The 115,343-nt window shown below is 41.8% G+C and carries 113 protein-coding genes and 2 tRNA genes (1 of these 115 running past the window's edge); 63 read left to right on the forward strand and 52 right to left on the reverse strand.

The genetic code is table 11. The features are described 5' to 3' along the window. Together AC4IFO_RS12865 and AC4IFO_RS12870 are read right to left on the reverse strand one after the other, a co-directional pair. A tRNA-Asn gene (locus tag AC4IFO_RS12865) sits at positions 1–72 on the reverse strand. Positions 73–207: 135 nt separating this feature from the next. Further along, a complete protein-coding gene (locus AC4IFO_RS12870) occupies positions 208–711 on the reverse strand; it encodes a YlaC family protein (RefSeq protein WP_490734899.1) in 504 nt (167 codons plus the stop codon). Between the two features lie 485 nt (positions 712–1,196). Here AC4IFO_RS12870 and cspE (AC4IFO_RS12875) point away from each other — a divergent pair, with 485 nt between their 5' ends. The 4 genes from cspE (AC4IFO_RS12875) (at position 1,197) to mgtA (ending at position 5,667) form a co-directional block, all read left to right on the forward strand. Beyond that, positions 1,197–1,409: a transcription antiterminator/RNA stability regulator CspE gene (gene cspE, locus AC4IFO_RS12875; protein ID WP_004909801.1), complete on the forward strand. Its 213-nt coding sequence runs from the start codon at positions 1,197–1,199 to the stop codon at positions 1,407–1,409. A 104-nt stretch (positions 1,410–1,513) separates the two neighbouring features. Further along, on the forward strand, positions 1,514–1,702 hold the full coding sequence (dsrB, locus tag AC4IFO_RS12880) for a protein DsrB (RefSeq protein ID WP_206086736.1): 189 nt from the start codon (positions 1,514–1,516) through the stop codon (positions 1,700–1,702). 415 nt (positions 1,703–2,117) lie between these two features. After that, the gene (locus AC4IFO_RS12885) at positions 2,118–2,816 is read left to right on the forward strand and encodes an MgtC family protein (protein WP_219249123.1); all 699 of its coding nucleotides are present in this window, start codon (positions 2,118–2,120) and stop codon (positions 2,814–2,816) included. Positions 2,817–2,964: 148 nt separating this feature from the next. After that, positions 2,965–5,667, forward strand: coding sequence for a magnesium-translocating P-type ATPase (gene mgtA / locus AC4IFO_RS12890; RefSeq protein ID WP_490734900.1), 2,703 nt, complete (start codon positions 2,965–2,967; stop codon positions 5,665–5,667). A gap of 52 nt (positions 5,668–5,719) precedes the next feature. Here mgtA and AC4IFO_RS12895 read toward each other — a convergent pair whose 3' ends face one another. Both AC4IFO_RS12895 and AC4IFO_RS12900 read right to left on the reverse strand, forming a co-directional pair. Then, complete coding sequence (locus AC4IFO_RS12895; RefSeq protein WP_490734902.1) at positions 5,720–6,445, reverse strand: hypothetical protein; 726 nt, start codon at positions 6,443–6,445, stop codon at positions 5,720–5,722. 186 nt (positions 6,446–6,631) lie between these two features. Next, the gene (locus AC4IFO_RS12900) at positions 6,632–6,940 is read right to left on the reverse strand and encodes a DUF5339 domain-containing protein (RefSeq protein ID WP_102139566.1); all 309 of its coding nucleotides are present in this window, start codon (positions 6,938–6,940) and stop codon (positions 6,632–6,634) included. 1,025 nt (positions 6,941–7,965) lie between these two features. Between AC4IFO_RS12900 and fliZ the strand changes: the two genes are divergently transcribed. Then, on the forward strand, positions 7,966–8,481 hold the full coding sequence (fliZ, locus tag AC4IFO_RS12905) for a flagella biosynthesis regulatory protein FliZ (protein ID WP_219249117.1): 516 nt from the start codon (positions 7,966–7,968) through the stop codon (positions 8,479–8,481). Positions 8,482–8,652: 171 nt separating this feature from the next. Here the strand turns inward: fliZ and putA are convergent, their stop codons facing one another. Beyond that, complete coding sequence (putA, locus tag AC4IFO_RS12910) at positions 8,653–12,636, reverse strand: trifunctional transcriptional regulator/proline dehydrogenase/L-glutamate gamma-semialdehyde dehydrogenase (RefSeq protein WP_490734904.1); 3,984 nt, start codon at positions 12,634–12,636, stop codon at positions 8,653–8,655. A 498-nt stretch (positions 12,637–13,134) separates the two neighbouring features. On the opposite strand from putA, the gene putP reads away from it, so the two are divergent. Beyond that, entirely contained in the window at positions 13,135–14,619 is a 1,485-nt protein-coding gene (gene putP, locus AC4IFO_RS12915; RefSeq protein ID WP_490734906.1) for a sodium/proline symporter PutP, read from the forward strand. A gap of 91 nt (positions 14,620–14,710) precedes the next feature. On the opposite strand, the gene cycA is transcribed toward putP, so the two are convergent. After that, positions 14,711–16,111 (reverse strand): D-serine/D-alanine/glycine transporter, encoded by a 1,401-nt coding sequence (gene cycA / locus AC4IFO_RS12920; RefSeq protein WP_490734908.1) that lies wholly within the window; start codon positions 16,109–16,111, stop codon positions 14,711–14,713. A 255-nt stretch (positions 16,112–16,366) separates the two neighbouring features. Here cycA and AC4IFO_RS12925 point away from each other — a divergent pair. Next, positions 16,367–16,442 (forward strand) — tRNA-Lys (locus AC4IFO_RS12925). Between the two features lie 509 nt (positions 16,443–16,951). On the opposite strand, the gene AC4IFO_RS12930 is transcribed toward AC4IFO_RS12925, so the two are convergent. Beyond that, positions 16,952–17,389 (reverse strand): type II toxin-antitoxin system HicB family antitoxin, encoded by a 438-nt coding sequence (locus AC4IFO_RS12930; protein ID WP_490734910.1) that lies wholly within the window; start codon positions 17,387–17,389, stop codon positions 16,952–16,954. A 1,626-nt stretch (positions 17,390–19,015) separates the two neighbouring features. Between AC4IFO_RS12930 and flhD the strand changes: the two genes are divergently transcribed. The 13 genes from flhD (at position 19,016) to AC4IFO_RS12995 (ending at position 31,550) form a co-directional block, all read left to right on the forward strand. Next, positions 19,016–19,366: a flagellar transcriptional regulator FlhD gene (gene flhD / locus AC4IFO_RS12935; protein WP_353242459.1), complete on the forward strand. Its 351-nt coding sequence runs from the start codon at positions 19,016–19,018 to the stop codon at positions 19,364–19,366. Then, a complete protein-coding gene (flhC, locus tag AC4IFO_RS12940) occupies positions 19,363–19,953 on the forward strand; it encodes a flagellar transcriptional regulator FlhC (protein ID WP_490734913.1) in 591 nt (196 codons plus the stop codon). Before flhD ends, flhC begins: the two co-directional genes overlap by 4 nt. 97 nt (positions 19,954–20,050) lie before the next feature. Continuing rightward, positions 20,051–20,938 carry a flagellar motor stator protein MotA gene (gene motA / locus AC4IFO_RS12945; RefSeq protein ID WP_490734915.1) on the forward strand — a complete coding sequence of 296 codons (888 nt, stop codon included), beginning with the start codon at positions 20,051–20,053 and terminating at the stop codon, positions 20,936–20,938. A gap of 7 nt (positions 20,939–20,945) precedes the next feature. Next, positions 20,946–21,869: a flagellar motor protein MotB gene (gene motB, locus AC4IFO_RS12950; RefSeq protein ID WP_490734917.1), complete on the forward strand. Its 924-nt coding sequence runs from the start codon at positions 20,946–20,948 to the stop codon at positions 21,867–21,869. A gap of 98 nt (positions 21,870–21,967) precedes the next feature. After that, positions 21,968–24,022 (forward strand): chemotaxis protein CheA, encoded by a 2,055-nt coding sequence (gene cheA, locus AC4IFO_RS12955; protein ID WP_490734919.1) that lies wholly within the window; start codon positions 21,968–21,970, stop codon positions 24,020–24,022. A 16-nt stretch (positions 24,023–24,038) separates the two neighbouring features. After that, the gene (cheW, locus tag AC4IFO_RS12960) at positions 24,039–24,536 is read left to right on the forward strand and encodes a chemotaxis protein CheW (RefSeq protein ID WP_004909833.1); all 498 of its coding nucleotides are present in this window, start codon (positions 24,039–24,041) and stop codon (positions 24,534–24,536) included. 103 nt (positions 24,537–24,639) lie between these two features. Continuing rightward, positions 24,640–26,325: a methyl-accepting chemotaxis protein gene (locus AC4IFO_RS12965; protein WP_490734921.1), complete on the forward strand. Its 1,686-nt coding sequence runs from the start codon at positions 24,640–24,642 to the stop codon at positions 26,323–26,325. A gap of 116 nt (positions 26,326–26,441) precedes the next feature. Further along, positions 26,442–28,010 (forward strand): methyl-accepting chemotaxis protein, encoded by a 1,569-nt coding sequence (locus AC4IFO_RS12970; RefSeq protein WP_490734923.1) that lies wholly within the window; start codon positions 26,442–26,444, stop codon positions 28,008–28,010. A 128-nt stretch (positions 28,011–28,138) separates the two neighbouring features. After that, on the forward strand, positions 28,139–28,975 hold the full coding sequence (locus AC4IFO_RS12975) for a CheR family methyltransferase (RefSeq protein WP_490734925.1): 837 nt from the start codon (positions 28,139–28,141) through the stop codon (positions 28,973–28,975). Further along, positions 28,975–30,042: a protein-glutamate methylesterase/protein-glutamine glutaminase gene (locus AC4IFO_RS12980; RefSeq protein WP_353242452.1), complete on the forward strand. Its 1,068-nt coding sequence runs from the start codon at positions 28,975–28,977 to the stop codon at positions 30,040–30,042. Before AC4IFO_RS12975 ends, AC4IFO_RS12980 begins: the two co-directional genes overlap by 1 nt. 39 nt (positions 30,043–30,081) lie before the next feature. Next, a complete protein-coding gene (cheY, locus tag AC4IFO_RS12985) occupies positions 30,082–30,474 on the forward strand; it encodes a chemotaxis response regulator CheY (protein ID WP_490734927.1) in 393 nt (130 codons plus the stop codon). A gap of 24 nt (positions 30,475–30,498) precedes the next feature. Beyond that, a complete protein-coding gene (locus tag AC4IFO_RS12990) occupies positions 30,499–31,137 on the forward strand; it encodes a protein phosphatase CheZ (RefSeq protein ID WP_490734929.1) in 639 nt (212 codons plus the stop codon). Positions 31,138–31,250: 113 nt separating this feature from the next. Beyond that, positions 31,251–31,550 (forward strand): helix-turn-helix transcriptional regulator, encoded by a 300-nt coding sequence (locus tag AC4IFO_RS12995; protein ID WP_490734931.1) that lies wholly within the window; start codon positions 31,251–31,253, stop codon positions 31,548–31,550. A gap of 7 nt (positions 31,551–31,557) precedes the next feature. On the opposite strand, the gene AC4IFO_RS13000 is transcribed toward AC4IFO_RS12995, so the two are convergent. The 3 genes from AC4IFO_RS13000 to AC4IFO_RS13010 are packed head-to-tail and all read right to left on the reverse strand — an operon-like array spanning position 31,558 to position 32,680. Then, the gene (locus AC4IFO_RS13000) at positions 31,558–32,115 is read right to left on the reverse strand and encodes a hypothetical protein (protein ID WP_490734933.1); all 558 of its coding nucleotides are present in this window, start codon (positions 32,113–32,115) and stop codon (positions 31,558–31,560) included. Between the two features lie 14 nt (positions 32,116–32,129). Further along, a complete protein-coding gene (locus AC4IFO_RS13005) occupies positions 32,130–32,438 on the reverse strand; it encodes a CcdB family protein (protein ID WP_490734935.1) in 309 nt (102 codons plus the stop codon). Continuing rightward, a complete protein-coding gene (locus AC4IFO_RS13010; protein WP_490734937.1) occupies positions 32,438–32,680 on the reverse strand; it encodes a type II toxin-antitoxin system CcdA family antitoxin in 243 nt (80 codons plus the stop codon). Before AC4IFO_RS13010 ends, AC4IFO_RS13005 begins: the two co-directional genes overlap by 1 nt. A 263-nt stretch (positions 32,681–32,943) precedes the next feature. Here AC4IFO_RS13010 and flhB point away from each other — a divergent pair, with 263 nt between their 5' ends. The 4 genes from flhB (at position 32,944) to AC4IFO_RS13030 (ending at position 37,065) form a co-directional block, all read left to right on the forward strand. Beyond that, the gene (gene flhB, locus AC4IFO_RS13015; RefSeq protein WP_219249093.1) at positions 32,944–34,095 is read left to right on the forward strand and encodes a flagellar biosynthesis protein FlhB; all 1,152 of its coding nucleotides are present in this window, start codon (positions 32,944–32,946) and stop codon (positions 34,093–34,095) included. Next, positions 34,088–36,187 (forward strand): flagellar biosynthesis protein FlhA, encoded by a 2,100-nt coding sequence (gene flhA, locus AC4IFO_RS13020; protein WP_490734940.1) that lies wholly within the window; start codon positions 34,088–34,090, stop codon positions 36,185–36,187. Before flhB ends, flhA begins: the two co-directional genes overlap by 8 nt. Positions 36,188–36,365: 178 nt before the next feature. After that, entirely contained in the window at positions 36,366–36,752 is a 387-nt protein-coding gene (locus tag AC4IFO_RS13025) for a type II toxin-antitoxin system RelE/ParE family toxin (protein WP_490734942.1), read from the forward strand. After that, positions 36,745–37,065: a helix-turn-helix domain-containing protein gene (locus AC4IFO_RS13030; protein ID WP_219249089.1), complete on the forward strand. Its 321-nt coding sequence runs from the start codon at positions 36,745–36,747 to the stop codon at positions 37,063–37,065. Before AC4IFO_RS13025 ends, AC4IFO_RS13030 begins: the two co-directional genes overlap by 8 nt. Before the next feature lie 31 nt (positions 37,066–37,096). Here the strand turns inward: AC4IFO_RS13030 and AC4IFO_RS13035 are convergent, their stop codons facing one another. The 3 genes from AC4IFO_RS13035 to flgA all read right to left on the reverse strand — a co-directional run bounded on the left by AC4IFO_RS13035 (position 37,097) and on the right by flgA (position 38,768). Then, entirely contained in the window at positions 37,097–37,537 is a 441-nt protein-coding gene (locus AC4IFO_RS13035; protein ID WP_490734944.1) for a flagella synthesis protein FlgN, read from the reverse strand. A 9-nt stretch (positions 37,538–37,546) separates the two neighbouring features. Further along, the gene (flgM, locus tag AC4IFO_RS13040) at positions 37,547–37,849 is read right to left on the reverse strand and encodes a flagellar biosynthesis anti-sigma factor FlgM (RefSeq protein ID WP_219249085.1); all 303 of its coding nucleotides are present in this window, start codon (positions 37,847–37,849) and stop codon (positions 37,547–37,549) included. Positions 37,850–38,129: 280 nt separating this feature from the next. Beyond that, positions 38,130–38,768, reverse strand: a complete 639-nt coding sequence (gene flgA, locus AC4IFO_RS13045; RefSeq protein WP_490735089.1) for a flagellar basal body P-ring formation chaperone FlgA — start codon at positions 38,766–38,768, stop codon at positions 38,130–38,132. A gap of 276 nt (positions 38,769–39,044) precedes the next feature. Between flgA and flgB the strand changes: the two genes are divergently transcribed. From flgB to flgL, 11 genes are all read left to right on the forward strand, one after another. Then, on the forward strand, positions 39,045–39,458 hold the full coding sequence (gene flgB, locus AC4IFO_RS13050; protein ID WP_206083846.1) for a flagellar basal body rod protein FlgB: 414 nt from the start codon (positions 39,045–39,047) through the stop codon (positions 39,456–39,458). 5 nt (positions 39,459–39,463) lie between these two features. Further along, the gene (gene flgC, locus AC4IFO_RS13055) at positions 39,464–39,868 is read left to right on the forward strand and encodes a flagellar basal body rod protein FlgC (RefSeq protein WP_047755990.1); all 405 of its coding nucleotides are present in this window, start codon (positions 39,464–39,466) and stop codon (positions 39,866–39,868) included. A 12-nt stretch (positions 39,869–39,880) separates the two neighbouring features. Continuing rightward, the gene (locus tag AC4IFO_RS13060) at positions 39,881–40,732 is read left to right on the forward strand and encodes a flagellar hook assembly protein FlgD (protein WP_490734947.1); all 852 of its coding nucleotides are present in this window, start codon (positions 39,881–39,883) and stop codon (positions 40,730–40,732) included. A 29-nt stretch (positions 40,733–40,761) separates the two neighbouring features. Further along, entirely contained in the window at positions 40,762–41,982 is a 1,221-nt protein-coding gene (gene flgE / locus AC4IFO_RS13065; RefSeq protein WP_490734949.1) for a flagellar hook protein FlgE, read from the forward strand. A 15-nt stretch (positions 41,983–41,997) separates the two neighbouring features. Further along, positions 41,998–42,753 carry a flagellar basal body rod protein FlgF gene (locus AC4IFO_RS13070; protein ID WP_490734951.1) on the forward strand — a complete coding sequence of 252 codons (756 nt, stop codon included), beginning with the start codon at positions 41,998–42,000 and terminating at the stop codon, positions 42,751–42,753. Between the two features lie 18 nt (positions 42,754–42,771). Next, positions 42,772–43,554, forward strand: coding sequence for a flagellar basal-body rod protein FlgG (gene flgG / locus AC4IFO_RS13075; RefSeq protein WP_206083850.1), 783 nt, complete (start codon positions 42,772–42,774; stop codon positions 43,552–43,554). A 147-nt stretch (positions 43,555–43,701) separates the two neighbouring features. Beyond that, a complete protein-coding gene (locus AC4IFO_RS13080) occupies positions 43,702–44,400 on the forward strand; it encodes a flagellar basal body L-ring protein FlgH (protein ID WP_374445395.1) in 699 nt (232 codons plus the stop codon). Between the two features lie 34 nt (positions 44,401–44,434). Then, complete coding sequence (locus AC4IFO_RS13085; protein WP_219249072.1) at positions 44,435–45,538, forward strand: flagellar basal body P-ring protein FlgI; 1,104 nt, start codon at positions 44,435–44,437, stop codon at positions 45,536–45,538. Next, complete coding sequence (gene flgJ, locus AC4IFO_RS13090) at positions 45,538–46,518, forward strand: flagellar assembly peptidoglycan hydrolase FlgJ (RefSeq protein WP_490734954.1); 981 nt, start codon at positions 45,538–45,540, stop codon at positions 46,516–46,518. The genes AC4IFO_RS13085 and flgJ overlap by 1 nt, the downstream gene beginning before the upstream one ends. Before the next feature lie 140 nt (positions 46,519–46,658). Further along, on the forward strand, positions 46,659–48,302 hold the full coding sequence (flgK, locus tag AC4IFO_RS13095; RefSeq protein WP_490734956.1) for a flagellar hook-associated protein FlgK: 1,644 nt from the start codon (positions 46,659–46,661) through the stop codon (positions 48,300–48,302). 28 nt (positions 48,303–48,330) lie between these two features. After that, positions 48,331–49,266, forward strand: a complete 936-nt coding sequence (flgL, locus tag AC4IFO_RS13100) for a flagellar hook-associated protein FlgL (protein WP_490734958.1) — start codon at positions 48,331–48,333, stop codon at positions 49,264–49,266. A 712-nt stretch (positions 49,267–49,978) separates the two neighbouring features. On the opposite strand, the gene fliR is transcribed toward flgL, so the two are convergent. The 13 genes from fliR to fliF all read right to left on the reverse strand — a co-directional run bounded on the left by fliR (position 49,979) and on the right by fliF (position 60,924). Continuing rightward, positions 49,979–50,758: a flagellar biosynthetic protein FliR gene (fliR, locus tag AC4IFO_RS13105; protein ID WP_219249054.1), complete on the reverse strand. Its 780-nt coding sequence runs from the start codon at positions 50,756–50,758 to the stop codon at positions 49,979–49,981. A gap of 2 nt (positions 50,759–50,760) precedes the next feature. Next, positions 50,761–51,030, reverse strand: coding sequence for a flagellar biosynthesis protein FliQ (fliQ, locus tag AC4IFO_RS13110; RefSeq protein WP_219249052.1), 270 nt, complete (start codon positions 51,028–51,030; stop codon positions 50,761–50,763). A gap of 8 nt (positions 51,031–51,038) precedes the next feature. Beyond that, positions 51,039–51,782 (reverse strand): flagellar type III secretion system pore protein FliP, encoded by a 744-nt coding sequence (gene fliP, locus AC4IFO_RS13115; protein WP_490734961.1) that lies wholly within the window; start codon positions 51,780–51,782, stop codon positions 51,039–51,041. Between the two features lie 12 nt (positions 51,783–51,794). Further along, positions 51,795–52,259 carry a flagellar biosynthetic protein FliO gene (fliO, locus tag AC4IFO_RS13120; protein WP_275076071.1) on the reverse strand — a complete coding sequence of 155 codons (465 nt, stop codon included), beginning with the start codon at positions 52,257–52,259 and terminating at the stop codon, positions 51,795–51,797. Positions 52,260–52,278: 19 nt separating this feature from the next. Beyond that, entirely contained in the window at positions 52,279–52,695 is a 417-nt protein-coding gene (fliN, locus tag AC4IFO_RS13125; RefSeq protein WP_004255621.1) for a flagellar motor switch protein FliN, read from the reverse strand. After that, the gene (fliM, locus tag AC4IFO_RS13130; protein ID WP_206083866.1) at positions 52,688–53,695 is read right to left on the reverse strand and encodes a flagellar motor switch protein FliM; all 1,008 of its coding nucleotides are present in this window, start codon (positions 53,693–53,695) and stop codon (positions 52,688–52,690) included. The genes fliN and fliM overlap by 8 nt, the downstream gene beginning before the upstream one ends. Positions 53,696–53,700: 5 nt before the next feature. Next, positions 53,701–54,177 (reverse strand): flagellar basal body-associated protein FliL, encoded by a 477-nt coding sequence (gene fliL / locus AC4IFO_RS13135; RefSeq protein ID WP_219249045.1) that lies wholly within the window; start codon positions 54,175–54,177, stop codon positions 53,701–53,703. A gap of 164 nt (positions 54,178–54,341) precedes the next feature. Continuing rightward, complete coding sequence (locus AC4IFO_RS13140; RefSeq protein ID WP_490734964.1) at positions 54,342–55,709, reverse strand: flagellar hook-length control protein FliK; 1,368 nt, start codon at positions 55,707–55,709, stop codon at positions 54,342–54,344. Beyond that, positions 55,710–56,153, reverse strand: coding sequence for a flagellar export protein FliJ (fliJ, locus tag AC4IFO_RS13145; protein WP_490734966.1), 444 nt, complete (start codon positions 56,151–56,153; stop codon positions 55,710–55,712). It lies immediately after the preceding gene. Between the two features lie 11 nt (positions 56,154–56,164). Further along, entirely contained in the window at positions 56,165–57,529 is a 1,365-nt protein-coding gene (fliI, locus tag AC4IFO_RS13150; protein ID WP_219249039.1) for a flagellar protein export ATPase FliI, read from the reverse strand. Continuing rightward, on the reverse strand, positions 57,526–58,257 hold the full coding sequence (gene fliH / locus AC4IFO_RS13155) for a flagellar assembly protein FliH (protein WP_490734968.1): 732 nt from the start codon (positions 58,255–58,257) through the stop codon (positions 57,526–57,528). Before fliH ends, fliI begins: the two co-directional genes overlap by 4 nt. After that, positions 58,250–59,242 carry a flagellar motor switch protein FliG gene (gene fliG, locus AC4IFO_RS13160; protein WP_219249482.1) on the reverse strand — a complete coding sequence of 331 codons (993 nt, stop codon included), beginning with the start codon at positions 59,240–59,242 and terminating at the stop codon, positions 58,250–58,252. Before fliG ends, fliH begins: the two co-directional genes overlap by 8 nt. Beyond that, complete coding sequence (fliF, locus tag AC4IFO_RS13165; RefSeq protein ID WP_219249035.1) at positions 59,242–60,924, reverse strand: flagellar basal-body MS-ring/collar protein FliF; 1,683 nt, start codon at positions 60,922–60,924, stop codon at positions 59,242–59,244. Before fliF ends, fliG begins: the two co-directional genes overlap by 1 nt. 243 nt (positions 60,925–61,167) lie before the next feature. Between fliF and fliE the strand changes: the two genes are divergently transcribed. Continuing rightward, positions 61,168–61,479 (forward strand): flagellar hook-basal body complex protein FliE, encoded by a 312-nt coding sequence (gene fliE / locus AC4IFO_RS13170; RefSeq protein WP_004909916.1) that lies wholly within the window; start codon positions 61,168–61,170, stop codon positions 61,477–61,479. A 449-nt stretch (positions 61,480–61,928) separates the two neighbouring features. On the opposite strand, the gene AC4IFO_RS13175 is transcribed toward fliE, so the two are convergent. After that, a complete protein-coding gene (locus AC4IFO_RS13175; RefSeq protein ID WP_490734971.1) occupies positions 61,929–62,225 on the reverse strand; it encodes a hypothetical protein in 297 nt (98 codons plus the stop codon). A gap of 208 nt (positions 62,226–62,433) precedes the next feature. Between AC4IFO_RS13175 and AC4IFO_RS13180 the strand changes: the two genes are divergently transcribed. The 3 genes from AC4IFO_RS13180 to AC4IFO_RS13190 all read left to right on the forward strand — a co-directional run bounded on the left by AC4IFO_RS13180 (position 62,434) and on the right by AC4IFO_RS13190 (position 66,166). Further along, a complete protein-coding gene (locus tag AC4IFO_RS13180) occupies positions 62,434–62,733 on the forward strand; it encodes a hypothetical protein (RefSeq protein ID WP_490734973.1) in 300 nt (99 codons plus the stop codon). Between the two features lie 82 nt (positions 62,734–62,815). Further along, complete coding sequence (locus AC4IFO_RS13185; protein WP_490734975.1) at positions 62,816–63,178, forward strand: hypothetical protein; 363 nt, start codon at positions 62,816–62,818, stop codon at positions 63,176–63,178. A 249-nt stretch (positions 63,179–63,427) separates the two neighbouring features. Then, positions 63,428–66,166 carry an ATP-binding protein gene (locus tag AC4IFO_RS13190; RefSeq protein WP_490734977.1) on the forward strand — a complete coding sequence of 913 codons (2,739 nt, stop codon included), beginning with the start codon at positions 63,428–63,430 and terminating at the stop codon, positions 66,164–66,166. Here AC4IFO_RS13190 and AC4IFO_RS13195 read toward each other — a convergent pair. After that, on the reverse strand, positions 66,155–67,330 hold the full coding sequence (locus tag AC4IFO_RS13195) for an MFS transporter (protein ID WP_490734979.1): 1,176 nt from the start codon (positions 67,328–67,330) through the stop codon (positions 66,155–66,157). The two genes, AC4IFO_RS13190 and AC4IFO_RS13195, sit on opposite strands and share 12 nt — an antisense overlap. A gap of 169 nt (positions 67,331–67,499) precedes the next feature. Here AC4IFO_RS13195 and AC4IFO_RS13200 point away from each other — a divergent pair, with 169 nt between their 5' ends. Then, positions 67,500–68,306: an SDR family NAD(P)-dependent oxidoreductase gene (locus AC4IFO_RS13200; RefSeq protein ID WP_490734981.1), complete on the forward strand. Its 807-nt coding sequence runs from the start codon at positions 67,500–67,502 to the stop codon at positions 68,304–68,306. A gap of 69 nt (positions 68,307–68,375) precedes the next feature. Here the strand turns inward: AC4IFO_RS13200 and AC4IFO_RS13205 are convergent, their stop codons facing one another. Next, positions 68,376–69,083, reverse strand: coding sequence for a hypothetical protein (locus AC4IFO_RS13205; RefSeq protein WP_490734983.1), 708 nt, complete (start codon positions 69,081–69,083; stop codon positions 68,376–68,378). A 655-nt stretch (positions 69,084–69,738) separates the two neighbouring features. Beyond that, entirely contained in the window at positions 69,739–70,128 is a 390-nt protein-coding gene (locus AC4IFO_RS13210) for a hypothetical protein (RefSeq protein ID WP_490734985.1), read from the reverse strand. 146 nt (positions 70,129–70,274) lie between these two features. On the opposite strand from AC4IFO_RS13210, the gene AC4IFO_RS13215 reads away from it, so the two are divergent. The 3 genes from AC4IFO_RS13215 to cspE (AC4IFO_RS13225) all read left to right on the forward strand — a co-directional run bounded on the left by AC4IFO_RS13215 (position 70,275) and on the right by cspE (AC4IFO_RS13225) (position 72,025). After that, positions 70,275–70,622 (forward strand): hypothetical protein, encoded by a 348-nt coding sequence (locus tag AC4IFO_RS13215; RefSeq protein WP_490734987.1) that lies wholly within the window; start codon positions 70,275–70,277, stop codon positions 70,620–70,622. Between the two features lie 394 nt (positions 70,623–71,016). Beyond that, positions 71,017–71,475, forward strand: a complete 459-nt coding sequence (locus tag AC4IFO_RS13220) for an Hsp20 family protein (protein ID WP_490734989.1) — start codon at positions 71,017–71,019, stop codon at positions 71,473–71,475. Positions 71,476–71,812: 337 nt separating this feature from the next. Continuing rightward, positions 71,813–72,025: a transcription antiterminator/RNA stability regulator CspE gene (gene cspE, locus AC4IFO_RS13225; protein ID WP_490734990.1), complete on the forward strand. Its 213-nt coding sequence runs from the start codon at positions 71,813–71,815 to the stop codon at positions 72,023–72,025. 465 nt (positions 72,026–72,490) lie between these two features. On the opposite strand, the gene AC4IFO_RS13230 is transcribed toward cspE (AC4IFO_RS13225), so the two are convergent. Genes AC4IFO_RS13230 through AC4IFO_RS13240 form a run of 3 tightly spaced genes read right to left on the reverse strand, consistent with a single transcriptional unit; the run spans position 72,491 to position 75,654 of the window. Continuing rightward, positions 72,491–73,150, reverse strand: coding sequence for a MarC family NAAT transporter (locus AC4IFO_RS13230; RefSeq protein WP_490734992.1), 660 nt, complete (start codon positions 73,148–73,150; stop codon positions 72,491–72,493). Between the two features lie 17 nt (positions 73,151–73,167). After that, positions 73,168–74,802, reverse strand: a complete 1,635-nt coding sequence (locus tag AC4IFO_RS13235) for an FUSC family protein (protein ID WP_490734994.1) — start codon at positions 74,800–74,802, stop codon at positions 73,168–73,170. A 3-nt stretch (positions 74,803–74,805) separates the two neighbouring features. Continuing rightward, entirely contained in the window at positions 74,806–75,654 is an 849-nt protein-coding gene (locus tag AC4IFO_RS13240; RefSeq protein ID WP_490734996.1) for an efflux RND transporter periplasmic adaptor subunit, read from the reverse strand. A 1,085-nt stretch (positions 75,655–76,739) separates the two neighbouring features. Between AC4IFO_RS13240 and AC4IFO_RS13245 the strand changes: the two genes are divergently transcribed. The 3 genes from AC4IFO_RS13245 to AC4IFO_RS13255 all read left to right on the forward strand — a co-directional run bounded on the left by AC4IFO_RS13245 (position 76,740) and on the right by AC4IFO_RS13255 (position 79,122). Continuing rightward, the gene (locus AC4IFO_RS13245; protein WP_490734998.1) at positions 76,740–78,314 is read left to right on the forward strand and encodes a phytoene desaturase family protein; all 1,575 of its coding nucleotides are present in this window, start codon (positions 76,740–76,742) and stop codon (positions 78,312–78,314) included. 93 nt (positions 78,315–78,407) lie between these two features. Beyond that, positions 78,408–78,767 (forward strand): MmcQ/YjbR family DNA-binding protein, encoded by a 360-nt coding sequence (locus AC4IFO_RS13250; protein ID WP_490735000.1) that lies wholly within the window; start codon positions 78,408–78,410, stop codon positions 78,765–78,767. 52 nt (positions 78,768–78,819) lie between these two features. Continuing rightward, on the forward strand, positions 78,820–79,122 hold the full coding sequence (locus AC4IFO_RS13255) for a hypothetical protein (protein WP_490735002.1): 303 nt from the start codon (positions 78,820–78,822) through the stop codon (positions 79,120–79,122). 489 nt (positions 79,123–79,611) lie between these two features. Here the strand turns inward: AC4IFO_RS13255 and AC4IFO_RS13260 are convergent, their stop codons facing one another. Together AC4IFO_RS13260 and AC4IFO_RS13265 are read right to left on the reverse strand one after the other, a co-directional pair. Next, the gene (locus tag AC4IFO_RS13260) at positions 79,612–80,061 is read right to left on the reverse strand and encodes a DUF1097 domain-containing protein (RefSeq protein WP_490735004.1); all 450 of its coding nucleotides are present in this window, start codon (positions 80,059–80,061) and stop codon (positions 79,612–79,614) included. Positions 80,062–80,647: 586 nt separating this feature from the next. Next, positions 80,648–81,400 carry a YadA C-terminal domain-containing protein gene (locus AC4IFO_RS13265; RefSeq protein ID WP_490735006.1) on the reverse strand — a complete coding sequence of 251 codons (753 nt, stop codon included), beginning with the start codon at positions 81,398–81,400 and terminating at the stop codon, positions 80,648–80,650. 601 nt (positions 81,401–82,001) lie between these two features. Between AC4IFO_RS13265 and def the strand changes: the two genes are divergently transcribed. Beyond that, complete coding sequence (gene def, locus AC4IFO_RS13270) at positions 82,002–82,511, forward strand: peptide deformylase (protein WP_490735007.1); 510 nt, start codon at positions 82,002–82,004, stop codon at positions 82,509–82,511. Positions 82,512–82,556: 45 nt separating this feature from the next. Here def and fliT read toward each other — a convergent pair whose 3' ends face one another. From fliT to fliD, 3 genes are read right to left on the reverse strand one after another with little or no spacing between them, the layout of a single operon-like run. Next, positions 82,557–82,946, reverse strand: coding sequence for a flagellar protein FliT (fliT, locus tag AC4IFO_RS13275; RefSeq protein WP_219249018.1), 390 nt, complete (start codon positions 82,944–82,946; stop codon positions 82,557–82,559). Then, positions 82,936–83,334: a flagellar export chaperone FliS gene (gene fliS, locus AC4IFO_RS13280; protein ID WP_219249017.1), complete on the reverse strand. Its 399-nt coding sequence runs from the start codon at positions 83,332–83,334 to the stop codon at positions 82,936–82,938. The genes fliT and fliS overlap by 11 nt, the downstream gene beginning before the upstream one ends. Positions 83,335–83,339: 5 nt before the next feature. Next, positions 83,340–84,776, reverse strand: coding sequence for a flagellar filament capping protein FliD (fliD, locus tag AC4IFO_RS13285; protein ID WP_490735009.1), 1,437 nt, complete (start codon positions 84,774–84,776; stop codon positions 83,340–83,342). 491 nt (positions 84,777–85,267) lie between these two features. Here fliD and AC4IFO_RS13290 point away from each other — a divergent pair, with 491 nt between their 5' ends. Both AC4IFO_RS13290 and AC4IFO_RS13295 read left to right on the forward strand, forming a co-directional pair. Then, complete coding sequence (locus tag AC4IFO_RS13290) at positions 85,268–86,425, forward strand: FliC/FljB family flagellin (protein ID WP_490735011.1); 1,158 nt, start codon at positions 85,268–85,270, stop codon at positions 86,423–86,425. A 497-nt stretch (positions 86,426–86,922) separates the two neighbouring features. Beyond that, positions 86,923–87,636, forward strand: coding sequence for an RNA polymerase sigma factor FliA (locus AC4IFO_RS13295; protein WP_490735013.1), 714 nt, complete (start codon positions 86,923–86,925; stop codon positions 87,634–87,636). Between the two features lie 240 nt (positions 87,637–87,876). Here the strand turns inward: AC4IFO_RS13295 and AC4IFO_RS13300 are convergent, their stop codons facing one another. Both AC4IFO_RS13300 and AC4IFO_RS13305 read right to left on the reverse strand, forming a co-directional pair. Then, entirely contained in the window at positions 87,877–88,299 is a 423-nt protein-coding gene (locus AC4IFO_RS13300; protein WP_490735015.1) for an MAPEG family protein, read from the reverse strand. 31 nt (positions 88,300–88,330) lie between these two features. Beyond that, positions 88,331–89,203 (reverse strand): MBL fold metallo-hydrolase, encoded by an 873-nt coding sequence (locus AC4IFO_RS13305; RefSeq protein WP_490735017.1) that lies wholly within the window; start codon positions 89,201–89,203, stop codon positions 88,331–88,333. Between the two features lie 182 nt (positions 89,204–89,385). On the opposite strand from AC4IFO_RS13305, the gene AC4IFO_RS13310 reads away from it, so the two are divergent. Both AC4IFO_RS13310 and nfsB read left to right on the forward strand, forming a co-directional pair. After that, positions 89,386–89,712, forward strand: a complete 327-nt coding sequence (locus AC4IFO_RS13310; RefSeq protein ID WP_353242412.1) for an ArsR/SmtB family transcription factor — start codon at positions 89,386–89,388, stop codon at positions 89,710–89,712. A gap of 180 nt (positions 89,713–89,892) precedes the next feature. Next, positions 89,893–90,546 (forward strand): oxygen-insensitive NAD(P)H nitroreductase, encoded by a 654-nt coding sequence (gene nfsB / locus AC4IFO_RS13315; RefSeq protein ID WP_490735020.1) that lies wholly within the window; start codon positions 89,893–89,895, stop codon positions 90,544–90,546. Positions 90,547–90,661: 115 nt separating this feature from the next. Here the strand turns inward: nfsB and AC4IFO_RS13320 are convergent, their stop codons facing one another. Continuing rightward, complete coding sequence (locus AC4IFO_RS13320; protein WP_490735022.1) at positions 90,662–91,108, reverse strand: GNAT family N-acetyltransferase; 447 nt, start codon at positions 91,106–91,108, stop codon at positions 90,662–90,664. Positions 91,109–91,368: 260 nt separating this feature from the next. Between AC4IFO_RS13320 and cbpA the strand changes: the two genes are divergently transcribed. Together cbpA and AC4IFO_RS13330 are read left to right on the forward strand one after the other, a co-directional pair. Then, positions 91,369–92,310 carry a curved DNA-binding protein gene (cbpA, locus tag AC4IFO_RS13325; protein ID WP_490735024.1) on the forward strand — a complete coding sequence of 314 codons (942 nt, stop codon included), beginning with the start codon at positions 91,369–91,371 and terminating at the stop codon, positions 92,308–92,310. Continuing rightward, positions 92,310–92,606: a chaperone modulator CbpM gene (locus AC4IFO_RS13330; protein ID WP_490735026.1), complete on the forward strand. Its 297-nt coding sequence runs from the start codon at positions 92,310–92,312 to the stop codon at positions 92,604–92,606. Before cbpA ends, AC4IFO_RS13330 begins: the two co-directional genes overlap by 1 nt. A 112-nt stretch (positions 92,607–92,718) precedes the next feature. Here the strand turns inward: AC4IFO_RS13330 and AC4IFO_RS13335 are convergent, their stop codons facing one another. Together AC4IFO_RS13335 and kdgK are read right to left on the reverse strand one after the other, a co-directional pair. Then, positions 92,719–93,336, reverse strand: coding sequence for a bifunctional 4-hydroxy-2-oxoglutarate aldolase/2-dehydro-3-deoxy-phosphogluconate aldolase (locus AC4IFO_RS13335; RefSeq protein ID WP_273804926.1), 618 nt, complete (start codon positions 93,334–93,336; stop codon positions 92,719–92,721). A gap of 12 nt (positions 93,337–93,348) precedes the next feature. Further along, positions 93,349–94,293, reverse strand: a complete 945-nt coding sequence (gene kdgK / locus AC4IFO_RS13340; RefSeq protein ID WP_490735028.1) for a 2-dehydro-3-deoxygluconokinase — start codon at positions 94,291–94,293, stop codon at positions 93,349–93,351. 225 nt (positions 94,294–94,518) lie between these two features. Here kdgK and kdgR point away from each other — a divergent pair, with 225 nt between their 5' ends. The 3 genes from kdgR (at position 94,519) to AC4IFO_RS13355 (ending at position 98,623) form a co-directional block, all read left to right on the forward strand. Next, positions 94,519–95,301 carry a DNA-binding transcriptional regulator KdgR gene (gene kdgR, locus AC4IFO_RS13345; protein ID WP_490735030.1) on the forward strand — a complete coding sequence of 261 codons (783 nt, stop codon included), beginning with the start codon at positions 94,519–94,521 and terminating at the stop codon, positions 95,299–95,301. A 245-nt stretch (positions 95,302–95,546) separates the two neighbouring features. Further along, on the forward strand, positions 95,547–95,906 hold the full coding sequence (locus tag AC4IFO_RS13350) for a hypothetical protein (protein ID WP_490735032.1): 360 nt from the start codon (positions 95,547–95,549) through the stop codon (positions 95,904–95,906). A gap of 461 nt (positions 95,907–96,367) precedes the next feature. Then, on the forward strand, positions 96,368–98,623 hold the full coding sequence (locus tag AC4IFO_RS13355) for a TonB-dependent receptor domain-containing protein (RefSeq protein ID WP_490735034.1): 2,256 nt from the start codon (positions 96,368–96,370) through the stop codon (positions 98,621–98,623). Between the two features lie 57 nt (positions 98,624–98,680). Here AC4IFO_RS13355 and AC4IFO_RS13360 read toward each other — a convergent pair whose 3' ends face one another. Both AC4IFO_RS13360 and cutA read right to left on the reverse strand, forming a co-directional pair. Beyond that, positions 98,681–99,022: a carboxymuconolactone decarboxylase family protein gene (locus AC4IFO_RS13360; RefSeq protein ID WP_490735036.1), complete on the reverse strand. Its 342-nt coding sequence runs from the start codon at positions 99,020–99,022 to the stop codon at positions 98,681–98,683. A gap of 350 nt (positions 99,023–99,372) precedes the next feature. Continuing rightward, positions 99,373–99,720 (reverse strand): divalent-cation tolerance protein CutA, encoded by a 348-nt coding sequence (gene cutA / locus AC4IFO_RS13365; protein WP_490735038.1) that lies wholly within the window; start codon positions 99,718–99,720, stop codon positions 99,373–99,375. Between the two features lie 696 nt (positions 99,721–100,416). On the opposite strand from cutA, the gene AC4IFO_RS13370 reads away from it, so the two are divergent. Next, positions 100,417–101,889, forward strand: coding sequence for an anion permease (locus tag AC4IFO_RS13370; protein ID WP_490735040.1), 1,473 nt, complete (start codon positions 100,417–100,419; stop codon positions 101,887–101,889). A gap of 73 nt (positions 101,890–101,962) precedes the next feature. Here the strand turns inward: AC4IFO_RS13370 and AC4IFO_RS13375 are convergent, their stop codons facing one another. Further along, the gene (locus AC4IFO_RS13375) at positions 101,963–102,169 is read right to left on the reverse strand and encodes a 3-oxoacyl-ACP synthase (protein ID WP_490735042.1); all 207 of its coding nucleotides are present in this window, start codon (positions 102,167–102,169) and stop codon (positions 101,963–101,965) included. Positions 102,170–102,526: 357 nt separating this feature from the next. Between AC4IFO_RS13375 and AC4IFO_RS13380 the strand changes: the two genes are divergently transcribed. Further along, positions 102,527–103,399 carry a DMT family transporter gene (locus AC4IFO_RS13380; RefSeq protein WP_490735044.1) on the forward strand — a complete coding sequence of 291 codons (873 nt, stop codon included), beginning with the start codon at positions 102,527–102,529 and terminating at the stop codon, positions 103,397–103,399. A gap of 235 nt (positions 103,400–103,634) precedes the next feature. Continuing rightward, positions 103,635–103,955 carry a hypothetical protein gene (locus tag AC4IFO_RS13385; protein ID WP_490735046.1) on the forward strand — a complete coding sequence of 107 codons (321 nt, stop codon included), beginning with the start codon at positions 103,635–103,637 and terminating at the stop codon, positions 103,953–103,955. A gap of 46 nt (positions 103,956–104,001) precedes the next feature. Here AC4IFO_RS13385 and AC4IFO_RS13390 read toward each other — a convergent pair whose 3' ends face one another. Then, positions 104,002–105,093: an NADH:flavin oxidoreductase/NADH oxidase gene (locus AC4IFO_RS13390; RefSeq protein WP_490735048.1), complete on the reverse strand. Its 1,092-nt coding sequence runs from the start codon at positions 105,091–105,093 to the stop codon at positions 104,002–104,004. A gap of 585 nt (positions 105,094–105,678) precedes the next feature. Between AC4IFO_RS13390 and AC4IFO_RS13395 the strand changes: the two genes are divergently transcribed. The 4 genes from AC4IFO_RS13395 to AC4IFO_RS13410 all read left to right on the forward strand — a co-directional run bounded on the left by AC4IFO_RS13395 (position 105,679) and on the right by AC4IFO_RS13410 (position 110,267). Beyond that, on the forward strand, positions 105,679–106,995 hold the full coding sequence (locus AC4IFO_RS13395) for a CitMHS family transporter (protein ID WP_490735050.1): 1,317 nt from the start codon (positions 105,679–105,681) through the stop codon (positions 106,993–106,995). Between the two features lie 384 nt (positions 106,996–107,379). Next, complete coding sequence (locus AC4IFO_RS13400; RefSeq protein ID WP_490735052.1) at positions 107,380–108,195, forward strand: VanW family protein; 816 nt, start codon at positions 107,380–107,382, stop codon at positions 108,193–108,195. A gap of 231 nt (positions 108,196–108,426) precedes the next feature. Next, positions 108,427–109,137, forward strand: a complete 711-nt coding sequence (locus tag AC4IFO_RS13405; RefSeq protein ID WP_490735092.1) for an RNA ligase family protein — start codon at positions 108,427–108,429, stop codon at positions 109,135–109,137. Continuing rightward, the gene (locus AC4IFO_RS13410) at positions 109,134–110,267 is read left to right on the forward strand and encodes an AAA family ATPase (RefSeq protein ID WP_490735054.1); all 1,134 of its coding nucleotides are present in this window, start codon (positions 109,134–109,136) and stop codon (positions 110,265–110,267) included. Before AC4IFO_RS13405 ends, AC4IFO_RS13410 begins: the two co-directional genes overlap by 4 nt. 45 nt (positions 110,268–110,312) lie before the next feature. Here AC4IFO_RS13410 and AC4IFO_RS13415 read toward each other — a convergent pair whose 3' ends face one another. From AC4IFO_RS13415 to citF, 5 genes are all read right to left on the reverse strand, one after another. Continuing rightward, the gene (locus AC4IFO_RS13415; RefSeq protein ID WP_490735056.1) at positions 110,313–111,365 is read right to left on the reverse strand and encodes a 4-oxalomesaconate tautomerase; all 1,053 of its coding nucleotides are present in this window, start codon (positions 111,363–111,365) and stop codon (positions 110,313–110,315) included. A 260-nt stretch (positions 111,366–111,625) separates the two neighbouring features. After that, complete coding sequence (locus AC4IFO_RS13420) at positions 111,626–113,059, reverse strand: anion permease (RefSeq protein ID WP_219248974.1); 1,434 nt, start codon at positions 113,057–113,059, stop codon at positions 111,626–111,628. A 255-nt stretch (positions 113,060–113,314) separates the two neighbouring features. Beyond that, positions 113,315–114,199 carry a triphosphoribosyl-dephospho-CoA synthase CitG gene (citG, locus tag AC4IFO_RS13425; RefSeq protein ID WP_490735058.1) on the reverse strand — a complete coding sequence of 295 codons (885 nt, stop codon included), beginning with the start codon at positions 114,197–114,199 and terminating at the stop codon, positions 113,315–113,317. Next, positions 114,186–114,725, reverse strand: coding sequence for a citrate lyase holo-[acyl-carrier protein] synthase (gene citX, locus AC4IFO_RS13430; RefSeq protein WP_219248970.1), 540 nt, complete (start codon positions 114,723–114,725; stop codon positions 114,186–114,188). Before citX ends, citG begins: the two co-directional genes overlap by 14 nt. Positions 114,726–114,727: 2 nt before the next feature. Further along, a protein-coding gene (citF, locus tag AC4IFO_RS13435) for a citrate lyase subunit alpha (protein WP_490735060.1) crosses the window boundary here: on the reverse strand, positions 114,728–115,343 show its 3' portion. 911 nt of this gene lie beyond the right edge of the window; the window shows 616 of its 1,527 coding nt (coding positions 912–1,527); its start codon lies beyond the right edge, outside the window — the gene reads right to left on this strand; the stop codon is at positions 114,728–114,730.

Genomic DNA, 115,343 nt, shown 5'->3' on the forward strand with positions numbered 1-115,343 from the left:
TCCTCCAGCTGGACTTGAACCAGCGACATACGGATTAACAGTCCGCCGTTCTACCGACTGAACTATGGAGGAATTGCTTGTTCCTGAGAACGAGGCGAATATTAACGATATCACCCCGAGCTGTCAACGATAAAAATAGAAAAAAACGCTAACTGTTCACTCACTGCTCATTATGGCTGAATTTCATGCTAGCCAATTGATATTGCATTAATTTTGAGCTGCTAGCTTACCTTGTAATGGCGTAGAAACTTCCGGGTAAGCGACATGATAAATATCGTAAAACGAAATCATCCCTTTTAACGCGATCAGACGGGAGATTTCTTGTTTAATTGCTTGGTTGACTTCATTTGAATCAAGGACTTTACGAATTGCATTTTCAGAAACAGGTTCAGTAACGAACCACTCACCATTATAACAAACACGCAAATCCAACACGCCAATATCGTCGAAATGATAGACTGGCTTAATATCAAAAAGTAATACGCTTGCCAAAATAATAAATAACAGGGTAATACCCAGCGTCCAATAGGGGCCAAAGTACGGTGCATACCAAAGAATGACAGCCAGCGGAATATAAGCTGCAATCATACCAACACATAAATAAGGGTGATTTGCGAGGAATTGGCTATTGAAATAAGGTTTACCATCACGGTTTTCGCGTTTGTTGATGGTATCTAAGTCTTCGACAAGTATTTGTTTGATAATATCCATATGATAACTCTCTGTCAGATATTGAATCTATACTAGCAGAGTACCACGAGGTCTCAAGATTGTTATATATCAGTTAAAAAAAATATTCATACAGATTGTCATCAGATCAGATAATTCTGAGTGACAATAACGAGGTTTGTTGTTTCTTGTAATTAAATTTTTCTTTAAATTATCAACTAAATGCAGTGCTTTTGTTAACATTATGACTGATAAAAGTGACGGAGTCGAAAAAACCATATTTTTTTATGGATTGGATGTATAAAATAGTTGCTATTATCTTTAAGTCATGAGTTAATGTGCATCGGCCTGTTTAGCAGTCCTATTTGATGTACGATTACTGAGTTAGTGTGTTCTAAAGAAGAAAGTTATCACAGATAGCCTTTGACCGTGACGCTTCATCTTGGTGTTTCCCTGATTAAATAGTTGACTCTGGCCCGTATATGCCAAAAAGGCAAGTTTTTTTGATGTTATATAGGAAAAGTCAAATGTCCGACAAAATGAAAGGTCAAGTTAAGTGGTTCAACGAGTCTAAAGGCTTCGGTTTCATCACTCCAGCTGATGGTAGCAAAGACGTTTTCGTCCACTTCTCTGCCATTCAGGGCAATGGTTTCAAAACTCTGGCAGAAGGCCAGCAAGTTGAATTCACCATTGAAAACGGTGCAAAAGGCCCAGCAGCTGCTAACGTAACTGCTATCTAAGCTAATTGCTTAACTGATTTTCTAAAGCCCGTCATTTTTAATGACGGGCTTTTTCGTATGCGCTACATTTATGATTAATATTATTTTGTCGGAAAATAGATGTTATGAATATTAATGATCGTGTTTATGTGAAAACAGATGGACAAGAGCGACGGGAAGGAACAATTCTACTCATTGAACCGTTTAATGAAGGTGTGATGTATTTAATCGCATTACCTGATTACCCTGAAGGTATTTGGTTTTTTAATGAAAAAGAAGGGAATGAAGGTACGTTTGTTACATTAATTGAATAATGAATTTCAAATTTATTAAAAATTTGTTCTTTACTTCGTAAATTAGCCCACCTATACTCCACCCATCAATTATTTAGGAGATTATTACTTGGACAGTCAGAGTTGGAATAAAAACTTAATTTAACGGCAAGCCAGTAATCGTCTTTTCTTTTCACTGCTTGCCACTAAGGCGGGCGGTGTCTGATGTACCCCATCATACATACACCCTTATATTTTAAACAAAGTATTATTCTATATTTAATTAATAGCTTATTACTGTTGTATTGAGTGTGTATCATGTTTGTATATTTTTACTCTCTATTTCCTCCTGGCAATAGCCAATAATTCTTGGATCTTTATTGATTCAAAATAGGGCTATGTGCTTTTTATTAAGCATATAAAACACTATCCAAATTATTTTTTTGGAGGAATTATCATGCTTTTTACTCCTGATATTTTAAATCTTGTTTCGGCAATGTGCCTTGGTGCCTTAATTGGCGCTGAACGCCAATGGCGTCAACGTATGGCAGGGCTGAGAACCAATGCATTAGTTGCAACTGGCGCCGCTGTTTTTATTTTAAGCTCAGTGACTACATCACCTGACAGCCCCGGACGCATTGCGGCACAAGTGGTTTCAGGTATTGGTTTTCTGGGGGCGGGAGTCATCATGCGTGAAGGCATGAACATTCGAGGCCTGAATACGGCAGCAACACTATGGTGCTCCGCGGGGATTGGTGTGTTGTGTGGATTAGGGCAATACTCACTCGCGCTGATGGCTACCTTATTGATTTTATGCGCAAATATTTTATTGCGAGAAGCTGCATCTCGCATCAATAAGCAGCCTCAAGTTCAAGCCTTGGACGTTGAGCAGCGTTATAAAATCCGCGTGATGTGCCACCAAGAAGACGAAATTTTAGTTAGAACCCTTATTTTACAAGCCATTAATGGGCTACATATTCGGCTGCAATCGTTAAGTAGTGCTGACACATTAAAAACAGAGCAGCTTGAGGTTTGCGCGGAATTTTTGGCAACACCCGCTGAGCAAAAAGAGATTGAAGCATTAGTTTGCAGAATCAGTCTTGAGCAAAGCGTAAGTGCTATCAATTGGAAAGTGGCATCAGAGCTTCCAGCTTAAATGCAAAAAATTAACTCACTATAGGAGCCGAAATGGACGATCACCCTCCGTCATGGAGTCGAAATTTGGAGCTATCCAACTGATATAATAGCCTTATTTTCAGTTGGATAGCGTAAAAATACACAAGTGTTGTATTAGAGACAACGTTATGACTGAAATAAGACACCAACGCAAAAGCGTTAAAGCGCCTGCTCGGCAAAAATTTGTAGTTGGCGAGCAAGCGAGTAAAAATATTGAGCAAGTGCTAAATGAGTATCAAACCAATTTATTAGGCCTAGCAGACAATGAAGCGATGGATCGCTTAGTGACTGAAGGTGAAAATGAAGTTGCTCATGAAAAAGCGCCTCCTGCTTGGAAGCAGCTGCTTTCATCATTTAAAAACCCATTTATTTTTGTCCTGATAGTGTTGGCATTAGTCAGCTTTTTCACGGACTATCTGATCCCAGAACGTCAAGGTGAAGAGACAGATTTAACGGGTGTGATCATTATTGTTACGATGGTTCTGCTAAGTGGTTTACTGCGTTTTTGGCAAGAATATCGTACCAATAAAGCGGCTGAAGCCCTCAAGTCTTTGGTTAGAACCACTGCAACGGTGTTTCGCCGAGACAATAAAACTGGGCGTTCAACCCGAAAAGAAGTCCCAATCAAATGCCTAGTTCCTGGGGATATCGTTCTTTTATCCGCGGGGGATATGGTTCCTGCTGATTTAAAACTTGTTGAATCGCGAGACCTATTTATTAGCCAAGCGATTTTAACGGGTGAATCTATCCCTGTAGAAAAATATGATACTCTCGGGGATGTTTCCGCGAAAAGTCTGGATCCCGTATCACCTACCGAAAATGAATTACTCGAAATATCAAATATTTGCTTAATGGGCACTAACGTTACTAGCGGAACAGCTCGAGGTATCGTGGTGGCAACGGGTGGGAAAACCTATTTAGGCTCACTAGCAAAATCAATCGTTGGCAGTCGGGCACAAACCGCTTTTGACAAAGGTGTGAATAGTGTTAGTTGGTTATTGATCCGTTTTATGTTGGTTATGGTTCCAATTGTCTTATTAATCAATGGATTTACTAAAGGTGATTGGTTCGAAGCAACGCTATTTTCTTTAGCTGTTGCTGTAGGATTAACCCCTGAAATGCTTCCGATGATCGTCAGTTCAAACTTGGCGAAAGGGGCAATTGCGATGTCGAAGCACAAAGTGATTGTCAAAAGATTGAACGCTATCCAAAACTTTGGCGCAATGGATGTGCTTTGTACAGATAAAACAGGAACGCTAACGCAAGATAGGATCATTTTAGAACATTACCTTGATAGTAATGGTGAGAAAAATGGCAAAATTCTGCAACTCGCTTGGTTAAATAGTTTTCACCAAAGTGGCGCAAAAAATATGATGGATCAGGCCATTATTCGCCGAGGAAGAGGGAATAGTGAGGTTGAGCAACTAAAAGCGTTTCAAAAAATTGATGAGTTACCGTTTGATTTTATTCGTCGCAAATTATCTGTCACGGTAAGGACGCCGGAGGGAGATGCGTTACTTATCTGTAAAGGTGCTGCGGAGGAAATGCTGGCTGTTTGCCAAAGTTATCAGCAAAACGGAGAATCGCTGGTTTTAGATGAGCAAGCGAGAGCAAGAATTACCGAGTTAGTGAGTGATTACAACCGACAAGGATTTCGGGTATTGTTGCTCGCGACGCGTGTATTAAATGAACATGAAGCTAGTCTGCCTCTTTCGGCCCAAGCTGAGCAACAACTTGAATTACAAGGTATTTTAACTTTCCTCGATCCCGCCAAAGAAAGTGCGATTTCTGCAATCGCGGCGCTACGTGAAAATGGTGTCACCGTCAAAGTATTGACTGGCGATAATGCGATCATTACAGAGAAAATTTGCCATGATGTTGGGCTAAACATCAGTGAGATCATGACTGGCTTAGAAGTTGAAGCGTTGTCTGATGAAGAATTGAGCCAAAAAGTCGAGCAAGTTTCTGTTTTTTGTAAATTGACGCCACTGCAAAAATCCCGCATTTTAAAAAGATTACAGGCAAATGGGCATACTGTCGGCTTTTTAGGTGATGGAATTAATGATGCGCCTGCTCTTCGTGATGCAGATGTGGGAATTTCAGTGGATACGGGTACCGATATTGCGAAGGAATCAGCGGATATCATCTTACTTGAAAAAGATTTGATGGTATTAGAGCAGGGCGTTATTAAAGGTAGGGAAACTTTTGGTAATATTATCAAATACCTAAATATGACGGCGAGTTCTAACTTCGGTAATGTGTTCTCAGTATTAATTGCTAGTGCATTTATTCCCTTCCTACCAATGTTAGCGATTCATTTGCTCGTACAAAATCTGCTATACGATATTTCCCAACTGGCATTACCTTGGGACAAAATGGACAAAGAGTTCTTAAAACGTCCTCGTAAATGGGATGCGAAAAATATTGGTCGCTTTATGCTTTGGATTGGGCCGACATCTTCCATCTTTGATATCACCACATTTGCTTTGATGTGGTATGTATTCCAAGCAAATAGTGTGGCACATGAAGCATTGTTCCAATCAGGCTGGTTTGTTGAAGGGTTATTGTCTCAGACCTTGGTTGTTCATATGCTAAGAACACAAAAGATTCCATTTATTCAAAGTACTGCGGCACTACCAGTGATGTTAACGACGGGATTAATTATGGCATTAGGCTTATATATTCCGTTTTCATCATTTGGAACTATGATTGGATTACAACCATTACCGATCGAGTATTTCCCTTGGTTAGCGTTGACATTAGTGAGCTACTGCGTTGTGGCGCAATTGATGAAGCAGTTCTATATCAAGCGATTTGGTACATGGCTATAACATATTGATAAATTAATAAAAAGGAGAACCAAGGAAGGTTCTCCTTTTTGCATTATACCGCTGTTTCTTTGGTTGCTAAGAGGTAGAAATCCATTTTTTGGCGATAATATTCGGATAGTTTTTGTTCTAATATATGGCGTGTGCTTTGTGCTGCGCTTTCTCTAATTTTGCCAAAATCAATATCAGGGTAAAAGTCCTTACAGACGGTATCATTGATTAGCTCGACAACATATTTTGTTGTTGCCTTGCTATCTGCGTTTATTATGTCTAAGTTTGTGGCTATCTTTTCTATATCTATATCTATCTTTAAATGTTGGATTGCTTTGTCTACATTTGGATCATATTGAATACGCTGCCTAATAAAGGATTGGGATGCCTTGAGTAGTATGTCCGACTCTTGGAGGGCGCAATAGCGTTGTACATTTTTAAAAATAACATCTTTATCTTCCGAATTTATAACGGCTAGTTTTTTTTTGGGATCAGCCAAATACATGGCTTGAATTTCATCAATCACACTATTAATTGCACTGAATATTTGAATTTTTCTTTCTTCCACCTCAAACGTTTTATAGTCAGTTTTTGCAAAAATCTGATCTTTAAGCTTACTGAGTAGGTTATGTGTGTCTAACTCAATATGTTTATGATTAAAACAGAGTTTAATACATGGGCTCTTGGTGTTTTTAATACTCTTGATTAAGCCGTTAAATTTACTGCATGTTTTTATGATATTGCTTAATGAGAAGGGGGTTTTAACGATAGTATTGACAGATATGCTCATCATATATTCCTTAGTATTTTGAATTTTTGAATTCTATAAGCTAGGGGAAATATGAGCTTGCAAAAACCTATGCATAAGGCGAATGAGTCTTGAAATATACGTATATATACTCTTTTTTCGCATAAAAAAGAGCCACAAATGGGCTCTTTTTTGGAAAATTGCAGTAATCTGAAATAATCTAAGCGATTACAGACCTAAAGCAGTTTTCATTTGTTTCATTGCATCAATACCTTGTTGGCAAGCTTTATCTTGCTGATCTTTAGGTAATGCGGCAACTTGTTTTTTACCTTCTTCCAGCTGACCTTTCATAGCATCTAACTGAGCTTTTGCTTGCGGGTTTTCTGAAGCTTTAGCAATTAAGCTATCAACTTCAGCGAAGTATGCGTTACAAGTTTCAGTTGCACCAGCAACTTCACCTTTTTTCTCTTCTTCTGAACAAGCAGTGATTGTCAGTGCCAGTAAACCCATACCACAAGCCAAAATTAACTTTTTCATAATCAACCTTATTAAAATTATTTATTTATATAGCAAATGAAGTATATAAGAGAAGTTTTTAATATCAAATGTAACTAATCCTAAAATAATATCTTAATTAGTAATTATAAAAATAACTATATTAGTGAATAATGTCGCAATATGAATTACAGGTAGTGAGATTATTTATTAAATATGGGTAATTCATTAAAAATCACAACATTAATCACTATTGTGAAAAAAGTATTCATCATGGGGGAATGTTGTCTAGTCTAAGGTAACCTGAAGAGGTAAATGTTAATGCTAAATTGAAATAGGTGAGTACTGTAAAGTTATTTTTTTATTAAAAATAACCAAGGCAAAAAATGTGATATAGAACGAAATTAAATCAATTAAAACACATATAACACTTTTAGTTAGATTTATAACTTTTTTGTATATAGAGATAGATGTTTAAAAAAGCACACAAATTGTAACTAAAAGTTTACATAAATAAAAAATCACTAAACTAGGGAATATTTTAAGCATTAATATCTGTGCATTTACGATGCAATAATAGTAGAAAAAAGTGAGCTCCTTCACAATTTTGCTAATAAAACCTTTGAATAGCTATAAGATTGATTTTTAAATCAAATTTTCTTTGTACGAAGATGGAATAATCAGGTAAAGTCTTTGCCCTTAAGCCAATCTAGTGGATAGTTCTCTTAATGTTTTCCGTTAACGGTATGTGTATAGAGTTAACGAAATTTAAGTTAATTAGGTTGACGCTAAATCAAATTCGTACCAAAATTGTCTCACCTTAGAAATTCGCCAAAGAGCGATAGACGGGGTAGAATATTTTTCGTAAAGGGCAATAACTTTTCTTACACTACATTCTCAGGAGGATTATTCTCCTAAAGGGAAAGTAAGGAAATGATATACGGGTTTACCCGTATTTAAATGCAACGTAGCAAACATTCTATTAATGCTATGGGCATAACAAGTATGTAACTCGGTTTCCCTTGTTACAATTTTATTTTTAGACTTACACACAGGGCTTTACCATTATGTCTGCTTCTATTGTAAAGAAACGGCCTCTGAGCCGTTACATCAAAGATTTTAAACACAGCCAAACTCATTGTGCACATTGCCACAAAACGCTTGATCGTATCTCTTTGGTTTTCAACGATGACATCTTAAATAAAGAAGCTATCGCTGATATGACCGAATTGGTTGATGAAGGCACCTGGGGAGAGCTGCAAGGTAAATTTACTGCACTTTGCCGTTTTTGTAGTGAAATTTACTGCAATAGTAATACTGACTACTTTGATATTATGTCATTTAAACAGTATTTATTCTTACAGACTGAGATGAGCCACAGTACCGTTCGTGAGTATGTTGTTCGCTTACGCCGTTTAGATGAGTTGTTATCTTCCTCTAATTTTTCAATGAAAGAATTTACTGCAAGTAAAGTTCAAGAACAATTAAGTGAAAAAATGACAGACTCAGCATTTAGTAATTACAATATTGCATTACGTAAATATGAACAGTATTTATTCTGGGAATCAGAAAAAATGCAATAATAAGAATAGAGTAGGTAGCTAATTTTATAGTTACTTAATATCTATTGATTAATAAATTGGTGTCCTCTGGGCACCTTTTGCGTTTTTAGCAGTTTAAAATAAAGATTATAACTTAATGAAAAAGCAAAAAACCTGACTTCAATGATGAATGAAGTCAGGCCTTACAGTATGTTAACCGATGGTCATCAAGCTTGCGTTACCGCCTGCTGCGGCTGTATTAACACTCAATGAACGTTCGTGAACAAGGCGTTCTATTAACAAGTTGGTCTCACCACGTTCAAAGCCTTGAACAGAGATAATTGGCCCTTTACGCTCAGCGATGATCGCACAAACTTCTTTTAACTGATCGCTATCTCCATGATAAATAACACCTTCGATTGGCTCTTTAGATTCTTGCCATTGTTTGGTGATAGAGATGGTTTTACGGACTTTCTCTGGAAGCAATTTAAATAACTTCTGGTGAGTATCGCTATCAGGCCAAAGGGATTGGCAACCCGCAGCCAGAACCCCAGCAAGCTGAATTAAGCAATCTCTTTCATTATCACTAATACATAATATCAGTCCACGAGGGCGTAATGTATAGGTGTTTTTCTCGCCAGTAGGGCCTGGTAAAAGCCGTGTTGTACCTGCTTGGGTATAACGCGCAAATTGTTCGAGCACTGAGGGTGTAATTGGGGCTTGCTGTTTTTCTGCCCATGCAATAAAGGTATCAAAAGGAGTAAGTAACTCGACGCGTGCACTAGCATCCATCGGTAAGTGTTCATCTTGGCGTGCAAGTGTATTTGTTACCGCATTTTCTGGACGCTCACTTAATAAACGGTAGAGGTATAACGGCCCACCTGCTTTTGGCCCAGTTCCTGATAATCCTTCACCACCAAATGGTTGCACGCCAACCACCGCCCCAACCATGTTTCGGTTAACATATAAGTTACCGACTTTGGCTTTGCTGACGACTTGGTTGATAGTTTCATCAATACGGGTATGAACCCCTAACGTTAGGCCATAACCCGCTGCATTGATTTGATCAACCAGTGTATCCAGCTCATCACGTTTGAAACGTACAACATGAAGAACAGGGCCGAAAATCTCTTTTTTCAGCTCACTGATATTGTCCAACTCAATTAATGTCGGCTTAACATAAGTTCCTTCCTGCTGCTCTTTCGCATCATCGTTATTGTCAAATGCTGCTTGGAAAATGGTTTTGCCTTTACTGCGCATCTGTTGAATATGTTGATCTATATTGTCTTTTGCTTCTCGGTCAATCACGGGACCGATATCTGTGGATAGGTGCTCTGGGTTGCCCATACGGCATTCTTCCATCGCGCCTTTTAACATACGGATCGTTCTGTCAGCAACATCGTCTTGAACACAAAGAATGCGCAATGCAGAGCAGCGTTGGCCTGCACTATCAAATGCAGAAGCAACCACATCGGTGACAACTTGCTCTGTTAATGCGGAAGAATCGACGATCATGGCATTTAATCCGCCAGTTTCTGCGATTAACGGGGTAGGGCGACCTTGAGCATCTAAACGACCAGCAATATTACGTTGTAATAAACCTGCGACTTCTGTTGAACCAGTAAACATGACACCGCGAACGCGTTTATCACCCACTAATTGGGCACCGATTGTTTCCCCTTTACCCGGTAAAAATTGCAAGACATCACGCGGGATCCCTGCTTGGTGAAGAATAGAAACTGCGATAGCACCAACGAGTGGCGTTTGTTCAGCCGGTTTTGCTAACACGGTATTTCCTGCCGCTAAGGCAGCCGCAATTTGTCCTGAGAAAATGGCAAGTGGGAAGTTCCATGGACTGATGCATACCACTGGGCCTAATGGGCGATGGGTATTATTATCAAAGTCATGTTTGACCTGCGTCGCATAATAATTTAAGAAATCTACCGCTTCACGGACTTCAGCAATCGCATTGGCGTAGGTTTTACCTGCTTCACGTACTAACACATCAAGCAATGGTTGCAGTTGCTGCTCCATAAGATCGGCTGCGCGTAATAAAATTGCAGCTCGTTCTGATGGCGGCGTTGCAAACCAAATGGTGCCGGCATCATTGGCGATATTTAACGCATGATCCGCTTCTTGTTCCGTGGTTTCACGCACGTGACCCACAATATCTTTATGGCATGCAGGGTTTAGTATGGCTTGAGCTTCTGGCAGCTTATCTTTCGTTGAGAATTCTCCGCCTAATAAAGGCACAGCCAATTTCGGTTGGATAGCTGCACTGAGTAGCGCACTCGATAAAGAGGCTAAACGGTGCTCATTCGACAAGTCGAGGCCCATAGAATTAACACGCTCATTACCATACAAATCACGGGGTAGGGGGATCTTCGGATGCGGTAAACCGATTTGACCTTCTGCTTTAGAAAGTTCAAGGACATCTTTTACTGGATCAGCGACTAATTCATCTAACGGAATAGTGGCATCTGCGATACGGTTAACAAAGGAAGTGTTCGCTCCATTTTCTAATAAGCGACGAACTAAATAGGCTAATAACGTTTCATGGGTACCAACAGGGGCATAGATACGGCATGGGCGATTAAGCTTGCCATCTGCGACTTTCCCGACCACTTGCTCGTATAATGGTTCACCCATACCGTGTAAGCATTGGAACTCATACTGGCCAGGGTAGTAGTTTTTACCTGCAATTTGGTAGATAGCAGAGAGTGTATGTGCGTTATGCGTTGCAAATTGAGGGTAAATTAAGTTTGGTACAGACAATAATTTGCGAGCACAAGCTATGTATGAAACGTCGGTATACACCTTGCGGGTATAGACTGGGTAACCCTCTAAGCCATCAATTTGTGCGCGTTTAATTTCGCTGTCCCAATACGCGCCTTTAACCAGTCGGATCATTAAACGACGCTGGCTACGTTCTGCTAAATTGATAATTGAGTCAATCACAAATGGGCAGCGTTTTTGGTAGGCTTGGATAACAAAACCAATCCCATTCCAGCCTGCAAGTTGTGGTTCAAAACACAGTTTTTCGAGTAGATCTAAAGAGATTTCTAATCGGTCAGCTTCTTCTGCGTCAATATTTATACCAACATCATATTGGTGAGCTTGTAAAACGAGAGACAGTAAACGCGGATAGAGCTCATCCATGACTCGGGAATATTGTGCGCGGCTGTAGCGAGGGTGCAGCGCGGATAATTTAATCGAAATGCCTGGGCCTTCATAAATTCCGCGACCATTTGACGCCTTACCAATCGCATGAATAGCTTGCTGGTAAGACACCATATAATCTTGGGCATCTTTTTCTGTTAGTGCCGCTTCCCCTAACATGTCATAAGAGTAGCGGAACCCTTTATCTTCTAGCTTGCGTGCATTTGCTAAGGCTTGGGAAATGGTTTCGCCTGTCACAAATTGCTCACCCATTAGGCGCATTGCCATGTCCACGCCTTTACGCACCAGAGGCTCGCCGCTTTTACTGATAATACGGTTTAGGGAGGTCGATAATTTGGCTTCATTATGCGTTGAAACTAATTTACCTGTAAATAATAAGCCCCACGTTGCGGCATTGACGAACATCGAGCTACTTTGCCCTAGGTGAGATTGCCAATTTCCGTTACTGATTTTGTCACGAATTAAGGCATCACGAGTGGCCTTATCAGGGATACGCAATAAGGCTTCTGCTAAACACATCAGTGCCACACCTTCTTGAGAAGAAAGTGAAAACTCTTGCAACAGCCCTTGTACTAGACCAGAACGCCCCACGCCATTTTTTTGGTTACGTAATTTTTCTGCAATGGAGTAGGCCAGTTTATGTGCCGCTTCTGCTTGATCTGCGGGGAGTTGCGCCTGCTGCAGTAACATCGGTACTGCTTGGGTTTCTGGTATGCGATATGCAGAAGTAATAGAAGAGCGTTTTACGGATTGTGGTAAAATGTGCTCCGCAAAATCTAAGAAAGGCTGGTAGTTGGACTCGACAGTGGTGTCCTCTTCCCCAGTTTGGTTTTCTTTTGCATCGATACCGACGGATAACTCAGGAATGATTTGGTTATTGTCGAGTTGTTCTAGGTAATTATAAATAGCTTGTTTGATAAGCCAATGTGATGTGCGGTCCAGACGTTGAGCGGCATTTTTAATGCGTTCACGAGTTGCTTCATCAAGTCTCACACCCATAGTTGTCGTGCTACTCATTTTAATTCCTCTAGTTGACAGGTCGTCATAATCGAAAAGTTACACAACATTATCTTAATGTTGCAACTTTGTGCAACATTGTTAATCAAGGTTTCTGGGGGAAATGTGAAACGTGTCGAACTTTTTGTGACGTAATTGAATTGATAAAATCAATGGTTATTATTTTTATATATTTTTCATATGATTATAACCATTTCCTTATTAAGGGAATAATTAAGCGATCATTTGGTAATTTGACTTAAAATTTTAACATTTGTGATATGGATTCTATTTATTGAATAAAAAATAGTTAATTTCTTGTTAATTTAACATGAGTCTGACTAGGATGGGGTCACTAAGATGTTAAATTAGTGCAACGCGAACAATCACAATCTATTTGGTGTGCACGAAGATAAATTAACGATGTGCAATAAAGTGCAACACCATGAAGTTACAAGTTATCAACAGTAATTCATATAAAGATAACTAAATTAATAAGCTACTCAATGGAGAATATAAATGACTGTAAGCACTCCGATGATCGTCACGTTCATCGTATACATTACTGGCATGTTATTAATTGGCTATTTGGCCTATCGTTCAACAAAAAACTTTGATGATTATATTCTCGGAGGACGAAGTTTAGGCAGCGTCGTAACTGCATTATCTGCAGGCGCATCAGATATGAGTGGCTGGTTATTAATGGGGCTACCAGGGGCTATTTTTATTGCAGGGATCTCTGAAAGCTGGATTGCAATAGGGTTAACCTTAGGTGCCTACTTTAACTGGTTATTCGTCGCAGGCCGCTTACGTTTGCAAACAGAAAAAAATAATAATGCTTTGACGTTACCCGACTATTTTACCAGTCGTTTTGAAGACAACAGTAAAATTTTACGGATTATTTCTGCCATTGTTATCTTAGTTTTCTTCACCATTTATTGTGCATCGGGTGTTGTTGCGGGTGGTTTATTGTTCGAAAGCACATTCCATATTAGTTATGAAAAAGCCATGTGGTTAGGGGCGTTAGCAACAATTGCCTATACCTTCTTAGGGGGCTTTTTAGCGGTAAGTTGGACAGATACAGTTCAGGCTTCGTTAATGATTTTTGCGCTGATACTGACACCGATTGTCGTTATTTTATCTATGGGCGGCGTAGATACCTCTATCGAAGTGATTAAAGCGAAAAACCCAGAATATCTTGATATGTTCAAGGGCATGAACTTTATTGCTATCCTCTCTTTATTAGGTTGGGGATTAGGCTATTTTGGTCAACCGCATATTTTAGCGCGTTTTATGGCGGCAGATTCACACAAAACAATCCACTCAGCAAGACGCATTAGTATGACGTGGATGGTTCTCTGTTTAGGCGGTACGATTGCAGTAGGCTTCTTTGGGATCGGTTATTTCGAAATGAACCCAAGCGTGGCAGGTGCTGTAACACAAAATAATGAACGCATTTTCATGGAATTAGCGACGATATTATTTAACCCATGGATAGCAGGTATATTGCTTTCTGCAATTTTAGCCGCGGTAATGAGTACCTTAAGTTGTCAATTATTAGTGTGCGCAAGTGCATTAACCGAAGATCTCTACAAGCCATTTATTCGTAAAACAGCAAGCCAAAAAGAGTTAGTTTGGGTTGGGCGTTTTATGGTACTGCTTGTGGCTGCTATTGCTATCTATATCGCTCGTGACCCAAATAATAAAGTATTAGGGTTAGTGAGTAATGCATGGGCGGGCTTTGGTGCTGCGTTTGGTCCAGTTGTATTGATATCTGTTCTTTGGAAACGCATGACACGTACGGGCGCACTGGTGGGAATGTTAGTGGGTGCTATTACGGTATTAGTTTGGATGCAATACAAATGGTTTGCATTATATGAAATTATCCCAGGTTTTATCTTTTCGACTATCGCGATTGTTGTGGTGAGTTTAATTACTAAAGCGCCAAGTGCAGAAGCGCAAGCGCGTTTTGAACAAGCTGAAGCTGAATATAAAGCGAACTAATGCTCGCCATCGAGTGACAAGGTAATCCAATAAAAAAGCCGAACTGCTAGAAACAGATTCGGCCTTTTTATTGGTAAAGCGCTTAACGGGCTTAATTTGTTTTGCGGCGCTTCACAATTTGGTAGCCAATAAACAAGACGATAAACCAAATTGGTGTTGCGATAAGCGCTTGTCTTGTATCGTGTTGGAATGCGAGTAAGACAATCATAAAGGCGAAGAACGCTAAGCTTACCCAAGACATAATAATTCCCGCGGGCATTTTATAATGAGACGCTTTATGCATTTCAGGGCGTTTACGGCGAAAATTAAGGTAACTGTATAAAATCATACTCCAAATAAACATGAACAAAATAGCAGATACCGTGGTGACTAAGGTGAACGCATGCATGATATCGGGAATAAAATAGATAAGCACAATACCAAAGCTAAGGCAGATACAGGTGAAAATTAACCCTGTGGCAGGTACCGCTTTTTTCGATAACTGGCTAAATTTTTTCGGTGCATCACCTTCTTTAGACAAGCCAAATAACATCCGGCTGGTGGAAAATACACCGCTATTTGCAGAAGAAGCGGCTGAGGTCAGGACCACAAAGTTAACGATACTGGCTGCAGCAGGTAGGCTGATCAACACAAACATTTCAACGAATGGGCTCTTATCCGCCAAAATTGTACGCCAAGGTGTTACGGCCATAATCACAATCAGTGATAAAACATAGAAAGCAATGATACGGATTGGAATGGCATTGATAGCTTTTGGTAAGGATTTCTCAGGATCGCGGGTTTCAGCGGCAGCAGTACCGACTAATTCAATCCCAACAAAGGCAAATATCGCGATTTGGAAGCCTGCAAAGAAGCCACTTATCCCCATCGGGAACATCCCACCATCATTCCATATATTACTTAATGATGCCGTGTGGCCTGTTGGTGATTGGAAATTCATCGCGATAAGTGTGCCACCAACAGCAATTAAGGCAATAATGGCAACAATTTTTATCATCGCGAACCAAAATTCAAGCTCACCAAATAGTTTAACGGATACTAAGTTGAGCGTGAGTAAGGTAATGACACAAATAAATGAAGTGACCCATTCAGGGAAGTCTGGCACCCAAAAGCTGACATATGACGTTATTGCAATAATGTCAGCTATCCCAGTGATCACCCAACAAAACCAGTAGGTCCAGCCAACGAAAAAGCCCGCCCATGGCCCTATAAGGTCAGCAGAAAAATCGCTGAAGGACTTATAGTCAAGGTTAGAGAGTAAGAGCTCACCCATTGCACGCATGACGAAAAATAGTACAAAGCCGATTATCATGTAGACGAATATGATTGATGGCCCCGCAAGGGAGATGGTTTTCCCTGACCCCATGAATAAACCTGTTCCAATTGCGCCGCCAATTGCAATTAATTGAATGTGGCGGTTACTAAGGCTTCGTTTTAACTGGTTGCGATCAGCTGAGTGCTGAGTCGGGTTTGATGTTGCATTTTCTTCCATACTGTAAAGTGTCCGTAGTAGTTTGTTATAATTGACCACAGTATTTTTTTATTTGTGTGGTTATGTTTGCGTGAAATATAGTGACATAAATCTCAATTAGAGTAAGAAAAACTTACCGAGTTAGAGGCAGAGTGTTGCTTATTCAATCTATCATTATCGTTAACTTAACATTCAACACTAAAAATTAACTTACATAATAAAAATAGCAGAATAATATTGACTGTAGCAATTGATAGGCGTTAAATATTTTGCATTGGGTTGTTAGCTCAGTTGGCAGAGTAGGCGACTCTTAATCGCTCGGTCTGGGGTTCGAACCCCCAACAACCCACCACCTTTTCAACGCGTTACGTATTAATTGCATTACTATGCATGCCAGTTGGGACGTATTTGGGACGCAGTCATTGAAAGTCGATGCTTGCTAAAGTAATGTTATTTATTCAATACCCTGAGTATATGCCATGGCTTTAAACTGAACACCGTCATTTTTTAATCTGACTACTATTAATCTGACTACTATGTGAACGCGAGTAATAGACACATCCTCATTTTCATCGGGTATGTGCGTTAAATTTTCATTCAGGCCTGTACTTAAAGTGAAAGTTATCAGCTTGTCTTACTGTTCTCGCTGAAATACTGATTATTTAATTTGAGCGCTGGGCTAAATTATATTGGAAGTGAGTATCTTTTTTTAAAAAAGTAATAAGGGAAAAGTGATTAATAGGCTGTTAAAACAACAGGTAAGCAAAACCAGATAAATTAACAGCAAGGTAAGTTGAATATCTATTCAATATAAATAGAGATGTGTAGTTATTCTTATGAAGTACACAGGTTGATTATCATCTAATCTTGAACTCTTTTATGCACCGAAACTGTTGCCTCATATCCTAACAAGTACAAAGCTTGTTCTAATGCATCTATTTTTGAAGCATGGTGAATATCCAGTAATCGCTCTATTTGCTGTGCATTAATATTCAGTTTTCTTGCTAAATCAACACGCAAGGTTTTTGTCTCTAAAATGGCATTATGTAGAGCAATTTTAAGGCAGCATATTATTGGCAAATAAATAGGGAATGCATTTTCATTATGTAGGTGTGGTAATGGGATGGCTTTTCTCAAGGTGATGTATTGCGCAAATGTCGCTAATAAAACCTCCTCAGCCTCCAGTTCAACATCATCTTTGCAAAAAGTCACACCTTCGATATCGGGAAAATCGCAAAAACTGATGTCGAACGCACCTTCTTCTTCGATAAACTCAACGTTAGCATAATAAGTAAACATGTCCTTTTCTCCTATCAATAGAGCAGCAAGTAAACAGTATAAATCAATACGTATTTAGTGTCAGAATAATCTATCGGAAAAAACAATTATTTACTTGCATTATCAATATATTATGTCGGTGTTTTGTTCAGGTAGCTTATTTTTTAAACCAAAAAATAGAGATGAGTAATAGCAATCGTCTTTTATTCGGAAACCATTCAGAAATAAAGAAATTAAGTGTGAACAAAGTCTCAATTCTTGTAATCTTTTTTGCTCAAATAGCTACATATTATTTTGTTGAATTTGCATGCTAAAAGCTCACTGAATTATTTTAAATAAAACCAATTGATTTTTGGGTTTTAGTGTCAGCTTCTAAGCGAATTTACTTAAGCAAAATGTACTGAATTCACTATTTGTTAAAATAAAAGTATATGGTAATTTATGGTTATAATAACCCAAGGTTATATTATTATTAATTAGCTAGTAAAAAAGTAAAAAAATTCAAGTAAAAATAAAAATTAAAACACACGAGGAAAAACTGCCTTTCCTCTTATTTTGAATATTATAAAACGAGTAAAAGTGCGTAGTTGAAACAGAATGTTCTCAATTGAAACTTTCATTTTTTGTTAGATTTCGGGGGGCTATGCCTTGCTGTAGGTTGATCATTTTATTAAAAAAATTAATTTTTGAGTTATTGCAATAAAAAAATAAAAATTAATTATTGAAAAATGTAACTTTAAAAAAATAATAACATGAAAATTACTGAAAATATAAAAGGACTAACGATATATAACAAATATATTTAAGCCAAATATTCAATTTATTACAAATAGGTTTCATTGTGTGTATTAATTTTATTAATATTATAATGTGAGTGCATTATAACCATTGTTTAAATATTTTAATGAAATTTTTAAGTGATAGTATTATATGTATGACAATTTAATAACTTTAAATACGTTAATTAGGATTGAATAATTTTGAATGATGCATAATGTTTTGATTAAACTGATTGAAAATTAATGAGTAAGTTTTATTCGCACGCTGCCGATAATAAGCTGTATCTGTAATAGTAGGTTTAGTTTCTCAATACCAAACATTGACCTAGATCAATATATTGATTTTGATGTTGTGATTGGACTTTTTTGCTTTCAAATCCCATCTAAGGAGTTGATGCATTGATTAAAATCCTGTCATTTGACATAGGGTAAACTAAAGTGTTGTGGATATTTGAGTTAGGGAGGAAGAAGATAAGGAAATAATAAAGATTATTTAATGAATAAATGGATAATCAACCCAATGAGATAAAAAGAAACATAAGTACCTTGAATAGTTAATTTAGTGGTGCATAATAATTGACGACTAATAATGACATCGGCAAATTCTGACTTTTACTGAAAGTGCTAACTTTTTAGTCACTCTTTATTGTTTGTAGGTATTCAGGAAATGTATTTAATTTAAGTTTGAAAATTTGTGTTTTTATACTCCAAACTGGGTATTCACCAACGGAAACATGGGAAGTAATGGAATACATTTATCCAGTTAAATTAAATTTACTAATAAAACTTTTTAACCACACAAAACTTTCAAATTCATATTTGTTCTTTTTGCACACAGATGTTGATAAATATTCGGAAAGGAAAAAAAATGAGCTCGACGACAGATTTTCTGAAGCATATATACGATATTAACCTCTCATATTTGCTATTAGCCCAAAAACTCATCTCCCAAGAGAAAGCTTCTGCGATGTTTCGTCTTGGGATCTCTGATGCAATGGCGACTACTTTAGCAGACCTTACGCTCCCTCAATTGGTCAAATTGGCAGAAACAAACCAGCTAATCTGTCAGTTTAGATTTGAGAATAGCGATACGATTGAAAAGCTGACACGTGATTCGAGGGTTGATGAATTGCAACAAATTCATACGGGTATCCTTTTATCGACTCGATTATTGCAAACGCATAATCAAGGTGACACTGATATAGCGAGAAAAAGATGAGTACCGCAGCTGAAAAAAGTATTGTCCAAGAAGCGAATGACATTCGCTTAGCCATGGAATTAATCTCTTTAGGCGCTCGCCTTCAAATGTTAGAAAGTGAAACCCAAATTAGCCGCGGACGTTTAGTTCGGTTGTACAAGGAACTTCGAGGCTGCCCCCCACCAAAAGGTATGTTACCGTTCTCAACTGATTGGTTTATGACATGGGAGCAAAATATTCATTCATCCATGTTTTATAACGCCTATCAATTTTTACTACAAAGTGGCCATTGCCAAGGTGTTGATGCCATTTTAAAAGCTTACCGTTTGTATCTAGAGCAATGTATTCCAGAGCCTGGAACTGAGCCATTGTTAGCTCTGACTCGTGCTTGGACGCTTGTTCGCTTTGTTGAAAGTGGCATGCTGCAAAGTTCAAAATGCAGTTGCTGCCAAGGTTCATTTATCACTTATGCGCACATTCCAGAAAATAGTTTTACGTGTAGTTTGTGCCAGCCGCCATCACGTGCAATAAAAAAACGTAAACTTTCCGAGCATCTCGCCGATATTACGCTATATCGACAGGATGGCATTACTAAAGCGGTAATGTAAAATTGGATTGATTTGGTCAACAGGCAGTTTTCTGCTTGTTACTCCTAATATTCCCTTTGACTGCCATCTGTTAACCAACGGAGTGAAAGGGAATATTGTGTTAATACTCATCGGGTATATCATTGTTACAGTAGCGGTTATTGGCGGTTATATCATGGTCGGTGGCCATTTAGGCGCGCTATATCAACCCGCTGAATTTGTTATTATATTAGGTGCTGGTTTAGGGGCATTTGTCGTTGGTAACAGCGGCAAATCCATCATCGCCTTATGTAAAGTATTACCAAAACTCTTCCGTCGCTCCTCCTACAATAAAACGATGTCAATGGACTTAATGGCATTGTTATTTCAGTTACTCAATAAATCTCGCCAACAAGGGTTACTTGCATTAGAAAAAGACATTGAAAACCCCCAAGAAAGCGAAATTTTTTCTCAATATCCTCGTATTCTCAAAGACCCTTCTACCATGATGTTTATCGTGGACTACTTGCGTTTGATGGTGAGTAGTAACTTACAAAGTCATGAAATTGAAGCATTAATGGATGAAGAGCTTGAAACTTTCCGCCAAGAAAATGAAGTGCCAGCTTCGGGATTAAACATGGTAGGCGATTCAATGCCTGCTTTTGGTATTGTCGCGGCGGTGTTAGGTGTGGTGAATGCATTAGGTTCCGCGGACAGACCAGCTGGCGAACTTGGTGCATTAATTGCCCATGCGATGGTCGGGACGTTCTTAGGTATTTTAGTCGCTTATGGTTTTATTCTGCCTTTAGCTGCGTTGATAAGGTTGCGCAGCAGCGAGCAATTAAAAATGATGGAATGCATCAAAGTGACATTTTTGTCTGCATTACAGGGATACGCGCCGCAAATTGCGGTGGAGTTTGGTCGCAAAGTGTTATTCAGTGCTGATAGGCCATCATTCGTCGAATTGGAAGATAGAGTTCGCGAAGTGAAAGTGGGTGCTCGCTCACAAGAAACCACTGAGGAGTAACATTAGGATGGCAGCCAATACCCCTCATGTAATTCGAGTCAAAAAACGTAATTCTCATCATCAAGGTAGTCACGGTGGTTCGTGGAAAATTGCTTATGCCGATTTTATGACGGCGATGATGGCGTTCTTTTTGGTGATGTGGCTGATATCAATTTCAAGTCCTCAAGAACTCACCCAAATTGCAGAGTATTTTAGGACTCCACTTAGCACTGCAATAAACCCAGGCACAAAAAGTGGCGATGCCACTAACCCTATTCCGGGGGGGGGTAAAGATCCCATTTTCCGTGAAGGGGACGTGATGCCTGAACCGAATAATATCATTGATGGTAACGCTAGCTATCGTTTTGAAAAACTTAAAGAAGCTCTTGAACAAGCTATTTTAAAAGACCCACGCCTAAATGAGTTAAAACCGCATTTATTGATCGACATGATTAATGACGGTCTGCGCATTCAAATTGTAGATAGTGAAAATCGCCCGATGTTTAAAGTTGGCTCTGCAATAGTCGAACCTTACATGCGCGATATTCTACGCGCCATAGCGCCTTTACTAAATGATGTCCCCAATCGAATCAGCATATCAGGCCATACCGATGATTTAGCGTATGCCAACGGGGCGAATTACAGCAACTGGGAGCTTTCATCAGATAGAGCAAATGCTTCGCGACGTGAGTTAATCCGTGGGGGGATGGATGAGAGCAAGGTATTACGGGTGGTTGGTATGGCATCAGCCATTCATTTAGATAAAGACAATGGACTTGCGCCGATTAACCGGCGGATCAGCATCATTGTTCTCAATGATGAGGAAACAAAACAAATATTACGTGAATACGACGGAGCAAAACCGATTTCTGACGTGTTGGGTAAGCCGGCACCGAAGTTGACTACTGAGAATGTGGTGACGGCGAAAACACAGAAAAAAGCCGATGAATAGACTGTGTTTGTGAAGCAGTACATTGTGATTTTTTATTGCCTGCCGGATTTTCCGGCAGTCAGCGTTAAGTGAAACCTAAGCGAAACTGGATAAAAACCATGGATATTACCGAGTTTTATCAAACTTTTTTCGATGAAGCCGACGAGTTGCTCAGGGATATGGAACAACATTTACTTGAGCTTGATCCTTTTGACCCGGATAGCGAGCAGCTAAATGCCATTTTCCGCAGTGCGCACTCAATAAAAGGAGGTGCTGCAACCTTTGGTTTCACACAGTTGCAAAACACCACGCACACACTGGAAAACTTGCTCGATAAGGCACGTCATGATGAGTTAACACTCACGCCTGACATCATCGATGTATTTTTGGATACCAAAGATGTGATGGCATCTCAGCTCGATGCATACAAAAATGATTCGTTACCCGATGATGAGTCATTTAAACGGATTTGTGAAGTGCTTGGGCGTGTTGAAAATCATGTCGAAGAGGTGATTGACGCGGTACCGACTGTTGAAAATGTTGAACCTATAGAAGAGGTCACCGACGAAGAGAAACGTATTGAATCTCAAGGGGAATTTTCACATTACTTTAAAATCACATTAAGTGGGCTTAAAGAAACTGAAGTGGATTTACTCGCCGATGAGCTCGAGCTGTTTGGTCATTTATATCATACCGAAAAAGCGGTAAATAGCCTGCAAGCATGGTTAGGCACAAATACCGACATCGAGGATATTTGCGGGGTACTGTGTTTTGTGGTGGATGAATCACAAATTGCACAGGAAGCCGCTTCGTTTTCCGATTGCCAATCGTTCGCACCACAAGCAGAACAAGAAAGTGAAGATGAACCCAGTCAGGAAACGGAAATTGTGGTGTCAAAAGAAGTGGTTAAGTCTGCAGTAGCAGCAAGCCCTTCGAAAAAGCCTGCGGTAACAAAACCGAAAGGCGATTCCAGTAGTATCCGTGTTGCAGTGGAAAAAGTTGACCAACTTATCAACCTTGTGGGTGAGTTAGTGATTATCCAGTCCATGCTGACACAACACAGCCAGCACGTTGATCAAAACGAATACAGTGACTTACTCAGTTCTATTGTGCAATTGGAGCGTAATTCGCGTGCCCTGCAAGAGTCAGTCATGTCTATCCGCATGATGCCAATGGATTATGTTTTCAGTCGTTTCCCGCGCATGGTGCGTGATATTGCCTCGAAATTAGGTAAGAAAATTGAGTTAAAAGTTGAGGGTAGCTCAACAGAACTTGATAAGAGCCTGATTGAGCGCATTGTCGACCCGCTAAATCACCTTGTCCGTAATAGCTTAGATCATGGTATTGAAAAGCCTGATGTCCGTGTGGCAAATGGGAAGCCAGAAGCAGGGACGTTGACACTCGCTGCCGCGCATCAAAGTGGCAATATTTGCATTGAAGTGCGGGATGACGGGGCTGGGCTTAACCGCGAGCGTATTTTAGCGAAAGCGCGTTCCCAAGGGATGAATGTGCATGATGCCATGAGTAATGATGAAGTGGCTATGCTGATCATGGCTCCTGGTTTCTCCACCGCAGAAGTGGTGACCGATGTCTCGGGCCGTGGTGTGGGTATGGATGTGGTGAAACGAAATATTCAGGATATGGGCGGCCGTATTCAAATCGGTTTCACTGAAGGTAAAGGTACCATTATTCGTATTTTGCTTCCTTTAACCCTCGCAATCCTTGATGGGATGTCGGTTAAAGTGGCGGAAGACGTATTTATTGTGCCTTTGAGCGCGATTATTAGCACTTTGCAACCACGACAAGAAGATATCTATCGCCTAGCGGGTGAGGAAAAAATGTTGTTGGTTCGTGGAGAATACCTGCCGTTGGTCGAACTACACCACGTTTTTTCTATTGAGGAAGCAGAACGCAATTTGGATAACAGCATTGTGCTAATTATTCAAAATGCGGGGCATCGATTTGCCTTGCTGGTGGACAAACTTGTTGGGCAGCAACAAGTGGTGGTGAAAAACATCGAAAGCAACTACCGCAAAATCCCGGGTATTTCTGCTGCAACCATTATGGGCGATGGCTCAGTGGCATTGATTTTAGATGTCGCAGAGCTGCAAAAAATGAATAACAGCATTTTGATCAAAAAGAAACAGCAGGTTTCCCAACCTGTCGTGCACTAAATAGAGGCCATACACCATGTCAATGTTAGATGATGATTTAAATAAGCACGAAGAAGAAAAAAACGGCGAAGGTTACCTCATTTTTACCTTGGGTGAAGAAGAGTACGGCATTGAAATTTTAAAAGTGCAGGAAATTCGGGGTTACGAGCAAGTCACGCGTATCGCAAATACACCTGATTTTATTAAAGGTGTGACGAATTTGCGTGGTGTCATTATCCCAATTATCGATTTACGGGTGAAATTCTCCCATGAAAATGTGGTGTACAACGACAACACCGTCGTGATTGTGGTGAATTTAAAAGACCGCGTGGTCGGTATTGTGGTTGACGGCGTTTCAGATGTGTTGGTGCTGAACGAAGAACAAATTGCGCCACCACCTGATTTTGCAGTGACATTATCGACCCAATATCTTACTGGTTTAGGGACACTTAACGACCGAATGCTCATTTTAGTGGACATTGAAAAGCTACTGACCAGTGATGAGATGGCGCTTATTGACAGCATGGCTGAGTGATCCTCAGCCTAAATAATTGCTCAAATAATAATAAGTCATTAACTAAAGTTTTTGGTTGGATGACCGATATCCAAAATACAACAAATAATGTTAGTAAAACGTCATGTACAGTCGAATTAAAATCGTATCAGGACTTTTGTCCGTCATTTTTATCTTTATTTTACTGCAACTGGTATCCAGTGGGTTGATGTTCACCAAACTCGGCGATAACAGTGACAGTATTAGTTATTTAAATTCACTACAACGCCAAAGACAAGTATTAACAGAAAGCTGGGTTAACCTTTTACAGGCCCGAGCCAACTTAAATCGGTCAATCAACGCCTATCTTTTAGACGGTCGCAAAATTCAAGATGATGCGACAACGGAAGACTTGATTAAAGCGGCAAAACGAAACTTTAAAGCTGCGGATGATGCATATGATCGTTATAACAAGCTGATGCAAAGCTCGGAGTATGATAAAGCCAAGTTTGAAAAGCTTTTTAGCACTTATGAAACCTACCGCGATGCATTAATTAAACTCAGTGATTTCGCTGAAAAAGGCGACCTAGAAGGGTTCTATGCCCACAGGACGTCGGGTCATCAGATGAAGTTTGAAGAGCAATTTAATGCATATTTCGCCGATATTTCAGCAGATTTCCAAGAAGAAGTCGTTAATGCAGATAACAATTATCGCCAATCATTATACATGTTAGTGACGTTATCGATTCTGCTCGCCTTTATTGGTTTCTTCAGTTATCGCTATGTGCGTAAAGGAATTATTGAGCCGTTAGGTGCATTAAACGAGCGCATTAAAGTCTTCGCATCGGGTGACTTAACGCCTTCTATTACCACAACCTCGAATAACGAAATTGGCGAACTAGCCAATGGTGTTCAGCACATGCAGCAAGAGCTGATTAACACGGTTCGTGGCGTATTAGATGGCAGTGAAACTATTTATCAAGGCACCACTGAAATTGCCGCTGGCAATAACGACCTTTCTTCACGTACTGAGCAGCAAGTGGCGTGTTTGGAAGAGACTTCCGCCAGTATGAGTGAGCTAACCGCAACGGTTAAGCAAAATACAGACTACGCCCATCAAGCTAGTGAATATGCAAACCAAGCTTCTGTTATTGCAAAAGAGGGCGGAAAAGTGGTTTCCAACGTGGTGAGTACCATGTTGAACATCGCTGATAGCTCACAAAAAATCTCTGATATCACCGCAGTGATTGACAGTATTGCTTTCCAAACCAACATCTTAGCACTTAATGCAGCCGTTGAGGCAGCACGTGCTGGTGAACATGGTCGTGGCTTTGCTGTTGTGGCAGATGAAGTACGTAACCTCGCACAGCGCAGTGCAGATGCAGCCAAAGAAATCAAAACGTTGATTGAAGACTCAGTTTCAAGAACGGGAACAGGTGCGCGCCAAGCAGAAGATGCGGGTGAGACGATGACGAAAATTGTGGAGTCAGTCACGCGAGTTACTGACATCATGACGCACATCGCTACCGCTTCTGATGAGCAAAGCAAAGGTATTTCGCAGGTCAGCATTGCCGTCGCTGAAATGGACAAAGTGACCCAACAAAACGCCTCGTTAGTTGAACAGTCAGCAGTGGCAGCGAATGTATTAGAAGAGCAAGTGGCTAAGCTGTCACAGCTTATCTCAATTTTCCGTCTACCACCGTTAAAACAAAGTGAAATACGCAATACAAAACCGGCGGCAAGAACGGTATCCAATATCGTGAAAACCCCGGATTTGAAAAAATTATCATCGAAGGAACATAAAGATGATGACAACTGGGAAACTTTCTAAGCATTAAGCATGGTTTCACGCTGCAAGGCTCAGGCTTTGCAGCGTTTCTGTGCATTAGAAAACAAGCAATGTTTTAAGCAAACAGCTCTCTTAGCTGGCACAAATGGGGATTATCTATGTTTGGTAAAAATATCCGAATTTCGGTGAGTTTATATCTGCTTTTATTTTTATTTTGTGGAATGCAGATTGTGTCGAGCGGGGTTTCTGTTGGGATTGTTGTTAGTGAATTAAATGCATTAGAACGTATTGATTTGGGTTCTGATAAGCGAGCCATGCTTGAGGAAACCAATAAGCATTTAATGCAAGCGCGTAATAGCCTAACGCAAATTGCATTATTAAATAAAGTGGGTGGGCATGATCAACTCATCGAAGAAACACAAGTGACTTTCGATAAATTATTAGAAGAAGCACAGAAAGATTACACCACCTTTAAGAACCAACCGATTTTGAGTGAGAAAGAAAATCTCGCCGCCCTTGATGCGAAATATCAAGCCTTTGTTGTGACGCTAAAAGCATTAAAAACACACTTAGATAACAAAGATGTTGCAGCTTATATTGAGCTTCCTGCCCAAGAAAACCAAGATCAGCTCGCTCAAGTGATTGATGAATATCTTGCATTGCTGAATGTTGAAAACGACGAATCTCTTTCTGCTGCACGCATGTACAACACCTTTGCGTGGAGCTCATTCTGTTCAGTGATCGTGATTATTATTTTAGTGATCGCTTTTGCTCATTATTGGATGAAACGTAAAGTGATTAACCCACTTAAAAGTATGGGAGATCACTTTGCTTTAGTCGCAGATGGCAAGTTGAATGAACATATCGAAGTGACTACACGTGATGAAATTGGCGAGGTGTTTGGCAAGCTCAAACAAATGCAAGAATCGTTAGTCACTTCTGTCACGGCATTGCGTACGAATACCGACCAAATGTATACCGGTATTCGTGAAATTGCGTTAGGTAATAACAACTTATCTTCTCGTACAGAGCAGCAAGCGGCATCTCTTGAAGAAACCGCGGCCAGTATGGAAGAGCTCACTGCGACCGTTAAACAGAATGCGGATAACGCACGTCAAGCCAGTGAACTTGCGGTTAGTGCTTCAAAAACGGCAACGAAGGGCGGTGAAATCACTGAAGATGTTATCGATACCATGACATCGATTTCTAATAGTTCGCAAAAAATTAGCGCGATCATTAGTGTGATTGATGGCATCGCATTCCAAACCAATATCTTAGCCCTAAATGCTGCGGTTGAAGCGGCGCGTGCGGGTGAACAAGGCCGTGGATTCTCTGTGGTAGCAGGGGAAGTTAGGGCATTAGCACAACGCAGTGCTGAAGCCGCAAAAGAAATTAAAACATTAATTGATGAGTCTGTGGGGCGCGTAAGCCAAGGTTCTCAGTTGGTGAATGAAGCGGGTGCAACCATGAATGAATTGGTTGCTGCGGTAAACCAAGTAACTGAATTAATGGGGAACATTGCCTCTGCCTCGAATGAGCAAAGTCGCGGAATTGAGCAAGTTGCTACCGCAGTGAGCCAAATGGATTTAGTGACACAGCAAAACGCCGCCTTGGTTGAGCAATCCACCAGCGCGACAGCAGCACTTGAAGACCAAGCCAATAACTTAGTTGATACCGTGGCATTCTTTGAACTCCCTGAAAGTGCAGCAAATCGTAGTCGATATTAAGTGTTGAGAAAACTCACAATGAGTTTTCGGCAGGGGGAAATGAACCGTTTTGAGCATTTCCCTTGCCATTAAAGGCAGCGCATTAGGTGGCTGCTTCTGGATTTTTATTGAATAGGACGACAAGTACGATGCTTTTTGTACCACAGATAGAACCACTGACTGATGATGAGTTTGGTCGGGTTTGTCGATTTATTCATAAAAAATCAGGCATAGTCCTAACCATGAATAAAAAAAATATGGTCTATAACCGGCTGTTAAAGCGGTTACGTGACTGTAATCTCGACAATTTTTCTGATTACTTACGGATGCTTGAGCGCGAGCCTCATAATGCGGAATGGCAAGCTTTCGTTAATGCGTTAACCACAAACTTAACGGCATTCTTTCGTGAGCCACACCATTTTGTCACGCTAACGGATTTTATTCGTGCACGTAAAAATAGTCCAATCACGATTTGGTGTGCCGCTTCTTCAACAGGTGAAGAGCCTTATTCCATCGCGATGACACTAAGTGATGTGCTGGGGCCAAATGCCGTTAATGCCAAAGTAATTGCCAGCGATATTGATACAGAAGTGCTTGAAAAAGCAAAACAAGGCGTCTATCGCATTGAAGAACTGAAGTCACTGAGTGCGCTTCAGCGCCAACGTTATTTTATGAAAGGGGTTGGTGAATTTGAAGGTTATGCACGAGTCAAACCTGCGTTAAGGCAGATGATTGAATTTCGTTATTTAAATCTGAGTGATCATGACTGGCAACTTCAACATCGCTTTGATGCAATTTTTTGCCGTAACGTAATGATTTACTTTGATAAAGATATGCAAATAAAAATGCTTGAGCGTTTTGCACCACTGCTTAAACCAGATGGCTTGTTATTTATTGGGCATTCAGAAAACCTATCACAATTAACGCAAAGCTTTGTGATCAAAGGACAAACCGTCTACAGCGTACAAGCTGGAAGGAGGGGGTAATGAAAAAAATAAAAGTGCTATGTGTGGATGACTCGGCACTGATGCGTCAATTAATGCGTGAAATCATTAATAGCCATGACGACATGGAGGTGGTGGATACTGCCCCCGATCCTTACGTTGCGCGTGATTTAATTAAGCAGCTCGAACCTGATGTGATCACGTTAGATGTTGAAATGCCGCGTATGGATGGTATTGATTTTTTGGAAAAATTAATGCGTTTGCACCCAATGCCTGTGGTGATGGTGTCGACGCTGACCTCAAAAGGTTCTGAAGTGACGCTCAAAGCGTTGGAGCTTGGCGCTGTGGATTTTGTCACTAAACCGCAAATTGGTATCCGCGAAACCATGATGAGCTATCGCGATATTATCGGTGAAAAAATCCGTGCGGCGGCGATGTCAAAAATTACCCAGCGTAGCCGCTTTGCGAAGCCAGAGAAAAAAGTGACTGAGCCCGTTTCACAAGCTAAAGCGTTGTCGCCGTATGTGTGTAACAGCAGGGTGATTGCCGTCGGTGCATCCACTGGCGGAACAGAAGCGATTCGCCAATTTTTAGAAATGTTACCGCGTGAATGCCCGCCAGTGGTGATTACGCAGCATATGCCTGCGGGGTTTACACGCTCATTTGCTGACAGGCTCAATAAACTGTGTGTGTTAACGGTAAAAGAAGCTGAAAACAATGAATTACTGCAAAAAGGCCATGCCTATATTGCCCCCGGTGATTCACACATGTTGATTGCCGATAAAGGCAAAGGTTTCCAAGTGATTTTGCAGCAGAGCGAACCCGTCAATCGCCATCGTCCATCGGTGGATGTGTTATTTGATTCGGTTGCCCAATGTGTCGGGCGCAAATGCATCGGTGTGTTACTGACTGGTATGGGGATGGATGGCGCCAAAGGGTTATTGAATTTACGTAAACAAGGAGCAATCACCTACGCACAAAACGAAAGCAGTTGTGTGGTGTTTGGTATGCCACGAGCCGCGATTGAAATGGATGCAGTGGACGAAGTGCAAGATATTCGAAAAATTGCCCCAAGTGTTTTAGCAAGACTTTCTTCTGTCACTGTGTAACAGCGGCGGAAATTCACAATTGTATTTGAAGGAGTGGTTATGGCCGCTAAAGATCTTAGTTTTCTGGTTGTTGATGATTTTTCTACCATGCGTCGTATCGTCCGTAACTTATTAAAAGAGCTCGGGTTTAGCAAAATAGATGAAGCAGAAGATGGTGTTGATGCATTAGAAAAAATTCGTGCTGGCAGCATCGATTTTGTAGTTGCAGACTGGAATATGCCAAATATGGATGGTTTAGAGCTGCTTAAAACCATTCGTGGTGATGATGCACTCAAGCACATTCCTGTTTTGATGGTGACCGCGGAAGCGAAAAAAGAAAACATTATTGCTGCCGCACAGGCAGGGGCAAGTGGTTACGTGGTTAAACCGTTCACCGCTGCCATCTTAGAAGAAAAACTGAATAAAGTATTTGAAAAAATGGGTCTGCAATAACAGTGCGTACCAAAGGAGATTTTCATGACTGAGCAAGTAGGTATGGAAGGTATTCGCAGCGGAAATGATGATTTAAAACAAGTCATTACACGCATTGGTACGCTGATGAGAACCTTGCGCGAAAGCATGCGCGAGTTAGGCTTAGAAAAAAGCGTTCAACAGGCTGTTGCTAGCATTCCAGATGGGAAAGATAGGTTGCGTTATATCGCGCAAATGACGGCTCAAGCGGCAGAAAAAACCTTAAACGGCATTGATGTCATCAAACCACTGCAAGTGGATATGAATAAAAATGCGCAGGCTCTGCAACAACAGTGGCAAGAAGCAGCGAGTGATGCGGTTCCAGCTCAATTACGTGAGTCAACAGAAGCCTTTTTAGGGCAAGTGATCCAAGACAGTGAAACCACCAAAGCGGAACTGTTAGAAATCATGATGGCGCAGGATTTCCAGGATTTAACTGGGCAAGTCATCAAAAAAATGATGGAAGTGGTTGAAGAAGCCGAGAAACAACTGCTTGCATTATTAATGGAAAATACGCCACCTGAAATGCGCGCAAAAACACAAAACGAGAGTTTACTCAATGGTCCGCAAATCAACAAAGAAGGCGTCAATGTGATGGCATCTCAATCACAAGTAGATGACTTACTTGATGAGCTTGGTTTTTAAACTATTGTGATAATTTGATGGTTTTTCATGGAGCTACGCGAGTTGATGATGATTAACGTAGCTTCAGGTTATCTCTTTCAATTAATTAGCTTACTGTGATTGGGTGTATTCACATGATAAATAATGATTTGATTTCTACTTTGATAAGTGATGAAAAAGGGGAAAAGCGAGAAGAGCTTGACCAAGAAACAACTTGCCTTGAATTAGAAATGCGTAAAGCATTAATTAGCCAATTGCGTATGGCGCGCCTTGCGAATAACTATACACAAGTCGATATTGCCGAAAAAATGCAAACGCAAAAGCAAAATATTTCCCGTTTAGAAAAAGGGCAATTTGACCCAAAACTTGGTACGTTGCTCAAATATGCCCAAGCTGTAGGTATGCAAATTACGTTAAACCCTGCAGCGAAATAATTGTTTGCTAATCATGTTGGTAGACGGCAATAATTTTACTCCCTAATGCGTGTTCAAATTTGGCAATAAAATCATCGTGGATATCCCAATTATGAAAGCTAAAACCTAAGTTACCAAAGGCCCACTGAGGGTTAAATTGCCAACCAGAAAGCAGTGAGTCAAAATCACATTGGAAGCAGGCTAAGCTTTCGGTTTTTCCTTCATACCAATCGGAAACGGCGTCACTCCACACATTGCTGTGTTCCGTTTGTTCTTCGCCACATTGTGGGCAGTAAATGCCAATTCCATTGCCGCCCGCATGAAAAACAGTGCGCTCAGTGACAATGGACAGACTGTTTTTGAGTTGATTTTCAGGTAGTTGGGTGGGAACAATTACGCCATCAATAACGTACAAAACCGGTTCTTTATAAGCAGGCATTGGGCGATAAATCACTTGCTCATACTCAATCGCTTGAAAGCTAGGGTCGATGATGCCTTGTGTTTGTAACCAATTGAGCATACGAGCGGCTTCTTTTGGTGCATCTTCAGGTGTGATATCGGGGGCGACAAGGTGGCAAGTATCCATAAGAACCTTATTAATTAGAACCCATCAATGAGTAGGTCAATGGCTTTTTTGATACGTTCTCTTTCATCACTTAAATTTTTGATTTCTTTACCCAATAGAGATTTCGGCACAGCAGACATTAAGTGAGTCATTAAAATATAGTCATGACCAAGAATCGAAAGGCATGGGGTGAGTCTATCAGGTACTGGCTGATGTAATAAATCGCTATCATATAAAGGGATGACCAATCGAGTATTCAGAATATCAATAATATCACTTTGAATATCAACTAAGTAGGGAGCACGAATGGCATCGCCTCTATTTTGATAGAGATGGTATTGCATTAAAATTCCTTGTATTTGTCTGAGAGCAGCCCGTGCTCTTCGCTGATCCTATTAAGCTCATTGAAACCCGCAATGTTTTTTTCTTTCCACTTGATGGCTTCCACTTTTTTTAATTCTTCAGCTAATGCTTTACATAAGATGGCCGATAAATTTAATTTCGCTTGTTTGGCTTGCTCATATAGCTCGGGTGTTACGGTTACACTCACTGTTTTTTTAATCCTATGTGTTGCAAGGTTGCTCATGATAAATTCCTTATACACGTGTATTCACCCGTGTAAGCTATCACAGTTTCGTGTGAATATGGATATATTATCGCCATTTTTTCTCTGTGCGAGAAAAATAGGATTACCCGTTTTTTATTTGCCAAGCGCTTCGCAAAGTTGCTGTCTTCTTGTGCAATAGGCAAATAACCCCCTCGAACTGCGTCTATTTTCCACCATTGATTTTTTTACACTCTGTCATGCTATAGCGATAACTCGTATTTTCGCTAAATTTTGGAACCACGGTGTCCGACGAGAGTGATGTAGAAAAAACAGAAGAGCCCACCCCCCATAAAAAGCAAAAAGCCAAAGATGATGGGCAAATCGTTCGTTCAAAGGAACTTAGCTCGCTAATGATGATGTTGGCGGGTATTAGCTTGCTCTGGTTAAGTGGCGGGCACCTTGCGACACAACTTCGCCAAATTGCTCGCCAAGGTTTTATTTTTGATGGCCATTATTTGCAAAATACAGGCTTAATGATCAGCTACTTAGGACGTGTGGTTAGCGAAGCGCTATTTGCATTACTGCCTGTTATTGGCGGTTTGGCACTGGTGGGGATTTCCGCTTCATCGTTAGTGGGCGGGTTAGTGTTTAACAGTAAATTGATTAAGTTCGATTTAAAAAAGCTCAACCCAATAAAGGGGCTAAAACGTATTTTTTCAATGAATGCGCTATCGGAATTGTTTAAAGCAATTTTGAAGTCACTGTTTGTTGGGTTAGGCGCATATATTTTTTTATGGCAAAGCTGGCCTTCCTTACTGCATTTAGTGATGGAGTCGCCTGTTACCGCGCTCAGTAATGCCCTGCAAAAAGTGATTTTTGCGGGGTATTTGATTGTATTTTTACTCATCCCAATGGTGGCGTTTGATGTGTTTTACCAATTTCGTTCTCATTTGAAGAAATTGCGCATGAGCCGCCAAGAAATAAAAGATGAGTTTAAGCAGCAAGAGGGTGACCCGCACATTAAAGCTAAAATTCGCCAGCAACAGCGGGCGATAGCGCGAAATCGCATGATGTCAGATGTGCCACTTGCGGATGTGATAGTCACCAACCCGACGCACTATGCCGTGGCACTGAAATATGATGACAAGCGCATGGGCGCCCCAAAAGTGTTGGCAAAAGGCGCGGGTGTCATTGCGCAGCGCATTAAGGAAATTGGTGAGGAACACCGAATATTACAGTTAGAAGCACCGCCGCTTGCAAGGGCGTTATACCGCCACGCAGAGATAGGGCAAAGCATCCCTGTCGCGCTATATGCGGCGGTTGCGGAAGTTTTAGCATGGGTTTACCAACTGCGCCGTTGGCGTCGTGAAGGTGGGCTCAGACCAAAAAAACCGAAAAATTTACCAGTGCCACCGACGCTGGACTTTGCTGGAGATAACAATCGCGATGGCTAATTTGGCTGCACTTTTAAAATTGCCGAAAAACTTACAAGGAACGCAGTGGCAAATACTCGCGGGTCCGGTTCTTATCTTATTGATTTTGTCGATGATGGTATTGCCATTACCGGCATTTTTATTGGATTTACTGTTTACCTTTAATATTGCTCTTTCCATCATGGTGTTATTGGTGGCGATGTTCACCAAGCGGACACTCGATTTTGCTGCGTTTCCAACTATCTTGCTATTCGCTACGCTATTGCGCTTATCATTGAATATCGCATCGACACGAATTATTTTGTTAGATGGGCACACCGGGCCTGACGCCGCAGGGCGTGTGGTTGAAGCATTCGGTCACTTTTTGGTGGGCGGTAACTTCGCTATTGGTATCGTGGTCTTTATCATCCTAGTTTTGATTAACTTTATGGTTATCACCAAAGGGGCGGGGCGTATCGCCGAAGTGGGCGCTCGCTTTGTGTTGGATGGTATGCCGGGCAAGCAAATGGCTATCGATGCGGACCTTAATGCGGGGATTATCAGTGATGATGAAGCCAAAAAACGCCGTGCAGAAGTAACTCAAGAAGCGGACTTTTATGGTTCGATGGATGGTGCGAGTAAATTCGTGCGCGGGGATGCTATCGCGGGGATCATGATTATGGTGATCAACGTGGTGGGCGGGTTAATCGTCGGTGTGGGTCAACACAATATGTCGTTGGGGGATGCGACTAGCGCCTATACCTTGCTGACCATTGGTGACGGCCTTGTCGCACAAATTCCAGCACTAATTATTTCTACCGCAGCAGGGGTTATCGTGACTCGCGTTGCGACAGATGAAGACGTTGGCGAACAGATGGTGAACCAGCTGTTCAATAACCCGCGAGTGATGTGGTTAAGTGCAGGTGTTTTGGGCCTGATTGGTCTTATACCGGGCATGCCAAACTTTGTCTTCTTACTATTCACTGCGGCACTGGCGGGGCTGGGATGGTATTTAGTGCGTAAATCCCAACAGCCGGAAAGTGCGAAAGGAGATAACAGCCAAGCTCTGCATTTCCAAGAAGCCAATAAAGTAGTGGAAGCCACGTGGGACGATGTCCAATTAGAAGACTTATTGGCGATGGAAGTGGGTTACCGATTGATCCCACTGGTGGATAACGACCAACAGGGCGAATTACTCGGTCGCTTGCGCGGTTTACGCAAAAAATTTGCCCAAGAGATAGGGTACTTACCGCCAGTTGTCCATATTTGTGACAACTTAGCCCTTTCTCCCTGTGAATATCGCATTTTAATTAAAGGTGCAGAAGTTGGGCGTGGTGAAGCACAACCTGGACGCAGTTTAGCCATTGATCCGGGTAATGCAGCGGGGACGTTGCAAGGTGATGCCACTAGAGAGCCTGCCTTTGGTTTACCTGCGGTTTGGATTGATGATGATTTACGCGAAGAAGCGCAAATTCAAGGGTATACCGTGGTTTCGGCAAGTACGGCGGTGGCGACACACTTTAACCAAATCTTACTGCAAAACTCGAGCACACTGTTTGGTCGGCAAGAAGCGCAAATGCTGTATGACCGCGTGAAAAAAGAGATGCCAAAACTGGCGGATGACCTTATCCCAGATACGATTTCATTAACGATTTTGCACCGCGTTTTACAAAATTTATTAATGGAAGATGTGGTGATCCGCGATATGCGCACCATTATTGAGACATTAGCGGAAATGGCAGGGGAAAATGGGGAGCAAAAAGATACTGATTACCTCACGTCGCAAGTGCGCATAGCACTCGGTCGTGCAATTACTCAGCAGTGGTTTGGTAATGCAGAGGAAATTCAAGTGATTGGGCTAGATGCAGGGCTGGAGCAAATTCTTCTGCAAGCCGCGAAAAATGGCGGTGGATTAGAGCCAAACCTTGCGCAGTTTATCCAAACGCAAGCGGAGCAAGCGGTTTCTCACCAAGAGGCGATGGGGGCTCCGAATGTCTTGCTCGTGAACCATGCGCTGAGATTAATTCTGTCGCGCTTCTTGCGCCGCAGCCTGCCACAATTGGTGGTGATGTCGAATTTAGAAATGACAGACCACCGTAAAATTAGGATGACCTCAATGATTAGTGGTAGTTGATAAGAGGCTTTATTCGCCAAGGCTAATTACGAAGATGTTGAGATAAAAGGAGCGGGTCGATTCTTATCAAGCCGCTCTTTTTTTGTATACCTCATACGGAGAGTTTAACCTGAATTCGGATTTACTTTTATTCAAACTATGGTAATTTTTACTATAGTAAAAATTATGGGAGCTATGGATGGCTATCTATAAAACGAAGATGTTCAATAACAGCATCAAAAAGATAAATATTAGTGATTTTGAATTAATTAATGCGGCAATGGATGTGTTTGCAGGCCAATATGAAGCCCATCTTGGTGGTGGCGTTATCAAAAAGCGTTTGCCACTACAAGGAAAAGGTAAAAGCGGAGGCGTTAGAACGCTTATTTTTTATAAGCAGGGGCGGCACTTATTTTTTGCTGATGCTTGGCTGAAATCGCGTTTAAATGCAAAAGGAACCAAAGAAATTGAGGACGATACCCTCGAATCTTATAAAGATATCGCGAAGGTACTTTTGCAATTAGATGATGATAAAATAGTGAAAATGCTAAACGCTAACCTGTTAGTGGAGGTTAATTATGAATAATAAAATGAATGAATTACTGCAATTTGCAGAAGACATGGAAGCGGTTGGTGTTACCGATGATAGTGCTGCACGGCGTATTGAAGCACGAATAAAAGCCAAAGAACTCAAAGCTAAGTTTGCCCACCCTAAACCAATGACAGGGGAAGATATTAAGCGTATCCGTGAGCAAAATAATATCTCACAATCTTCCCTTGCGCTGATCTTAAATATGACAAAAGAGAGTGTATCTAAGTGGGAAAGAGGAGAGATTAAGCCTAATGGCGCGGCATTGAGGCTTCTCACAATGATAGATGAGAGAATGTTTATTATTTAATTAATATTTTTTAAATAAACTATTCTGCAAATTAAATCGAAATTTTCTTACCTAAAACAGGGCGTTTTGATTCTAAGCCATCGGCGCCATAGGTTGATTGATTATTGTGTTTTTTGACAAAATTAAGGCGCTGAGTATTGAGCTCAATGTGTAATTGCAGCATTTGATGATTACGATAATTCAGCTCTTTTAGGTCAATGGTTAACACTTTGATTGCTTCCCATAGCCCAGCCAAGGCAGCATTGCCTTCGTAGGGAGCGGTTATTTCGGCCTGTGACTCAAGCTGCAAGCGATGGGTTTCACCATGGCCGATAGCGGCAACTAGAAAGCGTTTTTGCTCTGTCGCTTCTTGAAAAGGGGACGGCGGCACACGGTGATAACCTAACAAAATTTCTTCATTTTTCATCACAATTTGCAGTGATTGCAAATGAGAAAGCTGCTGTTCGAGTAAGATCAGTAATTCATCAATCATAGCGGTTATTTATTTCATTGATAACATGCATTCATGGGCATCACGCAAAATGCCATCAGCAATTTTCCCCGTGTCCATGGTTAGGGTGCCATCTTTGATAGCTTGCTTAATTTTTTCGACTTTTGCGGTATCGATATCAGAGGCTTGGGGCTGCAAAAGTTTTTTTTGTAGCTCGCTCGGCGCAAAAGTACTTTCTTTAATGGTGACATCGGCAGCAACTTTTTTATCGCGCATCGGGGCAGCCGCATCTTGAGGATCACGGGTTGTTACCTGAGTCAGTGAAGAAATTGCAGGGGTTTGCTCAATAGCCATAATGTGTTTTCCTATTCCCGATTTTTATCATATGAGAGTTATCGGCGTATTTTGTGGGATCTTTAGTGTTTATAGTGTTACAAAATATTGCCTTTATTCGTCATATTCCAAGCCGCTTCTGCGTTAACTTACGCTCATTCGCACTAGTCACTTACTTATGTAAGCTCCTAGCGACTCATTCACTTGTCGCCTTGATACGACTTGAACTATTTAGAATAAAGGTTCATTTTGAGTGAGTTAACATCAAAAACAGACTCGTCGTATTCGGTCTTGGTAGCATTTATTTTAATGCGATATTAACACTGCCATTCTCTTGTGCTAACCCATTGACCACTTGACCATTGAGTAATCTTACACGAATATTTTGCCCAATGGTGGCATTATTAATGGCGCGTCCCTCATACTTCACCGAGAAATTATCGCCATTAGCAAAAACAAATACGGTTTGACCCGCTTTGATGGCCCAAGGTTGTCTCACCATTGATTTTGTGAATGTTTGCCCTGCTGTAATTGTGCGTAGTGCGATTGCGCCTCGTAATGCCATTTTGTCCGTACTGGCACCCGCAGGTAATTTATGGAGCAGGCCTTTTTTTGTGCCAATATCAACAAACTCAATGGTTTCTCCACGGTTTAAATTACGGGTTGCGACATAATATTGCCCGGTGACATTGACCGTGAGTTGCAGAAATTGTTTTTTCTTTCCACATTGCACGGGCACGGACACATTTCCCATATTGCGTCCACCTATGGGTGGGCTAATCTGCGGCTTATCACAGTTTGGCCATTTTTCAATTGGCGTTTTTATCTCAATAGAAACGTGGTTATTTTTGCCATGTACTTGGCGAAAATAGTTGTTGATATCTTGTGGTAGAGACGCGTGGGATAACGCGGATGTAAAGCTTAATCCACTGATTATCATGCAATAGGTTAACTTTTTAAGATTAGCCATCAGGTTGCTGCCTCCTTTATCAACATACTTTTTCACGCTTGCAGTTTACCCACCTCTTTCATAATGAATGAGCCAAATAGGTCAATTATTTTGCCTTTATCCCGCCATTAGATTTTTTAGTAGACCGCTAAGATATGCACGTCGAATTTTAACTTTCGTCCTCTCTTGATGGGTTTTACTAATTGAGGGGGGGGAATATAACGAGCGTTCGTAGTCAACATCGCTATACATCCATTAAGGATCATCATGATTGATAAATTAAATGCCACGTTTGCCTTCCAGCAGCAGGCGTTGTCAATACGTGAAGCTAGGCAAACTGTTCTGGCTTCCAATATTGCTAATGCGGACACACCGGGTTATCAGGCGCGGGATATTGATTTTAATCGTCAACTCCAACAAGCAATGGATAAAGGCGCGGTGAATGGCAAGGGTGTGGCGCTGGCGGTAACTGCCAAAGGCCATATCGAAGGTCGCGGCATCAAAGCCCCAAATATGGATTTGAAATACCGTGTGCCTTACCAAACCTCAATGGATGGTAACACCGTCGATATGGATATTGAACGCAGTCAATTCGCCGATAACACCCTGAAATATCAGGCTGATCTTACATTTATTAATAGCCGCGTTAAAAGCATGTTGGCTGTTCTACAGCAAGGGTAATCATTATGGCCTTACTGAGTATTTTTGACATTTCAGCGTCTGCATTAACCGCCCAGTCTCAGCGTTTAAACGTCAGCGCAAGCAACATGGCTAATGCTGAAAGTATCGCGGGACCAGATGGCCAGCCGTATCGTGCCAAACAAGTGGTTTTCCAAATGGCACCGCAAGGCCGCCATGAAGTCGGTGGCGTAAAAGTCAGTGAACTGATTGAAGACCCCGCACCACCGCGTATGGAATACAAGCCTGGTCATCCTTTAGCGGATGAAAAAGGCTATGTGCAAATGCCTAACGTGGACATGGTGGGCGAAATGATTAACACCATTTCGGCTTCTCGTAGCTACCAAGCCAACTTAGAAGTGATGAATACAGCAAAAACTTTGCTGCAAAAAACACTGACTATCGGCCAGTAACGGAGGTACTAAATGGGGATTGCAGCCACGATGTACGATTCATTGGACAATACCACAGCAGGGCCAGAGCCTGCGGCGAGTAATGTGCCAAAGAAAAGTCAAAGTGACGACATGCGTGACACTTTCTTAAAAATGATTGTGACGCAAATGCAAAACCAAGACCCAACTAAGCCGATGGAAAATACCGACTTAACCAGTCAATTGGCCCAAATTGCCACGCTGGAAAGTATGAACAAACTCAGTGATAACGTGAGTGGTATTTCCCAACAAATTGGCTCAGGGCAATCACTACAAGCGACAGCGCTGGTGGGCAAAGGCGTACTTATCCCTCGCAATGAAATCATTTTAGCCCCGCTCAAAAAAGAGAGTTCGGGTGAAAATAGCAATGTAACGAAACCATCAAACCCGTTACCCGATGAAGGGATTAGCCCTAACAGCCCATCAACTGCGACGTTGAGCAATCAAAACACCTCAGAAGAGGGCGGCGAAGAGCCGAAATCTGAATTTATTTCATCGCCATTTGGTTTCTTTTTACCAAAATTGGCCGATAGCGTTGAAATTACCATTCGCGACAAAAACAAAATGGTTGTGCGAACCATCACCTATGACTCTGAAGTCAAACCCGACATTTATGACATGGCGTGGGATGGTTTGGACAACAACGGCAACTTAGTCACCGATACGAAAGGGAAATATTACTTTGATGTGAGAGCTATCAGAAACGGGGCTGAAGTTGAAGTCACGAAACTGGGCTATACCCGCGTCAACGGTGTGACACCGGGTTCTGACGCGCCATTATTAGATGTTGGCATTGGGCAAAGTGTGCCCCTTAGCAGCATCTTCAAAGTTTACCCTTCTTCTTAATTTTTACCCCCAATACTCATGGAGAAAATATGTCTTTTTCACAAGCAGTCAGTGGCTTAAATGCAGCATCCGCGGGGCTCGATTCAATTGGTAATAACATTGCCAACTCCGCAACCAACGGCTTTAAAGGCGCAACCACCTCATTTGCAGATATGTTCGCAGGTTCAGGTGTTGGCCTTGGTGTTAACGTTGCTGCTGTCACACAAAACTTTAAAGATGGCCCAATTACACGTACAGATAGACCAACAGACGTGGCGATTTCAGGCAGCGGATTTTTTCGCGTTCAAGACAAAAATGGCGATACCTATTACAGCCGTGATGGTCAGTTTCAACGGGACAAAAGCGGCAACTTGGTCAATAACCAAGGCATGGTGGTAACAGGCTACCCTGCGAGTGTCGATGAAAAAGGCAATATCACCATTCAAAGCGGTGGTGTCCCTGAAGCACTAAATATCCCAACAGATATGATGGATGCGAAAAAATCGGAATTAGCCAAGTTAACCATCAACTTGAATTCAGAAGACAAAATCAAAGATAAAGCCTTTGATGTCAATAAGCCTGACGATTCATCAACCTATAACTTTAGCACTACGATGACGGCATACGATAGCCAAGGTAACACCCATGAAATCTCCGTGTATTTTGTTAAAAATGCGGATAATCAATGGACGGCGTATGCGAAAGATGCCAGCGAAACCTCAGCTACAGAACTTGGCAAATTAGAGTTTGATGGTAACGGAAAGTTAAAAGATGCAGACCAAGCCACATTTGCTTTCAATTATAACGGCTTGAACGGTGCAGATAACGGTGTTTTAAACGTTGATCTAAGCAAAACTCGCCAACAAAAAGTGAGTGAGTCTTCCGTCAGTGCCATTGATGTTGATGGCTTCCCTGCGGGTGAATACACCAGTTTTAAAATTGAAGATAACGGCTTAATCGTTGCTAACTACTCAAACCAACAAAAACGCGTGGTTGGGCAAGTGGCGCTTTCTGCGTTTGCTAACCCAAATGGTTTAGTTTCCCAAGGGGGCAACGTTTGGGCTTCTTCAAATGCATCGGGTAACCCGATGGATGGCGTTCCGGGTGTGGGGCAATTCGGTAAATTAACCAGTGGCGCGTTGGAATCTTCAAACGTGGATATGAGCCAAGAGCTGATCAGCATGATTGTAATGCAGCGTAATTACCAATCGAACGCGCAGACCATCAAAACCCAAGACCAAATGTTACAAACGCTGGTTAACTTACGATAAGCCTAGAGGGTGGCCATGGATCACGTCATTTATACCGCAATGGGGGGAGCACGCCATGCGCTTGAGAACCAAGCGGTGGTTTCCAACAATATTGCCAATGTGTCTACCGCAGGGTTTAAAGCGCAGCTCTCAGCCATGCGCGCTGTGCCCGTGAATGGGGATAGCGCACAAACCAGAACCTTGGTGGTGTCTTCAACGCCCGGCGCCGATATGAGCCAAGGGCCGCTGAACTACACAGGTAAGCCAACGGATGTTGCGTTAAACGATAAGCACTTTTTAGCCGTTGAATTAGCCGACGGGACAGAAGCCTATACCCGTAATGGGAATATCCAAATTTCGGGCGACGGTGAGCTAGTGATTGGCGAGCGCCGCCTTCAAGGGGATGGCGGGCCGATTAACGTTCCTCAGAACGCAGAAATCACCATCGGTATGGACGGCACCATTACCGCATTGCTGGCGACAGATCCGCCGACGATGTTAGGGCAGATTGGTCGCCTAAAAGTGGTGGAAGCACAGCCGCAAGACTTGATCCGCGGGGAAGATGGATTATTCCATTTATCTCCTCAAGGGCAGGCGACCAATGGCAACGTGTTGCCGCTGAGTGACCGTGCCATTGTGACGTCTGGTGTGATTGAGGGAAGTAACGTCAATGCCGCAGAAGCGATGGTGTCAATGATAGCCAATGCAAGGCATTTTGAAATGCAAATGAAAGTGGTTCGCAGCGCGGATGAAAATGCCCAGCGTGCTAACCAATTGCTTGCCGTCAGCTAAATTCAGTAAGGAATAATTATGATCCGTTCATTATGGATTGCAAAAACGGGGCTTGATGCTCAACAAACTAACTTAGACGTTATTTCCAATAACTTGGCAAACGTTAGCACCAATGGTTTTAAACGCCAACGTGCGGTTTTTGAAGATTTAATGTACCAAAACATTCGCCAGCCGGGTGCGATGAGCTCAGAGCAAACATCATTGCCATCAGGGCTACAGCTGGGGACAGGGGCACGCCCCGTCGCGACGATGCGAATTCATGGTCAAGGCGCATTGAATAAAACGGGTACCACCACGGATATCGCGATTAAAGGCCAAGGTTTTTTACATGTGCAAATGCCTGACGGTACTGACGCTTATACCCGTGATGGCGCCTTACAGCCTAACCAAGATGGCCAGTTAGTCACCTCCAGCGGCTATCAAATCGTCCCTGCGATCACCATCCCAGATAATGCCAACAGTTTAACGATTGGGCGTGATGGTACGGTATCTGTCACCGTTTATGGCGATAGCCAACCACAGCAAATCGGCCAAATTACACTGACCACCTTCATCAACGATGCAGGCTTGGAAAGTATGGGGGAAAACCTCTATATGGAAACCGCGAGCTCAGGTGCGCCGAATGAAAGTGCCCCGGGAACCAACGGTGCCGGTCTGCTTTATCAAAATATGCTAGAAACCTCGAACGTGAACGTCGCCGAAGAGTTGGTCAATATGATCCAAACTCAGCGTGCTTACGAAATTAACAGTAAGGCTGTTTCGGCATCAGACCAAATGCTACAGCGTTTAACGCAACTGTAATTGGTTTTGTATCGGCGCTCATCGGGTTTGTTGTGAGCGCCCTATGAAAGACATCTCTTTGGGATGAAACAACGTACACAGCAGCAAAAGAGTAGCATAATGATTGAAAGCGGCCTTATTTCCCAACAGCAAAAAACAGCGTTGCAGATGCGTTTTACTGCACCTAAACAGGTATGGTTACTTGCCGTTTTGGTTTTAGCCACCAGCGGTTGTGCTCACATTCCATCTCGTCCGTTAGTGGATACACAAACGACAGCTATTCCTTCTGCCCCGACAGCACCGTCACCGAACGGCTCTATCTTCCAAAGTGCGCAGCCCGCTTATTACGGCTATCAACCCCTTTTTGAAGATAGGCGACCGCGCAATATTGGCGATATTTTGACCATTAATTTGCAGGAAAACGTCAGTGCCAGCAAAAATTCCTCTGCCAATGCAAATCGTAGCGGCAAAACCGGTTTCCTCGCCGCGATATTGCCCGGCTTTATGCAAGGGTGGATTGGTGGCAATAACACTGAATTGGATATCAAAGGAAACAGTGACTTTAGTGGTAAAGGTGGCGCAAACGCCAATAACACCTTTAAGGGAACGATTACGGTGACCGTCGACCAATTACTGGCGAACGGCAATTTGCATGTGGTGGGTGAAAAACGCATCGCCATTAACCAAGGCACAGAATCTATTCGTTTTTCGGGGGTCGTCAACCCACGAACTATCGGCTCAGACAACCATGTGAGCTCCACACAAGTGGCAGATGCTCGCATTGAATATGTTGGCGATGGGTATATTAACGAATCGCAAAATATGGGCTGGCTACAACGCTTTTTCTTAAATGTTTCGCCTTATTAATTAAACATTAGCGAGTAACGGCCGAGAGAATTCAATGAAAAACAACGTATTAATTTTGCTATCACTGTTTTGCCTTTTTACCTTTTCGGCGCACAGTGAGCGTATTAAAGACTTAACTACTGTTCAAGGTGTGCGTGATAACGCCTTGATTGGTTACGGTTTAGTGGTGGGCTTAGATGGCACGGGTGACCAAACTATGCAAACGCCGTTTACCACGCAAAGTTTGAACAACATGCTGTCCCAGATGGGGATCACCGTTCCACCGGGCACCAATATGCAGCTCAAAAACGTGGCCGCGGTGATGGTTACGGCAAAACTGCCGCCTTTTGCACGTACAGGGCAATCGGTGGATATCGTGGTCTCCTCCATGGGGAACGCCAAAAGCTTACGTGGCGGCACGCTCTTAATGACGCCATTAAAAGGCGTCGATGGGCAAATCTATGCCATGGCACAGGGCAACATCTTAGTGGGTGGCGCAGGTGCGAGTGGTGGTGGCAGTAGCATCAAAGTCAACCAACTGAATGGTGGGCGCATTACTGGCGGGGCAACCATTGAACGGGAACTGCCAAGTAGTTTTGGCCAAAGTGGCGCCATTAACCTGCAATTAAACGAAGATAGCTTCACATTGGCGCAAGATATCGCGGATGCAGTCAATCGAATGGGCGGAATGGGAACGGCTAGCGCGTTGGATTCCCGTACAGTGCAATTATTAGTGCCAGCCAATAACCGCGACCAAGTCCGTTTCCTCGCGCGAGTCCAAGAATTGAATGTTCGCACCCCAATGGCTGAAGCGAAAGTGATATTAAATTCACGGACAGGCTCGGTGGTGATCAACCGTAGTGTGACACTGGAAAGCTGCGCGGTGGCGCATGGCAGTTTGGCTGTCACAGTGGAAAGACAAACCCAAGTTAGCCAGCCAGATACGCCATTTGCGGGCGGGCAAACCGTGGTAACCCGTAACACCAGTGTTGGCGTACAAGACCGTGGCGGCGCATTGCAAAAAGTGAATGCCAGCGTACAACTCAATCAAGTGATCCAAGCCTTGAATACATTAGGGGCAACACCAAACGACTTAATGTCGATTTTGCAAGCGATGGAAAGCGCAGGTTGCTTACGTGCGAAATTGGAGATTATCTAATGGGTGATATGCAGCTATTGCAAGGTGCGGCGTTCGATTTACAGTCACTGAGTCAGTTAAAGGGCGAGTTGAATAAAAACACAGAGCAAGGGCTGCGCCAAGTCACGCAGCAATTGGAAGCAACATTTGTCCAAATGATGCTAAAAAGCATGCGTGACGCACTCCCGCAGGATGGGTTGTTTTCCAATGATCAAACGCGCATGTTGACCAGTATGTATGACCAACAAATCGCCCAAGACCTCTCCCAAAAAGGGTTAGGTTTTGGGGAGATGATGTACCAACAACTGACCCGCGACCAACACACGTCAAGCGCCCCAAATTCCAACAGCTTACTGCCGTTTGATGAAAAAACGGTGCAATCCTTGCCGCCATTTAATATGGAACAGATGATGCGCCATTTTGCTCCGATGGGGGACGCGCTTTCTGCACCCTTGCAAAAAATCAAAGCGTTATCACTCAACAGCAGCAACTTTATCAGCCGTTTACTTGAACCAGCCAAAGCGGCGAGCAAAGACAGTGGCATTTCCCATTTTCTGGTATTAGCGCAAGCGGCGCTAGAAAGCGGCTGGGGGCAACGTGAAATTTTAAAAATGGATGGAAAAACCAGCCATAACTTATTTGGGATTAAAGCGGGGAAAAGCTGGCAGGGGCCCGTCACCAATATTATGACGACGGAAGTGATCAACGGCCAAACGGTTAAAATGCGCGATGATTTTCGTGTGTATGGCTCCTATGAAGAAGCCATCGCAGATTACATCAGTTTATTGACGGATAACCCGCGTTATAAAGACGTCAAAAAAGCGCCAACCCCTGAGATTGCGGCTCGCCGTTTACACCAAGCAGGTTATGCCACCGACCCGGGGTATTCTGACAAATTAATTACATTAATTAACCAGATACGAGGCCACCAATCTGCGGCGAATACCTCCGCATCACGGGCGGTGCAGGCCTATACCATCGACTTAAACGATATTTTCTAAAAACACGGAATTTATACGAGTTAGGGCTAAATAATTACGCCGATTTTCCGATAACTAAACATGCTCTAAATAATTTGAGTTGCTATCGCCGACATTGTGTCAGCCAATGAACGCGATACGCACCCAGAACAGGAAAGCTTATGCTGAACAATGTAATGAATAATGCGCTCAGTGGTGTGAACGCTGCACAAGGCGGGTTAAGTGTGATTTCTAACAACTTAGCCAACGCAGGTGTAGGGTATTATCACCGCCAAAGTGCTGTTTTCGGGGAGAATCCCGGTACGATGACACCGAGTGGCTATTTTGGTAACGGCACTTATTTCAGCCATGTTCGCCGTGAGTTTGATGAATTTATCAATGCGCAGTACAGCCAAGCTCGTGCTCGCAGTGGTGACTACGAAGCGTACGTTAAGAACTGTAATAAAGTCGATGATTTGCTAACTAATGATATCGAAGATATTTCCAGCAATATTGGCAGCTTCTTTACCTCATTGGATGCGGCGACGAGCGATGCCAGCGATAAAACATTAATTGATGTTTTCCTTGGCAACTCCAATGCACTGGTAAGTCAATTTAAAGAAGCGGACAGACGCCTGCAAGAAATGGAACGAGATGTTAATCGCCAAATCGAAAACAAGGTGAAAGACATCAATATCTACGCTGAAAAAATTGCCGGTTTAAACCAGCAGATTTCCCGCGTACGTTCTGTCAGTGGCTCTGAACCGAATGATTTACTCGATGTGCGCGACCGTTTAGTTAACGAGGTCAACTCGTTAATTGGCGTTAAAGTGATTGAGCAAAACGGCAACTATAACGTCACGTTTGCCAATGGCTTACCGTTAGTCACAGGCGAAAAAGCGAACCGTTTAGAAGCCGTTCCATCCTCAAAAGATGACATCCGCTTTAGCGTTGGTTTCGTTGGTGCAAATGGCCAAGCCCGTGAAATTCCAGATGAATCTTTCCGTGGTGGCGAGCTAAGCGGTATTTTGCGTTCACGCCAAGAGGTTATCGACCCTGCGTATCAAAAACTCAATAAGCTTGCACTGGTTTTTGCCACCAAATTCAATGAAGTCCACAGCAAAGGCTATGATGCCAGCGGTACAACGGGTGAGAACTTCTTTGAAATCGGTAAAGGCAATGTGGTGAGCAATACCCACAATACAGGCAAAGCCGATTTTGACTTGAAATACAGTGATGTTTCCAAAGTCACAGGCAGTAATTATGAAATTCGCTTTGGTGATGACGGCTGGAATGTGACGCGTTTACCCGAAGGCACGAAAGTGGCTTTAGACGACGACTCAACAGCAACCATGCTGAAATTTGATGGTATCGAAATCAACATCAGCAATAGCAGCGCACAAAAAGGCGATTCATTCCTCGCAAAACCTGTGAATGGCGTGATTAATGGCATGCAAACGCTGATTAATGATGCAAGCAAATTTGCTGGCGCAGGCAGTAAAGACAGTGGCCCAGGTGATAACGAAAACATCAAAGAACTCGTCAAATTACAAGACCAAAAACTGATTGATGGCGGCTCAACGTTTTCTGACTTCTACGCGACACTCGTCAATGATGTAGGAAGCAAAACCAAGCAAGCGCAGATTGACGCTGAAACGCAAAACAAAATGACCGAGAGCTTCTATGAGCAAGAGCAAGCTATCTCTGGTGTGAATATGAACGAAGAAAGTATTCAAATGCAGAAAATCACTCAGTTTTTCAACGCCAATGCACAAGTGTTGAAAACCGTGGACGATTTGTTTAATGCGCTGATGCGTGCGTTCTAAGTTTTAGCGACATAATAAGGATTTAGCGATGCGTTTAAGCACAAATATGATTTACCACCAACGCTTACAGGATATGAATAATTCCCAAGCGCGTTGGATGGAAGCAGGTAGCCAATTAGCGTCAGGTAAGCGCGTGGCCAAACCGTCGGATGACCCGCAAGCGTCATCCCAAGCGGTGCGAATTAACCAAGCAGAAACCCGCAACCAGCAATACGTTGCTACCCGTGGATTTGCGAAAACGGGTATGACATTGCAAATGAGTATTTTGACTCAAATGACGGATGTCACCACGCAAATTGATACCACGATTATTCAGGCCTCTAACCAAGGTGGTTTGAGTGATAAAGACCGCAATACTCTCGCTGAGCAATTAACCGGTTTAAAAGAGCAGCTAGTCGCGCTGGGTAACTCCACCGACGGTAATGGCCGCTATATTTTTGCGGGTTTTAAATCGGATAAACCGCCTTTTGAAATTAACGCAGATGGTGATGTGCTCTATCACGGTGGTGATAAAGCGGTGATGCAAAATGTCTCCAGCGACCGTGAAATGACGACCTATTTTACGGGTGCTCAGGTATTTGATACAGACAGCAGCAATGTAGTCAATGTTTTCAAAGCATTGAATGCCGGTATCGCTGCCCTGAAAATCCCACAGCAAGACGCGCCTCAAGCAGATTTAGACCGCGCTCAAGCAGGGATGGATGAAGCAAACCGCGGCATTAAAACAGCTCTCGACCAAATTTCCAATATTGAAGCGAAACAAGGTTTACAGCTGCAAGAAATTGATAAATTGGATTTCTTAGCGGACACGCGTTCGATTCAAAATGCTGCTCGTAAAAGTGAGTTACTTGAGACCAATTGGACAGGTACCACAACGGACTATTATAAAGAAAAAGCGATGTTTGAAGCTTCACAAAGTATTTTTAAAGATTTAAACAGCATGTCGTTATTCGGTAGTCGTTAATCATCTCAATATTGAGTTCTACTCAACCGCGCTTTGCCGTCATTGGAGCGCGGTTTTTTGTTTTTTGGGCTTTCCTCAACGAATGTGAAAACTAAGTTGTGCTATCCTAAATTTACCCTTTATTTTTTGCTCTTTAAAAATACAAGTTAAAACAGCATGTTATGAATTCGATATAAAAAGAAGGTATTTCTCTGTTTTTATCGATAAAGGTTTGTTGTGATTCGCTTTAGTTCTGATATTTTATAGTTCACTGCCGTACAGGCAGCTTAGAAATCAGAACATTCAATATGAGCAATTCAAGCTTTGTTCACTGCCGCATAGGCAGCTCAGCCCTACGGCTTAGAAGGGCGTTGCTTACCATAAAATCTATTCACCTCATCCTATTCACTGATCAATTATTAACTTCACCTATCAATAATTGATATTTATTGAAGTGAATTTCTTGATTAGGTTAGTGATGTATTTAACACGAAATACATCTTGTCACTATCTCGTAATAGCTTAGAAATGAAACAAGATACGGGTATTTATCACTGCCATGCAGGCAGCTTCAACTACAGCAACAACCCTGAAACAAGAAACGGGTTTTAACAGTTTAATAAGGGGGAATTATATGGAAATCATCATCAATTTTTCTTGGTTTACGTTAATTATCAGGTTCAAAAAAGGGTTCTGATAATGCGTGAATAGGTCATTAACCAAATATCAATACTCAAACAAACAAATTAAACATCAGTGAAAGTTGCTCGAACGCTTGGTGAATAAGGCGTTCGGTATAACGGGGGAGGATGGAGATAATTAACCCTAACATGCTGATACCGATGGTCAAGGTGAGCGGGAAACCAACCACGAAAACAGACAGTTGTGGGGTCATACGGTTGAGAATACCCAGCGCGAGGTTGAGGATCAAAAACAGGGTGATAAAGGGCAGGGCTAACATTAACCCATTAATAAATATAGTGTTTGCAAATTGTGCAAATACCCAAAAACCGTCGCGGTTAAGGGGATTGGTTTGAATGGGGATCAGCTCAAATGAGTTCACGACAATATAAATCAGCCATAAATGCCCATCAAAGGCGAGAAACAACAAAATCGTGATCACATTGAAAATACGCCCTAAAATTGGCATGTTTGGGCCACCGGTTGGGTCAAAAAAGGTGGCGAACGATAACCCCATCTGTAAACCAATTACTTCCCCCGCATGACGAACGGCGGCAAATGCCATTTGCATCGTTAGGCCCATTGCGACACCTATCACCATTTGTTGCACAATTACCCATAAGCCCATTGCTGAAAATAATGGAATATTCACGACGGGAAGTTGCGGGGAAACAATTAACACGACAAAAAAGGCGAGGGCAACGCGAACTTTGGTAATGGACTGTTTTTCATTGAAAAAAGGCGCTGTACCCAGCAGCGCTAAGAGGCGTATAAACGGGTAAAAACCTTGGCTGAGCCAAAGGGTCAGGGTTTCGCTGGTAATGGTTAACATCGTTAGCCAATCATAAAGGGTAAATTACTGAGCAACGTACGCATGTAATCAATCAATAGATTGAGCATCCATGGGCCAGCAATAATGATCACCGAAATTACCGACAAAATTTTGGGGATAAAAGATAACGTCATCTCGTTAACTTGGGTCGCGGCTTGTAGCAAGCTGATAATCAAACCCGCTGCGAGGGCGGCAAGTAATAGCGGCGCTGCTAGCATCAACGCAATTTTCATCGCTTCTGTTCCCATCGCCATTACGGATTCAGGTGTCATAATTGCTCCTAATTAAAAAAGCTTTGCGATAATGAGCCAAGCAATAATTGCCAGCCATCGACGAGAACAAATAACATCAGCTTAAATGGCAATGAAACCGTTGCGGGGGGAACCATCATCATCCCCAATGCCATCAATACGCTGGCGACCACTAAGTCAATGATCAAAAACGGAATAAAAATCGTAAAGCCAATCTGAAAGGCAGTTTTTAGCTCACTGGTAATAAACGCTGGGACTAAAATGCGCAGCGGCACGTCTTTGGCTTCTTGGATATCGCCCACTTTGGCGATACGGGCGAATAAGGCAAGGTCAGATTCACGGGTTTGCCCTAACATAAAGGTACGCAGTGGCGCAGTGCCTTTTTCCAGCGCCGTTTCAAGGCTGATCTTATCTTCGCTAAAGGGTTGATACGCTTCACGATAGACTTGGTCTGCCACAGGGGACATTACGAAAAACGTTAAAAACAGCGCTAAGCCAAGTAACACTTGGTTAGGTGGGGCCGATGGTGTCCCTAATGCGTTTCGCAGTAGCCCCAGCACGATAATGATGCGCGTAAAGCTGGTCATCATTAACAGTAAAGCGGGAATAAAGCCTAATAGCGTTAAAAACAGTAAAGTTTGGACAGGTAATGACCAAGTTTGCCCGCCATCCGCCAAACTGTGGCTGATAACCGCGGGTAATGCTGCAAAAGCAGTATTAGGTAAAGCAAACAGAAGCGCAGCAACGAACAGCGAGTTTTTTACAGGTAACATGCGAGCTTCCGGCTACTTATACAAAGGAGTCACTGACGCCGCAAGGTTCGCAGCATCTTGTTTTTTCTTGAAAACAGATTGGAATGTCAGTGGCTCATTGGTTGAAACGGGCAAATGTTCAGTTTGTGCAGGGTATTGATGCAGCACATTGATACTTTGCGCTGTCACCCCGAGAACTAAACATTCGTTATTCACTTCGACCACCACAACCCGTTCTTTATTGCCTAACGAGCAACTGCTTTTGACTTTCACCAGTGAGTCTTTGCCAAATTTCTTCGGCGCGAACCCTAGCTTTTTCACCAACCAAGCACCAGCTAGGATCAGCAAAATAATACCGCCGAGCGAACCTGAAATTTGCACCAAGCTATCGTTTTGGTTAATGGCGGGTGCATTTGGTTCACTGTGCGCAATCGTATTGGATAAAAATGGCGCCGTTTGCGCTGGCGTCACTGGCTCGATTTGCGAAAACATCGTCATTGGCAATTGCCCTTGTATCTTAACGGCTTAAGCGGCGCATACGTTCTGATGGCGTAATGATGTCAGTAATTCGAATACCGTAATTATCTGAAACCACGACCACTTCACCCTGCGCAATTAAATAACCGTTGATTAAAATATCCAGTGGCTCGCCCGCTAAACCGTCTAAAGACACCACGGAACCTTGGGATAAACTCAGCAGCTTTTTAATGGTCATTTTTGTGCGACCCAGTTCAACCGATAGGCGAACGGGAATATCCATAATCATGTCGATATCGGATAACTGATTTAATGGGTTTTGCCCATCAAAGTTATCAAAGGCCTGTGCACCAGCAGAGGCGGATTCCGCTTTTTTTTGCTGTTCTAACGCTTCAGCCCACAGGTCTTCACTGTCGTGATTGGTTGATGCATCAGGAGAGTTCTTCGCCTCACTCATTGGTACTTTCCTCATCTAGAGTGTTTAAAACAGGGTTAATCAAATGTTCTACACGCAACGCATATTGGCCATTTTGGGTGCCGTATTGACTGGTTAAGACCGGCACGCCATCAACATTCACCATCAGGCGGTCTGGCTTCTCAATAGGGATGACATCCCCTTTTTGCAGTTGCAGTAAGCGAGAAATTCGCATTGGAATGTCAACAAAGTTGGCAACCAACTCAAGTTCAGAACGTTTAACTTGGGTCACAAGGTTAGAGACCCACGCTTCATTTTCCTGATGCCCTTGTTCCACTGGTGGGTTGATTAAACGCTCACGCAACGGCTCAATCATGGCAATAGGGATACAAATACTGAATTCACCCACTGTGTTACCAATCTCAACTAAAAACGGGGTCGTGACGACAATGTCGTTTGGCGAGGTGGTGATATTGGTAAATTTAACTTGTACTTCGGAGCGCACATATTCCACTTCGATATCGGCAATGGGCTTCCATGCATCACGGTAAGCGCCCAGTGCTAATTTCAACATGCGATTAATAATGCGCTGTTCGGTATTGGTAAACTCTTTACCTTCTTGGCGAACAGGGAAACGGCCATCGCCACCAAATAAGTTATCAACGGCGATATACACTAACGCAGGTTCGAAGGTAAATAGTGCCGTGCCTCGCAATGGCGGCATGTGGATCAGGTTTAAGTTTGTTGGCACCGGTAAGTTACGAGCAAATTCATGATAAGGCTCGATTTTAATGCCACCGACGGTGATGTCGGGGCTACGGCGCAACATGTTAAACAGCCCCATGCGGAACTGACGGGCGAAACGCTCATTAATGATTTCAAGGGACTGCATGCGCTCACGAATAACCCGACGTTGGGTATTCGGGTCGTAAGGGCGGACATGGTCTTTCCCTTGCATTTCAGGTGCAGGCGTATTGCTTGATGGCGCATCATCATTAAGAAGCGCATCAATTTCAGCCTGAGATAAAATATTATCGCTCATGAATATTACCGCAGAATAAAAGTCGTAAATAACACATCGGAAATATCCTGATCGGTATCGCCGGGGATCAGGGTTGGGGTGAGTGTTTGCTTAATTTCTTTCATTAGCTGCAACTTACCATCATGATTTTCAATGTTTTTGGCTTTTTGCTCTGATAAAAGTAGCAGTAAGCGACTGCGAACTTCAGGAAGGTATTCATGAAGTTGCTTGCGAGATTTTTCGTTCGCAAGGCGCAATGTCACGTGGATATAGAGCACGCGGTCAGGGCCGTCAACGCCAGCCAAGTTCACCGTAAACGGCTCTAATTCCATAAAGATGGGTTGAGGCATATTTGGGCGCTTTTCTTCTTCACTCAGCGCTTGAGGGCCTTGCTGTGTCGTCCACCAGGTGTACCCACCAAAACCAGCACCCGCGAGGGCAACAAGGGCGAACAGAATGAGCAACCCTTTATTCGAACGTTTAGATTCTTTGCGTGACGACATGTTAGCTGAATTCCTGTTTCTTGGATGCTAAACCCAAATGGGTTTTTTTCTTTATGATCTCTAGCATTATGGCTTGCTTGTTGAGAGTTAAAGGAGTGAAAAACGAAACAAAAAGGCGGTAACTCGGCGCTTTAGTTGTGAAATCACCGCATTTTGTTTATTAATTATGCAAAGGTACTAATACCACCTTGGCGAACTTGGGTGGTTTTCGCAGAAACAGTGGCATTGGCCTCACTGATACCAACCACGCCGACCGACGGATGTGTTGCTTGAATTTGCCCATCGTGTTGCTGTTGTGAGCCTTGTTGTGAACCATCAGAATGCTGGTTTAAGTTCTCCTGCCCCACAGAGCCTTGTGCCAAATGAATGCCACTTTCTTGCAGTGCACTGCGTAGCACTGGCATCATCGATTCCATCGCTGCGCGAACATGGCTGTGAGGCGACACAAAGTGCATTACTGCTTGGTTGTCTTCAATGCGTAAATGCACATTGAGCGAACCTAGCTCTTCAGGATGTAAACGAATTTGTGCTTGGGAAACCCCTTGGCGTGAGAAAAACAGCATGTGCTGGCTTAACTGCTGTTGCCATGCTTCACTGCCTAATTGGCTGGTTAAATGCTGGGTGGGGACTGCGGTTGGCGCATTCATCGTTGCCGCTTGAACTGTTGAGGCCGTTGGCATCATACTGATTGGCTGCGCGGAGGTATGCTGCGAGGCACTGGTGGTAAATGCTCCAGTGTCCGTTTGCAAGGTAAACGCGCCTTTTGCCGTTTGGTTTAACGTTTCGTTCGCCAGCGTTTGCACGTTCGTCAGGGCGTCTTTGTCGCTGACTTTTTTGTTCAACGGCATAAAGTCCTGAGTCAGGTTTTTCCCACGGACATCACGTTGGTTATCAAGTGCAAAAAGCGGTTGGTCGCGGCGCTCTTCTTTTTCGTTCTTAATCACGGTGCCTAAAGCAGGGGCTTCGTCTTCACCGGCTAATTGTAATTGGGAACCTTCGAGGTGCTTGCCGTCATCAGGTAGCACTTCATGAGTACCTTGGTTAAGTTGCTGCATACGTTGGGTAAATGCCCCAAGCGTGGGATGCGCTTCTGGCGCTGCCAACGGTTTACCCGTTAATTGGGGTTGATTGCTTAATGATTGTTTTAAGTTATTGAGCCAAGATTGTTCATTGGCTTCTTTGCCCGTTAATAAATCGGTATTCAATGCGGTTTGTACGCTATCTGGGCGCAAATTACGGCTAAAATTCAACTGTTCGATGGTGTTTTCAGCACTTTTTTGCACGCCACTGGTGGGCTCAGCGGCTTTTTCATTCCCCCCAGCCAGCTTGTTATCAACAATCTCTTTATTGACTGATTTTTCGTCAATAGGTGAGGTCGCCGTGCTTTCTTTAGGCGTAGGCTGCTGGTTATCCAGCACTGCTTGAAAAGGCAGGGCTGGGGCTTGGTCTTCATCAATGCGTGATCCATGTTGCTGCGCGTTACTGTTTTTGGCAGGCGCAGGTGTTGGCACGCTGTTAGCGTTGATGTCCATCTATTGTGGTCTCCGTAAAGTCGCGCGTTGAGCAAATTCATCCATTTGCTTTTGCTCTAAGCGATTTTGACGTTGGTATTCAGTGTGTTCAGCGCGTTGAATTAAGGTATCGAATGCATTGACGCGTTGCTGTTTTTCTTGCCAATGGCGGTTGGCATCGTTAACTCGTTGTTCCCATACATTAAGTTGTTGCTGTTGTTGTTCGATGGTCAGTTCTAATGTGACCAAAAACTGTTGGTAATTCTGCCACTTATCCGATGCCATACCGCTGTGTAGCGTTTGGTTTAGTTTCTGTCGGTATTCAGATTGGTAGTTTTCCAACATGCTCAGTTGTTGCGCCATTTGCGTGTGTGTTTGGCGCACTTGAGCTAACACTTTTGCGGCCTCTTCAGAGGCTTCCTCAGCTAAACTGAGCAAAGTTGCCAACGCATTGTTTTTGGCCATTTATCCCCTCATTACTCGTTGGGAACAACATGCATGAGTTGTTCGCAAGCAGTTTGATAGTCACAACGCTCATCAATATCTTGCTGCAAAAATTTCGACATCCGTGGGTAATACTGAATAGCAGTATCCAACATAGGGTCGCTCCCCATGGCATACGCCCCCACGTTGATTAAATCGCGGTTACGCTGGTAGCTTGATGTTAATTGTTTAAACCGCTGAATCTTCCGATAGTGTTCCTTCGGAATTAATTCGGTCATCGCACGGCTTATAGAGGCTTCGACATCAATAGCAGGGTAGTGCCCAGACTCGGCTAAAGAGCGCGAAAGCACAATGTGCCCATCAAGAATAGCGCGAGCAGAGTCTGCAATAGGGTCTTGCTGGTCATCCCCTTCAGTTAATACCGTGTAAAACGCGGTGATCGAGCCGCCATTTTTACCGTTACCCGCACGTTCAACGAGCGCAGGTAATTTAGCGAAAACAGACGGTGGGTAGCCTTTTGTTGCAGGGGGCTCACCTACAGCAAGGGCAATCTCACGTTGTGCCATACTATAACGGGTGAGTGAGTCCATAATCAGCAATACGCTAAGGCCTTGGTCGCGAAAGTACTCGGCAATACGCGTAGCATAAGAGGCACCTTGCATACGCAAAAGCGGAGAAACATCCGCAGGTGCGGCAACCACAACTGCGCGTTTTAAGCCTTCTGCGCCTAAAATATTTTCGATAAAGTCTTTAACTTCACGTCCCCGTTCACCAATTAAGCCAACCACGATAATATCGGCTTGCGTAAACCGCGCCATCATACCCAACAGCACACTTTTCCCCACACCAGAACCTGCAAACAGGCCCATACGCTGCCCGCGCCCAACGGTGAGTAAGGCATTAATTGCGCGAACACCGACATCCAGCACGCTGCTAATTGGCGTGCGTTCTAGCGGGTTGATCGGTGGCGTGATGAGCGGTGCTCGGGTTTTCACTTCTAAAGGGCCTTTACCATCAAGGGGCGTGCCTTGGGCATCCAATACGCGGCCCAGCAATTCATTACCAATCGGTAGTAAGCGGCTGGTTTGGCCATCGTCACCCGTTGATTGCGCATACACACGGGCACCGGGAGCAATCCCTTCGAGATCGGCGAGTGGCATCAGGAGCATGCGTGGGCCGTTAAACCCCACCACTTCGCAAACCACTTCATCCGTGCCGCCATTAATGGAACGCTCAATAAAACAGGTCGCACCGAGAGGCATTTTTATCCCCTCGGCTTCCATAACTAACCCCGTAATTTTGGTTAAACGGCCATAACGGCGCACCATCGGGATCCCTTTCATTCGCGATCCTAAATCGTCAAGCGAGGCAATCCAGCGTCCCAAACGTGCGGTCATGAAAGGCTCTCCGGTGCGTATAAACGACACAATTCTTGCCAACGTGTCGCAACAGTCATATCGATTTCACCGTCTTCGGCGACCACACGGCAACCACCCAAGTGAAGTTTCGGATCAGCCACTAAGCGCCAGCCATGCAGGCTGAGTAACGAGCCAAGGTGTTGCTCAATTAACTCAACGTGATTCGGGTTGACGTGTAACTCAGGCTGCCCAGTGAAAATGGGCTTTTGCTGTAAGAGATTACTGATCTCTTCGAGTAGGGCGGTACCGTCACATACTGTAGACTGCCCAAGCACTTGCTTAGCCGCCGTTAAGGCAATCTGTAATAATTTGGTGGTTACCACAGTATCGAAGGTATCGAGGGAGTAATTAAACTCCGACAATAATTTCTGCCACGTTTCAATAACGGGTTGCTGTAAAGCGAGTGCTTGCTCACGCCCTTGCTCTTCGCCCGCCCGTAAGCCTTGCTCAAACCCGGCTTGATAACCGTCTTTTTGGCCTTTTTCATGACCTTGTTGATACCCAGTACGCTGGGCATCTTCTTTAATGTTATCGAGCAGGTTTATTTGCTCTAACACTTCTTTGGGCTCAAGGCACGGCACTTTGGGTGCATCGGGCTCTGGGACGTCACTTAATGATGGAATAGCGGATGAGTTCAGCTCCCATTGATTAAGTTCACGTAATTTCCAAGGCTGCCATTGGTCATGAGCCGGTTTTGTTTTAGACATACACGTCGTCTCCACCACCGATGGCGATTTCGCCTTTCTCGACTAAGCGGCGAACAACCAGCAGGATAGCTTTTTGTTCGTTTTCCACTTGAGACATACGCACTGGCGAGCGCGATTCCAAATCGTCGCGAACAATTTCTGCCGCACGTGCTGCCATATTGTTGAGGAAGTGGTCGCGCAGAGCTTGGTTGCTGCCTTTGAGGGCAATAACCAGCGAGTCGGTAGACACTTCTTGCAAAATACGTTGAATACTGCGGTTGTCCACCTCGATAAGGTTTTCGAACAGGAACATTTCATCAATGATGCGCTGCGCCAATTCACCGTCGTAATCACGCATCGCATCGATAACGCTTTCCTCTTGCTGGCTCTTCATCAGGTTGATAATTTCTGCCGCAGTTCTTATGCCACCCATTTTGCTGCGTTTGAGGTTTTGGCCATCCAGCAAATTGTTTAACACTTCGGTTAGTTCGGCGAGTGCCGCAGGCTGTACGCCACCGAATGTCGCGATACGCAGCATAATGTCGTTGCGTTGACGCTCTTCGAACAGTTCCAACACATCGGCTGCAAGGTTGCGTTTTAAGTGAACCAAAATGGTGGCGATAATCTGTGGATGTTCATCACGGATAATATCGGCAACGGTTTGTGGCTCCATGTAGTTGAGGCTTTCGATACCTGAGGTAGTCTCTTGTTTTTCAAAGATATCCTCAAGCAGACTTGCCGCACGCTCTTCACCCAGCGCTTTAATAAGAACAGAGCGCAGGTAGTCATTGGTATTAATGTTCAGCGCCGCAAATTGAATTGCCGACTCTTCAAACTCGGTGAGAACTTCCGCCAGTTCGTTATTGGAGATCTGGCGCATGTTAGACACCGCCATACTCAGTTGCTGAACTTCTTTTGGATTCAGGTGCTTAAACACTTCTGCCGCCTGATCTTCGCCGAGTGTCATTAACATCACGGCGCTTTTTTCTGTTCCACTTAAACTCATTACGCTTTTCCTAACCACTGACGGATAACCATTGCCACGATTTGTGGGTCTTTTTCAGCCATTTCGCGAATACGTTGACTTTGAATTTCAGCGCTAACACGTTGACGAGTCAGACGGCGGCGAGTTTGCTCATCCATGTCTTCGTTAATTTCTTCATCCACCACAAGTGGTGTTTTCATCTGAGTTGCCACAAACATTTCGGCATCCGTTTGCGCTTGCTGCGTTTTACGGTATTTAACCCATTGTGGTTTGATACCAAAACGCCACATAAACCAAGCAATTAGGGCAATCAGCAGAATTTTGCCGTAATCCAGTAACTGAGCGATAAACTGCGGGCTCTCCAGTAACGACGGTTCAACTTCAATTGGCGTATCATTCGTAAATAACGAGTTGGTTATATTTAACGAGTCACCACGCGCGGTGGAGTAGCCCATGGCTTCACGGGTTAACGCTTCAATTTGCTGCATCATTTCCGGTGGCAACGGCTTCATTTCTGCGCCGTTTTCACCTTCTTGTGAATGGTAATTGACGATAACTGCGACCGAGAGCCTATCAACTACGCCAATTTGCCGTTGAGTGTGACTAATTTTGCGATCCACCTCGTAATTGGTGGTTTCATCGCTTTGCGAGTTAGTCGTGTTATTGCGGTTATTGGTGGTTTGCTGTGCGTCTTTATTATCTTTATTCGTTTCAATTGGCGCATTTGGTGCGCTAACAGGTTGGTTTGATAACGCACCCGGCACGCCACCTGTTCCGCCATTGTTATTTTGCATACTTTGGCTGTTTTGGCGGGAACGAATAGCGGCGCTATCTGCTGTTTGGTTCGGTTTATATTCTTCCGAAGTTTGTTCAACCTTGGAGAAATCCATTTGCGCGGTGACTTGTGCATGAATATTGGCACGGCCCACTAATGGGGAAAGAATATCTTCAATGCGCTGTTTAAGATGGGATTCCATCTCTTTGGTCATTTTAATTTGCGCACTGTTGGCGGATTGTTGACTGTTATCGTTATTGGTGAGTAAGCGACCCGCTTGGTCAACAATAATGACATTCGTCGCCGTCAGGCCTGTGACACTGCTCGACACCATATGGACGATGGCACTAATTTGCCCTTCATCAAGCATTCTGCCCGGCAATAAGCCCACCGTGACTGATGCAGTCGGCAATTTTTGCTCACGCACAAACAAAGTCGGTTTAGGGATAGCTAAATGTACCCGAGCGCTTTGTACAGGGCTGAGTGACTCAATCGTGCGCGATAACTCACCTTCCAGTGCGCGCTGGTAGTTAATTTGCTCACTAAATTGGCTAATACCAAACTGTTCTTTATCTAACAGCTCGAAACCCGTGTTACCCCCTTTGGGTAAGCCTGACTGAGCCAGTTTTAAGCGCAACTCATGCACTTTATCGGCTGGAACTAAAATGGCGCTACCATTATCAGCGATTTGATAAGGAACGTTCATCTGCGTTAGCTGACCAACAATGTCCCCACCATCCTTAGCACTTAGGTTGCTAAGCAGGACACGGTAGTCGGGGCTACGTAACCAGAGAAGGAGGGCAACGATAATTGCGACGGCAGCAGCAGCTGCAATCATTAACGGTATTTTAGGATCGGCTTTAATGCGGTCAACCATTGAGGCAAACCCTTTTTTAGCCTCTCCTGTGTCTTTAGATGCGGCACTCATAAATATTCCCTGCTTGGCAGACTACTAGACGGATGAAAATACTTTTGGTGAAACAATGTTATTTCCCTCTTCGTAACGTCACTTTTTCACTTTGCTATTATTTCTTGTCTTGGGGCAATCTAATGACGGAATCAGCCTATAATTTTGGTGTTATTTATCGGCTTCAAGTTGAAAAGGGTGTGATAGGGTAAGCTCGACGAATGAATTAGCGGTACATATTCACTATATTGAAAAGAGAGCATCATGACAGTTCAAGCCATTGAAGGGGTTATTTCACAATTAAATGTGGTGGCGACACAAGCGACTAACCCAATAAAACCTGCTATCGAGCCTGTAGGCTTTGCGGATCATCTTGTTGCATCCGTTAACCAAATCAATAAAACGCGTAATGACTCGGCGAAGCAAATTGAAAATTTCACCCTTGGGAAGCAGGATATCTCCCTAAATGATGTGATGGTGGATATGCAAAAAGCCAGTTTAAGCCTGCAAATGGGGATTCAAGTCCGTAATAAGTTAGTGGCGGCATATCAAGAAATTATGTCAATGCCAGTGTGATATGGTTATCTGTTTGAATTAAAACGAGTATTGTTAATTTCAATTCCATTTGGGGACACATAGGGGACATTGTTACTCAATCTTTGGTTTAATAAAGAAATTTGGTCTTGATCGTTCTCAGGCATCCAAGCGCCATAAACATCATGAACCCATAGATGCGAAGGACACATAAAATATTTTCATCTAATCACGAGAGCTTTATTTAAATAAATGCAGAATTAATTCGAGTTTTACATAAGTAAGCTAATTAATTGTAAATATCAACAAATAGGTGAGAGTTGAGAATAAAAATACCCCAGTTCAGGGGTAAAATAAAACGAAGCAATAGTTTGAATACACTATCAGCATGGATGATTAGCCAATTTTCACATGAATTAAGTGTAAGAAAAAACGGAAAAGAAAATACGAATATGAGGCATTGCTGGTCTAGAGCTCTATGCTAAAAATAGTCATACAGCAATTACTTTCACAAAGAATACTGAGGCGACAAAGAGTATAAGCACAAAAGATGCTGAGGTGATAAGTAGCCATTTTTTCTTGAAAAAACTCTCGACTAAACGCTCTGTTTCGCTAGGCGGCTCTGGTTTTATTTCTTCACGACTTTCTACTTTATTTTTAGTGGTGTCTTGTTGGATAGTTGCCTTAGCTTCAACGCTTAACATCATTATCGCTAACCACACGAGGAATACAACCGCTGAAATTATCATGATAGTAGCAACCCACAAAAAGATCTCAACAATAGCCATATACTGCTCCATAGAAATTTAGAAAATTTAGGTTAAGTTAGTTTAATGTGGTTTAAATTGCAATCATATTAAGTATGTCGCGCAGTAGACTTTATTTTGAGAAAGTGAATGGGGATGAATTAAATTACTGGGGGCTAGTGGTGGATGGCATAATGACTTAGTTAAGAAGTTGCCGTGGACTGACGCTGCATTGAAAGTCGTACTGGTAATGACAATAGAAACAATAAAGCTAACACCAGAGGAAGCAGAGGGGCAGAACATTATTGTTGTAGTTGGCCCATTCGCTAGACCATACAGAGAAATAATGGCAATAGCTGAAGAGTATGGTGAAAGGGAAATCCCTAAATCAATACGCGATATGCCATTAGATATTAAATTGGTAACAAGAATTCATAATGACCCGCCTAGTGCGGGTTTTTTATGGTATGAGCATGGTGTTAGCGCTCATCTCTTTTTTGTTCAATATTTCAATGTTAATAATGAATTTAAAAATAAAACCATGACCTGAAGTGACTCCACTTCGGCAGGTTTTTTGTTTGCCTGGACTTAGCATCTATCCTAGTATTTACGTACTTAACTAAAATATGGTGATGAAAAAGGGATTGGTGGTTTTACTATTAGGCTTAGTTTCGATTGGCTCATTTGCTAGCACTGCAAACATTGGTACTAATGAGCGACCTGAAATTACAGAAGATGATGTGGTTCCAGACATGGCTGCGCGACTCAATAATTTTAAATCGCTCATATGTGATGACATTAAGGATGGTGTTAGAAATCGTAGCTGTAAAAGAATGGTTGATGATGTTGCGGCAATTGCCTACTTTCAAGGTGAGGCTAGCATGGGTTGTAAGTTAAAAGCGGATGATTCTGAGTTTAAGAAGGTTCCAAAGATGGATGAATTCTGTGACAAGGCTCAGAATCTAATCAGCAATCTAAGCCCTAATGTGTATTAGCTCAAACTTAACCAGACACAGTTATAGCGCAGAGTTAAATCTAACCTGACAGGCCGCTCAGTGCCAAGAGCGGATGTTACCACTTCTGATGCATTTCTATCCTATTGCACGCGCATTCAGTGCTCATAAAAGAAAGTAATACCCATGCTTTCAGACTGAATGAACAACCGCACTATGCCATACGATACCCATGGCTTTATAATAACAACTGTCTGACATAGAATATGTCGAATTTAAGAGTGTAATATCATGACGTCCACCGAAGAAATCCGCTTTGCTGAGTGGCAAATCTGGCCTCAACTTAGAATTCTGCTGCACCGTGGAAAACCGGTAAAAATATCCGGCAGAGCTTTTGATGTGCTGGTTGTTTTGGTGAATGCAAAAGGCCAGGTGGTGAGTAAAGACTCTCTGCTTGTTCAGGTATGGGGCAATGAAATCGTTGAAGAAAATAATCTCCAGGCTCAGATTTCAGCGATTCGCCGTGTGCTTGGTCAAGATCGTCATTTACTCGTGACCGAATTTGGTTCTGGATATCGCTTTAATTGCACATCCAAACCGCCGATGATGTCTTCAGAACCCACAAGATTAACACTAGTTACTTTCCCTTTTCTTACATCTATTTTAGGTCGTGACCAGGCCGTGCTAGATATCTGCGCCTTAATACGTCAGCATCCACTAGTCACCATTACTGGTCTTGGCGGAGTGGGTAAGACTCGTCTCGCTTGGGAAGTCATTAACCTTCTTCAGACGCAATATCCAGATGGCATTTGTGTGGCTGAATTGGCACATATCACCGATGTCTCCAGCCTTTTCTCTGTTTTCTCGCAGGCGTTGCATCTGCCGCTGACTGCTGTTCATAACAGTCATGATTTATCTCATCAACTTGCCCGACGTCGGTGTCTGTTGATGATTGATAATGGTGAGCATGTCATTAACGAATTAAAACCCATAATTGCCATGCTTCTGAATGCAGCGCCTCATATAACAATACTGTTAACCAGTCAGGTGGCAGTCGAGCTCGCAGGTGAGCAACAATATCGGCTCCCCCCTCTCAAGGTTCCGGAGAAAGCGGGGACAGATGTTCAACTGCTACAGACATTTCCCAGCGTTCGCCTGTTTATTGAGCGAGGCCGTGATCGATATTTTGACTTCCACCCTTCAGATAATGAATTGTCCTTGGTAGGTGAATTATGTCGCCATCTCGACGGACTACCTCTGGCAATTGAACTTGCAGCCTCTCGTTTACCTATTATGAGCGTCAGCGAGATTTATCATTGTCTAGAGGATCGGTTCCAACTCCTGAGTAATATGCAGAACGCTCGGGTATCCCGACATCAAAAAATTAAGACTACCCTGGAGTGGACTTACCAATTACTCAATCCACGAGAACAGAAATTATTCTGCTCTTTAGGGATCTTCACCGATATGTTCACAGTGAACGCTGTAACTGAATTTTTGCAGCCCCCTGAAGATACGAGATGGCAGATAGTAGACGATCTGCAACGATTGCTTTCTCTGTCAATGATTCAGGTCAGCACTCAAGTGCCCGTAACCCGTTTTCGCTTACTGGAAACCCTGCGTCAGTTCGCTTGCGATAAACTCAGGCAGCAAGGAGAATACTCAAGGCTTTCATCCCGGTTTGCTGACTATTACCACCGTCAGGTAGAGCAGGCTCGGCTTGACTGGAACAGGATGCCAACGGAGCATTGGCGAGAACGCTATGGCTCGATCCTTAATGATTTACGCAGTGTTTTGCAGCGGACATTAACTGAGGGGGTAGACCCGGTTAAAGGGCTTGAGATCGTACAAGCTATGACGCCGTTCTGGATTGAATATTCACTTTATAATGAATGTCAGCGTCATATTTCTCCTTTGCTTAGTAAAGTACGTTCACAAGTGCTTTTAACATTGCGTCAGAGAATGAATCTCAGCGCAGCAGCAGGAAAAGCGTCAACCTGGGCAAAAGGCCCTATCCCAGAGACATGTTCCTCTTGGCAAACAGCATTAATGCTTGCAAATCAACTAGACGACAACGAGATTCGCTTACAGGCCCATTACGGGTTATGGTTGTATTATTTGAGAATCGGTAAACTGGATATATCGTTTCATCATGCGCAGTCTATGTGTACACTCGCGAGTTCGATTGATGATACCGTCGCACTTGCTACGGGGTTACGAATTGTAGGTGTATCTTACCATTTTTTAGGTCAGCATATCCTCGGTAGTGATTATCTGAAGCAATCTCTGAATCGGTTTGCCTTGGAAGATTCAGACCGTTCTTTCCGTTTTGGGCTCGACCAGGAGACTGCGGGTGAGGCATTTTTATCCCGTGTACTATGGGTACAGGGAGAGTATAAGGCTGCGAAACGGATGGCATGGAGTGCAGTGAAAAAAGCTGCGCGTTTGCAACATATCTGCTCACTTTGTTGTGCACTGGCCGAAGGTGCCTGCATGACAGCAGCGTTGGATCGTAACCCACGCTGGGTGATAAAGGCCTCTGACTGGCTTATTTCGTTAGCAGAAAAGCATGATCTTTATTTCTGGAAAACCTACGGTGAGTTGTTTCTCAGATGGGCGGAGCAGATCACCAACCCTGAAGTCAGGCAAACCAAGCTGTTTAATTCGCTACAAGCAATGGGGTTAGACTGGCAATATTCACCTTTACTGTCAGAAATGGACGCTGGACTCTCACAAAAAAAACCACACGACAACTGGTGTACCCCAGAACTAATGCGTCTGTCCGCCATGCATTTACCGGCGTGCTCTCAGCGTAAACAACTGGAACAGGCACTTGTAAAAGCACGTAAACAAGAGGCTTATGGCTGGGAATTGCGCATTGCGTGCTCACTGGCAAGACTTCAGGCTGAAACCGGAGACGGCGTGATGGCAAAACAGTTATTAATAGATGCTTTAAGCCATATCGATGGTTCTCAGAATTCTACAGATATCAGAAATGCGCTGGAGCTATGTGCCCGTCTAGGGGGATGAATAGTTACGTTTGACAGCAATTAACATGCCTAGCACCACTAGCCCACCACCTACAGAAACAATCAAAGTCCAGTTGTGTGTCGTCTGCCACAACCAAGTGGCGGTCAATGAGCCACAAGCTCCACCAATAAACATTACGCACATAAAAAGGGTATTCAGACGGTTTCTGGCATCTGGACGCAAATTATAAATGGTATGTTGATTAGCAATCAGTACACATTGTTCGCCTGCATCCAGCAGCAAAATACCAACCACCATACCTGTCATACTGTCCCAGCTCCACAAAACAATCCAGGCAAGCAGCATTAGTATTACGCCCAGGATAACCATTCTGAAGGGGCCCTGACGATCACTGAAATTTCCCGCTAAAGGTGCGCACAGTATCCCTATTAACCCGAGCGCTGCCAGGGAACCAGTTACCCCAGCACCGTAATGGTAGCGGTAGGCTAACCAAAAAGGAAGTACCGTCCATAGCACGCTGAAGGAAGCAAATAACAGAGCCTGAGTCAGTGTGGCAACCCTCACCTGAAGCTCACTTCGCCATAATTCACCTAATGAACGGAGTACCGCCAGGTAGTTAAACTTATGGGGTGGTAACGATTGTACTGGCAAAACCCGGACTATGAAAAAAATTGCCAGTAATGTCATTATTGCGCCAGATAAGAATACTCCTCGCCAGTCGAAATACTGGCCTATAAGCCCACCAATAGCCCGACCAGCCAGAATCCCTGCCAGAACACCACTCATTACAGTGCCCACTGTTTTGCCTCGCGACGCACTCCCCGAAAGAGATGCCGCAAGTGGCACTATCTGTTGAGCGACCGTTGCGGCCATACCTGTTAAGAATGAGAAGAAAACCAGTACCGAGGCCGTTGGAGATAGCATCATGCCGAGCAGTGCCACAAACAAGACCTGTGCCTGACGTAGGATAAGGCGTTGGCGTTCAATATAATCGCCAAGCGGGATCAGCAAGAATAAGCCTGCCGCATACCCCAACTGAGTGGACATGGGGATCAACGATACCGCTTTCCATTCTGAGGGAAAAGAGACTGCAATCAGATTCAAAACTGACTGATTAAAATAAATATTAGCGACAACAATACAGCAAATAATTGCCAGTATCAGAATCCTGACTGAAGATAGCTCGTTGTTATCAGTACGCATATTCACACCTCATTCTTGACTCAAGGTTGGCGACTATACACAGTATCGATTCTCGATTCTTTGGCTACTTTTTTCAGACGTCTGAATTCTGAACCACAAGCTTCTGAAGCAGCAAGTTGCTACTAATAATGTTCATATTAATTACTGAGCGAGATGTAAGGAGCTGAAAATGGATTTAAAACTGGCTGGAAAAGTGGCCTTGGTAACGGGCGCACGAACTGGTATTGGTTTCAGTATTTGCGAAGAGTTGGCCTCGAATGGTGTGCACCTAGTCATGGTTGCAAGGCAAGAAGCGGAGTTAATTCTTGCTGCGCAAAAAATTGAAAATAAATACAGCGTGAAAGCTCTGCCTGTTGCTGGTGATGTGACAGATAAGAAACTGCCGGAACAGGTTGTTAAGCAGGCTGAAAGTGTTTTTCAACATATTGATTTACTTGTAAACAATGCAGGCAGAGCACATGCGGGGACTCTTCTGACCACTTCAGAAGAAGACTGGCTCTCAATGACGGAGACAAAACTCTCCGCAATGCGACGCTTTTGTAAGGCAGTTATTCCCGGCATGCAGGTCCGAAAATGGGGACGCATTGTAAATATTTCATCTATCGGAGGTATTTACCCAAACCCGCAACTAACTGTTTCGCACACCCTGAGTGCTGCAATCAACAATTTGACCCGCAGCCTGGCATTGAGCGTCGCACCGGACGGTATACTGGTTAATGCTGTCGGTGTAGGTGCTGTAGCAACGGATAACTGGGCGCAGAATATGCTGCCAAATGTTCGTAATCGCCGTCCTGAGCTAGCCGACAAAACAGACGAGGAAGTTATGATATTACTGGGAAAAGAGAAAACACCAGTAGGGCGTTTTGGATTGCCAGAAGATATTGCAGCAATCACTGCATTTTTTCTTTCTGACCGTAATCAGTTTGTTACCGGTCAGACAATTGAGGCATCTGGTGGCGCAGATAGATTTATGTGATTCTCGTCGGCCACGTCCACTTCTCGCTCAAAGCGAACACTCTCTTTTAAGTCTCATGATGCCGAGCGTTTACTCTGCCAGTTCATCTACTGGCTCTAGTCTATTCACATTTATCCACCCATGCGCATCACCATATCCAACTAATAGCCAGCCATTATTATCCCCATCAACTGGTTTTGTCGCTCTCATTCCATTGACTTGAAGAATATCGCCGGGCACTACAAACCAATTATTGTGTCGGCATTGCTCTGTCGGAGCTGCGTGAAAATAGGCTCTCCCTTTCCCTACCACACGCCATTTGGGTGATTGTGCGATGAAAGCTTCTAACCGAAGAGTGTCCAAAACTTGATGGCATTTTTCCTCTTTTTTGAGGCATGACTGCAACTTCTGCCCTTGGGCAGCACTGAACGTCAAGGCTTCATCAGTGCTTATCTCACGTAATTGGTTCTTTTCCAGATCGTATGAAACCCACCCCAACATGCCTGCACCAGGGGATTCATTGGATGGTTTTTGGTTTTTATTAGAGAGCTGAATTATCAGTTCGTCTCCCTCACGCCTATCGATGAAAAGATCAAGCTTATCTGTAGTGACACGTTCCGTTCGAATTAATGTATGGTTACTACTGGCAATTAACTTAATTAACTCTTGGCGACAATCAAACAATTCTCCTGAATAGGAGGCGGCCATAGTGCCATCGTCATCAACATCATCAATTGCCATTGATGGAAAAGACGCTAGGCTAAGATTGATGCAAATAATTGAAGCTAGAAAACGCATACAAATTCCTTGTTTGCTTACTAAAAAACCTGCGTTAATTAATTCGTTATATTAATATTGAACTACCACTTTTTAAATGATTAATGTGGTAATTGTAAGCAGCTCAGCTACTAATTAGACATAAAAATCTTTAAAATACAGTTGATTATCTGTGAATTGTAGTCGGTGATGCATTGGAGATTTCTGAGTCAATTGAAGTATAAATCTATCAGGGCTGTTTATCAGCCTTGTGCCAAGAGCAGACATTTTTATACGAGTGAATTTAATTATAATTACTTAAAGTTGGAGTAGCTTGTTTAGTGACTAATGCAACCGCTTCTTGCTTAAACTCAGTAGTATAAATTCTGTTTGCTCGTTTTTTCATTTAACACCTCAATAATTGGATTATATTCCATTATTAAAGCGTCCTGTTTGATTAAAGCAGAGCAGGTCTGACGGTGTGGTTTTTCTAAACAAAAACTGTGAATTGTTCTCCGTATTTTAGAACGTGGTGAGTAAATACACCATCAGTTATGGAAAACTGCGGATGTCTGTTCCTCGCTCAAGCCAGACGGTTAGGCATAGTTGTGTTCTATCCACAAAACCTGTCAGTTCAAGCCTGAGCTAGTACGCCTAATGAATAACCTGCTTCGGCAGGTTTTTTGTTTGCTTGTAGTTATTTACCCCACCACCTAGGGTAATCCTTAAATGCTTCTACAATGTTAGGGTAAAAATCATTAAGCTCTCTTCTGACTTTAAATGTTGAAAATATATCTTTTGAATATCGATGTTCTACGTGAGACCATTCGATATAATTTTCACTTGAGTTAATTGTTAGATTAAAATCCTCACCTAAATCAGTTAGTTTTGACTCTTTCTTTTCACTCAAATTTTTGATGAACTCATCAATATCACAATATGATAACCATGTATTTAGGCTCATCGATTGGTAATAATCGAATCCACTCGTTATTATCGTTATTTTGAATTCAACCGAGCCATATTTATCCTCAAACCCAATGGTTTCAAATGAAATATCAAGTGGCTGTCCTATTTTTATATCCATAACTCATCCTAGTCTGGCACGCTATTACCTTTGTTTAAGTTACTTGCATGTGAATTTATAGGCAATACTTATGTAATAGCCAGCTTTGCTTCAATTTGCACTCTCACTAAGCTAACATTACTGAAACTAATTGGTGGGGTGGTGAGATGAAAAGAGTACTAGCGGTTATGTTACTTGTGTATTTTCCACAGGTGGCAATGGCTACTACATACAGCTTAGATGAGCTACAAACAATGCTAGATAACAATAAAAAGCCTGAAGTAGTACGGCCTTATAAGCAACTTGTAAAAGTGAAAGAGCTAGGTGACTTCAAGTCTTGCAAAAAGTGGCAAAAAGAACAATTAGCACCGTATGCTGGATATCCACAGGAAGTAGGCGCTTCAATGGAGAAGATATATTCCATTAGAGTGTTTTTGGAGGATAGAACCCTAACATTCAATTGTATTGACCTAGACAATGTGTCTGGCACGATAAATGAAGCAATGTATAAATAATCTAGTCCGTCCTTGGGCTGGGTGGTTATTCAATCAGATAAAGGTTTTGATATCCCAATAAACCGAAGAGTGCACATCCTAGGGGTTCACTTTAGCCATCATTGATGGTGTGACGAGCTGTGCCGAAAATGTGACACAAAAATGATGGAGATACATAAAGGCATTGGGATAACCTGCAAATAATATCCAATATGCCTATTTTATCTTCCAATTAATACTTAAAACCTACCAATAAAAAATTGAAAAAAAGTGCTATAGAGCACTTGAAATATTCGCTGTGAGCCTTATATAAATAACGCACCAAGGTAAAGAGTTACTCCACACTAGGTTTATGATGAATGGTGCATAGGTTATGTGCGTTTAGTTTGCGATATACAATATTGAAGGAGCGTTTATGTCTAACATTCGATCTTTTTCATTATTCCCTGCATTATCGGATAACTTGCTTTCAAACAGATTTGACCAAATAGATAGATTGTTTAGTCAATTAACAGGTAATCGCCCGTTAACTTCAGAGCATCCTTATAATTTAAAACAAATAGATGATACACACTATCAATTAACGGTGAGTGTGCCAGGTTATAAGGAAGATGATTTAACGGTATCCATGAAAGGTGGGAAATTGTGTATACAAGGTGAGCAATCCACTGAATTAAACAATGATTCAGAAAAATGGATCCACAAAGGGATCACGCAAAACAAGTTCTCCCTGGAATTCAATTTAGGTAAAAATGCAAAAATTGAATCTGCTGAATTATCGGGTGGGTTATTAGCATTAAATATTGAATATGAAATTCCAGAGGAAGAAAAAGAGCAAGTCATCGCGATTGAAAATAAAGATGTAAAATCATAATGTTAAAAATATTAACCCGCCAGATTTGGCGGGTTTTTTTATGTCTCAAATTGGGGGCTAAATGGCGATTTACTCAGTGTGATTTTGAGAAAATTATGCATAATTTTGTGTCAGGGCGTAAAATAAAATTGCAATTATGTTTTATGTGTGGCTTAATGCTCTCACTGGTTTGGAAGTACAGGCCTATTTATGCTAGTCAGTTTAAAGTTGTTCACCATTAAGCGTTATCTCAGATACCCCTTCATTGCGAATTCCTTCTAATTAATTCCATAAGTACCAATAAACAACCAAACAAAAATGTGCCTTATGGCAAATCTAAAAAATTAAAGGAAATTCTATGTCTAATACAATGACTGGTTCAGTAAAATGGTTTAACGACGATAAAGGTTTTGGTTTTATTACTCCTGCAGATGGCAGCAAAGATGTGTTTGTTCACTTCTCTGCAATCCAGAGCGATAGCTTTAAATCTTTAGCAGAAGGCCAACAAGTTTCATTTTCTATCGAAAATGGCGCAAAAGGCCCAGCAGCTGCAAACGTAATTGCACTGTAATAATTAATAAAAATCTATTTAGGTTTAAATATTCACACTTATATCAAAGTGCGATAAAACCTTAGGCTTATTAATAGCCAGTTAGAATATTATTCAAAACCTCGCTCTGCGAGGTTTTGTTGTATATAAGGCTAACTAAATGCATTTATTATAAGCATTATTGTCATCGAGCTAGGAATTATCTCATTCATAGGCTACAGTTAACTGAGTCAACACCTATGATGAGTTAATTCACATGAAAGTGATGTTTATTGGCATTATAGTTATTGTAAGTTTTTGCTTGTTAGTCATTAATGTCTTGGCATTAGGGATTTAAGTAAATCAAATGGTAGGCTCCCTAAAAAGTGAACTGAGGCCATAAAACTAGACAATAATTTAATCTGCCTTTAAGGACTGAATTCTGTATATGACAGGGCTCAGTCCTTTTAATTTTACCTTAGTTTAATGATGGTTATAGGAAAATAGTTAATAAAAGAAGCCCGATCGGGTTAATTCACCAATTCCTGTGATAATAAACTGCACTCCCATACAAACTAATAAAAATCCCATTATTCTTGATATTGCATCGATACCACTTGTCCCAAAAAATTTCATGATCATATTTGAGCTTTTCAAACAGGCCCAAAGAATAATGGAAAATAAGAAAAAAACTAATGGTGGGGCAACTAAAACAACCCAATGAGGGTATTCACTTTCATTCGTGATGACAGATGAGGCCATACTGATGATCATTGCAATTGTTCCTGGCCCCGCAGTACTTGGCATCGCTAAAGGAACGAAAGCAATGCTAGAGGTATTATCCAATATCTTTTCTTCATCACTATTTTTATTGGCTTCAACAATTGGAAATAGCATTCTAAAGCCAATGTAAGCGACAATAAAACCGCCTGCGATCCTTAACCCTGGAATACTGACACCGAATGTGTTCATAATGGCTTGGCCTGAATACCATGAAACAAGCATAATAAAAAAAACATAAATAGGCGTTGTATTTATGGTTTTCTTACGAGCATCAATCGTCATTCCACCTGATAAGCCGAGAAATAATGCAACAGTTGTTAATGGATTAGACAAGGGCAATAATACCGCGAGCCCAATCCCAATTGCAGTTAATAATTCAAACATGTCCACCTCGTTTATAATTAGAGCAAGAAATTAAGAATATTATGGCTATATTTTAAGCTAATGTCAGAGTTTGATTTATCGGCTAAATTTACTGAGGAAAGAATCACACTCTTATCTTTGCCTACAGAGACACTATGAATGAGATAAAAAATTTCATCTTTAGCATCATGTGACTTAGCTAGTTGGTAGAGACTAATTAAGGATAATAAAACATAAAGTTTATTCATGTGCTTAGGGTTAGAAATAGCACTAATATTCAATAGTATCGTATTTTTTAATTTATCTGAATTAAGGTCTTTAGGCGTTATGTTGCTAATTTTTTGCAACATAAAATTCATTTTACGTGACTCGATTTGCTGAGCACTACTCAGTGGAATGATATATAGCATCAATATCACAATGATAATGGAAAAAATAAGTGCAATTGAAGTGTTAGCAAAGTAAGAAAAATCAAAATCCATTGGATTAGTGAAATTAATGAGAAATATCATAGAAATGCATACGACATGAGAAAGCAAAAAGGCGAGTTTACCTACGGATTTTAAAACACCAAGAATTAAAAATATTGGTGCCATGATCATTACAGCTTGAGCATAACTAGATGCTTGAATTAAAAAGTAAAACTTCAATATATAGCTGACAATAATCACTAGAATGGCAACGACTAATATAATAAAGGCGAGTTTATTGGCATTGGGGATAGTCACCCCAAATGTAAATGAAATACTCACTAATACAGGGAGTATATAACCATATTCCCAGCCTGTGTTTAGCCAAAATAAGACGCTAATAACCAGGCTGATCACTAGCCTAAGTGTATTTAAAAAAGCATCTTTCCAATCAAAAAAATAATAAAAGCTGTTATCAGTTAAATCACGTTCTTGGTTTTTAAAGTCTAAAAATTGTTTGTAGCTAGTGTATTTTAAAAAGTGTTTATCAACCATGCCCATGATGGAAAAAACGATCAGCATAGGTAACTGTTTTGCTTTACGCTTTGCTGTTTTAAACGATAAAAAATGGCTTTCATATTGGCTTGTTTCATCAAAGCTAATGCTACTTTCCAGTACAGTTTTTAAGCTTGTATGAATTTTATCATTTTGGTGTTTAAACAAGTTTGATAATAACTGTTTTTTTTCTGTTTTTATTTTTTTATCGATTAATTTTGTTTGAGGTATATTCGATTGATTAGGTAGTAGGTAGGTTATAAAAGTGTACACGATAATCCCAATGGTCACTTCCATTAACCGTTCTTGAGATAAGTTAAAAATTGTCATTGGCAATGGGAATACTGATGTTCCGAAAGCAATGATTGCAGAGGTGTAACCCGATAACGAAAACATATATGGCATCATATAACGCGAAATTAATGTCATAAAAAGACATATTGATAGCCAAATAATGATTAATGCAGTAAAAATCCAATGATCGTTGATACTGATATTGGCAATGAGAGTAACAGCAATAACCCCAATAACGCTACCCGATAACCTTGCTGCCATTTTAGCTAAGCTTAGTGATGGATCTGGATAGCCAATAATAGCAACGGTCATCATCGACCAATATGGCTTATCAAAGCCAAAATAAGAGGATAAAAACCAAGCAAGTAAAATAGCTAATGTATACTTGATTGCAAATAACCAGTTTAATTTCATTGCTTACTCTTCAATAAATACAGTGCAAGTCGTTCCTGGGATCAAGGATATATTTTGGTTATTTTGCAGCGATATTTTGACTGGCACACGTTGCGCTAGCCTAACCCACGGGTAGTTGGGTTGCACATTCTCTAATAACTGGTTACCTGTTGATGAGTTATTATCATCGATTGCTCGGCCGATGCTTTGTACTTTTCCACTTAATTCATTGTTATTGCCATATAGCTGTATTTTTGCATTATCCCCTATAACCACATTTGTCATTTTAGTTTCTTCCAAATAGGCGATAACATAGTAGGAGTCTTTATCTACAATAGCGAACAACGGTGAGCCTGCATTAATATAATTGCCCATTCTAAGGTTTAAGTTCGTGATAAAGCCATTAACGGGGGAGAATATTTGCGTTCTTGAAAGATCAAGCTTTGCTTTATTTATCTTTACTTTCGCCAACTCTATCTTTTGAGTCAGACTTGCTAGCCGAGACTGAGCATCTTCAAGCTCTTCTTTTGAAATGGCGACTTGGTTTAGTTTTGTACGCCTAGCTAATTGGTTTTTTGCAAAGTTATGTTGAATAATCAGTTCGTTGAGTTCGAGTTCAGATTGGCGAACTTTAATCTCATAATCTGTCGGGTCTATAATTAATAACAAATCACCTTTTTTAACTTCTTGGTTATCAATGATTAAAAGATTATCAATTTTACCTGAAACCTCAGCGGTTACTTGGTTGATCTCAGCTCTTATCCGGCCATCACGAGTCCACGGGCTTAATGCATAATGGTTCCAGAGTAAATAAATAGAGGAAATAATGATGAACAAAGAGAGAACGATGATTAAATATTTTCTGATATTCATTTTTACCAACTACGAATTAATAACGAAGTGTATGCATAAAATACATAAAAACAACATAGAGATATCAAACAGATTACCTGCATATTCATATTTGCTCATTAAATTTATATAAGTAGTCCTAAAGATTAACCATGAAAAGAACCCTAAAAAAAATATGAGTATGATCCCAGGTATAAAAACGGTTCCCCCCAAAATAAGATCTGTCATCGGTTATTCCACCATGTATGTATATAACATTTCATTGTAGTGATATTTAGCAACTTGGCATGTTTGATTTTTTTAGTCAACTACCAACTAAATTAATCGGTGTGTTATAACACTATATTATTCCAATGTGTAGTTCTATCGCATTAATCGTTAATTGATTGATACAATATATCATTAATTTATCTGGTGTGAGTACTGTTGAATTAATGGTGAGTAATTAAATTTTTACATATCATTGATGATGCTTAATGCTTTGTTTTTATTGGCTTTTATATTTTTTGTTAAGTTTTTATCTATCCAAAGGTTAGCTTAAACGACTTTTAACAAGTGGATGATTCAAAAAAATCGTTGAGTAAATAATATGGTTTTTATTATTTTAAGAGTGTTTTTAATTATTTTCGACATACTGAGCTCTTATTTTGTATGATGATTAAAAGGGTATTATCAATAAATAAACACGTGTAAGTTGTTTTTTGTATGATTTATTTGCTCTTATCATTTTATTATTCGAACGCAGTAAGAGTATATTGATGAAAGTAATATTACTGCGATTAAAATGTATTTTTTAAATTTTATACTATCTACATCGAATATGATTATTCGTTAGAAATACTTAACAATAGCAAGAAAAGCAGCAATGAGTTTCTTAAAAGAAAGTTAGGGCATGTTTAACGTGGTATGTTAAATGACTGTTATCTTGTATCCCATTGAAATATAAAAACATAAACTAAAAATCAGATTGCATAAGATAAATTGTAAAAATAAAGAGTAGAAAATAATCTAAGTTATCAAATTCATTATCTAAACTTAAATGGTTTACATGTAAACTAACACTTGGGTCTGGCCTCAAGCTAACAATAAAAATTAAGGGGAACATAATGGATGAACAATATGACGTCGTTATTATCGGCAGTGGTCACAATGGCCTTGTGGCAGGGGCAAAACTTGCGCACAAAGGACTTAAAGTTGTTGTATTAGAAAGTGAAGGTACGATAGGCGGCGCGGCTCGCACAGCTGAAATTACCCAGCCCGGTTTTCACCATGACTTGTACGCAACCAATATTGGGTTATTTTTAGGCTCACCATTTTACCAAGAATACCAAAGCCAGCTACATCAAAATGGTTTTGACATCGTCACCAGTGACCGCCCATATTCAAATGTATTTCCAGATGGTGATGGGATTGGTGTTTACCAAGATCGCGAGAAAACTGATGCGATGTTCCGTAAATACTCCCCGCAAGATGCCGACAGCTTTTGGGAATTACTCCGTTACTTTCAAAAAACCGTTGGGCATTTTGCACCCTTAATGCAAATGGAATTACCCTCATTTAAAGCTGCTAAGCAGTTGTTTTCTATGGTTAGAAACTTAGGTATGGGGGAGTCGCTTAATTTAGCGCAATTAATTCTTAAATCCACTCGTCAATTTTCAGAAGACTATTTTACGCATCCAAAAACCCGAGCACTGTTTATTCCTTGGGCTTTTCACCTTGATTATGGCCCTGATGTGACGGGTGGGGCGACATTTTCATTTTTAGAAAGCTTAAGCGATCACCTTAATGGGCTTTCCATTAGCCGCGGTGGTGTGGGGAATTTAATGCTCAGTATTGCCAAAATTATTGAAAACCATGGCGGAAAGGTGCTGACCCAACAAGACGTCACTGAAATCATCATCGAAAATGGTAAAGCCATTGGCGTAAAGACTGTGTCAGGGAAAACTTTCGGTGCGAAAAAAGCAGTGATTGGCAATATTACGCCAACACAAATTGTTAACTCACTGATTAAAGAACAACACTTACCGAGCAGTTATATCCAAAAAGCGAAACGCTACCGTTATGGTGCGGGGACGATGATGCTGCACTTTGCATTGGATAAACCCCTTGAATGGAATGCAGGGGAAGATTTCTCTAACTTTGGTTATGTACATATTGGCCCTTATACAGACGATATTTCAGCAACCTTTGACCAAGCTCAACGGGGGATTTTACCGGATAGCCCAATGCTGGTGGTCGGGCAGCAAAGTCGAAGTGACCGAACACGCGCACCAGAAGGGAAAGAAACGCTGTGGGTACAAGTCAGGGCATTACCATTTTCGCCAACGGCAGACTCCCGCAATGAAATTGCTATTGGGGACTGGGGTTCGATGAAGCAGTCTTATGCCGAGCGTGTCATTGATAAAATTGCGGATTACGCGCCAAATATCAAACAGAATATCCTTGATTATGCAGTGTTATCCCCCGCAGATTTAATGCGGCATAACCGAAACTTGGTGAATGGTGATAGTGTATCGGGGAGTCATCAAATCAGCCAAAACTATATTTTTAGGCCTTTCCCAGGACACTCTCGGTATAAAACACCGATTAAAAATTTGTGGATGATCGGTGCGGCAACGTGGCCGGGAGCGGGGCTTAATGCTATTTCGGGCTATTTGGTGGCAGATCATATTTTAAAATAACGCATTGAACTTCACTAAAATTATCGTGAGCCTGATTAGGTTCACGATAAAATTCCCTTTATAATCTTGCTCACTAAGACGCGCAGGGGACCCATGATGAACAAAAATGAGTTGATTGAGTATATCCAAAATAATTATGGTGTTGACCCAGAGTACCCATGGGCAAGAGCGCCGACGTTTGCGACCTTTAAACATAGCAATAATGCAAAATGGTTTGCAGTGATCATGGATATTGCAGCGAAAAAGGTGATAGAAAACGGCGGAGAGGAAAAAATTGATATTGTGAATGTCAAAGTGCCGCCCGAGTTAGTCGGCTCATTGAGGTTACAAAAAGGCATTTACCCCGCTTATCATATGAACAAAGAGCATTGGGTGACAGTTAAACTGGGGAATGAGGTAAGTGCAGCTGAGTTGACAGCCTTGGTTGATGAAAGCTACCGCCTAACCACTTAACTTGCGATAAATAGTCAGCTCCCCAAACTTCCCTTTATAGACAGAAACAACCATGCTTTATCATTACATATCTCAAGCCTTAGTAGCCCAGAATTGTACTTTATTGAGTGACCACCAATGGCAAGATCCACTATCAGAAGTGATAGTAAAAACCCGTCAATGGCAATTTGCTGATGGCGTTGTGATTTCATGTACTGAGGAAATCGAAATAGAGCAGGTTGACTGTGATAATCAATGCCCAGAACGTTGGATTCTTTGGCAATTAGTACAAGAGAATGGTCTGAATATTTACCCAAAAAGAAAAGAATTTTTTAATATTTGCCAACAAAACTTTTGGTTGAAAGTGCAAAAATAGCGTTCGCTCTAAAAACGACCTATTTTTTCACTAACTATTTTATATTTAGCATTTTCCCCTCCTACTCGGAAATGAGAAATAACACATATTCGTCTTTTATAACGCCGTTTCATATTGAAACTTACTAGTGTTTTAGTTAAGGCGTTCTAATCTGATTGTTTTTTTACACCTATAAAGCGTACAGATAAATCTGAATTTAATTAACCATACAAACAATGGTTTCATTTGTAATTAAATTTTATACAGATAGATAAGCTTACCTAATCAAAAAATGAATCTCATATCAATTTTTTATCATTTGATTAACAATATTTATTTCATTTTCTTCGATTGGCTATGTAAGCTTACTTAGTGGTTATTCTAATTAATTACCAATTAAATCATTATGTTATATATTGTCGTTATGGAAATTTAAGGTAATATCAGTTCTGTTTGAAATTCCCTTGGTTTTATTTATTCTTTTATGCCGCCGAGAGGCGGCTTTTTTTATCACTTTTGCGCCAGCCACATTCCACTTTTCTTCATCGCAAAACCAAACAGTACACCAACCAGTAATGATTGAATAGTGACCAGCCACGCCCCTTGTGCAGCAAAAATGGTACAGGTACCCACAAAGGTGCCGGGGATATATGACAACCACTGTTTTTTCGCTTGAATGCACATAAAAAAGGCCACAAAACCTGTGACAAAATAACCAATAAAACTCGGTAAATCTTGCAAATAGCTGCCGCTGTGTAAGATAACTAAACCCCATACAACACCGCTACTGACCGTCAATGCGGTAATACCCAGGCCTTTGAGCCCATCTTTGGGGTAGGCAAAGTAAGCGGTACAGCCCAGAAAGCCAGCCCAGCCAATTAAGCCAAGTAAATCAGCGACCCACGCCCATAGGCCTGAGAGAATTGCGGTAGTTAATGAAAGGCAAAAAAGTAATTTCACAATAGCGACTTCAAATTAGAGTTAATCAATTCAGAGAACCTTCAGCTGCTGCTTACGGTTGCTCAGTGCTGCATTATTATGCTTAATTAAAAATACATAATTTGTTGGCTCGATTCAGCTTTTGGCTAATTAAAATAGCTATAGCGCATTTCTTAACGAAATTTGCTTTAACGTATTAATAAATCACGATTATTTTGGATTGCCAATAAAGGTGAGAGCAAACAAAGGCGAGCATTGTATCCAGCGGATCCTTATGTTGCAATTTGTATCTGCGGTTATTTATCTGAATTCACAACCTAGATCAACTGCAATCGTTTACCTGTATTTTTTAAAGAAAAAGTACGAAAATGTATCTATTTAATGAATTGGAATTCTCGCTATGCATAGCTTATTTACCCAACATTCTATTTCCCTGAATATATTCATTTATGTAATAAATAGAAGAAGCCACGAAGCTAACACAATCATATAACGCTAGGCATATTGCACCGCGCATATTGTACAAGATAAGTAGCATCCTCTATCTTACTTTGCCGCGTAAGGTGCTTTGAGACTTGGCAGAAGAAAGCACGGCGATTACACAGCGTTACCAGCCAACAGCGACACCCGCACCAATCACTGGGCTATTGGCATTATTCCATGCAATAGAGCTACGCAGGTTCACATTTTTTCTCACTTGGTACTGTGCCCCTGCGGCAAGTGCTTTGCCGTTTTTATAATGGCCGATACCAAGCCCTGCACTGAAGCGGCTATTTAAGGAATAGGGGATATTGCTCATGGCGGCAACAGAGGCGATGCCTGAATTGGCTTGTTTGGCGGATTTATTGATTTTATGTTTTAGCTGCGTAACTTGCTGCTCATAGCGGTTATCGAGCTGAACAATTTTTTCATCCAGCTGGTCGTTGATATTAATAATTTCCCCATAAACTTGATCACTGAGTTTATCCATTTTGTCGAAGCTTTGAAGACGAAGGTTATCAACACTGAGGTTGGTGTAGCTTTGGCTTCTGTTTGCTGCATCTTCCAATTTTAACTCAGTCATTTTATTGCTATTTTTTAGCTGGTTTTCAATGTCTTTCTTATTATTGGCTTGGCTGGCAGTCAGGTTTTTGGTGATGTGGCTTATTTTTTTGATATTGTTGCGATTTATATCGGTAAGGGACTCAAAGTAATTCATTCGGTCATGGAAGTTTCGCTCATTACTCGACAGACGGCCTAAATCATACTGGATTTTCTCAAGTTCCGTCGGGGATGGGGGAAGGGGGTTAGCTAGCGTATAACAAGACACAGTGACAAGCAGTATTGAAGCAAGCGAAATGGCACGGTTATTTATTCTCATATTGAATTCCTTATCAATAATAAATTATTTATTCCATTTTTATTTGTCATCATTTGAATGACATCCGTATGCTAGGGGCTTTTGGCTAAAATGAAAAATCGCTTATACAAGGCGGTTTATTCGGGATATTCGTGGTGGGGTAGTTTCACGCCAGTGTTATTTAAATCAGTGATGGCAAGTGGCTACAAATAGATAATTGTGAAATGATTAATTCGCTAAATGACACTTTTTGCACATTTTAGGTGAAGTTTGTTAAATAACATGGTATTTTTCTGCCAAGCCGCATTGTACCTTGTTTTTACACGAAATTTTAAATTGCTTGGTCAGGCATTATGGCGAAAAAACCGGCAAGTTGCGAGTAAGGTTAAATCACAATGTCATTTTTTGCCTATTTTTGGCAAATGAAAACGTTGATAATGTTTTCCATACTTATTTATTAGGCTACTCATTAGAAAGAAAGGCGCGCAAGCCTATCTCCCCTTAACGTGTTTAACGCGCGGTGTTGAGGTGCTTGCTTATGCAACTTTGTTCGTTTAGATAATTTGGCTGAGCAATAGATTCAATTATTAAGAATAAAGACTGAATTCATAGGATTTAAATTATGGCAGTAAGAGAAATTATTGAAATTCCCGATGAAAGACTGCGCATTAAATGCAGCCCAGTGACGGATTTCGCCGTGGTACAAACGTTAATCGATGATTTAATCGATACTATGTACAGCACAGATAACGGCATTGGCCTTGCTGCTACGCAAATCGCAGAAACCAAATCCATTATGGTGATTGATATTTCGGAAAACCGTGATCAACCAATGGTGTTTGTGAACCCTGAAATCGTCGAAAGCGAAGGGGAAACCAGCTACCAAGAAGGGTGCTTGTCAGTGCCTGAAATCTACGCGGATGTCGACCGTTTCTTACGTGTGAAAGTGAAAGCGTTTGATAGACACGGTAAGGCGTTTGAGGTGGATAGCGATGAGTTTTTAGCCATCGTGATGCAACATGAAATTGACCACTTACACGGCAAAGTATTCCTCGACCACTTATCCACGTTAAAACGCAATATGCTGCTTAAAAAGCTGAAAAAACAGCAACGTTTAAAACAGCAACAATAGTCGTTGGAAGAGGCGTGTCAGGTCTGTTGGCCTGACACCCAAATTTTATTCCCTAGGGCGAATGACTAACGGGGCGTCGGGCTCATCAAATTGCCCATAGCTGTTATTGAGCACCCGTTTTTGGTCTAATTGCTTAATTTCTTTGCTTAAAAAGTTTAAATGCTGTTGTAAATATTCTTTAGTCACACGTTCATTTTCAATAATTTTATGCAATAACTGAATAAATTCCTCAGTGATTGGCTGCTGTTCTTCGAACGCTTGCGTTAACGCGGTGAGGTTTTCCACCGCAAGGACATACTCCGTTTCGCGGGAGACCAGAGTCTCCCATTCCCCAGATTGCGCTAAGGCAACTAAATTTTCACTTAATACTAAGACATTACGGTATATTTCTTGTAAATCGATAGGATTTTTATTGTCCACCTGATTATCTTTCATCCACATTTGCACCGATTTGTTGCCATGCAGAGGCGATATCGGAGAGTAACTGGTAAACTTCTTGGACATAAGCCACGTTGTTTTCGAGGTTGGCACGGAGTAGCTGCATTGTCATATACTCATATAAACTTGCTAAATTTTCTGCAAGTTCGCCGCCAGCGTCATAATTTAACGACTGCTTTAACCCAGTGTCAATGATGTCGATAGCTTTTGAGATTTCTTTACCTTTTTCAGCCACCTTCCCTTGCTGCATAAAAATCTCCCCGCGTTTTAGGGCACTTAGCGCCCCTTTAAACAGGATTTGGATCAGCTGGTACGGGGTCGCGTTGGTGATTTCACTCTCCAAATCAACCTGCTGGTAGGCGTGTTTTGCGTGACGTTGATACATATTTTTTAACCTAAAAGTCGGCCTAATGAATTACTGGTGCTGTTGAGCGACGTCATCATTTTGTCCAAGTTTTGGAACTGACGGCGGTACATGTCCATGGTGTTTTCGATTTGCTTATTGGTCTGCTCAATACGTTTGTCTAAGCTTTTCTTTTTCTTTTGGATACCATCGGTAGCGTTATGTAGCGTGCCTTCTTTGCTGTCCAAGGTGTCTTTTAAGTAGTTAAAGTTTTGCGTGCCAAAGCCCGTTTCTTTACCGTCACCCGCAAAAAACACTTTGACGCTAGAAGGGTTTTCTTTCAGGACTTTATCCAGCACTTTATTATCGATTTCTAAGGTACCATCGAGTTTTTGCTTAATACCCATTTTGCCAAGTGTATCAATTTCACCGCTAGCTTGTGGCATGCGAACTTGCGTGCGCAGGGTACTTTGGATCATACGTAAGGTGGAGTCACCAATCAGTGGACCATTGGTTTTGTTGGGTTCAGTACCTTTTTCGGAAGGAGTGTATTTAGTCAGTTCTTTGGCTAAATTTTGGAATTCATTATAGGCATCTACCCACGCTTTAATTTTGCCTTTGGCGGGCTCGATATCTTCAGAAACGATTAGGTGATCTGGTTTCTGATCTTCACTTTCTTTTTTTAAGGTCAGCGTTAAACCTGGAAACAGGTCTTTGGCTTCATTGGTTTGTGATTCAAGCTCGAAGCCATCAATGTTTAACAATGCATTTTGTGGAGCAACCATTTGATCCATTTGACTACCAGACGTAGAGATAACGTCTTTCCCATCAACTTGAGTCAATACAGAGTCTACATTGAGTAAATTAGCTAGCTTATCGTCTCCATCAACCTTAATGCTAATACGGTTATCAGTACCTTCTTTCTTTGAAGTTATAACTAAATGATATTGGTTAGTTCTATCTTTAATGACAGACGCACTAACACCTTTATCTGTTTTATTAATGGCATCCGCAATTTCAATTAATGATGTATGTTCGTTATCTAATTTGATAACAATTTTATCTTTATCTTCTTTTTGTGACGGTTGAGTAATGGTGATAGTACGCTCTTTATCATTACTCCCTAGCATTGCTTTATTGTCACTTTGGCCCTTGGTTGCGATAGTTTGCGCTTTTGCCATTTGTTTAACGACAACATCATGCACACCCGCAACAGCTTTACCGTCAGTTTTTACATCAAAGGCTTTATATTCGCCAGTGACTTTGGTGGTGCTGATATCGCCATATTTTTTTAAGTCTTCCGCGGCTTTTTTTAGTTTTTCTAAGGATGACTGCATTTTACCATAGGCGCTAATTTGCGCGTCATAACTGGCTTTTTGGGTGGTTAATGGCTCTAAACGACGGCGCTCCATCGATTCTAATTGGTCCATTTGTACGTTTAAATCTAAGTTTGACCCGATACCGAGTGTGGATATACCTGCCATGTTTTCTCCTACGCTATTCTCGTCATCCTTCAAGTTGCAGGGGTGTTGACTTCGCTACGCTCGCCGAATCACATACTTGTGTATGCTCATCGGCCTATCTTCACTTGTCGCCTACCTGCAACCCGAATGATTTAGAGTCTATGCTTGTGTTATTAACTCTGAAATAGAGTCTGTTTAGAGTCTTATCGGCAAAACGGAGCAAAATTTTAGACTATTCTGAGAAACAACGATGGCGGGAAGTAACGGGGTAAACCTAGGTATTTATTCTTATTAGGGGTAAATAACCAGAAAATAGATAAAAATAAACTAATTCCCAACAAAATAATAAAGTAAAAAGCGGCTTCCCGTGCAGGTTTTGCCGTTATTGATGAAATTTTTATGCAAAAAGCCTAAAGGGGTTTTGGTTACAGCCGATAAACATATTGCTGACGAAAATCACTCAGTTAAGCACATAGGCTTAACTTATTAATTTGAATAACAAGGACATTACCATGGCACAAGTTATTAACACGAATATTCTGTCTCTGACCACTCAGAACAATTTAAACCGTTCACAAGGCGTATTAGGTACGGCGATTGAGCGTTTATCTTCTGGCTCACGTATCAATAGCGCAAAAGACGATGCGGCAGGCCAAGCGATCGCTAACCGTTTTACGGCTAACGTGAAAGGTTTAACTCAAGCTTCTCGTAACGCCAACGACGGTATCTCTATCGCGCAAACGACTGAAGGCGCATTGAACGAAATTAACGATAACTTACAGCGTATTCGTGAACTGACTGTTCAAGCAAAAAATGGCTCTAACTCAGAATCTGATATTAAATCAATTCAAGAAGAAGTTGATCAACGTTTAGCAGAGATTGATCGTATTTCTGAACAAACTCAGTTTAACGGTGTGAAAGTACTAAGTGGTGAAAACCCTAAAATGACTATCCATGTTGGTACTAACGATAAAGAGAAAATCGAGTTTGATCTGAAAAAGGTTGATAGTACAGAATTAAAAGTAAATGGTTTCAAAGTTGGAGCTGAATCAGCTAAGCCACTAAAAGCTGCAGATTACGAGGCATTTACGGATCAAGATCTTGATGGTTTTCAGGTGGGTGAAGGTAAGGCTCCTATCGATTTCGGAAAAGCTACTGTCAAAATTGATGGTAAAGATGTAGAAATTACAGTTACAGAAGTTAAGGTTGATGATAAAGGCCAACAGTATATTAAAGGTACTATTCCTGCGGAAGGCGGCGCTACTACAGATGTTTTATATAAAGGTACAGCTGTTGGCGCAGGTAAAGATGAAGCAGATGCAGACGGAAAAATAGAATATACTATAGGTGAAAAAGTTGTTACAGAGGCTGATGTAGCAAAAGTTGAAGAAACTGCAAAAAAACAACTTGAAACGTTAGATACTGCAATTAAAAATGTAGACGGCATGCGTTCTTCTTTAGGTGCGATTCAAAACCGTTTCCAATCTACCATCAACAACCTGAACAACTCTGTTAACAACTTGAGTGCTGCACGTAGCCGTATTCAAGATGCTGACTTCGCAACTGAAGTTTCTAACATGAGCCGTGGTCAGATTCTGCAACAAGCAGGTACTGCTGTGTTGGCACAAGCTAACCAGGTTCCACAAGGTGTTCTGAGCCTGTTACGTTAATTCGTGATCGGTTTCTGAGATTAAAGGCCAGCGATGCTGGCCTTTTTCATGCCCGTCATACTTCGCGCCGCAGCGTTGTTGACTTCAGTCGCTCACCCGAATCACGTACCTATGTACGCTCATCGGGATGACCTCCTTCGTCGCCTAGCCGCAACACGAATTATTTAGGGCTCGCTTTAGCATTTTTTAGGTCAAAAACCAAACCAAACCAAACCAAACCAAACCAAACCAAACCAAACCAAACCAAACCAAACCCTAAAGATAATCCCTTTCAAATCAAAAATTGTATCTCAACAAAACAACCACTCCCACTTGTATTACCTGTAAAATCCCCTAAAAATTGAGTTAAAACAACCATTAACCTTGTTATCATTCAAATTTGACCTATTTAGGATAAGGGAAATAAAGCCACATTTATTGCCTTACTCTACGGATTGAAATCAAAACCAACACAGATAATGAATACCTTTTATAAAGCTTGAAGGGTGATTCAGGTTGTGAGCGATTTGTATACTGCCGAAGGTGTGATTAATAAAAATAGCCTATGGGAGCGTTATTACCCTCTAATACGCCATGAAGCCCTGAAACTGCAAGTTAGACTACCCGCCAGTGTTGATATCGACGACCTAATTCAAGCGGGGGGCATTGGTTTACTGCATGCATTGGAACGTTTCGATGTTACTCAAGGGGCATCGTTCGCCACCTATGCGGTGCAGCGTATTCGTGGCTCAATGCTTGATGAACTGCGCAGCCGTGACTGGGTGCCGCGCAGCGTGCGCCGCCAAGCAAGGGAAATGACCAAGGCCATAGGCGTGTTGGAACAATCACTTGGGCGCAGCGCGACGGAGCCAGAAATCGCCAAAGCGCTGGATATCGAACTGTCTGAGTATCGCCAAGCATTGCTGGACACCAATAACAGCCAGCTATTTTCCTACGATGAGTGGCATGAAGTTCACGGGGAAAGCTGCGAGCCGCAAATGGATGAACTCGATGGCGGTAACCCGCTGAGTTTGCTGATGGAGTCGAGCCTGAAGGCGCAAATTATGGCGGCGATAGACCAACTGCCAGAGCGCGAGAAAATGGTGCTGACGCTGTACTACCAAGAGGAGCTGAATCTGAAGGAGATTGGCGCAGTGCTGGAGGTGGGGGAGTCGAGGGTGAGTCAGTTGCATAGTCAGGCTATTAAGCGCTTGCGCGGCCGTCTCAAATAGATGCTCGTCATACTTCGCATTGTGGGGGTGTCGACTGCGCTCGGCTACTCGGGTCACATACTTATGTATGCTCCCCAAGATATCCTCTCTGGTCTTCTACCCACAATCCGAATTATTTAGAGCATCGCTACTGAGTTAAAAGAGTGTTTCTTGAAATTATTCTTTAGGTCACCGCAGTGGCGTTAAAATAAATTTAAGTAAGGTTGACACTTGGCCAACCTATAAATTATTTCCTTGCCGTTAAATTGCATTAATCGCGATATTAATACCCATCCAAATCATTGTTACGATTTGGGCAAAGAAGAAAATAAACCGCCATGTGGCGACCTTATCTGTTTGTGTTAGGCAAATATGGATAAGGCTTTGTGCAATTCGGCTGATAAATACAATAATGGCTAACGTATTAAGCAGAGTGCTTTCAGTGTGAGTGAAGTTCATGGCGACGACAATCGCCGTGTAAACGGGTAAATTTTCAATACAATTACAATGGGCGGCAATAGCACGCTGGTACCAATCGCTCCCTTGTGGCTTATTGGCTTGCCACTCTCCAACCGTTGCTCGCCCGGTTAAAATGCGCGACCAGCGGTATACACCAACGGTGCCAAATAAAATTAACAGTGTCCAGCCTGCAAAGGCTAATAAAATCCAAGTTGGTGTATTCATTTCATGTTCCAATTAATCAGTGAGGGAAAAATTATTTCGTTTTAAAAGACAGCGGAATTTTTAAATATTGTGTGCCATTGGATTCTGGCTCAGGAAATTCCCCAGCTTGTATATTGACCTGAATAGACGGCAACAATAACTTAGGCGCCGCAAGGCCTGCATCACGCTGTTCGCGCATAGCGACAAACTGCGCTTCGGTAACACCGTCGTGCACATGAATATTTGAGGCGCGTGCCTCTGCGACTGTCGTTTCCCATGCATAGCTATCACGCCCCGGTGCTTTGTAGTCATGGCACATATACAGGGTAGTTTCTTTAGGAAGCGCAAATAATTTTTGAATCGATTGATACAAGGTTTTTGCATCACCGCCCGGGAAATCGGCTCTTGCCGTGCCGTAATCTGGCATAAACAGGGTATCACCAACAAAAACAGCATTTTCAATATGATATGAAACACACGCAGGCGTATGCCCTGGGGTATGGATCACTTTTATCGGAATATGCCCAAGCATGATTTCTTCGCCTTCTGATAAAAGCCTATCAAACTCAATGCCTTGGGTTGAAATATGCGTTTGGTTGAATTTTTCAGCAAAAATCTTTTGCACATCTTTAATATGCTCACCAATGGCTATTTTTGCGCCCGTGAGTTTTTGTAGATGTACCGCTGCACTTAGGTGATCCGCATGTGCATGAGTCTCTAATATCCAAACAATTGCAAATTTCTGCTCCGATGCACTTTTTAATACCGCATCAGCAGAGGTGGTGCTCACGGTTCCACTGGCATGGTCATAATCCAGTACAGGGTCGATGACTGCGGCTTGCTTTGTTGCAGGATCGGAAACCAAATAAGTCACCGTGTGGCTTTCTTCATCAAAAAACGCTTGGATATCGACTGTTGTGTCCATGGTGTTCTCCTCTATATCGAAAATCCATTATATTAGTAAATGCTAAATTAGCAATATCTAATTTATATGAATCTAATTTAGGGTTTGGTAAATTAACATTTGCTAATATTCAGGTTGTGCTTTACAGTGCACTGTTCTGAGAGGAAATGTGTTAACATCTCATGGTGCAAAAAGGGGGCGGTATGGTGAATCAAGACGACTTTTTACGGGATGGAACAAAAAAAGCGGCACAATTATTGAAGGCAATAGGGAATGAGCATCGGTTGCTTATTTTATGTTTATTGCTGAAATATGATGAAATTGCGGTGGGAGAACTGCATAAATTAGTGTCGTTGAGCCAATCTGCGTTATCCCAGCATTTAGCAAAAATGCGTGAAGAAGGCCTTGTGACCTTTAGGCGTGATGCTCAGGTCATCTATTACCGCATTGATAATCCAGATGTTGCTAACGTTATTGGCACATTGCGGGATATTTATGCCCCTAAAGCTATCGACGTGAAAAATACGTAATAAAGCGAGCAAAAGGGAGGCTGTTATCCCCTTACCTTGGCTTCCCCCTGTACAATATCCCCGTTTCCGCTGTTTCTTCGGTGTAGAGATTTACCAAGTGAGTACGTTCTTAATTAATATGATGATGTGCGTTAAAAAAACATCGCCATCGCTATTATTGTTATAAATAGGAAAAAAGTTATGCCAATTATTGATGTCGCAATGAAACGTTATGCAGCAAAGTCATTCGATTCAACTAAAACGATCCCAGAAGATGTTTTTGCAAAAATAAAACAGCTACTGAGATTCAGCCCTTCAAGCGTCAACATTCAATCATGGCATTTTATTGTTGCGAGAAGTGAAGAAGCTAAGCAACGAATGGCGAAATCAACGGAAACGGATTACGCATTTAACACGCCTAAAATCCTTGATGCTTCATGTGTGGTGTTATTCTGCGCAAAAACAAATGTTGATACAGCGTATACCAATAAAATTCTTGAGCAAGAAGCCTTAGATGGCCGTTATGCGTTGGAAGAACACAAAGCGATGATGGCAGGGGCAAGGAATTTCTTTGTTAACTATCATGAGGATGCAGTAAAAGATTTACCTCAGTGGTTGAAAAACCAAACGTTTATCAACTTAGGTAACTTTTTATTAGGTGTTGCTGCATTAGGCCTTGATGCTGTCCCAATGGAAGGGATGGATTTCGCTATCCTCGATAATGAGTTTTCACTGGCAGAACAAGGGTTAGAGCCTATCGCAATGGTTGCCCTAGGATACCGCACAGAGGATGATTTTAATGCGGGATTAACGAAGTCCCGTTTACCTGAAGATGCGATCATCACTGAAATTTAAGTGAATACAGGTTTCCTGCAAAAGAAAAGGTAAGTCGCTAATATGGCTTGCCTTTACCTCGCCTTGAGACGTTATCAACCTATATTATCAGGGCGAGTTATTCACTCCCTCAATATCAATCCTCATCGGCGGATTTGGCCAAATAATTCTCCGCAGTGGTGTGCCATGCGCGGGGGGATTGAGTGAAGCCCAACTTCAGGTATTCAGTGAGATTGCTGTCGGTGGAGAAAAATAGAATTTGGCAGTCGGAGGGAAGTTCTTCGGCGGCAATGCGCATTAATTGGCGGTCGATGCCGTGTTTTTGATAATGTGCGTCAATGGCAAGTTCGCAGATATAACAGCAGGAACTAAAATCCGTGACCGCGCGGACAAACCCCACCACCTGCTCGTCATCCCATGCACTAATCAATAAATCCGCATTATTCAGCATTGCATCTAATTGAGTTAGGTTATCGGTTGAAACCGTGTCTTTAAACGGTGACTGAAGAATTAACCGAATAAAATCCTCAACTGAAATGGCGAAATTCACTTTAAAGTTCAGGCGGCTGGCAATAGCATCCATAGGGTTTCCCTTGCAATTAAATAGCTCTCCTATAGGTTTAGCCTGAAATGGTGAAAATTTCCTGTTTTTGTGGAATTTTATCAATTTGCATCGTCATTATTCGCAAATATATTTAATATTTATCATGGTTCTACTATTCCAATTACCATGTAAATGTCTTAAGTTAAATTCAAGGTAAGTCATTATGCTTAGCCCATGTAAAGAGTCAGGCAAAGCACCATAAGAATTCTATTCAACAGACAAGTGAACGAGATATGACTATGGAACTAAAGGATTATTACAGCATCATGGGTGTGCAACGCACCGATGATTTGAAGACCATTAAGACCGCGTATCGCCGTTTAGCGCGCAAATACCACCCCGATGTTAGCAAAGAACCCGATGCGGAAGCGCGTTTTAAAGAAGTTGCCGAAGCGTGGGCGGTACTGAGTGATAAAGACAAACGCGCAGAATACGATGAGATGTGGGAGCATCGAAACGACCCTTATTTTAACCAAGGGGCTCAAGGGCAGCAAAGCCATTCATACTCCCAACAAGGTTTTGATTCAGGGAATTTCGATGATATTTTCTCATCGATGTTTTCTCAACGTGCACGTAGTGGTAGCACAAGGCAGCCTCGCAGCCACCGCGGCCAAGACCTCGAAGTTGAATTAGCTATTTTCCTCGAAGAGAGCCAAGAATCACACAAACGCACCATAAGCTACAATTTGCCAGTTTATAATGCCTACGGTTTTATCGACAATGAAATCCCCAAAACATTAAATGTGACAATCCCTGCGGGGGTTATCGATGGGCAACGCATTCGCTTAAAAGGGCAAGGTACCGCAGGGGAGAATGGCGGTGAAAACGGTGATTTATGGATTACCATCCGCATTGCACCACACCCATTATTCGATATTAAAGGGCATGATTTGGAAATTGTGGTGCCTTTAGCCCCTTGGGAAGCGGCGCTGGGCACTAAAATCACCGTTCCAACCCTAAAAGACCCCATCGTTATTACGGTTCCTGCAAATAGCCAAGTAGGCCAAAAATTACGGATTAAAGGAAAAGGACTGGCGCACAAGGGTCATGCCGGTGATTTATATGTGATTATAAAAGTGGTGATGCCAGATAGCAGTGATGCGCAATCTAACGCACTGTGGCAGAAGTTGGCGGAGGCACAACAGAGTTTTGACCCACGTAAGAATTGGGGAGGAAAATAATGGAACAGTTAACAACACTCACCGTTATTGATTTCTGTATTCATACAGGTATCGCCGAAGATGAATTACAGGAAATTGTCGGGCTGGGAATAATCCAACCGATTGAAACAACTCGCGAATGGTTATTTGATGACCAAGCCGTGGTTATTGTGAGAAGGGCGGTGCGCCTTTACCATGAGTTAGAGATTGATTGGCCGGGTATTGCAATGGCGATGAACCTGATGGATCAAAATGACAGGCTACGGCGAGAAAATGAGATGCTGCGGTTACAACTCAAACGCTTTATTGATGAGTAGTATCAACCATTAACCAAGTTACAGCGTTTGGGGTTAGTGAATATTAAGCATAAAAAAGCCCTTATCATGGGGATAAGGGCGTAATGACGACAACGAGATTTTTTATTGTTAATTAAAGAGTCGCCGCTTCGGCAATGAGTTTACCGAGCGCTTGCCAGTCTTCTTTATCAATTAAGTCATTTGGTACCATCCACGAACCACCGCAGACCAACACCGATGGTAACGCGGTGTATTCTTTGATATTTTTCACACCGATACCGCCGGTTGGCATAAATTTCACTGGGTAAACGGCGCCAAGGGCTTTTAGCATTGCAACGCCGCCAGAGGCTTCGGCTGGGAAGAATTTTAATGTGGTTAGATTAAATTCAAGAGCCTGTTCGACGAGGCTTGGGCTATTAACACCAGGAATAATAATCACCTTTTTTTGTTGGCAATAGGCAACGATTTTTGGGTTAAAGCCCGGGCTAACGATAAAGTCCACGCCTGCATCAATGGCTTGGTCAACTTGTTCAGTGGTTAACACGGTACCCGCCGCAATCAGTAATTCAGGGTAGGCGGCACGCATATTTTTAATGGCTTGTACGGCGGCAGGGGTACGGAATGTCACTTCCGCACACGGTAGGCCATTTTCCACCAAGGCTTTAGCAAGTGGTGCGCCGTGCTCTGCGTTATTAATGGTGATCACGGGAACAACGTTCAGTTTTTTAATTCTTTCAATCAGTTGATTCATGGCTAAAGCCCCTTAACATTTTCCTAAATCGGTGGTTGGCATGGCCTCGGCTGGAATAATCGCTCCCCGGTGTTGGATAACGGTTCCTGCCAGTAAGTGGCCAGTTTTTGCTGCGTCGCACGGTGTGCCGCCCAAAATACGGCAGGCAAGATAACCTGCACTGAATGAATCCCCTGCGGCGGTGGTATCAATGACGTGACTGACTTTATTTGCTGGTACTTCATAACGTTCATTATCGATGATCACGTAGCAGGCCTCTGCGCCACGTTTGATCACTATCTCATTTACACCATACAGTTGCGTGCGTGCAATAGCTTCGATTTCGTGGCAATCCCCATACAGGAGTTGCTCGTCATCAAACGTCAGAAACGCAATGTCGGTTAATTTTAAGATTTGCTGGTAAGCCTGTTGTGCGGCTTCTTTTGACGGCCAAAGTGCAGGGCGATAGTTATTATCAAACACAATTTTCGCACCGTGCTGTTTGGCTTGTTGCAGTATTTCCATTAAAAGTTGGCGAGCTGCGTCAGGCAAAATCGCTAAGCTGATGCCACTTAAGTAAATAAATTGTTGTGAATTAAGAAGTTGCTGTGTGTGTGCTTTGCTGTTGTCATCCAACCAAAATTTGGCAGCAGCGTTATCGCGCCAATAAAAGAAACGGCGTTCGCCATCGGCGGAGGTTTCAATTAAGTACATACCCGGCAAATGTTTTTGTGAAATCGATACGGCTTCGGTATTGATGCCTTCTTGTTGCCAGCTATCACGCATTTGTTGGCTGAATGGGTCTTCCCCTAAACCAGTGATATAACGCGTTGTAACACCGTGTTTTTGGGTTAAGCGAGACAGATACAGCGCAGTGTTTAGCGTGTCCCCACCGAAGGCTTGCTTATACAGCTCCCCTGATTTTTGCAATTCAACCATGCACTCGCCAATGACGGCAACTTGCGGATGTGTACTCATATTTATCACCTGCACGATTACGACTGTGTTATCGATTACTGACTTGATGAGGCTATTAAAACGCATTTAGTGCAGAACTTCAATAAAAATGAAACGCTGTTTTAAAAATAATGAATCGCTGTTCTTGTTTTTGTGAGGCTCGACAATTATGCTATGCCGTATCACGTGGTTTTAATTGGCTTTATGATATTATCGCGGCCAATCTAATAGGATGAAGAAAACAACATGGATAAGACGACTCAAACTGATGCCGTATCCGCGGTGGTGAAAGTATTTAGTATTCTCAGTGCGTTAGGGGAGCAAAAAGAGATTGGTGTTTCCGAGCTATCTCAGCGCCTATTAATGTCAAAGGCCACCACCTTTCGTTTTTTGCAAACCATGAAACAATTGGGCTACGTGGAACAAGAAGGCGAGGCTGATAAGTACTCACTTACACTGAAGCTGTTTGAGCTCGGTGCAAAGTCCCTTGAATACGTGGATTTAATTGAAATCGCAGATAAGGAAATGCGCCATATTGGGCAAATGACCCATGAAGCGGTGCATTTAGGGGCATTAGATGACGATGCCATTATTTATATCCATAAAATTGACTCCAGTTATAACCTGCGTATGTATTCGCGGGTAGGGCGCCGTAACCCACTGTATTGCACTGCAATTGGTAAAATTTTATTGGCTTGGCAAGATGAAGAAACTATCCGCTTGGCCCTGAAAGATGAGTCTTTTACCAAAAAAACCGATACAACCATTTTAAGCGTTGATGATTTGCTGGTGGAGTTAGCCGCGGTGCGTGAGCACCATTATGCACAAGATAGAGAAGAGCAAGAGTTAGGCCTGCGTTGTATTGCGGTTCCTGTTTATGACCGTTTGGGTCATGTGGTGGCAGGGTTATCTATTTCGTTCCCAACCATTCGTTTTGATGAACAGCAACTTGATCATTATGTACAGTTATTAAAGGCATCAGGCCGCCGTATTTCAGAAAAAATGGGATATCATCACTATCCTGAATAATATTTGCAGGAGCAGGGGGATATTGGAATGTTATTCACGAGTTTCCACCTGCATTTGAAAAGCAGATTAATATTTCAAGAAATCGCCATTTGGCATATCCAGACTGTATCAATCAATTGATTTAATAATTTATGTTAATTATCTATTTGAATAATAAGGTTATCATAAATTAAATTTTAATTATTTCTATTCGGTACTACTGTTGTGCGTATAATGTAAACTTATCGACACAGTAGGATATCTTTATGTTTAAAAAGGCTATTTTTATTATCTTTCTTAGTTTCACTTCTTGCGGCTTTGCCAGCGACTTTACCTTTAAAGAGAAATCACCCGTTGATCGCCAGTTTGATAAAGACTACCAAGGGGTTAAAAAATTACAGGCAGAACAGAAGTTTGTCTTTGATCCCAAAAAGAAACTTTCGCCAGAAGAACAAAGTTATCAAGCTTTACTTGAGCAGCGTGACGCTGACGAAAATGCCTTGTTTAAGCATTTCAATGTCTGCGATGTCAACCCAACGGGAGCAGGGTGCCCAAATTCGACACCGTGGATGACCGATCGCCAACAAATGAAAAAAATGTTGGAACAAGCTCAGCGATATAATTAATGTTTTAATCATTGATAGTTTAATGATTGGGGTGAGTAAAGCCTCCCTTGGATGATTGAAAAGTTGATTATGTTTTCACTCAGTGACGCCCTTTTTGTTTTTTACATTTCATTTAATTCCCCAAGCGACGATGCATTAAGCATGTCGCTTTTTTATGCCTAAATAATTCGCAACGTAATAAACAATAGTGATATTGATGATAATGCAAATGATATTCATTATGATCTTGATCATTATTATCATTGGTGTATATTCCAAGTCCTGCTTGTATTCATAGGGGAAATAGGTTCGTAACCATTCAATAAATAAGGTTTTTATGTTGGCTTTGCTTAAGGCGCAACAGGTAAACCCACCATTACATTCACGAATTCCAGTATGGCAGCAGGGATATTTATCAATCTGCCAGACGGGGTTTTATCGTCTTAATAAAATAATCATTAATTAATGAAGGCATTACTTAAATGATATTTCAAAATAAAAAAATAATTAGCTTACTTGTTATTTGTTCATCAAGTGCGGCATTTGCGGATGAAACTCAAACTACACCTCAAAAAGATAAGCTGCTGGTTACTGCCAGTAAAATAAAATCGAATGGCAAACAAATTGACACTAAAGATGTTTCAACTGTTCGAGGAACAACCAACTCAGACATATTTGCGAATGAAAGTTCATTACAGGTTAATAATGCTCGAAATGAAGCAGGGGCATTAGATATTGGTATTCGAGGCTTACAAGGCAACGGGCGAGTACCGATTATTATTGATGGCAGTTTGCAATCGACCAATACGTGGCGGGGTTATCAAGGTAGTACGGATAGAACATATATTGATATGGATCTGGTGGATACTATCAATATTGAAAAGGGAGCGTCGATGAGCAAATTTTCAGGTGGCGCTATCGGGGGAACGGTTAAATTAAAAACGCTATCCGCGAACAGTATTATTCCTCAAGGTGACCAATTTGGTTTTTTATTTAAAGGGAATATTTACAATAATAACCGCCGCCCATCAGTGGCATCAGACAATAAAAATGAATCGCAGTATCGTTTGTCGGATGGGGTTAAAAATTCACACTTTAATAATGGTTCAGTGACGGCAGGTATGGCGTATCGAAATGAAAAATTTGATGTGTTGATTGCCCATAGCGATAGAAAACAAGGGAATTTTTTTGCAGGGAAAAATGGCTATCATAAATACGCCTCTACCGATGCACCGATAAAACCAGGGCAAGAAGTGGTGAATACCAGCTATGAAAGCCAATCAACATTGTTAAAAACCAATATCTACCTTAACCCTTATTCAAGTATTGAATTAAATTATCGACGTCATGAACAAAAAGCAGGGGAAGTTTTAGCTGCTTATTGGTACCAATCTGATGGAAAAATGCCACAGTGGTCACTGGGAACGGCAGATATTGATACCGCATCATTGAATTATTCCTATAAACCAGACTCACTGTGGGTGGACATGAATTTGGGTTTATGGTGGACGAAAGGTAAATTTAAGCAACGTAATGGTACGACAGATGATGTCACTGCACATTATGGCAACCAATATCAGCACCGTTATACAGATGAACGGATGGGTTTTAACTTAGAAAACACCTCTGAATTGGCAAATTACCCTATCAATGTGACTTACGGCGTGGAATTTATGGAGCAAAAAACGAAGCCGTTAACCAAAACGTATCAACCAATATGGACACCAGAAGGGACAATTCAGGGGGACGAGTTGGACCCTGTAACGCGCAATGCCAAAGGTAAAAACACGTCTGCATTTACCAATATGGAGTATAAAGGCGAGTGGGTCAGTACATTAGCGGGTTGGCGTATTCACTCTTTTGATGTTGATGACCATGTATTAGGGAAAAGTATCAGTTATGGCCCGAAAAATGATTTTATGGGTGAAGTGCGTTTCCATGTGACTGATGAGTTAGATGTATACACTAAGTATTCAGACAGTTATCGCGAGCCAAGCCTATTTGAAACCACCGTTTCTGGGCAAACCTATTCTTATACGCCAGATGTGCCACTCAAACCTGAGCATGCTAAATCATTTGAGGTCGGAATAGATTTTGAAAAAAATAACCTTATTTTTGATGAGGATACCGCTCGATTGCGGGTAGGGTACTTTAATAATGATATCAAAGGGTATCTTTCCCAAGGTGTTAACCCAACGGGGGTCTATTCCCCTTATGTTGTGATGAAAAACTACGATAGCTTCAAGCTTTCAGGTTATGAAATTGAAGCGAAGTATGACTCTCATTATGCCTTTGGTTCTTTAGATGCCACCTTCTATAACAACTCAGAACTTTGTTCTCGTGATGAAATGGAATTAGGTAACTTACCATCAGCGTGTAATGCGGTCGGTTTTGCTTGGGGGCTATCTCCATCGCGCCTTCCGCCGAAAAAAGTCGTCTCGGGGATTGTCGGCGTGAAAATGTTTGATCAAAAATTACAAACAGGTTTGCGTGTACGTTATAACGCAGGTAAGGAGTACCCGCAAAAATGGTTAGCGGGAACGGCCGCTGCGCCTGTCACTAAATTACATGCCACCACGACTTTTGATTTACTCGGTAAATATTCAATTCAAAAAAACCTTCATGTGAATTTCAATATTGATAACTTAACCAACCGCTATGCGTTTGACCCAGGCACGGTTATTTATATGCCAATTCCAGGAAGGACGTTTAGACTTGGGCTAGAAGCAACTTTCTAAGTTGTTCAATTCTATTGCCTTAGATTGTGTAATCTAAGGCAATTTTATGTACGCCATTTATTTTGCAGAAAACTCTTTATATGCACTGAGGGTTTCAGCGGCATACATAGCGGATGGGCCGCCTCCCATGAAGATAGCGACACCGAGTGCTTCAGCCAACTCTTGTTCTGTTACGCCGAGCTCAACCAAGGTTTTGGTGTGAAAACCAATACAGCCATCACAGCGACTTGCAACCGCTATGCCAATAGCGATTAGCTCTTTGGTTTTTTTATCTAGGGCACCATTTTGAACGCCTGTACTGACAAGCCCCGAAAAGTGTTTCATAACATCAGGAATATGTTTACCTAATTCTGGAAGGTGTTTACTGATATGTTGGGTAACTTCATTGTATTTAGACATTGTTTTCTCTCATTTTTTATTTATCTGAAATCAATATATGAATTAATATAATTTATTTTTGTATAATGTCAATTACATAAAATGATAACTCATTGTTAGTTTAATGGTTTTTAAAATTGATTTAGTTTGGGTTTTTGTTTTGACAATGGGGAGGCGCAGGAAAAGGGTGCTAAAAATGGGCAAAAAAAACCTCCAAAAAAGATAAGGAGGGAAAATAAATATAAAGCGAGCCTATTTATATACCACTAATTTAATCTAAACCATACCCGACCAGATGAATTCTTTTGTAAATACACATCAGAGGTTGGTAATTTATATAAAAATTCTTTCTAATTCATTCGGATAGAATGTTATTTAACAGAGTTAATCAACCACTGTAAATAATTATCTTCGACGTGATTGGGGTCGAGCCTTATTAATTCAGGCGTTTCATAAGGATGTATTTTTTTTATTGCCTCGAAAATGCTGAGTTGGTTGGATTGCGTTGTCTTAATAAGTAGTAAAATTTCTTTGTCTTTTGTGATGTTGCCTTGCCAAAGGTATAAGGACATTATTTCTGGTAATAACGAAACGCAGGCAGCTAGCCGATTATCTAAAAGATGTTGTGAAATTTTAATCGCATTTTCTTGACTGTTGGTTGTGCATAATACGATGCAAGGTTGTTGAGCGTTGTCACTGTGCAGATTATTGGCGTTCATTTTATTTCCTCGGTAGTCACATTAAGAATGGTTGCTTCAAAAATAGTAGATTAAAGAAAAATACAAGGAATGAGTATAAATTCGAAAGGTGAGCTTTTTAAATACACAAAGATGGCTATCAATATTTCAATTAGCATCTATTTTTAGTTATTGCTCGATGATCTAATAAATAAATTAATTTGGTAGAGCCCTAGATTGTAACTGATTAAATATTGCCCTCTTTGTTCTTTTTTTAGTCTTAAAGTATAGTTAAAATATTATTTTTATATATTCAAAAAATTAAAAAATTTATTCATTATGTGTTAACTCGATTCAGCCTACAAAAAATAAGGTTAAATTATAAAAAAAATTGAAATTTTAGTATATTAAAAGAATGAAGGTCGTGAATCGGAGTTTTTGTATTTCTAACGTAAAATACATTTTAAATGAGTGAACTGCTAATTTAGCGGGTAAATTTATTCTTGCGTTATTAAAAGCAAGTAGGGCTTTCTTTGAATTAAATAACGGACTGAATTTTATTAGCGAATTGGGTAACACGAATTATTACAAAAAAAACTACTTTTTTTATAAAACAAAGTAACTCACTGATAACGATCAATGTTTTTAGGTCTTACGTTGTTAACATAATGATGTAAATCAGAACAATTATCTAAATATACTCAGTACCTCCATCTTTAGGCATGTATGGATAACTTTATGAATAAACTTACACCTTTAAAACCTGTACCTACATTAATCGCGGTCGCAATTGCACTCATCATTTGGTTTTTAATTCCTGTCCCTGAGGGCGTTAATCCAAATGCTTGGCATCTTTTAGCATTATTTGTCGGCACAATCGCCGCTATTATTGGTAAAGCATTACCAATTGGTGGTGTATCCATTGTGGCTATTTCATTAGTTGCCGCAACAGGGGTAACCAACCCTGAATCTACAAAAGGCGCTATTGCAGATGCATTAAGTGGTTTCTCAAATGATTTAATTTGGTTGATTGGTATTTCAATCATGGTCTCTATGAGCTTGAATAAAACAGGTTTAGGGGCAAGGATTGGTTATTATGTTATTTCATTATTTGGTAAAAAAACGATTGGAATAGCGTATTCACTCGCCATCGCTGAAACAATTCTTGCACCTGTCACGCCAAGTAATACCGCGCGAGGCGGCGGGATCATTCACCCAATTATGCGCTCAATTTCTGACAGTTTTGGGTCAAAAGCAGAAGACGGAACGGCGGGTAAAATAGGGCGTTATCTTTCTTTAGTAAACTATAATATTAATCCGATTACATCGGCGATGTTTATTACAGCAACAGCACCAAACCCATTAATTGTCAGTTTAATCATCAGTGAAACCAGCCAAAGCAATGAATTGACTTGGGGAATGTGGGCGATTGCAGCATTTGTTCCTGCGATTGTCTCGCTTATTTTAATGCCTCTGGTTATCTACTTTATGTATAAACCTGAAATTACCTCGACGCCAGATGCCCCAAATTTTGCTAAAGAACGTTTGCAGCAATTAGGACCTGTATCGTTGCCTGAAAAGATAACGTTAGGGGTTTTTGGTTTGCTGTTATTAATGTGGGCGGGGGTGCCAGCGATGATCTTTGGGCCAGCTTACAGTATTAATGCCACAACCGCGGCCTTTATTGGACTGAGTATTTTATTAGCAACAGGCGTGATTAATTGGGATGACGTACTGAAAAATAAAGGGGCTTGGGACACCGTCGTTTGGTTCTCCGCTTTAGTTATGATGGCCAGCTTCTTAGGTAAATTAGGCCTAATTAAATGGATGTCATTAACCGTCGGAAGCACAATTGATAGTATGGGAATTAGCTGGGTATGGGGAATGCTCATTCTGGTTTTAATCTATGTTTATTCTCACTATTTCTTTGCAAGTACCACAGCGCATATTACCGCGATGTATGCCGCATTTTTCTCCGCTGGTTTAGCATTGGGCGCGCCTCCAATGTTACTAGCGCTGACACTGGCGTTCTCTTCATCGTTAATGATGTCGTTAACCCACTATGGAACAGGTACCGCGCCGATTATCTTCGGGTCGGGGTATGCAACGCTCGGTGAATGGTGGAAAACAGGCTTTGTGATGAGCGTTGTTAACCTCGCGATTTGGTTCTTCATTGGTAGTATTTGGTGGAAGTTCTTAGGCTACTGGTAATAATATCTTGTTAGAGTAACGAAAAATAAAAAGTCGGGTAATAATCACCCGACTTTTTTATGTCCGTTAAAGGCTAGACAACAGCGATAGTTGCGATAATTGCGCTGCCGATAATCGAAATTAGCATCACTTTTTTCCAGCTAATTATGGACTTGGAGTTGAGTGCATGTTGCCATAACAAACTGATTTCATCAGCATGAGCATATTTTCGTGTTTTAATAGCAAGTTTAACGTTTTTGATCATATCGTTGTCTTGCGAGACAGTATTTTTCATGATCATGGCAATTTACCTTTATTGTAATAAATAACAGCAATGAGTTGAGTTATATAAGAAACCGTTCCGATGTAATGATTATCGCAGATAAAAAGTGAATAAAAATTGTCGAGTTTTTTTGCCTATTTCCTCATTTAGACACAGACGTGTTTGTGTTTAGGATTTTTACTAACTAAAAGAATCGATAAAAATAAAAATAACGTCATTAAGAGGAAGTCAGGAGTATTTAAAGGTCATATTTACATTTTTTGGCGTGATATCTTTAATTTGGAAGAGAAGAAAGAAAGGCCATAAATGTGATTGGTTTGATGGTAAAAGCCAGTATGATATATAGGCTTACCATCAAATTTTGCAGAGGAAAAAATGTATTCACAGAGGAAAGCTGAATTTTTTTTGGTATTGACTACGATGATTGCTGCTTGGGGATGGGTTTTTTCTCGAGAAGCAGTGCAAGGCATGCCAGTTTTTGCTTTTCTTGGAACACGTTTTTTACTTGCTGCAATTATCTTGCTCCCTTTTTGCAAAGGCAAAAAAAATAAAATTCCACTAAAACAACTCCCTAAAATACTGATGACAGGTGGTTGGATGGCTCTCAATCTTGTTTTATGGATCCACGCAGTCGCGATTACTGATTCTATCGGGGAAGGGGCTTTTATTATGAGCCTCGCGATGCTATTCGTTCCTCTGGTTGCATGGGTGATATTAAAAAACAGGCCAACCCGATATTTCTGGGAAGCACTACCCGTGGCAATCATTGGGTTGGCTTGTTTGACGTTATTTAAGGCGCAGTTGGAATTTAAAGCGAGTCAGTTGTGGTTTTTAGGTGCGGCGATTGTTCAAGCAATTTATTTCTGTTATACCAGCTTATACACTCGAATGGTGCCCCTTTTACCCTTAACAACCATACAGTTAGCCACTACCGGAATTGTAGCAATAGTGCTTTCATTCTTTTTAGAAGAGTGGCCGACAAGTTTAACTACGCCAACAATGATGTGGCTGGCAGCCAGTGTCGTTATTGCCACCAGTTTACGATTCGTTTTACAGTTGATTGGCCAAAAAAATACCAACGCAGCGAATGCTGCTATTATTATGATCTTAGAGCCTGTAATGACGGTTTTTGTTGCGGCTATTTGGTATCACGAACGTATGCCTCTAATTCAAATAGTAGGCTGTGCATTAATTTTATTTTCTTTATTTTATTACCGCTGGCGCTGTTCAAACTCATTATCTAAATAAGACTGATAGATAAAAAAGCATTAATCATTGCGGATTTTTGAAAAGAAAACGACTATGCTTAGTAGCAAGATTTACTGATGGGGATATTAATCTTAATAAGAGGTTCTTATTTTGTGCATTAAGATTAATAGTGTTGAAAATAGAAAATAATTACCCACAATAGTGAAATACTGGGTGAGGGCATGCGTTGTCACTTGCTTAGGCATTAAACACTAATTGGGGAAATAGGCAAAAAATGAAAAAATTAGCATTAATATTGGGTATGGCGGGTGTGATGACAGTATTATCAGCATGCTCCGATGAAAAATCAGAAATTGCAGAATACAAAGAAAATTTTGTGAATACGTGTGTGGTGGCCTCAGGTAATCCTCAAGGTGAAACTGCAAAAGCAATTAGCGCTATTTGTGGTTGTGCATACGATAAAACGATTGAAAAATATGGTTTAAGTGAATTTAAACGTATGGATAGTGAGCTGGAGAAATCAGGAAATGCAGAACCTGAGTTCCAAAAAACAATGATTGAATTTGTTCAACAGTGTTCACAAAACGCACGTTAATGCGCTCTAACCCGCAGTGAGTGATTACACACTGCGGGTATTCGTTTTATTTAAATAAATTTTTAAACTGGTGAGGTGCACTGCGTAAGTATTGCGGCGCAACATCAATTTGTTCGTTCAATTCACTCGCTGCACGCCAAGGCCAGCGGGGTTCAAATAAAATCCCACGACCAATCGCCACAAAATCCGCCTGATGTGTTGCAATAATCGCTTCTGCTTGTAACGGCTCCGTTATTAATCCAACTGCAATAACAGGCATCATGCTATGTTCATGAATGGCTTGTGCGAGAGGGACTTGGTAATTTGGGCTAAGTGGTATTTGCTGTTCTGGTGAAAGACCACCAGAAGAAACGTGAATATAATCGCAGCCAAGCTCTTCTAATTGTTCACATAATTCGATAGATTCAGGAACGTCCCAGCCATTTTCTAACCAGTCAGTTGCTGAAATGCGCACACCAACGGCGATATTAGGGCTAACCGCTTCACGAACTTCATGGAAGACATTAATCAGTAAGCGGCTACGATTTTCGAAACTCCCACCGTAGTTGTCTTGACGTTGGTTGGAAGCGGGCGATAAAAATTCATGCAATAAATAACCATGGGCTGCGTGGATTTCAATAACATCAAACCCTGCTTTTTCGGCGCGTTTTGCTGCATCAATAAATTGTTGCTTTATTTCGTTTATATCATCAACACTCAATTCTTTTGGGACGTGATTATTACCAAATGGAATTGGAGAAGGGGCAACAGTTTGCCAGCCATGGGTATCTGTTATACCAAGACTTTTTCCTCCTTGCCAAGGAAGATCACATGAGGCTTTTCGCCCAGCATGAGCAATTTGCACACCTAAGCGGGCACTCGAATATTGTCGAATATCCGTGAGCATGTGTTTCATTGCTATGGCTTGTTCGTCATTCCATAAGCCAAGGTCTTTATAAGTAATTCGACCCTCAGGCACGATAGCGCTTGCCTCAACAATCACTAACGCTGCACCCGATAAGGCGAGATTCATATAGTGGGCGCTGTGCCAAGCGGTAGGTAAGCCATCATTGGCAGAATACTGACACATTGGGGGAACAATAATTCTGTTGTTTAGTGAAACCTGACCCATTGTTGCACAAGAAAAAAGGCGACTCATTAGTGAATTCCTTATTCATGATCGTTGTTATCCCATTATTATACTCAAATCAATCATCGTTTTTTGTGAGATGGTGTGGTGCTGACTCTGAAATAGTGATTTTTTAACTCAGGGATAAAGAAAAAAAAGCAAGTGCTTTAATTCATTTTTGAGTAAACCTGCAAAAAGTATATTTTTCTTCCACATACAGATAAAAAAAGTCAAATTTATTCAAAAAATAATATAAGAAATAAAATAAAGTCATAACAAATTATTTTAGATACAGAGAAATCCACAGGTTATAAATAAACTCGTTAATAACCAATCCATTATGGCACTAATGGTCGCTATGGTTTTAATGGTGCTAATAGTGGGTTTAGCTATTTTTTTATTTTAGACAGTTATTTCACGAAGTGTAAATGAGTTGTTATCAGCGCAAAAATATATATTTAGACTTGCAGATAGGGGGAAGGGTTTATATAAGCAATATACTGAAATGCATAATTTTATTTTTCGTTTCAACTAGTTTTTTAAATTAAAAAGCATTGAATTAATGAAGTGAAAGCTTATTCACCTGAAAAATATAATTCTAAGAAGGAAAGGAATGTGTTAACAATTATTGGTATTTTAATCATTGTTTCAATAGTCACCTTATTAATGATGGGAAAAGTCAGTCCCATTATAGCAATGTCATGTATTCCCTTTATTGGCGCGCTATTAGCGGGTTATTCAATCGCAGAAATATCTGTTTTTTTTGAAAGTGGCATTAATAAAGTGTCTAAAGTGGCTGCGATGTTCCTATTTGCCATTTTATTCTTTAGTTTGATGAAAGATTTGCATATTTTTGACCCTCTAATTCGGTTTATGGTCAAGATGACGCGCGGGAATATTATTGTTGTCTGTATTATGACTACGCTTATCGCGGGTGTAGTTCATTTAGATGGCTCAGGCGCTGCAACATTCCTAATTATAATTCCAGCGCTCTTACCCTTGTATCGCCAGCTTGGGATGAGCCCATACCTAATGTTGTTATTAATGTGCGCCAGCATGGGGGTTATGAATATGGTGCCGTGGGGTGGCCCATTAGGACGAGCTTCAGCCGTCACTGGAATTGATGCGTCTATCTTATGGCAGCATTTGATCCCTGTTCAATTAATCGGTATGGGGGGCGCTGTTGTATTTGCGGTCATTATGGGAATGCGTGAAAAGCGCCGTATTGCAGCAGCAAAGCTAAACGGTACAACGCCGTATGAAATGGATTCATTATTGCCTGTAAGTGATGATAGTGCAGATATGATAGACACTATTCATAAACCTAAAAAGCCGTTAATTAACGGTGGCTTGATTATTGCTTCAGTCATTTGTTTAGCATTCGGTTTACTCTCAGCACCGTATGTCTTTATGATAGCGCTTTCTCTTGCATTAATGGTTAACTTTCCAAACCCGAAAGACCAAATGAAAGTGCTTTCACTGCACGCACCACAAGCCCTTGGAATGGTTGCGATTATTTTAGCCGCAGGGGCGTTCTTAGGGATATTATCTGAAGGTGGAATGTTGAAATCGATAGCGATGGATTTGACCGCTATCTTGCCAACAGAATGGGTATCGAAAATTCATATTTTTGTTGGAATTATCGGTGTACCTATGGATATTTTCACCAGTACAGATGCCTACTATTTTGCTCTACTGCCGATAATTCAACAAATTGCAGCAACCGCTGGGGTCGACCCATCCGCGGTAGTCTATTCAATGGCCATCGGTAACAATGCAGGGACATTCGTCAGTCCATTCTCACCAGCAGCATGGTTAGCTATGGGATTAGCGGGTATCGATATGGGACGCCATCTGCGTTATTCGTTTGGCTGGATTTGGCTGTTTAGTTTCTTTTTACTTGCTGTTGGCGCCGTACTCGGCCTCTACTGATTATTCTTCATCTTTTGGCCTGTCGCGTAGTGGGCTTCAAAAGTAAACCCAAATTATTCTTCATCTTTTGGTCTGCCGCGTTGTTGGCTTCAAAAGTCAACCCGAGTCACATACTTATGTATGCTCCTCGGGATTGACTTTCTTTGCCGCCTAGCGACAGACGCAAAATCTATTGAATAATCCGAGTGTGTTATTTAAGGCACAATTTCAATGTGGCGGCGTTGTTGGCTTTAAAAGTAAATTCCTAGATCGAAACTTGAATTGCCAGAACTTACGAAGTAGCTAATTGAATAATTAGGTTGCTAATTATCAGATAGTTACTATGTTGGAAAATTAGCGGGTGTGGCATCATTTATTGGTTAATTATATCAATAAGGTTTTGTTATGCGTCGGCCGCTTTCTTCATATCATCCTATTCTCTACTGGCTGCGTGTGACCCAAAAACGTCTAGCTCGACGATTACATTGGGCGTTTTCGTCTAAGTACTATTCGAAAGCGAAATCCAGTGAACGCCTTGAATACCGCTACAATAAACACACCTCTAAGCTTATCCGTAAACTGGGTGACTCTGATTTACGTCTGCAACATAACAAAGTGATTAACTTACGGATTGCCGCGCAAGCGATGAATGGCATCACCATTTATCCGGGGGAATACTTCTCTTTTTGCCGCTTGGTTGGAAAACCGACGGTTCGTCGTGGTTTTGTCGAAGGAATGGAGCTATCTTTTGGTGAAGCTCGCTCGGGAATTGGCGGAGGAATTTGCCAACTGAGCAACTTAATTCACTGGATGATCTTACATTCGCCACTGCAAGTGGTTGAAAGGGCAAACCACAGCTTTGACCCTTTTCCCGATGAGGGGCGCGTATTACCATTTGGTTCTGGCGCTGCTATTTTTTATAACTACATCGATTTGGTATTTTACAACCCAACCCAGAGTGCCTTTCAATTGGTGTTTAATATTGCGGAGCACCAGTTAGAAGGGGAACTACTGTGCAGTGAACCCCGTGAAGTGAAATACCATATTTACGAAAAAGATCATAAATTTACCCGTGAAAACAACGTGGTTTATCGCCATAATGAAATTTGGCAGAAAGTCACAACTAAAGGCCAAGAACCTGTGACATTACAAGATAATTGCTTGTATCGGAATAAAGTCGTGGTGAAATATGCCCTTGAAGAGAGCCAAATAACGGCGTAATAATGTCAACTTAGGTTGATATTAGGAATATATTGATAGCCTTTATCTTGACTGTTGGACTAAAATCCCCCTGAATTTAATTCTAATTAGCTAATATTAATGATTAGCATCCAAAAAAATGAGGCCGTCACTCGGAATAGATATGTAATACCAACACTTGATTTCTCAACATTTAAAGACGCAAATCTGGCAAAGATTTGTGGTTATTTCTATTTCTTTAGAGAAAGCATGATGAATATGCAATCAAGAAAGTATGGTAGAACGTATCATTACCCGTTCTCACCCGGTACGACGAGCGACGATCGTATCAATAGTGATTGGTGGTCTCATATCCAAAATATTGACACGCTGATCCACACAGAAAAACTCGATGGCGAAAACAACTGTTTGAACCGCCATGGCGTTTTTGCGCGTTCTCATGGCGCACCAACACAATCCGCATGGAGCCAGCAAATTCGCCAGCGTTGGCAGCTGATTAAAGATGATTTGGGGAATATCGAGCTATTTGGTGAAAACCTCTATGCGGTGCATTCCATTGAATATCAACATATTGAAGATTATTTTTATGTGTTTGCGGTGCGCCAAGGCGAGTACTGGCTAAGTTGGGAAGAAGTGCAGTTTTATGCGGCACTGTTTGATTTTCCTACGGTGCCACAACTTGTGCTGTCCGTGAATAAACAGATGAGTGAGCAAGAGTATGCACGCTCATTAATTGCAGCGGCATCATTAGATAGTCAATTTATCGCTCATGACACTCATACAAGCCAAGCTTGTAGCATGGAAGGTATTGTTAGCCGTGATAGCCAAGGTTTTCATGTGGATGATTTTATGTCTCATGTATTTAAATATGTGCGTAAAAATCATGTGAAAACAGACATTCACTGGAAGCGAAACTGGCAAAGAGCCAAGTTGGCATTTGAGCGACAAGGAGAGCTGCCATGAGTTGGCAATTGACTAAAAGCCGCGATTGGGCACAACTTGAAGCTCAGTTTGATTTTGTACGCGATATGCAAAATGTCCCGCAAGATGCACTGCACCATGCTGAGGGTAATGTGGCGACCCACACCCAAATGGTGCTTGCTGCACTGGAAAGTCTGCCAGAGTATCAGCAGCTTCCAGAATGTGAGCAAAATATTGTCTGGGCAGCAGCCTTATTGCACGATGTGGAAAAGCGCAGCACAACGCGGGAGGATGAAGAGGGGCGTATTCATTCACCGGGGCATGCTAAAAAAGGCGAGCTATCCGCGCGAAATATTTTATTTCGCCAAGTCGATACCCCATTTGCAGTGCGTGAGAAAATTGCGGCTCTTGTACGCTTTCACGGTTTGCCTTTATGGTTGATGGAAAAGCCTGATCCAGAACGTACGCTCTTTGCTGCTTCGTTACGCGTAGAAATGTCCTTGTTATGTATGTTAGCAAAAGCGGATGCGATAGGTCGCACTTGCGAAGATAAGGCGGAATTATTAGCCCGAATTGAGTTGTTTGAGCTATTTTGCCGCGAACAAGCGTGTTGGGACAAGCCAAAAGCATTTGCTTCATTGGCAGGGCGATTTCATTATTTTCATCACCAAAGGGGAACGCCAGACTACCAACCCTTTGAGGAAGAAGGCAGTGAAGTCATCATGTTGTGCGGCTTACCGGGGATGGGTAAAGACCATTTTGTGAAACAGTTTTACCCGCAAACCCAGATGGTGTGTCTCGATGAAATTCGCCGTGAGCACAAAATCAACCCAGCAGACCGAAATGCGCAAGGCTGGGTGGCGCAACAAGGCAAAGAGCAAGCAAAGCAATTTTTGCGAACAAAAACGGACTTTATTTGGAATGCGACCTCCCTCAGTGCGTCTTTGCGTGAAAGCATGGTGAGCTTGTTTGCTCGCTATCAAGCAAAAGTGCATATTGTGTATTTAGAAGTACCAGCTAAGCAGTGGCGGCAACAAAATCAACAGCGGAAATTTGCGGTGCCAGAACAAGTGATGGAGCGAATGGCGGGTAAGTTAGAGTTACCTACCCCCGATGAGGCATACCGTGTGTCTTATTATATCAATGGGGAGTTTGTCGACTTACTTGATTGATAACATTGAATAACCTGCCCTAATTAATAGGGCAGGTCAACGCAATTACAGCACAAATACATCCCCTTCAAAGAGCTTACGTGCAGTGCGGATTATCGAGGCCTGTAACCCTTCAGGGGAATCCCCTTGTTGGTTCAGGGTAACGTCAAATTTGCCACTTAAATGCTCAATCGCAATGTTTTTCATATCCACAGATTGAACATAACGCTGTGCAATGTTATTTGGTAAAATGGTGCTGGTGGCGATAGCAATTGCCCCCGTCACCGCCAGTGCGCCGTGGCATTTTTGTGGCATAAAATAACGCACGTTAATGGTGCCACCTTGGGTAGCAGGCGAAACTAGAATCGGTTTCGGGATCACTTTTTTCGTGACATCGCCTAACCCCATCATGGCACCTGCTTTAATGCGAATCGACTCGAGTTGTTGCATAAACGCGTTATCGGATTCTAATTCTGCGGCACTTTCATAACCTGTTTTATTCAACTGTGGTGCATCGATTAAGACGATGGGAACCGCCATATCAATACAGCTTACCTCAATACCATCAATGGTATCGATGGCATTACCTGTTGGTAATAATTTACCCGTTTTGGCACCACTGGCATTTAAAAAGGTGAGGGCGATAGGAGCAGCACTGCCCGGGACACTAGCAATTTGGGTATTTCCTTCATACTGAACTTGGCCATTAGGGGTCTGTACGGTGGAATTGACAAAGGTTTCTGTGTTGACATTACGAACACGGACTGTAGTCACATTATCAGTGATAGGTACTAACCCTTTTTCGAGGGCAAAAGGGCCAACAGCACATAACATATTGCCACAATTTGGGGCAGTATCGACAATGCGCTCAGTAATCGCTACTTGGGCAAATAGATAATCGACATCCGCATCAGGATGTTCAGAACGGCTGATAATGGCAACCTTACTGGTTTGCGGGCTACCCCCGCCAATGCCATCAATCTGTAAAGGGTGACCCGAGCCCATAATATCTAAAATCAATTCATCACGTTGTTTGATATCGGTTGGTAATGAGTCAGCCAGTAGAAAAACGCCTTTTGATGTGCCGCCGCGCATTAGAGTACATGGAATTTTTTTCATAAGCTTATATCCTCGTCATATTTCGGTCTGTAGCGGTGTTGGCTGCAATCGATAACCCAAGTCACATGTTATTCAAGCCGCAGCGTTGCTGACTACGCTTATTCGTATACTGGTGTGTGTTCCTTGGGATATTTAGAAAGCCTTCACTCTGTTTTACGCACCATCGTTAACGCGAAATAGTCATTGTCAGATTTAAAAAAAGGGCACAATTTGCATTGTACCCCATTGAATGGTTTAGTGAATAATGATTACAGAGCGCATTAAATCAGGCCCATGCTAATCAAGATTTCCCACCAACCTAAACCGATAGTCATGTGGACGAATAAGCTAACGAATGCCACTAACCCACCGATGATCCACCAAGAACGAATATCGTTGTAGCCTGCACCGAAGACGATTGGCGCTGCGGCACCACCGTAGTGCGTTACGCTTCCGCCGTATGCGTTAGAGAACAGTAACCCTAACGCCAGTAACATAGGAGGCGCACCTGCGACCATACCAACAGTGGCAAATACAGGTACCATTGCGGCAACATAAGCACCACCTGAGGCGAATAGGTAACGAATTGCGACACTGATAAACATGATAACAAAGAAAGCTAACATGGCTTGGTCACCGAAAGACAGGTACTGACTCATTGTGTCTGCTAACCATTTAAAGAAGCCCGCTTTAGTCAGCACGCCAGACATACTGATGATACCACCGTACCAAATCAGGGTGTTCCAGCCACCTTTGTTTTTCAGAACATCATCCCACGTGACAACACCTAAAATTAAGGTTAATGCCATGACCGCAATAGCGACACTGGATGCGCTCACACCAATAAAGTCAGAGAAAATCCAGCCGCACAGCGCGATAACGAAGATGATTGCTAACAGTTTTTCACGCATGGTCATCGGGCCTAGGTCTGCTAAGCCTTTTGCTGCGATCTCTTTGTTATTCACCTTTTTGAGTTCAGGCGGATACAGTTTATAAATCATTAACGGTGTCAGAATCAGCATGATCAAGCCTGGAACGGATGCTGCAAGTGCCCATCCTCCCCAGCTTAAATGAATGCCCATAATGTCACTCATCATGGCTAATGCTAAAGCGTTTGGTGCCATCGCTGTTAAGAACATATAGCTGGTAGTTTTGGTCACCATATACACGTTCACTAATAGATAGTGGCCTGCTTTACGAGGGCTTTTTTCAGGATCAGATCCTAACGCCACCGCCACACTGTTAATGATTGGGAATACAATCCCACCCGCACGAGCTGTATTCGATGGCGTTGCTGGGGCAATAATTAAGTCAAGGATTGCAGTCACATAGCCAAGGCCTAATGTCGTACCGCCCAATTTACCAATCAAAATATAAGAAAGGCGTTTACCCAGACCCGTAATAACAAATGCAGCACTCAGCGTAAACGCCGCAAATACTAACCATGTTGTCCCTGATGCATAACCACTTAACACTTCACTGGCTTTCACATCTTTTGTTCCGGTCACGCCAATAATCACGGCGCTGGCGGCGATAGTAGCTAATAAAATAACCGGTTCTGAATAAGGTTTTAATACCAATCCAACAATAGCGGCGAGGTAGAGACCAAATAATAACCACGCGATATGCGGTAACCCTGCGGGGGTCGGTATTAAGGCGATAATGATTGGAATTGCTATCAGAAGTAGCAGTTTCCAGATTTTGTCTTTTGGCATAGGCTTAATCCTTAACGAAATTAAAACTTTAATATTATGAATTTGGTTTTTCGTCATATTGGAGGCGTAGCAGTACATCAATAGGAATAATGGATTTAATATTCATTGCCATTATTTAGCTATTTCCAATATGTTATAAATTCTTTAAATCAATAACGGTTGCTTAATTAAATATATTTTTATTTATCTTTATTAATTAAATTATTGAATGGGTTCCTGTGTTGGTGAATATATAAGTTGTTTTAATTTTTAATACTAAATACCGAAGCCTTGTCTAGGCAGACGGGCAAAAAACCACGTTAAAATGAGTAAGTCTGCACTGCCACCTGGGCTTAAATTCTTTTGAATACAGTGTTGGTCAAATTGTTTTACTTTGACTAAATCATCAGGGTGATTAATACCGTCTTGCAATAATTCGGTTGCTTGCTGTTTTACCCAAATTAAACCGTCTAAGCCGCCGCGATTTGCAATATTGGTATCATCATTAATTTTCATTAATAGTATTAACGTATTTATTAAAGCTATTTCAGCATCTTGTTGTGCTGCCAATTGCTGTAAATAAAACGGTAATGCATGGTTGATGACTAATGAGTAGCCGCCTTCAGCTTCTCCTCGTGCACCCGTAAAACCAAATTGTTGATATAAACGTTGACCAGCTGTTGGCGTCTGCGTAGGTTGCATTAATTCAGCACAAATTCCTTGGCACATTCCAGCAACTAATTGGCTAATTGCAGATGGTGTTACGGTTTGCTGCAATGCCACTAAGCGGCCAATCGCGGTTAACACTAACCCTAATGAAAAAATGCTGCCTTTATGGGTATTTACCCCTTGGGTTGCTCGAAACATGGCAGTTTCACATTCGATTCCGATAGTTCTAATTTTGCTTAAAACTTGGTTAACCGGTAACGTTTTATACTGTGCGCCAGCGTGTATAAAAGACGGGAAAAATTTGGCGATGGCATTGGCACTTAAATGAAAATCCGTTAGCGCCATATCTTTATGCGCCCCCGTATTGTGCTTATCCACCAAACCCGGTTTTGGGGTCAAATTCACTTCGGCGAGCATGGCTTGCCAAGCTAACTGGCTGTAATAGTGAGTGAGTTGGTCACTTAGGGTTTGTGAATAACTAACAAGTTCCATGGGCTAACTCCTCAATGCGAAGAAGAATATCAGCCAACGGATGTGTGCGATGACGAGCACAAACTTTGGCTTCTTTTTCACAAATTAAACAACGCCTTACAGGTAAATTTAACTGACTCCGTGAATATTGCTTTCCTTGCGCATCAAAAACATCAAAATCCCATAAACGCCCCACAGGGGAGAATTCTTCAGCTTCAATTAACGCTTTTTTTACGTCAATGGCATCTGCATCCACGGCAACTAAACATTCAGGCCCTGTGCGTAATGCCCATGATTGTTGAGATAAAAGTACCCACTGCCTGCATAAAGCAACTTGTTTAAGCGCATTTAGACCCTGATTAAACACGTGTCTAACAAGGGAGTTGTCTTTGACGGCTCCCGGAAAAACGACAGTAAATGAAATCAAGGTTACCTGATGGAGACCAATCCATTGTTGCTGACGAGCCTGACGGGCATCACGGCTTGCTAGCAGCTCAGGTAAGAAAATTTCAAATTGCTCTTGAGTATCAGGCAGTGGGCAAAACATAGTTACTCCTTCACTTGATGAACAACATCAATCACAGAGCCATCACGGTAACGCACGACAGCAACCACTTTGTCTGTAAATTCAATCGGGTTAGGGGTTCCTGTGAGTAACTGGGCACGTTCCCTTAACCAGCCAATTGAAACTGTTTTGATGCCTTGGCTTTCTAATTGCTGTTTCAGTTCAGGGCGTGCAGGGTTAACGGCAATACCATGGTCGGTCACTAAAATATCGACGCTTGACCCCGGTGTAACGCAAGTCAGGACTTCATCCACTAATGTTGGGATACGACCTCGCACTAACGGCGCAACAATAATCGATAATTTAGCTGCGACAGCGGTATCACTGTGACCACCGGATGCGCCACGGATAACACCGTCAGAACCTGTTAACACGTTGACATTAAAGCGAGTATCAATTTCTAGCGCACTGAGTACGACGACATCTAACATGTCAACAGACGCGCCTTTGGAATCAAAACACGCGTACTGATTTGCACTGATTTCAATGTGGTTTGGATTACGCGCGAGTGACTCTGCCGCGGCTTTATCAAAGCTTTGTACATCTAATAATTTGCGAATTAAGCCTTTTTCATGCAAATCAACGATGGTTGATGTAATA

It is taken from the genome of Providencia sp. UF-224, from assembly GCF_058245955.1.

Bases quoted from the DNA above. Each gene is read 5' to 3' on its own strand.
- AC4IFO_RS13380 (WP_490735044.1), top strand. From the start codon at position 102,527: ATGTATTCACAGAGGAAAGCTGAATTTTTTTTGGTATTGACTACGATG.
- flgG (WP_206083850.1), top strand. From the start codon at position 42,772: ATGATCCGTTCATTATGGATTGCAAAAACGGGGCTTGATGCTCAACAA.
- fliR (WP_219249054.1), bottom strand. From the start codon at position 50,758: ATGTTAACCATTACCAGCGAAACCCTGACCCTTTGGCTCAGCCAAGGT.
- AC4IFO_RS13010 (WP_490734937.1), bottom strand. From the start codon at position 32,680: ATGAGCAACCTTGCAACACATAGGATTAAAAAAACAGTGAGTGTAACC.
- flgA (WP_490735089.1), bottom strand. From the start codon at position 38,768: ATGATAATCAGTGGATTAAGCTTTACATCCGCGTTATCCCACGCGTCT.
- flhD (WP_353242459.1), top strand. From the start codon at position 19,016: ATGAGCTCGACGACAGATTTTCTGAAGCATATATACGATATTAACCTC.
- AC4IFO_RS13035 (WP_490734944.1), bottom strand. From the start codon at position 37,537: ATGATTGATGAATTACTGATCTTACTCGAACAGCAGCTTTCTCATTTG.
- flhA (WP_490734940.1), top strand. From the start codon at position 34,088: ATGGCTAATTTGGCTGCACTTTTAAAATTGCCGAAAAACTTACAAGGA.
- AC4IFO_RS12975 (WP_490734925.1), top strand. From the start codon at position 28,139: ATGCTTTTTGTACCACAGATAGAACCACTGACTGATGATGAGTTTGGT.
- AC4IFO_RS13080 (WP_374445395.1), top strand. From the start codon at position 43,702: ATGCGTTTTACTGCACCTAAACAGGTATGGTTACTTGCCGTTTTGGTT.
- nfsB (WP_490735020.1), top strand. From the start codon at position 89,893: ATGCCAATTATTGATGTCGCAATGAAACGTTATGCAGCAAAGTCATTC.
- fliI (WP_219249039.1), bottom strand. From the start codon at position 57,529: ATGACCGCACGTTTGGGACGCTGGATTGCCTCGCTTGACGATTTAGGA.
- AC4IFO_RS12900 (WP_102139566.1), bottom strand. From the start codon at position 6,940: ATGAAAAAGTTAATTTTGGCTTGTGGTATGGGTTTACTGGCACTGACA.
- AC4IFO_RS12995 (WP_490734931.1), top strand. From the start codon at position 31,251: ATGATAAATAATGATTTGATTTCTACTTTGATAAGTGATGAAAAAGGG.
- AC4IFO_RS13245 (WP_490734998.1), top strand. From the start codon at position 76,740: ATGGATGAACAATATGACGTCGTTATTATCGGCAGTGGTCACAATGGC.
- AC4IFO_RS13205 (WP_490734983.1), bottom strand. From the start codon at position 69,083: ATGCGTTTTCTAGCTTCAATTATTTGCATCAATCTTAGCCTAGCGTCT.
- AC4IFO_RS12965 (WP_490734921.1), top strand. From the start codon at position 24,640: ATGTACAGTCGAATTAAAATCGTATCAGGACTTTTGTCCGTCATTTTT.
- kdgR (WP_490735030.1), top strand. From the start codon at position 94,519: ATGGATAAGACGACTCAAACTGATGCCGTATCCGCGGTGGTGAAAGTA.
- AC4IFO_RS13220 (WP_490734989.1), top strand. From the start codon at position 71,017: ATGTCTAACATTCGATCTTTTTCATTATTCCCTGCATTATCGGATAAC.
- AC4IFO_RS13085 (WP_219249072.1), top strand. From the start codon at position 44,435: ATGAAAAACAACGTATTAATTTTGCTATCACTGTTTTGCCTTTTTACC.
- cheY (WP_490734927.1), top strand. From the start codon at position 30,082: ATGGCCGCTAAAGATCTTAGTTTTCTGGTTGTTGATGATTTTTCTACC.
- AC4IFO_RS13240 (WP_490734996.1), bottom strand. From the start codon at position 75,654: ATGAATATCAGAAAATATTTAATCATCGTTCTCTCTTTGTTCATCATT.
- AC4IFO_RS13180 (WP_490734973.1), top strand. From the start codon at position 62,434: ATGACAATAGAAACAATAAAGCTAACACCAGAGGAAGCAGAGGGGCAG.
- AC4IFO_RS13420 (WP_219248974.1), bottom strand. From the start codon at position 113,059: ATGCCAAAAGACAAAATCTGGAAACTGCTACTTCTGATAGCAATTCCA.
- AC4IFO_RS13350 (WP_490735032.1), top strand. From the start codon at position 95,547: ATGTTTAAAAAGGCTATTTTTATTATCTTTCTTAGTTTCACTTCTTGC.
- AC4IFO_RS13235 (WP_490734994.1), bottom strand. From the start codon at position 74,802: ATGAAATTAAACTGGTTATTTGCAATCAAGTATACATTAGCTATTTTA.
- AC4IFO_RS12990 (WP_490734929.1), top strand. From the start codon at position 30,499: ATGACTGAGCAAGTAGGTATGGAAGGTATTCGCAGCGGAAATGATGAT.
- dsrB (WP_206086736.1), top strand. From the start codon at position 1,514: ATGAATATTAATGATCGTGTTTATGTGAAAACAGATGGACAAGAGCGA.
- citX (WP_219248970.1), bottom strand. From the start codon at position 114,725: ATGTTTTGCCCACTGCCTGATACTCAAGAGCAATTTGAAATTTTCTTA.
- AC4IFO_RS13375 (WP_490735042.1), bottom strand. From the start codon at position 102,169: ATGATCATGAAAAATACTGTCTCGCAAGACAACGATATGATCAAAAAC.
- AC4IFO_RS13185 (WP_490734975.1), top strand. From the start codon at position 62,816: ATGAAAAAGGGATTGGTGGTTTTACTATTAGGCTTAGTTTCGATTGGC.
- AC4IFO_RS13200 (WP_490734981.1), top strand. From the start codon at position 67,500: ATGGATTTAAAACTGGCTGGAAAAGTGGCCTTGGTAACGGGCGCACGA.
- flgC (WP_047755990.1), top strand. From the start codon at position 39,464: ATGGCCTTACTGAGTATTTTTGACATTTCAGCGTCTGCATTAACCGCC.
- AC4IFO_RS13290 (WP_490735011.1), top strand. From the start codon at position 85,268: ATGGCACAAGTTATTAACACGAATATTCTGTCTCTGACCACTCAGAAC.
- def (WP_490735007.1), top strand. From the start codon at position 82,002: ATGGCAGTAAGAGAAATTATTGAAATTCCCGATGAAAGACTGCGCATT.
- AC4IFO_RS13370 (WP_490735040.1), top strand. From the start codon at position 100,417: ATGAATAAACTTACACCTTTAAAACCTGTACCTACATTAATCGCGGTC.
- AC4IFO_RS12930 (WP_490734910.1), bottom strand. From the start codon at position 17,389: ATGTTTACTTATTATGCTAACGTTGAGTTTATCGAAGAAGAAGGTGCG.
- AC4IFO_RS13305 (WP_490735017.1), bottom strand. From the start codon at position 89,203: ATGGACACAACAGTCGATATCCAAGCGTTTTTTGATGAAGAAAGCCAC.
- AC4IFO_RS13215 (WP_490734987.1), top strand. From the start codon at position 70,275: ATGAAAAGAGTACTAGCGGTTATGTTACTTGTGTATTTTCCACAGGTG.
- AC4IFO_RS13335 (WP_273804926.1), bottom strand. From the start codon at position 93,336: ATGAATCAACTGATTGAAAGAATTAAAAAACTGAACGTTGTTCCCGTG.
- AC4IFO_RS13400 (WP_490735052.1), top strand. From the start codon at position 107,380: ATGCGTCGGCCGCTTTCTTCATATCATCCTATTCTCTACTGGCTGCGT.
- AC4IFO_RS13195 (WP_490734979.1), bottom strand. From the start codon at position 67,330: ATGCGTACTGATAACAACGAGCTATCTTCAGTCAGGATTCTGATACTG.
- motB (WP_490734917.1), top strand. From the start codon at position 20,946: ATGGCAGCCAATACCCCTCATGTAATTCGAGTCAAAAAACGTAATTCT.
- cspE (WP_490734990.1), top strand. From the start codon at position 71,813: ATGTCTAATACAATGACTGGTTCAGTAAAATGGTTTAACGACGATAAA.
- AC4IFO_RS12980 (WP_353242452.1), top strand. From the start codon at position 28,975: ATGAAAAAAATAAAAGTGCTATGTGTGGATGACTCGGCACTGATGCGT.
- AC4IFO_RS13415 (WP_490735056.1), bottom strand. From the start codon at position 111,365: ATGAAAAAAATTCCATGTACTCTAATGCGCGGCGGCACATCAAAAGGC.
- AC4IFO_RS13210 (WP_490734985.1), bottom strand. From the start codon at position 70,128: ATGGATATAAAAATAGGACAGCCACTTGATATTTCATTTGAAACCATT.
- flgM (WP_219249085.1), bottom strand. From the start codon at position 37,849: ATGGCTATTGAGCAAACCCCTGCAATTTCTTCACTGACTCAGGTAACA.
- AC4IFO_RS13355 (WP_490735034.1), top strand. From the start codon at position 96,368: ATGATATTTCAAAATAAAAAAATAATTAGCTTACTTGTTATTTGTTCA.
- flgK (WP_490734956.1), top strand. From the start codon at position 46,659: ATGCTGAACAATGTAATGAATAATGCGCTCAGTGGTGTGAACGCTGCA.
- AC4IFO_RS13360 (WP_490735036.1), bottom strand. From the start codon at position 99,022: ATGTCTAAATACAATGAAGTTACCCAACATATCAGTAAACACCTTCCA.
- fliP (WP_490734961.1), bottom strand. From the start codon at position 51,782: ATGTTACCTGTAAAAAACTCGCTGTTCGTTGCTGCGCTTCTGTTTGCT.
- AC4IFO_RS13385 (WP_490735046.1), top strand. From the start codon at position 103,635: ATGAAAAAATTAGCATTAATATTGGGTATGGCGGGTGTGATGACAGTA.
- AC4IFO_RS13320 (WP_490735022.1), bottom strand. From the start codon at position 91,108: ATGGATGCTATTGCCAGCCGCCTGAACTTTAAAGTGAATTTCGCCATT.
- AC4IFO_RS13070 (WP_490734951.1), top strand. From the start codon at position 41,998: ATGGATCACGTCATTTATACCGCAATGGGGGGAGCACGCCATGCGCTT.
- AC4IFO_RS13255 (WP_490735002.1), top strand. From the start codon at position 78,820: ATGCTTTATCATTACATATCTCAAGCCTTAGTAGCCCAGAATTGTACT.
- AC4IFO_RS12970 (WP_490734923.1), top strand. From the start codon at position 26,442: ATGTTTGGTAAAAATATCCGAATTTCGGTGAGTTTATATCTGCTTTTA.
- fliE (WP_004909916.1), top strand. From the start codon at position 61,168: ATGACAGTTCAAGCCATTGAAGGGGTTATTTCACAATTAAATGTGGTG.
- AC4IFO_RS13330 (WP_490735026.1), top strand. From the start codon at position 92,310: ATGGAACAGTTAACAACACTCACCGTTATTGATTTCTGTATTCATACA.
- putA (WP_490734904.1), bottom strand. From the start codon at position 12,636: ATGAGTAGCACGACAACTATGGGTGTGAGACTTGATGAAGCAACTCGT.
- fliF (WP_219249035.1), bottom strand. From the start codon at position 60,924: ATGAGTGCCGCATCTAAAGACACAGGAGAGGCTAAAAAAGGGTTTGCC.
- AC4IFO_RS13265 (WP_490735006.1), bottom strand. From the start codon at position 81,400: ATGAGAATAAATAACCGTGCCATTTCGCTTGCTTCAATACTGCTTGTC.
- flgB (WP_206083846.1), top strand. From the start codon at position 39,045: ATGATTGATAAATTAAATGCCACGTTTGCCTTCCAGCAGCAGGCGTTG.
- flhC (WP_490734913.1), top strand. From the start codon at position 19,363: ATGAGTACCGCAGCTGAAAAAAGTATTGTCCAAGAAGCGAATGACATT.
- kdgK (WP_490735028.1), bottom strand. From the start codon at position 94,293: ATGAGTACACATCCGCAAGTTGCCGTCATTGGCGAGTGCATGGTTGAA.
- AC4IFO_RS13310 (WP_353242412.1), top strand. From the start codon at position 89,386: ATGGTGAATCAAGACGACTTTTTACGGGATGGAACAAAAAAAGCGGCA.
- AC4IFO_RS13025 (WP_490734942.1), top strand. From the start codon at position 36,366: ATGGCTATCTATAAAACGAAGATGTTCAATAACAGCATCAAAAAGATA.
- AC4IFO_RS13405 (WP_490735092.1), top strand. From the start codon at position 108,427: ATGAATATGCAATCAAGAAAGTATGGTAGAACGTATCATTACCCGTTC.
- AC4IFO_RS13030 (WP_219249089.1), top strand. From the start codon at position 36,745: ATGAATAATAAAATGAATGAATTACTGCAATTTGCAGAAGACATGGAA.
- AC4IFO_RS13190 (WP_490734977.1), top strand. From the start codon at position 63,428: ATGACGTCCACCGAAGAAATCCGCTTTGCTGAGTGGCAAATCTGGCCT.
- fliL (WP_219249045.1), bottom strand. From the start codon at position 54,177: ATGTCGTCACGCAAAGAATCTAAACGTTCGAATAAAGGGTTGCTCATT.
- cycA (WP_490734908.1), bottom strand. From the start codon at position 16,111: ATGGAAGAAAATGCAACATCAAACCCGACTCAGCACTCAGCTGATCGC.
- mgtA (WP_490734900.1), top strand. From the start codon at position 2,965: ATGACTGAAATAAGACACCAACGCAAAAGCGTTAAAGCGCCTGCTCGG.
- fliS (WP_219249017.1), bottom strand. From the start codon at position 83,334: ATGTATCAACGTCACGCAAAACACGCCTACCAGCAGGTTGATTTGGAG.
- fliD (WP_490735009.1), bottom strand. From the start codon at position 84,776: ATGGCAGGTATATCCACACTCGGTATCGGGTCAAACTTAGATTTAAAC.
- fliJ (WP_490734966.1), bottom strand. From the start codon at position 56,153: ATGGCCAAAAACAATGCGTTGGCAACTTTGCTCAGTTTAGCTGAGGAA.
- putP (WP_490734906.1), top strand. From the start codon at position 13,135: ATGACTGTAAGCACTCCGATGATCGTCACGTTCATCGTATACATTACT.
- fliZ (WP_219249117.1), top strand. From the start codon at position 7,966: ATGTCTGCTTCTATTGTAAAGAAACGGCCTCTGAGCCGTTACATCAAA.
- fliM (WP_206083866.1), bottom strand. From the start codon at position 53,695: ATGAGCGATAATATTTTATCTCAGGCTGAAATTGATGCGCTTCTTAAT.
- AC4IFO_RS13230 (WP_490734992.1), bottom strand. From the start codon at position 73,150: ATGTTTGAATTATTAACTGCAATTGGGATTGGGCTCGCGGTATTATTG.
- fliG (WP_219249482.1), bottom strand. From the start codon at position 59,242: ATGAGTTTAAGTGGAACAGAAAAAAGCGCCGTGATGTTAATGACACTC.
- citG (WP_490735058.1), bottom strand. From the start codon at position 114,199: ATGGAACTTGTTAGTTATTCACAAACCCTAAGTGACCAACTCACTCAC.
- flgL (WP_490734958.1), top strand. From the start codon at position 48,331: ATGCGTTTAAGCACAAATATGATTTACCACCAACGCTTACAGGATATG.
- cheW (WP_004909833.1), top strand. From the start codon at position 24,039: ATGTCAATGTTAGATGATGATTTAAATAAGCACGAAGAAGAAAAAAAC.
- cheA (WP_490734919.1), top strand. From the start codon at position 21,968: ATGGATATTACCGAGTTTTATCAAACTTTTTTCGATGAAGCCGACGAG.
- fliH (WP_490734968.1), bottom strand. From the start codon at position 58,257: ATGTCTAAAACAAAACCGGCTCATGACCAATGGCAGCCTTGGAAATTA.
- AC4IFO_RS13175 (WP_490734971.1), bottom strand. From the start codon at position 62,225: ATGGCTATTGTTGAGATCTTTTTGTGGGTTGCTACTATCATGATAATT.
- AC4IFO_RS12895 (WP_490734902.1), bottom strand. From the start codon at position 6,445: ATGAGCATATCTGTCAATACTATCGTTAAAACCCCCTTCTCATTAAGC.
- AC4IFO_RS13005 (WP_490734935.1), bottom strand. From the start codon at position 32,438: ATGCAATACCATCTCTATCAAAATAGAGGCGATGCCATTCGTGCTCCC.
- AC4IFO_RS13000 (WP_490734933.1), bottom strand. From the start codon at position 32,115: ATGGATACTTGCCACCTTGTCGCCCCCGATATCACACCTGAAGATGCA.
- flgJ (WP_490734954.1), top strand. From the start codon at position 45,538: ATGGGTGATATGCAGCTATTGCAAGGTGCGGCGTTCGATTTACAGTCA.
- fliO (WP_275076071.1), bottom strand. From the start codon at position 52,259: ATGACGATGTTTTCGCAAATCGAGCCAGTGACGCCAGCGCAAACGGCG.
- flgE (WP_490734949.1), top strand. From the start codon at position 40,762: ATGTCTTTTTCACAAGCAGTCAGTGGCTTAAATGCAGCATCCGCGGGG.
- fliT (WP_219249018.1), bottom strand. From the start codon at position 82,946: ATGAAAGATAATCAGGTGGACAATAAAAATCCTATCGATTTACAAGAA.
- AC4IFO_RS12870 (WP_490734899.1), bottom strand. From the start codon at position 711: ATGGATATTATCAAACAAATACTTGTCGAAGACTTAGATACCATCAAC.
- cbpA (WP_490735024.1), top strand. From the start codon at position 91,369: ATGGAACTAAAGGATTATTACAGCATCATGGGTGTGCAACGCACCGAT.
- AC4IFO_RS13410 (WP_490735054.1), top strand. From the start codon at position 109,134: ATGAGTTGGCAATTGACTAAAAGCCGCGATTGGGCACAACTTGAAGCT.
- AC4IFO_RS13060 (WP_490734947.1), top strand. From the start codon at position 39,881: ATGGGGATTGCAGCCACGATGTACGATTCATTGGACAATACCACAGCA.
- AC4IFO_RS13140 (WP_490734964.1), bottom strand. From the start codon at position 55,709: ATGGACATCAACGCTAACAGCGTGCCAACACCTGCGCCTGCCAAAAAC.
- AC4IFO_RS13300 (WP_490735015.1), bottom strand. From the start codon at position 88,299: ATGAATACACCAACTTGGATTTTATTAGCCTTTGCAGGCTGGACACTG.
- cspE (WP_004909801.1), top strand. From the start codon at position 1,197: ATGTCCGACAAAATGAAAGGTCAAGTTAAGTGGTTCAACGAGTCTAAA.
- AC4IFO_RS13250 (WP_490735000.1), top strand. From the start codon at position 78,408: ATGATGAACAAAAATGAGTTGATTGAGTATATCCAAAATAATTATGGT.
- AC4IFO_RS12885 (WP_219249123.1), top strand. From the start codon at position 2,118: ATGCTTTTTACTCCTGATATTTTAAATCTTGTTTCGGCAATGTGCCTT.
- AC4IFO_RS13390 (WP_490735048.1), bottom strand. From the start codon at position 105,093: ATGAGTCGCCTTTTTTCTTGTGCAACAATGGGTCAGGTTTCACTAAAC.
- fliQ (WP_219249052.1), bottom strand. From the start codon at position 51,030: ATGACACCTGAATCCGTAATGGCGATGGGAACAGAAGCGATGAAAATT.
- cutA (WP_490735038.1), bottom strand. From the start codon at position 99,720: ATGAACGCCAATAATCTGCACAGTGACAACGCTCAACAACCTTGCATC.
- fliN (WP_004255621.1), bottom strand. From the start codon at position 52,695: ATGAGTGAGGCGAAGAACTCTCCTGATGCATCAACCAATCACGACAGT.